Origin of the sequence: Lentilitoribacter sp. EG35, assembly GCF_040784015.1 — a bacterium.
GTDB lineage: Bacteria > Pseudomonadota > Alphaproteobacteria > Rhizobiales > Rhizobiaceae > Lentilitoribacter.
This window is the reverse complement of the sequence record NZ_JBFNGQ010000001.1, coordinates 461,372-576,714: the sequence shown is the minus strand read 5'-3', so window position 1 is coordinate 576,714 and position 115,343 is coordinate 461,372. Positions and strand designations below refer to the sequence as shown.

The following is a 115,343-nucleotide window of genomic DNA, read 5'->3' as shown; positions in this document are numbered from 1 at the left end:
CTGTTGGTGTTCGCCAGCCTCCTGGTCGAAAAAATGCTTTGGGAGAATTAAAGATACTCTTCCCAAATGCCCATGCCATATACATGCATGACACGCCTGCGAAAAAGCTATTCGGTCGTGATACGCGTGCATTCAGTCACGGGTGTGTACGCTTACAAGACCCAAGAGCAATGGCTGCAGCAGTATTAGGGACTGATCTCAATTCGATTGAAGGTCATATCGCACCTCGGAAAAATAAAACTGTTTTTGTCGATAAACCAATCCCGGTGCATGTCTCTTATTTCACGGCTTGGCCAAATGACGCTGGAGCCATTGAATATTTTGATGATGTTTACGGCCGTGACAAAGCCTTGCAGAAAGCATTTGCAACAACAATCAAGTCAAGAACGGCGTCTTAAAGCTTGTTACTTATTGAGTAATTCTATGATGAGTTGATATGTCAGCTCATCATAGTGAGATATAATACCGTCAGGTTTCAAATCTGCGATTGGTACATCAGAAAAACCAAATGGCACACCGATAGATGGAATACCGGCGTCCTTTGTTGCAGCTATGTCATTGATTGAATCACCAATCATAATCGTGCGATCAGGCTTTCCATTAGCCAGCTTGATTGTTTCAAGAATATGTCTTCCATCAGGTTTGCGAAATGAAAAGCTGTTTCCTCCCGTTAGCGCAACAAACTGATCAGACATTCCTAATTTTTCCATTAGTAATCGAGCAAGACTTTCATGTTTATTCGTACATATAGCGAATCGTACACCGTCTATCTGCAATCGTTCAAGCGCTTCATCTAACCCATCATAAGCCCGCGATTTTCCAGGCATGTTCTTTCCATAGTGAGAAACAAACAGCTCAAAAAAATCATTCAATTCACTGTCTGAAACCGACTTGCTTCGAATATCAAATGCGCGTGTCAACATAGCTTTGGCACCCTGCCCAACGAGTACGGAAAGTTGACCATATTCAACAGGTTCAAGATCGATAGTACTTAGACAAAAATTCAAACTATCCAGCAAGTCATGCGACGTATCTATAAGCGTGCCATCAAGATCAAATACAATTAATATATCATCCACTTTAGTCGCCTTCTTACAATTAGAATCAAGTGTATTTTTTTGTAGATAAGCCCTTACTAAAGGAAAATACTTTGCGAGCAACATATCATCCGTGGTAACAGCGGGCAGAATTACAAATAAAGGCGTAAAATATGGATGCTCTCCAACTCAAAATATCGGCAGCAAATGCAGCACTTGACCATGTCAAATCAGGCATGCGCCTTGGCGTGGGCACTGGATCGACGGCTGATGAGTTTACCAAATTATTGGGTGAAAAAGTTCAACAGGGTCTCGATATTCAAGCAGTACCGACATCTGAGCGCACACAAAAATTATGCAATGAAGTTGGGATCAAAACCTATACGTTAGAAGATCTACCACAACTCGATTTGACAATTGACGGTGCTGACGAACTTGATCACAAACTCCAACTCATCAAAGGCGGCGGCGGCGCATTATTGCGAGAAAAAATTGTTGCAGGAGCCTCTTCTAAGATGATTGTCATTGCGGACACATCTAAAACAGTTGAAACACTGGGAGCATTCCCACTTCCGATAGAAGTTGTTCCATTTGGTTTAGCGTCAACGACCATTGCTATAGAAAATCTTGCTAAAGTCATGGAATTAAGTGGTCCAATTGAACTTCGCAAAAATAGCGATCAAACTACATTTGTAACCGACGGCGGACATTTTATATTGGACGCATCTTTTAGCCTTATTTATGATGCAAAGCGACTTTGTGATGCTTTGAATAAAGTTCCCGGTGTTGTAGAGAATGGTTTATTTATCGATATGGCCACCACAGCGTTGGTAGCTGGAACAAATGGCGTCAATGTCATTGAAAAAAATAATTAGAATTTGGAGCGTAATAGTATGAGCATTCAACGTCAATTTCGTAAAATCGCATTCGGAACAGGCTTAATCTTGGCTTTGTCACCAATAAACTCAACATTTGCGCAAGATATTTCTGCCGATCACTTGAAAGTGGCTCGCCAGGCAATAGGTGCTCTCAAAGTTACTGCAAACTTTGATGATATTTTGCCTGCAACGTCTGAACGGCTTAAAGCCAGCCTAATACAGGCAAACCCGAATTTTTCTGATGAAATATCACTCACTGTGGATGAAGAAGCCATCAAAATTGCCGGTCGACGCTCAGCCTTGGAAGAAGAAGCAGCAATGATTTATGCGAAAAAATTCTCTCTGGCGGAGCTGACTGAAATCGCAGCATTTTATAACACAGAAGCTGGTAAAAAACTTCTCCAATCTGCACCTAGTGCCGGACGTGAACTTTTGCGAGCTGCCGAAATTTGGGCTGGAGGTATCAGCCGAGACCTTAGTGCAGCTGCGAACGTTGCACTGAAGGAAAAACTTACAAAAGCTGCAGATGTGAAACCTGAAACTCCGGCTGAAGGTGATGCCGCCCCAAAAGCTGAATAAATAATTCAAATTATACTGGTATTTCTCTTCCGAAATACCATATGCCAAATAATGGTTTAATGACGGAGTGACTTCATGGCTGCATACGATTTTGATCTTTTTGTAATTGGTGGCGGCTCCGGCGGCGTTCGTGCAGGACGATTAGCTGCGGCAATGGGAAAACGTGTTGGTGTTGCTGAAGAATATCGATTTGGTGGCACTTGCGTCATCCGAGGCTGCGTTCCTAAAAAATTGTTTGTATATGCTTCTTCATTTCCTGAGCATTTCGAAGATGCGACCGGCTATGGCTGGAGCGTAGGCGAAACAAAGTTCGACTGGAACACTTTGATCGCCAACAAGGACAAAGAGATTGAACGCTTGGAGGGCCTTTACCAAAAGGGCCTTGATGGAAACGGCGCCAAGATGTTCAAAAGCCGTGCGGAATTGGTTGATCAACATACAATTTGCCTTACTGCAACTGGTGAAACCGTTACGGCTGAAAAAATTCTGGTTGCAACCGGCGGTCGACCAAACCCGATGAGCGACTTGGAAGGTCATGAACATTGTATTTCGTCCAATGAAGCATTTCATTTGGAACAATTGCCGGAGTCTATTTTGATAGCAGGTGGTGGATATATTGCGGTCGAATTTGCCAATATTTTCCACGGCTTGGGTGTCAAAACGACGCTGATTTATCGTGGTAACGAAATCCTATCTCGTTTTGACAAGGACCTTCGGTCAAACCTGCAAGAAGCGATGATTACAAAAGGTATTGATATCCAATTTTCCGATACAATTTCGAAGGTTGAGAAAAACGCTGATGGCAAATTATCGGTTACTACAAAAGCTGGAAATAATGCTGAATACAGCCAAGTCATGCTTGCATTGGGCCGAATTGCAAATACCGATGGTCTTGGTCTCGAAAAGGCTGGAGTAGAGGTAAGTTCACGCGGCGCAATTATTATTGATGAATACTCAAAGACAAATATCGATAATATATACGCATTAGGAGACGTGACTGATAAGGTTCAGCTTACACCTGTAGCCATCCACGAAGCTATGTGTTTTCTGGAAACGGTTTATAAAGATAATCCAATATCACCAGATCATGAACTCATCCCCACTGCCGTGTTCTCACAGCCGGAGATCGGAACGGTTGGAATGAGCGAAGAAGAAGCGGCAAAAGCATTCTCGGAGATTGAGGTTTACAAGGCTCAATTCCGCCCTATGCGTCATACGCTGACAGAGCGCCAGGATAAGATGATGGTCAAATTAGTGGTCAACTCCGCTGATCGCAAGGTATTAGGTGCGCATATTCTGGGCCCCGACGCTGGTGAACTTGTTCAAGTCTTGGGCATAACGCTAAAAGCGGGATGCACAAAAGACGATTTTGATCGCACAATGGCGGTCCATCCCTCAGCATCTGAAGAACTTGTCACAATGTATTCCCCGAGCTACAGAATCAAAAATGGTGAACGGGTCTAGTCACTGATGGATCGTAAGGTTTTCTTTCAATATCTGGCAGAAAATCAAGCAACTCTTTTTGCTGATGGGATCTCATCTGAGCAAAAATCTGGATTAAATACGAAACTCGATGTCTGGGCGAAATGGTATGCCGCCAAGCATCCTGTAAATTTTCTGGCGGCGGCATTAGGTCAGATATATCATGAAACTGGCGGCAAAATGGTGCCGGTTTTAGAGGCATTTGCCATCGATCGTGAACAATCAGCACAATTGTTAGAGAAAGCGTATAATGAAGGCCGTTTATCCTGGGTCAAGCAACGCTATTGGGAGAAAGACGAAAGCGGGAAACATCCGGTAGGCGGAGGAGATATCCAGCTTACTCACCGCCGAAACTACGTCGCAGCCCAAGAAAGAATTGGTAAAAAATTTGAAATTGATATCAATCTGGCGGAAAATTATGATCTCGCACTAGACCCCGTCATATCTGCCCATATTGCCTTTTCTGGCATGATCGACGGGTGGTTTCGAGAATGTAAGCTTTCTGATTTCGCAAAAGATAACAATACGCTTGATTATTGTGCAGCGCGTGACATCGTCAATGGCGATGTTGGGCTTGTCGGCAAAAAAATTGAAGTATATTGCCAAACATTTGAATCTGCACTGGCTGCTGCAGGTGCACAACAAGACCTGAAACCATTAGACGAAAACATTGACTGGCCAGACCATGACTGAGCAGCTCATCGATATTTTGCACAAGAAAGCTAAACAAGGCCCGATCGTTGGCTATTTTGGCTATGGCTCGCTTGTTAATAAAAATACACTTCGCACAGAATATATCGCCACCATTCCCGCAACATTAAAAGGATGGCAAAGGATGTGGGATACCCCGTCTGGAGATGATTTTGATGGTCAAAGTGTTTCACTTTTAACCGTTAGACCTAATCAAAGCAAAAACACCAAAGGTGTTGTAGTATTTGATTGGGCCGAAAATTTGCCGTTGGTTGACGCCCGCGAACATAATTATCATCGCCGTACCATTAACACCAAAGAATTAGGATTTGAAAACCTGTTTGACGCATCTTCGCATAGTTTTTATGTTTATGAGGCAATCGAAAACAAGACACTCGAAGACGAACGTCCACCTCTCCTTCATTCTTATCTCGACGCAGTTTTGCAAGGCTTTCATGATGTTTATGGATCAGATGGCATTCATGAATTTATGGCCACAACTGAAAATTTTCACACACCCATACTCAATGATCGTAATCAGCCCCAATATCCTCGTTCTGTCCAATTGAATGAAGAACAAAGGGCTTTAATCGATTTAATTTTGGCCTCAAAGGCAGATATTTCTTTCATCGAATAACAAGCAGCGCTATAAGCTGCAAGAAATTGTTAATTTGAGAGTAGATAGGTATACATCATGGCACAAAACTGGAACCCAACCAGCTGGCGCAACAAGCCAATTTTGCAGGTGCCAGACTATCCAGAGCAAACAAAGCTGGAAGAAACAGAAGCCCGTTTATCAAAATTTCCACCACTTGTTTTTGCAGGTGAAGCGCGCGCGCTTAAAAATAATCTTGCGAAGGTCGCGAACGGTGAAGCATTTCTCCTACAAGGCGGAGATTGTGCAGAAGCATTTGCTGAGCATGAAGGTGATAATATTCGTGACTTTTTCCGTGCATTTTTACAGATGTCCGCGGTGCTGACTTATGGCGCACAAAGCCCTGTTATAAAAGTTGGTCGGATTGCTGGACAGTTTGCAAAACCCCGCTCGAGTAATTTTGAAACAAAAGATGGCGTGGAACTACCAAGTTATCGCGGTGACATCATCAATGGTATCGAGTTTAATGAGGAAGCTCGTATTCCTGATCCAGAGCGTCAGGTTATGGCATATCGTCAATCAGCAGCGACACTCAATCTTCTGCGTGCGTTCGCGCAGGGTGGTTATGCAAACCTCGTCAATGTTCACAGCTGGATGCTTGGCTTTGCGAATGGCAGCCCGCAATCAGAGCGCTATATGAAACTTGCCAATCGTATTTCGGAATCAATCAACTTCATGAAGGCGATTGGCATTACACCGGAAACGCACCCTGCCCTGAGCGAAACAGAGTTTTTCACAAGTCATGAGGCGTTACTTCTTGGCTATGAACAAGCCCTGACACGTATCGATTCCACAACTGGTGACTATTACGCTACGTCAGGTCACATGATTTGGATTGGCGACAGAACACGCCAACCAGACCATGCACACGTCGAATTCTGCCGCGGAATTAAAAACCCGCTTGGGCTGAAATGTGGCCCATCTTTGGATCCAGAAGAACTTATCGAACTTATTGATATTCTAAATCCGGAAAATGAAGCTGGTCGCCTGACGCTTATTGCGCGTTTTGGTCATGATAAGGTTGCAGATCACCTTCCAAAACTTATTCGTGCCGTCGAACGTGAAGGCAAAAAAGTTGTTTGGTCATGTGATCCAATGCACGGCAATACAATCTCAATGTCTGGATATAAAACACGTCCATTCGACCGGATTTTGACAGAAGTTGAAACATTCTTCGACGTTCATCACGCTGAGGGTACACATGCTGGTGGCATCCATGTTGAAATGACTGGCAAAAACGTTACTGAATGTACGGGCGGTGCACGTGCACTTTCTGGCGATGATCTGTCTGAACGCTATCACACACATTGTGACCCGCGTTTGAATGCCGAACAAGCGCTTGAACTTGCTTTCCTTGTTGCAGAACGCATGAAGGAAGGTTCAAAAATCATCACGGACGCAGCAACGGCATAACCCAATTCATATTACTAAATTTTACGAACCCCGAAATGCATGTCATTTCGGGGTTTTATATTGCAGCGTCCAACCTGCCTTGTAAGAAAATAGAGATGCATCGTATTTTGACCACTATGACGATGATTATTGGTAGACAGCATTACATTCATCGGAAAGCTGCTCGGAATTGTTTAAAAAATCACACATATTTTGGGTTTGTAAAAAGCTCTCATTAGGCGCCGCTTATAGTGGGGCAAGCATTTTAATCTATGGCGCCTTTGCTATCATTGGTGCTGTATGGATATCGGATAATTACAACTTAAAAGAAGCCCCCCAAGGGCAAAAAATTTACGTGTCATCAAACGGGTTTCACAGCGATATAATTGTCCCCATAAGTGATCAAATATTGTCCAAGCTCCCCATTAAATCAGAGGACTTTTCTAACAAACTGATAGATTCTCAATATCTAATTATAGGTTGGGGATCAAAAACGGCCTACACAAGTTTACTAGAATTAACCGACATGTCAGCTTCGATTTTGGCTAAATCTCTCTTTTTTGACGATTCTGTGATCCATGTTCAGCCTTATAATAAAGAGTTAGAAAACAGTGCTCTAAAAGCAATAACATTGGATGAAATTCATTTTGAGAAACTCCTAAAATTTATAGCCAATACGTTTTATTACAATGCGGCAGGGCAGAGCGAATTAGTGATAAATGCATCCCATGGATTTGGGGATGTATTCTTCAAAGCGGCACCAAAATATCACATATTTTATAGTTGTAATGTTTGGACAGGAGAAGCACTCCGCGAGGCCGGATTATCTATGGGAATATGGACTCCATTTACACAATCGCTCGAATGGAGCTTATCAAAAAACTACTGACTAACTAAGCCGCTATACTTTGTTTAGAGCGTTCGTGCCGATGCAGAAGTAATGCGGACCTCAATACATTGTAAAACTTCACGAACCCCAAAATAACTTCTATTTAGGATTCATTTTGCGATAGTGTGACTTCGGATTTAAACAGGAGCATATTATGGCTGAAATACATGCTGGAAGCTGCAACTGCGGCCAGGTCACATTTTCTATCAAGGGAAATTTACGCGACATTATGGCATGTCACTGTAGTCAATGTCGCAAACAAAGTGGACTATATTTTGCGGCAACCGAAGCAAAAGACGCCGATTTAATCATCAATGGCGCAGAACACATAACTTGGTATTCGGCGTCGGAGGCCGCAAAACGCGGGTTCTGTAAAACTTGCGGGTCAACGTTGTTTTGGAAACACAATGAATTGGATAGAACATCTATTCTAGCTGGCGCATTTGACACACCTATCAACGTCAAAATCACCGAACACATCTTCTGCAAAGACAGAAGTCGTTTTTACGATATATCTGATGGATTACCACAATATGATGGCCCTCCGCCTATCCTCAAAACACCATAACCCTAACTGCAACTAAATGTTGCCAGCAAGATTAGATAAACAAATATTCTACCGGATAGATACTTCAAGTACTTGTTGTTTATCTCCAAGATCGTTAAATCAGATTCATGACAAAACCACTCGATATCCTGCGTATAGCAACTGCACAATTAAACCCAACTGTTGGGGATCTTTCAGGTAACGTAGAAAAGGCAAAAATTGCCTATGACGACGCTGTCCGACATAAGGCTGATCTGGTTCTTTTCACAGAATTATTCTTGTCCGGATACCCGCCAGAAGATTTGGTTCTCAAGCCTTCCTTTTTAAAAGCATGCGATGACGCATTGCAGGAAATTTGCGCGATAACTGCAGATGGTGGGCCCGGAATTATTATCGGATATCCACGCCAGAATGGCGAGAGACGACATAACTCCATAGCTGTTATTGATGATGGTGAAATTATTGCAATTCGCGATAAAGTCGATCTGCCAAACTACGGCGAATTTGATGAAAAACGGGTGTTTGATGCAGGCGATATGCCCGGCCCTATCAATTTTCGTGGTGTACGAATTGGCATTCCCATTTGTGAAGATATTTGGGGTGATCTTGGTGTATGCGAAACGCTCGCCGAAACCGGTGCTGAAATACTATTATCTCCCAATGGATCTCCCTATTATCGAGGAAAATTAGATATTCGGCATCAAGTTGTTTTAAAGCAGGTCATCGAATGCGAACTTCCAATGATCTACGCCAATCAGTTTGGTGGGCAGGATGAGCTAATTTTCGATGGTGCTAGCTTTGCCTTCAATGCTGATAAAAGCCTTGCCTTCCAGATGAGTCAGTTTGAAGAAACTGTCAGCATTAGCACTTGGAAACGAGAAGACGACGTTTGGCTCTGCTCAAACGGCCCTAACTCAGTTATTCCAGATGGCGAAGAGGCAGACTATCGCGCCTGCATGCATGGCCTTAGGGACTATGTGAACAAGAATGGATTCAAGAACGTCGTTCTAGGCCTATCAGGCGGTATCGATTCCGCAATTTGCGCTGCCTTGGCTGTTGATGCATTGGGTGAAGAGCGCTTACGCGCCGTCATGATGCCCTATCGTTACACATCTGAATTATCTTTAAAAGATGCAGCAGATTGCGCAAAAGCGTTAGGTTGCCGCTATGATATCGTTCAAATTGAAGAACCTGTTCAAGGGTTCTTATCAAACTTAAGTGAAATGTTTGACGGGACCGATGAAGGTATCACCGAAGAGAACTTACAAAGCCGAACTCGCGGAACCATTTTGATGGCTATCTCCAATAAATTTGGATCGATGGTTGTTACAACTGGCAACAAATCAGAAATGTCCGTTGGTTATGCCACGCTCTATGGCGATATGAACGGTGGCTTTAACCCAATTAAAGACATCTATAAAATGCAGGTCTATGAGCTTTCTCGTTGGAGAAATACGCAAGTACCCCCAGGGGCATTGGGGCCTTCAGGAGAAGTCATTCCGACCTCCATCATTGACAAGGCGCCCTCAGCTGAACTTCGACCCGATCAGACGGACCAAGATTCACTACCGCCATACCCTGCTCTGGATGATATTTTAGAGTGCTTGGTTGAAAAAGAAATGGCTACGGATGACATTGTCGCCAGAGGTCATGAGGAAGCTGTTGTACATCGAATTGAGCATTTGCTTTATATTGCGGAGTACAAACGCCGGCAGTCTGCTCCAGGTGTAAAAATCACCAAAAAGAACTTTGGACGAGATCGGCGTTATCCAATAACCAACAGGTTTCGCGACAGGGGCAACTGAGTAGGCCTTGACGCCGTTACCTACACAGAAATCATTTGACGCAAGAACATTTCGGGTTCAGATTGACTTATCTCTAAATAGGATAAAACAATGTCTCAGGCGCCAGTAACTGCCTCCAACGCATCCAATGCTGCTAATATGATTGATCCATTCGGTCGAATGGTTGATTATCTCCGCGTCTCTGTAACCGACAGGTGTGATTTCCGTTGCACATACTGCATGTCGGAAAATATGACATTTTTGCCTAAAAAAGACCTACTTACCTTGGAAGAGCTGGATCGCCTCTGTACCATTTTTATTGGCAAAGGCGTTAGAAGGCTGCGTTTAACAGGCGGCGAACCGCTAGTCCGCAAAAACATCATGCAATTTATAAATAGTCTTGGCCGCCACCTCGAAAGCGGGAAGCTTGAAGAACTGACAATTACAACGAATGGCTCACAGCTCCACAGGTTTTCGAAGGATTTGTTCTCGGCTGGGATGAGACGAATAAATGTATCACTGGACACGCTTGACGCCGACAAATTTAAAGCGATTACCCGTTGGGGTGATGTTAACCGTGTCATGCAAGGCATTGATGCAGCGCAAGAATCAGGTTTGAAAGTCAAAATCAACGCGGTAGCGCTGAAAGGCTTTAATGATGATGAACTCCCGAAGATGATCGAATGGGCACATGGTCGAGATATGGACATGACCATCATCGAGACTATGCCTATGGGCGAAATCGACGAAGACCGAACCGATCAATATCTCCCACTTTCAAAAGTTCGATCTAATCTCTCTAATCAATATACATTGGAAGATATTCCTTTTAAAACTGGTGGTCCTGCGAGATATGTGTCGATCAAGGAAACTGGTGGAAAATTAGGGTTCATAACACCACTTACGCATAACTTCTGCGAGAGCTGCAATAGAGTCCGGCTAACGTGCACAGGCACTTTATATTTATGTTTGGGCCAAGACGATGCCGCAGACTTAAGAGAACCATTAAGGGCATCAGAAGGTAATGAGCTGACATCGAACGCTATCGACGAGGCCATAGGTAGAAAACCTAAAGGTCACGATTTCATCATTGATCGAAACACAAAACGCCCCGCGGTAAGCCGACATATGAGCGTAACCGGTGGTTAAATTATTGGGCTCATCCCGAGAGCTCACACTAAGTATTGCAAAATAAGATGAGCTCAAAAAACTTCTTAAACCGAGGCAGACCGCCAAGCATATTCACGCTCGTTGTTGTAGCTAGTATTTCAGTTCTAAGCATGAACATGCTTCTTCCTGCTTTGCCTTCTATGACGGAGTATTTTAAGACAGATTATTCTGTCATGCAGTTAACCGTCACCGGTTATCTAGCCATGACAGGCCTGTTACAGATTTTTTTCGGACCTCTTTCAGACAGGTTTGGGCGGCGACCTGTCATATTAGCGGGATTATGCATATTCGTCTTGGCATCAATCATTTGCATGATCGCACCTAATATCGAAATCTTCCTTCTAGGTCGCATCCTACAAACTTCATCAGCCACAGGAATTGTGCTGTCTCGCGCAATTGTGAGGGATTTGTACAGCACAGAAAAAGCTGCATCCATGCTCGGATATGTTACAGTCGGCATGATGGTTGTACCCATGTTCAGCCCGCTCGTTGGCGGCTTGTTAGATCAATATTTTGGCTGGCAGGCAATTTTCGCCGCCATGATAGCCTTTGGCGGAATGTGCCTTGTTGTTGTTTACCTCGATTTGGGCGAAACAAATGTCCACAAGTCCAATTCATTTATGGAGCAAATAGGCAGCTACCCTGAACTTTTGAAATCCCGACGTTTTTGGGGTTATACCTTAACGGCAAGCTTTACATCCGGTGCGTATTTTTCGCTACTGGGCGGAGGACCGTTCGTGGCAACTGAACATTTTCATCTAAACCCAACCGAATTTGGTTCGTTTTTTCTGTTCATTGCCACAGGTTACCTTTTGGGGAATTTCGCAAGTGGTCGGTTCTCAACACGCATGGGTATCAATAAAATGATGGTGCTTGGTGGCATGGTGTCATGTATCGGGTTAAGCGGATCTATCATCATCATACTGATTGGACACGCAAGCGCAGCTTCATTTTTTGGGTTCATGTTTTTCGTTGGTATTGGTAATGGTCTGACGCTACCAAACGCCAACGCAGGAATGGTGAGCATCAGACCGAAATTGGCAGGCTCAGCGTCAGGTCTGGGCGGCGCAGTTATGGTTGGCGGCGGTTCTATTATGGCAGCTTACGTCACCTCCATCCTTACGATCGAATCTGGACCATTACCCCTGGTCGCATTCATGCTCGGTACAAGTATAATAGCTCTATTAAATACGTGTTATGTGATATTTGTAGAAGCAAGTTCAACAAATAAAATCAACTAACTCAACTCCCCCAAAACTGGTAAATCAGGCATTTAGTATGGACGAAGAAAAACTAGCGGAAGCTTACAACAAAGCACTTGAACTGGAAAAATCCGGACAAGTTGATGATGCAGCTAAGGCCTATGAGAAAGTTCTGGAAATTGACCCCTCCGATCATGGTGGTGCTGCGGTAAGGATAGCAAGCATGGGTAAGGCAGAAGCACCCAAACGAGCGCCTCAAGCCTATGTCGCAACGCTCTTTGATCAACATGCAAACGTGTTCGACAAAGTGCTGGTTGATGATCTTGGCTATGATGTTCCAAAGCTCGCAGCCAACATGTTAACTGAAAACGGGATATCAAGCGTTGCCAGAGTTCTGGATCTAGGCTGCGGTACGGGTCTCATGGGGGTAAAACTTGCATCCGAGAAATCTAATATAATTGGCGTTGATCTGTCCGAAAACATGCTAGAAATAGCCTATGATCGAGACGTATATGACGCGCTATATGTGGCAGATGTTGAAGATTATCTGCTCGATAATGACGAAAACCCGTGGAACCTGATTTGCGCTGCAGATGTGCTGCCCTACCTAGGTGATTTGGAACAGTTTGCTAAAGGTATCTCAAGCAACCTCACCTCTAATAGCCACTGTATTTTTTCAACCGAAACACTGCCGCACAATGACTTTGCCGGGCAGAATTATACAGTTGGAAAATTTCAACGATTTGCACATCAACTCGACTACATTGAAAATATATTTAGAGAGCACCGGTTAGAAATCCATACTTCCAAAGAAATTATTGTTCGTTACGAACAAGGAAACCCAATTTTCGGACATCTTGTTTTGATGCAAAAATCATAAACTGAATTCAAACTAAAGGAATTAGAATGGCAAAAGTAGCATTTATCGGTCTTGGCGTTATGGGCTACCCAATGGCAGGACACCTGAAAACCAAAGGTGGACACGATGTTTGCGTTTATAATCGAACATCCGCAAAGGCAAAAAAATGGGCTGACGAGTTCGGCGGTTCAAGCGCCGACACCCCAGCGGAAGCTGCAAAAGATGCCGATTTCATTTTTACATGCGTTGGAAATGATGATGATTTACGATCCGTTACGATTGATGAAACAGGCGTGCTAAATGGTATGAAGTCAGGAAGCATCCTCATTGACAACACAACAGCATCAGCCAACGTAGCCAAAGAGCTCGCACAAGCATGCAAAAAACAAGGGTGTGGTTTTCTCGATGCGCCTATTTCTGGCGGGCAAGCCGGCGCTGAAAATGGTGCACTCACGGTCATGGTTGGCGGTGATGAAAAGACTTTCAATGAAGCAGAACCAGTCATCCAAAATTATGCCAAAATGGTTGGTCACATGGGTGAAGTTGGCGCAGGGCAAATCACTAAGATGGTCAATCAAATCTGTATTGCAGGCTTGGTGCAGGGGCTTTCAGAGGGGATAAATTTTGGCAAAAAAGCAGGCCTTGATATTGAAAAGGTTATCGATGTTATTTCAAAAGGTGCAGCTGGTTCATGGCAAATGGAAAACCGCTATAAGACAATGAATAGCGGCGAATATGAGCATGGGTTTGCGGTTGACTGGATGCGTAAAGACCTTGGAATTGTATTGGATCAAGCCAAAGATAATGGCGTAAGCTTACCCATTACAGCCCTCATAGATCAATTCTACAGTGATGTTCAAGCGATGGGGGGCAATAGATGGGATACGTCTTCACTTCTTGCGCGGCTTGAGAAGTTTGAAAAATAATTAGACATAAAGTTAGTCGGTGGAACGCCCATGTTCCACCGGCATATAATCAAGCGGTAACTCTGTTGTGTATTTGATTTTTTCCATAGCAAAAGCCGAACTCACATCACGAATTTCTATCCGCTCAATAAGTCGACGATAAAACTCGTCATAAGCTGTGATATCGGGAACGACGACACGCAACAGATAATCCACATCTCCACTCATTCTATAGAATTCAACAATCTCTGGAAAATCTACGATCACTTCTGAAAAGCGTTTTAGCCATTCCGTACTGTGGGAATTCGTGCGAATAAACACAAATACGGTGACCTTGACATTCACCTTATCAGCATCAAGCAATGCCACACGACGACGAATAACTCCGTCCTCTTCCAGCTTCTGAATGCGCCGCCAACATGGTGTTGTCGACAGGCCAACCTTTTTCGCAATATCTGCGACAGCTAAAGTTGTGTCTTCTTGTAGTAAGCGCAATATCTTCCGGTCGAGACGATCCATACTTAAACTCTTATAGTTTCCCAAACATGAGTTAAGCATACATAGCATCTATGCAAGATTTAGTTCGGATAGTTTGTGAGGTAAAAAACATGTTTATACCTATTTTCCACAACCTAAATGTAAAAACAAGCAAATGCAGGGTGCCAAACAGCTCCAAAAAACCAAAGTTTGGAACCCAACTGCCAGAAAAGTAGAATAAGTTCTTAAGTTTTTAACGCTAAAATGGACCAAATTTAAAATTAGTTGAGCTGATATGGTAAACTCCGACGAGCAGATTGCAGATAAAAACATACTGGATCGCACACAGAAGATTCCAAATGCAGCTGTCATGAATGCTGTTAAAAGTAAGCGCGAAAAATTGCAGCACGGAGCATTTGTGAAAAACAACTATGCGCGCGAAATGCTCGTTCTTCACACACAAAGTTTGCTTGAAGGCGCAGCTATCGGCCCCATATTGGTTATCTCTGTCGCTGTAGCAAGTTACTATTTACAACATACAATTGACGCGTTTTTGTGGTCTATATTTGCATCAATTGCCTATACTATTTTGACATTGGTTGCCCGAAGTGCTGCAAAATTAAATCCAAATGATATGAAAACGACTACCTGGCAACGTCGATATTACGCCAGTTATTTTATAATTGGACTTGTTTGGTCAGCGTTTTTTGCACTTCAAACCACTTTTCTCACATCGGAATCTGGCTATTTCTTTGTTGCTGCCAGCTTACTTATTTTAACTGCAACTACAGCTACGTCTACATTGGCGCTATCAGCAGCAGTTTACTATGTAGTGATACCAATTCTCTCTGTCTTAGCATTCCATGCAATAAGAACACAATCAATTGCAGACGTGGGGCATTTAGGGTTTCAATTGCTCGCCGCTGGTTTTTTTATTCTTCTCAGCCGAAAACTATATCAATCTAATGTCGCACGATTAGAGCATCAACTTGAAAAAGATGCACTTATTGCCGAATTAGAAGTTGCCAATTCTTTATCCGATGAAGCGCGCAGAAGAGCCGAAGAGGCAAATCTCGCAAAGTCACGATTCTTAGCATCAATGAGCCATGAATTGCGCACACCGCTAAATGCTATACTTGGTTTTTCAGAAATCATGAAAAATGGTGTTATGGGGAAAATTGAGAACCCACAATATGTGCAATATATGGGAGACATCCACAGTTCTGGCCAGCATCTGTTAAACCTCATCAATGAGATTCTGGACTTATCTCGTATCGAAGCTGGACGGTATGAGCTATCAGAGGAATCTGTATCATTGGCAGATATTAGTTCCGACTGCATCGCAATGGTTCAATTGAAGGCTCGCAATAAAGACATAAATATCGTGGAACTTTTCGAAGAAAGCCTACCCATGGTATGGGCAGATGAGAAATCCATTCGCCAAGTCATCCTTAATTTGCTTTCAAATGCGGTAAAATTCACACCCAGCAAAGGTGAGATCAATATCAAACTTGGCTGGACCGCAGGCGGTGGACAATATCTCTCCATTACAGACAATGGAACAGGTATACCCGAAGAAGAAATCCCAATCGTTTTATCTGCATTTGGTCAAGGTTCAATTGCAATTAAAAGCGCTGAACAGGGAACCGGTTTAGGTCTACCTATTGTGCAAGCAATCATGAAAAAGCATGAAGGCAATTTTACCCTTAAATCTAAGCTGCGCGTCGGAACGACAGCAACTTGCACATTCCCAGCAAAACGGGTGATGCAGTCTATTTCGCCGGTTGAGCAAACGCCCGTCAACAACTCAACAAAAAAACGCGTCGGAACACGATAAACCCTACGCTTTATCGCTTACACCAGCTTGATCAAAGGTTGCCATTCCAGAATGGCATTGCGCGGCTGCCTTAACAATTCCAGCGGCAAGCGCAGCGCCCGTCCCCTCACCTAACCGCATACCCAATGCAAGTAACGGTGTTTTACCAATATTCTCCAAAACCCTAATATGCCCCGGTTCCGCAGATACATGTCCAACCAAACAATGATCGAGCGCTTTGGGGTTCGCAGCATGTAGAACTGCCGCAGCAGCTGTTGCAACGAATCCATCAATGATAACCGGAATACCTTCCATACGCGCTGCTAAAATTGCGCCAGCCATCGCTGCAATCTCGCGACCACCTAATCGTCTTAAAATTTCAAACGGGTCGTTCAAATGAGCTTTATGCAAATCAACAGCCTTCTCGACAGCCTCAATTTTTCGTTGAAGAACCTCACCTTGTGCGCCAGTTCCCGGACCCACCCATTCCTCGGCTGTTCCGCCATATAGAGCCAGGTAAATAGCCGATGCCACAGTTGTATTGCCAATACCCATTTCGCCAATACAAAGCAGATCGGTCCCGCCTGCAATAGCCTCCATGCCGAAGGCCATGGTTGCCGCGCATGCCTGCTCATCCAAGGCTGCTTCTTTTGTGAAATCAGCTGTAGGATGCTCCAATGCTAAATCAAAAATCTTAAGACCAAGATCATGAGTAACACAAATCTGATTTATTGCAGCACCTCCCGCGGCAAAATTTTCGACCATCTGCGCCGTCACAGATTGAGGGAAAGGCGATACACCTTGATCCACCACACCGTGATTACCAGCAAATATAGCAACGAGAGGACGTGTAACGGCGGGCGGTCTACCTGTCCAAGCAGCAAGCCAAAATGCAATTTCTTCAAGACGTCCTAATGCACCTGGCGGCTTGGTTAGCTGGCCATCGCGCGTTCGCGCATTATCAACAGCTTGAGAATTGGGCCCCGGTAAATTACGTACTAATTCGCGGAAATCGTCAAAAGGCAAACCACTTGCAGACATATTATTCTCCCAACTCAAGAGCTATTTAATTTCTACATTCTTATTCAAGATTATTAATGAAGCTAGTAATGATCATCTATACAGATTACAACCTCACCAAACATGAATGTACCGGAAAAAATAAAACCACATTATTGACGTTAGATCTCGATGGAAAACTACTTACAAAGATTAGCGCGTTCGATAGGCTTCTTAAGTCGCTATCCAGTTCCAACACGCTATTTCCATGGCGACGATGGAAGTCTGGGCGAAACATCAGGTATGTTCGCACTTTCTGGTGTAATTATTGCATTACCCATCGCTTGCATAGCAGCACTACTTAGTAAATTCGGAACCAATGAAATGCTCATCGCGGTTTTGGTGCTTGCAATGCAAACATTCATTACAGGCGCCCTACATGAAGATGGGTTATCTGATTGTGTAGATGGTTTTTGGGGTGGTCGAAACAAAGAACATATTCTTGAAATTATGCGCGATTCCAGACTTGGTGCATACGGTACTTTGGCTCTGATCTTTTCAATCTTACTAAAGTTTGTTGCACTTAGCACTATCATAGATCAAGTAGGCGCCGTTCAACTCTTTATCTTGATCCCCGCAATATCGGGTATTAGTCGCGCAGTTATGGTTTGGCATTGGCGATCACTGCCCCCAGCTCGCCAGGATGGAGTTGCAAAACAAGTTGGGATACCAACTCAACGATCGTTTAATGAAAACATAATAGCGTCTATCGTGCTAATCGCATTGCCGCTCATATTCGGCTACAATATTTTAAACATTGTAATTGCAATCCCGCTTACTATCTCATGCGTGTACCTATTCACCAAGTTGGCAGATAAAAAAATTAATGGACACACAGGCGATACAATTGGCGCAACCCAACAAATCAGCGAAGCAGCGTTATTATTTGGTTTTGCATCATTGGCTTAGGAATAATTGAATGAGCAATATACAATCTCCATGCACGCTGGTTTGTTCGATCGATCTAAAAACAGGTTACTGTTTTGGCTGTGGGCGCACGGGCGATGAGATTACAAAGTGGGTGGATTATACACCACAACAACGTACTGAGATCATGGGTGTATTGAGTGCTCGACTGGAAGAAATCGACAGAAAGCCTCGACGCGTGACACGACGACAACAAATAAAACGTAATAAAGAAGCATAAGGCTACTTAAGCGAGACTATAGAAAAACCTTATGGCTACGAGTAGCAAGAAGATACCAAATCCAACTTCTAATTGACGTTTCTCCAATCTATGGGCCAGCCTAGCACCTACTGGTGCAAGCATTAGGGTGATCGGAATAATCAATAAAACGGCGGGCCAATTCACAAAGCCCGTCGAAAATGGCGGCAAGCCCTCAATGCTCCAACCTGCCCAGACATAACCTATTAAACCAGGAATAGAGATAAGAACGCCGACGCCTGAAGATGTCGCCACGGCTTGGTGCATTGACCGATTATAGAGTGTCATAAATGTGTTATTCAACACACCGCCGCCGATACCCATCAGAGCCGATAACAATCCCACAATAACGCCAACTATCCATCGATAAATCCCACCTGGTAAATCTTTCCCCAAACGCCAATGCGGCTGATTAAAAATCATGCGTATTGCCACGATGATGGCTATAAATGCAAAAATAGCACGCAATGCTTCGCCTGAGGCAATGAAAGCAATATATGAAGCAATCAAAACACCTATCGGTACGGCCACGATCCATTTTTTAAGGGTTTCCATATCAATGACACCGCTTTGCCGGTGTGTCATAAAAGATCGAATTGAGGTGGGTACAATAATGGCAAGTGAGGTTCCAACAGACACATGCATTACAATTGCCTGATCAAGCCCCCAAGCACTGAAAGCTTGGTAAAAAACCGGCACAAGAACAGCGCCACCGCCAATACCAAATAGTCCAGCGAGTACACCAGCTACAACTCCGGCTGCTATTAACACCAAAGCAAAATATACAAGTTCGTATGACACGCAGATAACCCCACCCTTTTAAGATTATTCATCTCATAGGAGAGTTAGCTTAAAATAACCAGCTTAAATTAACTCGAATCAGAACCTAAAGATCGCAATGTCTATACCCAGTTTTGCGTTGCCTTAGATCAAAATGAAAATGATCTCGGTGGTGCACGTCACTTCCAGGGCCAAGTACGGTCGTAAAATATTTGCAACTTTGAGCGCGAACTTTATGCAAAAGTCCTTTCTCTCTAAAGGCAAAGAAACCAGGGCGTTTTACAACAATGGCCTTACCGCTGTTGAGTTTGATCTTTCCAATATCAATTGCATTCCCTTTTGAATGTTCAGACATCTTCGCACCTCTTTTTGAGTTCATCGTGCGACAGGAGTAGGAAGACATTTGATGAATGCTTTTGATACCTGACAGGTATCGCATGCGCGCAGCACCACTTAATTCGTTCTTGACCCACTTTGCGAACGCTAAGGCCATGGGGCAATTCAATGTAGCATCAGGCACAACGTCTATACCACCAGATAATGATTTAACCTTCACAGGACTAGCAATACCACAAGAACCCGGTCCAACTACCGGAGGCGGTGTGTCAAAACGCACGCCCAATCGTCTTAATTGGCGCTGACATACAGATTCTGCTGGTTTTGCACGACCAAGTATGGCTTGCGGTGAAAATAATGTCGCCACCTCTTTCCGCTGTTCCGGTTGAGTTTGACCCTCAGGTGTTGGTCCATCCAACGATGAAATCATGGGCGGCAATTGTGGTGCTGAAGTTGGTGTCGTACTCAACGGTGTAATGGATGACACAATATCCCCGGGAGGGGAAAGCACACTATTGGGTGAACAGCTGGTCAAGACCAATACACTCGAAAGCAAAAAAGCCATCAGAACGGAAGTGTTTCGTCTAAATTTTGTTAAAAGGCGAACAACCTGCAACATACGCATAACTCCAAAGGCAGGACAACAAGAGCAAATTATCGCAGATTGAGGTAAATGAAATATTATCCTAAAATTAACTCTATGATTCCCGACACAAAAGGCGCATCCAAATGAGCAAAGACGACAAACCAACGGGTGAACTTACCCTTAGAACGCTGGCAATGCCCGGTGATGCTAATGCTGCCGGAGATATTTTCGGTGGTTGGGTGATGGCCCAAATGGATCTAGCCAGCGGTATTCGCGCAGCTGAACGAGCCCATGGACGCGTTGTAACAGCTGCAGTAAAAGAGATGGTATTTAAAAAGCCCGTGAAGATCGGCGATACTCTTGGCATCTACATCGATATTGTAAAAGTCGGGACGACATCGATGACACTTCAAGTCGATGCTTGGGTGCAACGATACCTCACAGATGTCATGGAAAAAGTCACGGATGCAAAAATTGTGATGGTTGCGTTAGACGAGAATGGTAGTCCAAAGCCAATTCCAGCAGCAGAATAAGCTTGAATTAGGCACTTTCAAATAGCGGAAGTCTTACCTCTGCAAGTGCTTTTCTGATTATATCTGGCGAGGCATCATTTTTGACAGCATCTGTTGAAAGAATTTGCCGATAACGCCGCGCACCCGGCAATCCGTGAAACAATCCAACCATATGTCGCGTGATATGGATAAGCCTTCCGCCCTGCTCCATATGCTTTTTAGCATGATCAATCATTGCATCGCAAACCTTTATCCAATCTACGTGACTTGGCTTCAGCCCATAAAACAAATGATCAACATCAGCGAGCAAGCTGGAATTATGATAGGCCGCGCGACCAAGCATAACTCCATCCACATAGTTCATTTGGGCGGTTGCGGTATCTAAATCAGCAATGCCACCATTAATACCAATAAACAGGTCAGCATTTTTATCTTTAAGGCGATAAACACGTTCATAATTGAGTGGTGGAATATCTCGGTTCTCCTTAGGGGATAATCCATCGAGCCATGCTTTTCGAGCATGGACCCACAACGCATCCACCCTCGCCCCACGAACATGCGATGTCAGTTCATCAAGCGCCAGTTCTTCATCTTGCTCGTCAACACCGATGCGACATTTGACTGTCACTGGAATACCCACAACAGATTTCATTGCATCAACACAAGAGGCCACAAGTTCGGGTTCTCGCATCAAACATGCACCGAATGTCCCTGATTGCACCCTATCTGACGGGCAACCAACATTTAGATTAATTTCATCATACCCAAATTCTTCGCATACTTTTGCAGCTATTTTCAGCTTCTCTGGGTCTGAACCTCCCAGCTGTACAGCAATGGGATGCTCGCTATCATCATAACCAAGTAATCGTTGCTGATCACCGTGGATAATCGCGTCTGCAACAACCATTTCCGTATAAAGCAGCGCATGCTGACTCAATTGCCGATGAAGAAACCGACAATGTTTGTCTGTCCAATCCATCATGGGAGCAACGGCAAACTTAGGGATATGATCTTTATAGAGCGTCATGTCAGAACTTAGTGCCAATTTTGCTAAAACCATGTGTGGTGTTTTAGCTTCTCAGTAGCGATGTATCCTTTAATCCTTGCATTAGTCAATGGAACTCATACTTCTCAAGTTTGAGATTTTCTTAAAAAGGGCTTTCATTTACCCGACAAATTTGCATTTAATTATCTAGTCGATAATTCCTGACAAATTACTTGATCCATCTGGCACCATAGATGTATTTAATCAGGCACTGTTTGACTAATCTGCTTCTATCTAATGTAATATCAAATTAAAGGAGATTTGCCATGGATGGCTTGAACAATCAGAATGACTTTAGTGATGTCGTCGAAAATGACCGCGCTCATGTATGGCATCATCTCACACAACATAAAAAGTTCGACGAAAGTGATCCTCTGATCGTAATAGAGGGCAAGGGCTTGCGTGTATGGAACCAGGCTGGTCGCTCGCACCTGGATTCAGTGTCCGGCGGCGTTTGGACTGTTAATGTAGGCTATGGCCGAGAAACCATTGCAAATGCGGTTCGAGATCAACTCGTCAAAATGAACTTTTTTGGCAATACTGTTGGCAGCGTTCCAGCGGCCAACTTTTCCGAGCGCCTGATTAGCAAAATGCCGGGCATGAAGCGTGTCTACTACGCAAATTCCGGATCAGAAGCGAACGAAAAAGCCTATAAAATTGTACGCCAAATCGCGCACAACAAATATGGCGGCAAGAAGCATAAGATTTTATACCGTGAGCGTGACTACCACGGTACAACAATCACGGCCCTTTCCTCTTGTGGACAAGAAGAGCGCAAAGCACAATATGGTCCCTTCACACCAGGTTTTGTTTCCGTTCCGCATTGTCTGGAATATCGTTCACAATGGGGCGACGTTGAGGATTATGGTATTCGCGCTGCGAATGCGATCGAGGAAGTTATTTTACGTGAAGGTGCGGACACTGTTGGCGCTCTTATCCTTGAACCAGTCACCGCTGGCGGCGGCGTTATTGTTCCGCCAAAAGGCTACTGGGATCGCGTGCAAGAAATCTGCAAAGAGCATGACGTTCTTCTAATCATTGACGAAGTGGTCTGCGGAATGGGCCGCACAGGCGAGTGGTTTGGCTACCAGCACTATGGTATTGAACCAGATATGGTAACAATGGCAAAAGGTGTTGCGTCAGGCTATGCAGCGATTTCTTGCTGTGTAACGACAGAAGCAGTCTTTAATGAATTCAAAAGCACACCTGATGACCACATGAGCTATTTCCGCGATATTTCAACATTTGGCGGATGTACTGCTGGTCCCGCAGCTGCTCTTGAAAATATGCGTATTCTCGAAGACGAAAACCTTCTTGAAAACACCAATGTAATGGGCGCATACCTTGTCGAAAAACTCGAAGAGCTGAAGGGCAAGCACGAATTAATTGGCGATGTTCGCGGTAAGGGTCTTTTCTGTGGAGCCGAACTCGTTACCAATCGTGACACCAAAGAAGCGGCCCCCGAAGCGCTAGTGCAAAAGATCGTTGGCCGCTGCATGTCAGAACACGCTGTGATCATGGGTATGACAAACAGATCACTTCCTGGTTTTAACAATACGCTTTGCATGAGCCCGGCGTTGATTTGTACAAAAGATGACATTGATGAAATGGTAGCTGCGATTGATGAGTCTATCACATTTGCTACATCTTGATTTGAATCAATTCAATTTTAAGAAGATCCGTGTATTCATTACGCGGGTCTTTTATTTTGAACAGATTCATCGCATCAATCCATTATGTGGTTTAAAAGCGCGATAAATTCATCAAGAACGGACCAGGTTTTTACGCGAACACCTAGAGTTAGAAAAATAAACCTGTCTTTCTCTAACAGAGAACTGTAAAAAACAATCACATATCAACATACCGCAGTGCAATATTCTGCGTTTAAGTCCGTTGGAGAATGCCAGTGTCCACACAAGATGTTGCAGAGCAAAAAGAAGAATTTCCTCTTCCAAAAGCAACCTTTGCTGAAAAAGTTATTTCTGTAGAGCACTATACTGATCGCCTGTTCAAATTCAGAATCACTCGGCCCGCAAGTTTTAGATTTCGCTCTGGCGAATTTGTCATGATTGGACTTCCGTCAGAAGGAAAACCTCTTTTCAGAGCTTATTCTATTGCCAGCCCATCTTGGGATGAAGAGATTGAATTTTTCTCGATTAAAGTTCCAGGCGGACCTCTCACCGAGCATCTGCAAAAGATTCAGCCCGGCGATACAATCTGGATGCGCCAGAAATCCACTGGAACGCTGGTAATGGATGCGCTAACACCAGCAAAAAACCTTTATATGATATCAACTGGAACAGGTATCGCACCATTTGCATCTGTTATGCGCGACCCAGAGGCCTATGAGAACTTCGATAATGTCATTCTCACACACACTTGTCGTGAAGTTGCTGAGCTGCAATATGGTGTTGATACAGTCGCACTTACCAAGGAAGATCTGTTAGTTGGTGACGAAGCTAAAGAAAAACTAATTCACTTTACCTCCACAACACGTGAAGATAGCGAACAGAAAGGCCGTATCACAAATCTGATCGAAGATGGCACACTGGCCAAGGTGACAGGCTTACCAGATTTGAACCCGGAAACAGATCGTGTCATGATCTGCGGTTCCATGGCCATGATCAATGATCTCAAAATCATGTTAGAAGCGCGCGGGTTTGAAGAAGGCGCAAACAGCAAGCCGGCTGACTTTGTTATTGAACGCGCTTTCGTCGATTAAACAAGTTTGATAATTGAATCTCTAAACCCGCCGGACAATTCCTGCGGGTTTATTTTTGCGCATCAATTAGACCTGAGAAGCGTAAAACCCTTCCTCAATGATCAGTTGCGGTAAATTACGTCCGATAAAAACGAGTTGGCTCGTTCGTGGTTCATCCGCTGTCCAAGGACGTTGCGCCACACCTTCAATTAGCTGATGAACACCTTGAACCACAAATCGTTCATCTTCACCTATGAAGCTTAGAATACCTTTGGTACGCAACATATCCATGCCGAAATGCTCAAGAACCCACTGCATCCAAGAAAAAAACAGTTGCCGATCCAAAGGACGATCAGTTTGTAATGAGAAGCTCTGAACATCACTGTCGTGATGGTGGTGGTGGTGAGATTTCAGGAAGTTCGGGTCTCGAACCAAATTACGGTCGAGGGCAAAAGCGTTTTGCGATAAAAGCAGGTTCAAATCGATCTGACAATGATTTGTCTCATAGAGATTTGCAAGTGGATTAATTGATTCAACTAACGCTTTTAAAGAATTGATATCGCTAACTAAATCCACTTTATTCAAAATGATAATATCTGCAAATGCAATCTGCTCTTTTGCCTCACGCGAGGTTTCTAACTCCTTGGTCAGGTGTTTCGCATCTACCACCGTAACAATTGCATCAAGCTGCGTTTTTGATCGAACATTTTCTTCTTGCAGAAAGGTTTGCGCCACAGGCGCAGGGTCAGCGAGACCAGTGGTCTCAATGATTATTGCGTCCAACTGTCGACCGCTTGCGAGCAAATTATCAACGGTTTCGATCAAATCACCACGAACGCTACAGCAAATACAGCCATTGCTCATTTCGAAGATATCTTCGTCAGCACCGACAACCAGTGAACCGTCTATACCAATTTCGCCAAACTCATTCACGATAACGGCGTAATTTTTATCATGTTTTTCGGATAATATTCGATTAAGCAGAGTGGTCTTACCCGCACCTAGATATCCAGTAATGACCGTAACAGGTATCTTGCTTATCATCTATGTCTGCTTTTCTTTGGAAATCCAGGTGCAAAATAACCAAGCAATAATTGCAAAAATAATCTGCGCTAAAATAAAATAAGGCACATCCGCCGCGCGGATGCCGGCAAATGTATTCGAAAAGCTTCGAGCTATTGTCACCGCTGGGTTGGCAAAAGAGGTTGAGGCTGTAAACCAATAGGCAGCTGTGATATACAGACCCACTGCAACGGCGACGGCACTTTCCTTGGCCTTTAACGTCAGAAGAATTGTCGCCACGAGCCCAAAAGTGGCCACACCTTCTGAAAACCACTGCGCGCTACCTGCGCGTACTTTTTCAGAAAACTGAAAAATACTCAGATCAAACATAATATGAGCCGCCCAAACACCAATTATCCCACCAATTATCTGCACCAGAACATAGAGAAGACTATCACCCATTGTTATGTCGCCACGCAGCTTAAATACAAGTGTTACAGCCGGATTAAAATGCGCGCCGGATATCGGACCAAACATTGTGATAAGTACAACCAGAATTGCACCAGTCGGTATTGTGTTTCCTAAAAGCGCAATGGCAACATTTCCACCGGAAAGCTGTTCTGCCATGATCCCCGAACCAACTACGGTTGCGAGCAGGAATGCTGTCCCGACCAATTCAGCCGCATATCTTTGTGCATTAGATACCATCGTTTTAAAACCCAACAATAATTATCGAGAGCTTACGTAATCATTCGCGCATCAAATGGCATAATTTGTACAACAACGCAAAATTTTCATCACAAACAATTACCCCTCAGGAAACGTTGTTCTCTAAGGGGGTTATCTATCAATTTAATGACAATGTCTAAAATTAAGCAACCGCACGCGACAGTGCACATTGCGACCACAGATCATGAAGCGAATCAACCAAATGATCTATATCTTCATTTGTGTGCATGGGCGAAGGTGTAAAGCGCAAACGCTCTGTTCCTTTGGGCACTGTTGGGTAATTAATCGGCTGAACATAAATGCCATAATTATCCAAAAGCATATCAGAAATCATTTTACACTTTGCAGCATTGCCAACCATAACAGGAACAATATGGCTTTGATTTTCCATATGTGGAATGCCTCTTGCATCAAGCTTTGCACGCAAAGATTTTACTCGTTCGCGCTGACGCATACGCTCCATATCGCTGACCTTCAGATATTGAATGCTTGCAGCAGCACCTGCTGCAATGGCTGGCGGAAGAGCTGTTGTGAAAATAAAGCCGGATGCAAAACTTCTCACGAAATCGCACAGAGCAGTAGAGGCCGTAATATAACCGCCCATAACACCAAATGCTTTACCTAGAGTCCCCTCGATGACGGTCAGGCGATCCATAATGCCCTCACGTTCGGCAACACCGCCGCCGCGCGGTCCGTAAAGGCCAACTGCATGAACTTCATCCAGATACGTCATTGCCCCATATTTATCAGCAAGATCGCAAATTTCAGCGATAGGTGCGATATCACCATCCATTGAATATACGCTTTCAAACGCAATCAATTTTGGCGCTTCGGGGTCAGCAGCAGCAAGCTTTGCCTCCAAATCAGCCACATCATTATGCTTCCAAATAACTTTCTGAGCACGGGAGTGACGAATGCCCTCAATCATTGATGCATGGTTAGACGCATCTGAGAATACGATACAACCCGGAATTTGAGAGGCCAATGTGCCTAAAGCAGCCCAATTGGATACATAACCAGATGTAAACAACAATGCATCATCTTTACCGTGAAGATCTGCAAGTTCTTTCTCCAGCAAAACATGGTAGTGCGTTGTCCCAGAGATATTCCGCGTACCTCCTGCACCGGTCCCGGCATCATCGATAGCCTTTTTCATGGCCTCCATGACTTTTGGGTTTTGCCCCATACCAAGATAATCATTCGAGCACCAGACAGTTACGTCTGATATTGATCCATCAGGACAATGGCGTGTCGCTTTAGGAAAATTACCACGGTGGCGTTCCAAGTCGGCAAACACGCGATAACGGCCTTCTTCTTTAAGACCGTCAAGTGACGTGTTGAAAAAACTCTCAAAATCCATTTGAGCCTCCGTAGGCAATCTTAACAAATACATATTCAGCTTTATGCCGCTTTTAATGCATCGGTAATCTAATGCCAATGCGACAAAACTGCAATTCACCAGTTTCGTCACCAATATCAGATTAACATCGGATGTAATTGACCCAGATCAACTACTGCCCCACGGTCCGTGATGATCGCCTTCTTCATCCACACGTTTAAACCCATGTGCTCCAAAGAAATCACGTTGCGCCTGAATAAGGTTCGCAGTCCCCTGTCCTCTGCGGTATGTATCAAAATACGAAATCGCACTCGCCAATGCAACTGCGGGCGAGCCGTTGAGCACGGCGTCGCTTACAACACGTCTTAACGGAGCATCACAATCTTGCAACATCTTTGAAAAACTCGGAGTAACAGCAAGATTTGCAACATCAGGCTCTTTAGAGAAGGCCGTTGAAATCTCATCCAGAAAGCGCGATTGAATAATACAGCCTGCACGCCAGATCTTTGCGATTGTCGGCATCGGAAGCCCCCAGCTAAACTCTTTAGACGCTGCGGACATAACCGCAAATCCCTGCGCATATGCTGCAATCTTACCTGCGAGTAATGCCATCTCAAGATCCGCAATAACCGCATCTTTGTCATCAGCACCGCCGATTGATTGAGGTAAACCGAGAACTTTTTCTGCGTGAAGACGCTCATCTTTTGCAGCTGATAGGCTTCTCGCAGCAACTGCCGCCTCAATACCGGTAGCTGGAACACCCATCTGCAATGCTTCAATTGCTGACCATCGTCCAGTTCCCTTTTGGCCTGCAGCATCCAAAATTAATTCTATCATCGGACGATCTGTTTTAGGATCTATGGCTTTAAGAACTTTGGCTGTAATTTCAATGAGGTAGGATTCAAGCGGGCCTTCGTTCCATTTAGCAAATACGTCAGAAATTTCCGCTGCGGGCATAGCTAAGCGATCTCGCATAATGCCATAAACTTCTGCAATCATTTGCATATCGGCATATTCAATACCGTTGTGAATGGTTTTTACAAAATGCCCTGCCCCGTTTTCCCCAAGCCAAGCGGCACACGGTTCTCCGTTATATTTAGCAGAAATAGCTTCAAGCACTTTTTGTACTCGTGGATAAGATGCTTGTTTGCCACCAACCATAATTGATGGGCCACGTCGTGCACCCTCTTCACCACCGGAAACGCCCATTCCAATAAAGGTGAGCGCCGTCTGTGACATTTCTTCACCACGGCGAAGCGTATCACGAAAATTTGCATTACCAGCGTCGATAATAATGTCATCATCAGTCATAAGAGGTTTAAGAGCCTGGATTTGCATATCAACAGGCTCACCTGCTTTAACCATGATTATCACAGGGCGTGGTGGACGGATCGCGGCAATAAATTCTTCAAGAGTTTTGCAAGGAATCAGTTGACCCACCAATTCGCCAGCACTTTTCATAAATTCTTCTGTTCGAGCATAAGTCCGGTTAAACACCGCAACCTTATAACCATTGTCCGCAATATTAAGCGCCAGATTTGCGCCCATAACTGCCAACCCGATAACGCCTATTTCCGCATTTGCCATAATTTACCTTTTTGCTCTTAAATACTTTATGAGATTAAGTCAGATTTGGGAGAATAGCAGGATCTTTTACAAAAACTACTCGTACAAACCTGTTATCGGTAACATTTACCCAGAAAATAAATCGATTAAATAAAATAGCACCTTTAGAATCGCCATTTAGGCTCAAATTGGCCAAAATATGATACAACGAAGTAGAGAATCTGATTCGGAATTCAGTCAATAGAGCAACGTACGATTTTCGATAAATATTTTTGTGTTGTGAATCACTGGGACAACGGTGAAAACTTCATTTTTTAGATAGTCCTGGAATACATAGAACGCTACGTGTCGTTATCACTGTAATTTGACCGATGATTTAAGGTACCCACCCAACGTTATGAATGATGCTGCACCAAATATAACCTCGATAGCCTCCAATCAAAATGCGGAGCCAACCTATCGTGAAGCACCAAATAACCTGGAGGCAGAACAAGCGCTATTGGGCGCAATGCTTGTTAATAATGATGCTTTTTATCGTGTTTCAGATTTCCTAAAGCCAGAACATTTTAATGAACCGCTACACAGAAACATATTTCAGGTTGCTGGCGACATTATCCGCATGGGTAAAACGGCAAATCCGGTTACAATCAAAACCTTTCTACCTTCTGACGATAAAATTGGCGATCTAACGGTTGCTCAGTATCTAGCGCGACTAGCCGCAGAAGCTGTAACAATCATTAATGCCGAAGATTATGGACGCGCGATCTATGATCTTGCTTTACGGCGCTCGCTCATCACCATTGGCGAAGATATGGTCAACATTGCTTACGATGCGCCTGTTGACATGCCGCCGCAAGGACAGATCGAAGACACGGAGCGCCGCCTTTTTGAACTTGCGGAAACAGGCCGCTATGATGGCGGGTTCCAAAGTTTTAATGATGCAGTCGCACTTGCAATTGATCTTGCTGGTGAAGCTTATCAGCGTGATGGAAGCCTATCCGGCATTTCGACAGGTATTCATTCGCTAGATGGTCGCATGGGTGGCCTGCAACGTTCGGATTTGATTGTCCTTGCTGGTCGTCCTGGTATGGGTAAAACATCGCTTGCGACCAACCTTGCGTTTAACATCGCAAATGCATTTGAACCAGAAGTGCAGGCTGATGGAACAACCACGGCCAAAAATGGTGGCGTCGTCGGTTTTTACTCCCTAGAGATGTCCAGCGAACAGTTGGCCACCCGTATTATTTCTGAGCAAACCGAAGTTTCATCGTCTAAAATTCGTCGCGGTGAAATTACTGAAGCCGATTTTGAAAAACTGGTTGCTTGCTCGCAGATGATGCAAAAAACACCGCTTTTCATTGACCAAACAGGTGGTATTTCTATTGCACAGCTCGCCGCAAGAGCCAGACGCTTAAAGCGTCAACGTGGGCTTGATGTGCTCGTAGTGGATTATATTCAACTTATGACGGGCTCTTCGAAAAACAATTCAAATCGTGTTCAAGAAATCACCGAGATTACGACGGGTCTCAAAGCTCTTGGCAAGGAACTTCATGTTCCCATTATAGCCCTCTCCCAGCTTTCTCGTCAGGTCGAAAACCGTGATGATAAACGTCCACAACTTTCCGATTTGCGTGAGTCAGGGTCTATTGAGCAGGATGCCGATGTGGTGCTTTTTGTGTATCGGGAAGAATATTACACACAAAACAAAGAACCTCGCCGCTCACCAGAAGAAGAAGCTAATGATATTCGTAATGAAGAATATCTTGCGTGGGAAGAAGAGATGGCAAAAGTTCGCGGCACAGCGGATGTGATTATCGCAAAACAACGTCATGGTCCAACTGGCACTGTAAAACTTGGCTTCCAGGCTCAATATACGCGCTTCTCAGATTTGGCGGATGGGTCTTATGACCAGCTGGTAAATGACCATTAATCTCACACCAACAGTCCGACTAACGATTGATACCAACGCAATTGCGCGCAATTTTCAGCAACTAAAAAATCTGTCAGGTTCGGCGCGTTGCGGCGCGGCAGTTAAAGCGAATGCTTATGGATGTGGAATCGACACAGTTGTTCCCATTCTTTTGAATAACGGTTGCGCCGATTTCTTTGTTGCCGATGCGGTTGAAGGTGAGTTGGTAAGAAGATTAGCTCCTTCTTCCAAAATTTATATACTCAGCGGGTATTTACCGCAAAGCAGAGATAAAATTATTACCAGTAATCTTATTCCGATCATAGGTTCAGCACATCAATTGGAACAATGGCAAAAACTGCAAAGGCGGCACCCGTTTGCAATTCAGTTTAACACGGGCATGAACCGGATAGGAATCCAGCATTCTGATGCGAATAGCATTCTCGATAACTTAAGCGAAAAACCTGACCTTATTCTAAGTCATTTTGCAAATGCCGATGAGCCCGAGGACATAAAAAACGAAGAACAATTGAAAGCATTCTCGTCGATTGTATCCACCTTCACTGGCATCGAAGCAAGCATGGCAAATTCTGCTGCTGTCATCACCAATCCGGATTCACACTTTCATCTCACACGGCCCGGCATCGCAATTTATGGTGGAAATCCACTAATAGACAGAGCCAACCCAATGGAAGTTGTGTTTAAACTGGAAGCCCAAATCATCGATATAAAAACGGTAGCAAAAGGTGAATCCATTAGTTATGGCGGAACTTTCATAGCTCCGCAAAACATGACTATTTCAACGCTGGGAATTGGTTACGCAGATGGCCTGCCCCGCTCGGCATCCGGTCACGGCGTCCCTGCACGTAAAGTACGGCTAATCGGTATGCGCGGCTTTGTTAAAGGACATCACATTCCAAATGTGGGGCGTATCACAATGGATATATCGATGTTTGATTGCTCCAGCTTAAAAAACAACAGTATAAACATCGGTGACTGGGTGGAGATCACGGGCAAGAATATCACAATCGATGAGCTTGCAGAAGCTTCGGGGACAGTCAGCTACGAAATCCTGACTAATTTTGGACGCGCGCGACACAAATATTCATAAAATTAAATAAATTCACCATGTTGCAACTCATTTAATAATACTTTATCAATAAGAACAAAACATGAATATTTATTTAGGACATCGAGTAATTGGCGAAAAACAGAACACAATTTGTGTGCCAAAATTGCGGCACTGTGCATACCCGTTGGGCCGGCAAATGTGACGGTTGCGGTGAATGGAATACCATTGTAGAGGACGATCCCAAAGGTGGCATTGGTGGAGGTCCGGGAAAAACACCTAAAAAAGGCCGTGCCGTAGCGCTCACCACACTATCTGGTGAAATAGAAGAAGCGCCACGCATTAAAACCAATATTTCCGAACTCGACCGCGTTACAGGTGGCGGTTTTGTTCGTGGATCGGCTATTCTAGTTGGTGGTGACCCCGGCATTGGTAAATCAACCATCTTAATGCAAGCAGCTGCAGCACTGGCACGCCAAGGTCACAAAGTTATTTATGTATCTGGCGAAGAAGCTGTTGCGCAAGTTCGCTTACGTGCAAAGCGGCTGGGCGCGGCCGACAGCGATGTCATGCTGGCTGCAGAAACAAATGTCGAAGATATTTTGGCAACACTGGTCGACGGTGATAAACCCGATTTCGTCATTATTGACTCTATTCAAACACTTTGGAGCGATCTTGCCGAAGCAGCACCTGGAACAGTTACACAAGTCCGCACCGGTGTGCATGCGATGATCCGATTTGCCAAACAAACAGGAACCGCCATGGTTTTGGTCGGGCACGTTACCAAGGATGGCCAAATTGCAGGCCCACGCGTTGTCGAACATATGGTGGATGGGGTTTTGTATTTTGAGGGTGACCGCGGACATCACTATCGCATTATGCGCACCGTTAAAAATCGCTTTGGTCCAACCGATGAGATCGGCGTTTTTGAAATGTCAGACAAAGGCTTACGCGAAGTTATTAATCCATCGGAACTTTTCTTGGGTGAGCGTAATACCGCAGCCCCGGGGAATGCTGTTTTTGCGGGCATTGAAGGTACACGCCCTGTGTTAGTTGAGGTCCAGGCACTAGTAGCGCCTTCGAACTTGGGTACCCCACGCAGAGCGATTGTAGGTTGGGATTCAGCCCGATTGTCAATGATTCTGGCGGTTCTGGAAGCTCATTGTGGTGTTCGGCTTGGAAATCATGATGTTTATCTTAACATCGCCGGCGGATATCGAATTACCGAACCTGCGGCAGACATGGCAATAGCGGCGGCACTCGTATCATCTCTGGCAGGGTCCCCACTTCCCTCTGATAGTGTTTATTTTGGAGAAATCAGCCTGTCAGGTTCAATCAGACCCGTCGCCCAAACAGGATTAAGACTAAAAGAGGCACTTAAACTTGGCTTTGAACAGGCTACATTGCCGAATGGATCTGTGGACGTGCCAAAAGATGCCGGAAATTGGCGTCAGGTTGATTCTTTGATGGAAATGGTTGCTGAAATTGCAAAAGGCTCCAATCCTGACGAAAAATAAATAAGGAATGTCTGCATTGCAATGTTGCCCTTATCAGCCCAACATGATAGCGGTTTCAAAAAATTGCTCTACGGGTTTTGACCAATATGCCTATCACATTATTTGACGGAATTTTTATCGGCGTCACACTTGTATCTGCGATGCTTGCTATGGTGCGTGGTTTTTCACGCGAGGTTCTAGCTGTTGCTTCTTGGGTTGCAGCCGCTGCAGCTGCATTTTTCTTGTATCCATACCTGGAGCCTTATGCGCTGCAATACACATCGTCTAAATCTCTTGCGGCCATTGGATCAGCCGCTGCAATTTTTCTGGTTACATTGATTATCGTTTCTTATATCACAATGCGACTTGCAGATTTCATCATTGATAGCCGTATCGGCGTTCTGGATCGCACATTAGGATTTGTATTTGGTGCCGCTCGCGGTGTTTTAATCATGGTTGTGGCCGTGCAATTCTTAAATTGGCTTATTGCTGAAGAAAAACAACCAACATGGATAGCTGAAGCAAAATCTAAACCTCTTTTGGACTCGCTCGGCGTTAAACTTGTTAATATATTACCTGAAGACGCAGATAGCTCTATTATCGACAGCATCCGCAAGAAAAGCGAAGACGACGCTACTGGCGATACTGACGCATAGAATTTATAAATCTGACTTTTTAAAGTCTAAATGAATGGATAGCTCCATATGACACTCGCCGATTTTTCTAATGCAGAATGTTCGATCGATGATGCAGAAGCAGATTCCTTACATGAAGAATGCGGTGTATTTGGTATTTTAGACCACCCAGATGCTACGACCTTAACAGCATTAGGCCTTCACGCCCTTCAACATCGCGGGCAAGAAGCAACAGGCATCGTCACCTTTAATGGTGAACAATTTCATTCAGAACGAAGGTTGGGTCTTGTAGGAGATCACTATACTGACCCAGCGGTTTTAGCCCGACTGCCAGGGAATATGGCGATTGGCCATGTGCGATACTCTACAACAGGAGGCGAAGGGTTACGCAATATCCAACCGCTTTTTGCCGAATTGCACAATGGCGGCATTGCAATTGCACATAACGGCAATTTCACCAATGGTTTAACACTTCGCAATCAGCTAATTTCCAGCGGCGCTATTTGCCAATCTACATCGGACTCTGAAGTTGTTCTGCATCTAATAGCGCGCTCGTGGCACAAATCATCCGCAGATCGTTTTGCTGATGCCATATCCCATATTGAAGGCGGCTTTGCGATGCTTGCCCTCACCCGCACAAAACTGATCGCCGCGCGCGACCCTAACGGCATCCGCCCGCTTGTCATGGGTGATCTCGATGGTAAGCCAATATTTTGTTCAGAAACCTGCGCACTCGATATTATTGGCGCAAAGTTTGTGCGAGACGTTGAAAACGGCGAACTAATTATTTGCGAACGACAAGCGGATGGTTCAATTTCAATTGAAAGCCGTAAGTCTACCGTCAAACAACCAGAGAAAATATGTTTGTTTGAATATGTCTATTTCGCCAGACCGGATTCGATCGTAGGTGGTCGTAATGTGTATGAAACACGTAAACGTTCAGGTATTAATTTGGCTCAAGAAGCGCCTGTTGAAGCTGATGTCGTAGTACCTGTACCAGATGGCGGCACACCTGCAGCCATTGGCTACGCGCAAGAAAGTGGTATCCCGTTTGAACTCGGGATCATTCGCAATCACTACGTTGGACGAACCTTTATCGAGCCGACACAACAGATTCGCGCTCTTGGCGTAAAATTAAAGCATTCTGCCAACCCAGGTGTAGTCGCCGGCAAAAGAGTTGTCCTTATTGATGATTCTATTGTTCGCGGAACAACATCGATAAAAATTGTAGAAATGATGCGAGAGGCTGGCGCTCTTGAGGTTCATATCCGGGTCGCAAGTCCAGAAATCTACTATCCTGATTTCTATGGTATTGACACACCAGACCGAGATGGGTTGCTTGCTAATCAACATGAAACACTAGAAGAAATGCGTAAGCATATAGGCGCAGATTCACTGAAATTTATAAGTATTGATGGGCTTTACGATGCGGTTGGTGGTATAAAGCGGGATGCTAAATCACCACAATTTACCGATCACTATTTCACTGGTGATTATCCCACACGCCTTGCCGATCAAGAAAACGTTAGTCAACTGCGACGTGCAGCAATGCTCGCCTAGGTCAATTTAAATGAATGATAATCTTGAAAATAAAGTCGCACTTGTTACCGGTGCATCGCGCGGAATTGGCTTTGCAACTGCGGTAGAGTTAGCAAAAAATGGTGCTCACGTGATCGCGCTTGCCAGAACTGTAGGTGGCTTAGAAGAACTCGATGATGAAATTCAAAAGGTTGGTGGCAACGCAACTTTAATCCCTCACGACCTCATGGATCTTGATGGAATCGACAATATTGGTTCTGCACTGCAAGAACGTTTTGGTAAACTCGACATTCTCGTTGCAAATGCCGCAATGCTTGGCCCAATCACCCCTATTGGCCACATTGATGCCAAGATATTTGAAAAAGTTATGCATCTAAACGTTACAGCAACTTGGCGTTTAATCCGATCCGTCGAACCTTTGTTAGCAAAATCTGACTCAGGCCGCGCCGCTATTATATCATCTGGTGTCGCACATTCCTGCAAGCCATTTTGGGGCGCATATTCAACATCAAAAGCGGCAGTAGAAGCTTTGGCGCGGGTTTGGGCTGCAGAAGTTGAAAAGCGCGGTATATGTGTCAATTCTGTTAATCCCGGCGCAACCCGCACAGCAATGCGTGCTCAAGCGATGCCTGGAGAAAATGCGGATACACTTCCCCTCGCAGAAGAAGTCGCTGCGAAAATTGTGCCCATCTTCGCACCTGGTGTAACCGTTACAGGTAAGCTTTTTGATGTAAGAAAAGAAAAGTTTCTTAACTACCAGCTACCAAGTTAAAATTGGCATTAGACCGTATCTCAACATAATAAAATATGAGCTATATTTGATTTGCACTTAGCATCTGCTTACCAAGTATATTCTTTTTCGATATATGATTTTTTATAATCATACTTGCATTTTATATATCGAATTGATATATGCCGATGAACAATATATCGGAAACAGCCAACCATGAATATTCGAACACTCTGCCTTGCAATTTTAAATTTCGGCCAAGCAACTGGTTATGAAATAAAAAAAATGTCGTCGGAAACGCACTATGCATATTTTGTTGATGCAAGTTATGGTTCGATATATCCAGCATTGAACAAGCTCGAAGCCGAAGGGTTTTTGACCTCACACGAAGAACGTGAACCGGGGAAGCCAGCGCGTAAAGTCTACTCAATTACTGAAGCAGGCCGAACAGAGCTCACCACACACATGGTCGAGCCTCCCAAGCAAGATACATTTAAATCAGAGTTCTTATTGATCGCGATGTGTGCAGAATTGCTGGACCGTGAAACTCTTGTCAATGCAATTGACCACCGAATAAAGCAGCTTGAGAACGATCTAGAGTTTATAAATAAGTCCTGTCGTGAAACAGAGCACGAGGGCACGAAATGGATCGCAGATTATGGGCATGACTGCCAAAAGAACTCGCTTGATTACCTTATTAAAAACAGAAAAAAACTTGAATCGCTCGCAAAAGTGTCCTCCCAAGCACTTACGCCAGCAGAATAATTGGAGTAACTCATGGCCTTCGGCTTAAAAGGTTCACATATCGTTGCAGTACTCATTGCAGGCGGCGTAATTGGTTGGATGCTGCAAGGCGACATCATTGTCGGCGGGCAGGCAGAATCTGAAAATGCAACCCCACCACCCGCCGAACGAGCTGGCTCGGAACAGATATTACAAAAAGTTCGTTTCACGACTATTTCACCTGAAATTCGCGAACAAGTACTCTCTTTACGAGGAAGAACAGAAGCAGCTTCAATTGTTCAAGTAAGAGCGGAAACATCTGGTGTTGTTGAAGAGCGCTTCATCGAAAAAGGCGACTTCGTCAAAGAGGGAGACCTTCTCTGTCGTCTGGATGCCGGCGTACGAAAATCAGCCCTACTGCAGGCAAAAACAGGCCTTATTCAGGCCGAGTCTGATTATCTTGCACATAAGCAATTGCAAGAGCAAGGTTACAGTACAAATGCTAAATTGCTTGCCATGCAATCAGCAAAAGATGCTGCCAAAGCTCGTCTGGAACAGGCAGAAAAAGAGCTGGAAAACATCGATGTTATCGCGAAGGCTTCAGGTACAGCTCAAGACCCAATTGCTGAAATTGGGAACCTTTTAAATCCCGGTGATATCTGTGCTACAATCGTACAATCAAACCCAATGAAATTCATTGGGCAGGTATCTGAGCGTAGTGTCGCAGCCATTAAGAATGGTGATCGAGCGTTAGTTGGCCTGGTCTCTGGTGAGCAGGTTTCAGGTAAAATCCGCTATATTGCGCCAACTGCAGACCAACAAACTCGAACATTTCGCGTTGAAATCGAAATTCCAAATGATCAGAATCGCATTCGTGATGGAATTACTGCAACGGCAAATATCGCACTAGCTTCTGATGAAGCCTATCAGATTAAGGCGTCATGGTTGACGCTGGCCGATAATGGTAATGTCGGCGTCAGAGTTATCGGTGATGATGACGTCGTCGATTTTGTCGAACTCAAGATCTTGGCTCAAACACCTGACACAATGTGGGTTAGTGGCTTGGCCAACGGACAACGTGTAATCACAGTCGGGCAAGAGTATGTGGCTGCGGGGCAGAAAGTCCTCGGTGTCGAAGAAACTGCAAAAAATCAGACTTCCCTTAGAGAGCAACAATCATGATTGAAGCACTTCAGGCAATAATTTCTCGCCCAAAAACAGTTCTAACGCTGATGGTCGTTTTGGTTATCGCAGGCGTTATGACGTATATAAATGTGCCAAAAGAGGCGAACCCTGACATCGATGTTCCGGTTTATTTTGTAACCGTATCACAGCAGGGTATCTCACCACGCGATGCTGAACGATTGCTTGTCCGACCGCTCGAAACACAGTTGCGCGGATTGGACGGTCTTAAAGAGATTACGACTGTTTCAAACGAAGGACTAGCATTAGCAGTCTTGGAATTTACCATTGATTCAGACAAAGACCTCGTGCTTGCGGCCATTCGAGATAAAGTTGACAAAGCAAAGGCCGAGTTCCCTGCAGAAGCCGATGAACCGAACATTGCGGAAACAAATTTTGCACTTGAACCGACAATTATTGTAACACTTTCAGGTCAAGTTCCTGAACGAACTTTAACCAGCTTTGCCAACCGCTTATCTGATGAAATTGAATCAATTTCAACAGTGCGTGAAGCGACACTAAATGGCGATCGGGACGAAGTTTTGGAGGTTATCTTAGATCTGACAAAACTTGAATCTTATAACATTACCCAAATTGAACTTATCAATGCAGTAAGTAGTAACAACCAACTTGTGCCTGCTGGATTTATCGATGATGGACAAGGTAGATTTAATGTTAAAGTTCCCGGACTTTTAGAAAATGCACAAGACGTGTACTCCATACCGATCAAACAAAATGGTGAGGGTGTCGTCACACTTGGTGATGTTGCAGAAATTCGCCCAACTTACAAAGAAGCATCGAGTTATACTCGTGTGAACGGCGAGCCTGCCATATCTATATCCGTTGTTAAACGGATCGGTACGAACATTATTGCAAACAACGAAACAGTTCGCGAAGTCGTAAACGAATTTACGAAGGATTGGCCTCAGACAATTAAAGTCAGTTTTTTGATCGATCAGTCAAGTTTCATTTTTGAGGTTCTGGGTTCACTACAATCATCTATCATGACGGCAATTGTTCTCGTGATGATCTGCGTTGTGTGGGCGTTAGGTATTCGCTCCGGACTTCTCGTCGGTCTGGCTATCCCAGGCTCATTCATGGTCGCATTCCTGATCGTTGGCTCACTGGGCATGACCGTGAATATGATGGTGATGTTCGGTATGGTGATCACCGTTGGTATGCTTGTTGATGGTGCCATTGTGGTGACCGAATATGCCGATCGGAAGATAACCGAGGGCATGGAAGCAGGCGAAGCCTACAAGCGTTCTGCACGATTGATGTTTTGGCCGGTGGTATCATCTACGGCTACGACACTTGCAGCGTTCCTGCCGCTTCTTCTATGGCCAGGCGTACCCGGCGAGTTCATGAGCTATCTGCCGCGTATGGTAATTATTGTACTGTCAGCTTCTTTACTTACAGCACTCGTATTCCTGCCTGTAACAGGGACTTTGTTCGCTAAGGTTTCCGTGCTCATCGCAAAGTTTGCAAAGTATATTGTATCCCTGCTGGCTGCAGGACTCGTCGGCGCAGGATTGTGGCTATCCCCTAATCTCAACGAATTTCCAGTCGAAATGAAGGCTGGCGTGGTAGCTGTTGCTGCAATTTTTGTTGCCGTATTCTCTGCATTCATTTTCACATTGGTATCAGGTCGTAAACGCGATGAAGAGGTTATCGATGGAAATGCTCGAATGTTATCTGCGGAAGCTGAACTCGATATCAAAAAGCTTACGGGCTTTACAGGAGTGTACTCTCGTTTTCTAAGTATGTTTATTGGTAACATTTTTGGAAATATCGTCGTTCTTGTTGCCGTTATAGCAATGACTGTATTTTCCTTCTCCTATTTTGGAGCAAATAACAAAGGTGTTGAATTCTTCGTGGATGAAGAGCCTGATGTCGCTATCGTATTGGTTTCAGTGCGTGGCAACAGGTCAGCTGCAGAAATTCGTGATCTTGTGACCGAGGTCGATGAGCGTATTCTGGCAATTCCGGGTATTGAAAATTCAGTTATGAATGCCAGTGCGGGCTCAGGCGGTGCAGACAATCCAATTGGTGGCGTTCAAGATAAACCCGCTGATACAGTGGGTGAAATTACGATCGAACTTGCTGACTTCTGTTGCAGACGTGTAGCTGCTGATATTTTTGATGATATCCGTCAACAGACGGCCGACATTGCCGGTATCCGTGTCGAGGTAAAGAAAATCGAAGGTGGGCCGCCAACCGGTAAAGATGTCCGTTTGGAGATCAAGTCCACCAATTACGAAACAATGATAGCAACTGTTTCTAAAGTCCGTCAGCATTTTGACAGCCTTGAATTACTTGCGGACCAGGAAGATGGTCGCCCTTTGCCTGGTATCGAATGGCAACTTGATGTTGATCGTGTGCAAGCGGGCAGATATCAAACCTCAATTACCGAAGTCGGGTCAATGGTACAACTCGTGACCAACGGCGTGATGATCGGTAAATACCGTCCTGATAATTCGCAAGACGAAGTTGAAATACGAGTTCGACTGCCAAAAGACCAGCGAACACTCGATCAGTTTGACCAAATTAGAATAAATACTCCAAACGGTCAGGTGCCTGTTTCAAACTTTGTAACTCGTGAACCAGTCGCAAAAGTCTCGTCAATTGTCCGTAGAGATGGCCTCTACGCAATGGATATTAAGGCGAGCCTAGCTGCTGGTGCCCAATTTGATGGCCGAGATGCGACACCAGATGATGCAGTTGGCGTTATTCAAGAGTGGCTTGATACTCAAGAATGGCCGGATAGTGTCTTTATAAAGTTCCGCGGTGCGGATGAAGAGCAAAAAGAGTCTGAAACATTCCTTGCTAACGCTGCGATGGGTGCATTGTTTATGATGTTCATCATCCTTCTGACCCAGTTTAACTCATTCTACCAGACAGTTATTACGCTTTCGACAGTGATTTTGGCTGTCTCAGGTGTATTGATCGGTATGGTGTTAACGGGGCAGAAATTCTCGATCATCATGACAGGTACGGGCGTAATTGCGCTCGCCGGTATTGTGGTGAACAATGCGATTGTTTTGATCGATACGTTCAACCGTATGAGAGAAGATGGTGTGACCGATATTCGTCAGGCCGTTATTAAGACAGCCGCACAACGTTTGCGCCCTATCTTACTGACAACTGGAACAACCATTTTGGGCCTTATTCCAATGGCGCTTCAGATCAACTTTAACTTCTTTACGCAAACGACGTCAGTGGGCGGCATCACTTCAATCTGGTGGGTACAGCTCTCAACCGCTATTATCTCAGGACTTGCTTACTCAACGGTTTTAACTCTTGTGATGATACCCACTCTTCTAGCATTGCCAAATAACATAATGGGCACAGCTGCGTGGCTCCGTTTTGACATTAAATCGATTTTTAGAAGAAAGAAGAAGGATACGCTGGATGACGATGAGATTACCGATCAAGACGAGATCGATAACAACAAAGGTCCAGCGAATGAGAATAATCAAGAAACGGTTCGTGAGGCTGCCGAGTAGCTCCAAGCGAAACTAAACTCCAGTCAACTCAGGCGGCATTGATTAAAATTCAATGCCGCTTTTTTTTACTTCTTCTTTTTAGGAGATCTTCGTTGATCCAACGATGCATCTTCATCCAGTTGCGGCGAGCGCGCACCATATCTTTTAGACCAAACATAAGCACCAAATGGTAATGAGAGCAAATAAGCCAGCGTTGTTAGTGTCAGCGTTTGCCAAGTAAAGCTGGCAAGAAGCCAAACATATAAAACAGCAACCAGAATGATCGGCAAAAATCGATCACGACGGATACTTTGCCCCATATCCTTACCAGAAAACACAGGAACACGACTAATAAGCAAAAAGGCAATGACCATAGTATAAAGCGAAGCAATAACAGCAAAGGTCATGCTGGCTTCAATACCCAGAAATCCTAAATAGAGCGGTAGCAGTACAAGCAGCGCGCCCAGCGGCGCGGGAACACCTAAAAAGAAAGCATCCTCCCAAACTTGTCGTTCCTCGCGCTCAAGCATCACATTAAAACGAGCCAAGCGTAACACATTTGAAATTGCGTAAAGCAGGGCCGCAACCCAGCCAATTGATGGCGCAATATGCAATAGATAGGCGTGTAGAACTAGCGCCGGTACAACGCCAAAATTAATGGCATCTGCCAATGAATCCAGCTGGGCGCCAAAATTTGTTTGGGCCTTTAGTAAACGCGCGGCGCGACCATCGAGTCCGTCGAGAAATGCCGCGACAAGCACCATCATAACGGCCATTTCAAAACGCCCCTCATAGGCAAGGCGAACACCTGTTAAGCCTGCGCATATTGCAAGTACTGTAATCACATTTGGGATTAATAGACGGCGTGGAATCTCACGTAAACGAGGACCTCTATCCGAGTTATCGCCACCATTCACATCTTCAGACGAATTTGTAGGCTCCATAAATTCTCCTATTAGTCACGCCTGCTAGAAACGGGGGCACCTTTGGTACCAAACTCAGCAAGAACAGTTTCCCCAGCAATGGCTGATTGACCAATTGAGACAAGTGGTCTTGCGTCCAGCGGTAGGAATACATCCAACCTAGAACCAAAACGAATAAGTCCAAATCGTTCACCTGCATTCAAATGATCATTTTCCTTAGACCAACACATGATCCGCCTCGCAACCAATCCTGCGATCTGAACAACGCCGATTTCTCCGTGATCTGTCTTGATAACCATGCCGTTACGCTCGTTCTCCGAACTGGCTTTATCTAACTCAGCATTCAAGAAGCTGCCAGCTTTATAGCTTATAGAACGAATTTCACCCGTCATCGGTGCTCGGTTCACATGGCAATTAAATACATTCATGAAAACTGAGATACGCCACATCTCGTCATCGCCAAGCTCTAGTTCGGAAGGTGGAATCATTTTCATAACCGACGATACACGTCCGTCCGCTGGGCTGATTGCCCAATCTTTTTCAATAGGGGTTACCCGTTCAGGGTCACGAAAAAAATATGCACACCAAGCGGTCAGAACCATACCAACCCAAAAAAGCGGCGAGAACAACCACCCAAGAACGACCGATATTCCGAAGAATAGGCCGATAAATTTATAACCTTCTGGATGAACTGGCACAAAGGAATTGCGTATACTATCAACGATGCTCATTTTGACCTTCAAAATTATTAAGTTACGCTATTGCTAACGGCAAATTTGCGCCGATGCAATTGAGAAGCAACTTCGCAGAACAAAATTCAGCTTATTCTGAAACAGGATCGGTCTTTTTTCGCTTTATGATGCCAAGTTCATCGCTTTCGTGCACCCGTTTGAGGTTCTCTTCCGCCTCTGTAGCTTCGCGCTGACGATCCCACATAGATGCGTACAATCCATTTTGGCTTAATAAATTTGAATGTTTGCCACGTTCGGCTATCAAACCATCCTTTAGAACGATAATCTCATCAGCGTTGATCACGGTAGAAAGTCTATGCGCGATGACCAACGTTGTTCGCCCTTTGGACACAAAATCTAGCGATGCCTGAATTTCCTGTTCCGTCGCCGTATCAAGCGCAGATGTCGCCTCATCAAGAATGAGAATTGGTGGCGCCTTCAAGATCGTACGTGCAATTGCGACACGTTGTTTTTCTCCGCCTGAGAGTTTTAATCCACGCTCACCAACCATAGATTTGTAACCATCTGGCAGCGATTTTATGAAACTGCCGATTTGAGCCATTTCTGCGGCTTCCGCCACGTCTTCTTTTGATGCGCTTACGCGTCCATAGGCGATATTATATTCAATCGTGTCATTAAAAAGCACCGTATCTTGCGGCACCATCCCTATAACTTTACGCAAACTTTTTTGTTTCACATCACAAACATTCTGGCCATCAATGCTAACAGTTCCCTTCTGCACATCATAAAATCTAAATAGAAGACGCGAAAGCGTAGATTTCCCGGCACCAGAGGGCCCAACAATCGCGACGGTCTTTCCTGCAGGCACATCAAAGGAAATACCTTTTAGTATGGGACGATTTTGATCATAGGCAAAATGAACATCCGAAAATCTGATCGCCCCATCCTTGATATCCAAATCAAAAGCATCAGCTGAATCCTTGATTTCTGCCTCGACATCCAAAAGATCAAACATCTGCTCAATATCGGTAAGGGCTTGCCGAATTTCGCGATACACAAACCCAATAAAATTTAAAGGTATGGATAATTGCATCAGCATCACATTAATCAACACAAAATCTCCAATAGAATGCTGACCTTGCCCCACGGCTATTGCGGACATGACCATCATGATAGTCATGCCAATGCCAAATATGGTTCCCTGCCCCATATTCAACCATCCAAGCGACGTCCAAACCTGCGTGGCAGATTTCTCATAATCTTTCATAGAAACATCAAACCGCTTGGCTTCCATGTCCTCATTGCCAAAATATTTAACCGTTTCAAAGTTTAAGAGGGAATCAATCGCTTTTGTGTTGGCTTCTGTATCAGAATGATTCATGTCTTTGCGTATTTGAATACGCCAATCACTGGCCCTGACTGTAAACCAGATATAGAGCCAAATCGTAAGCGCTGCGACCGTGACATAAGACAACCCATAGGCAAAAAGGAAGATAACTGCAGTGAGCGCAAACTCCAAAACTGTCGGAGCTAAATTCAAAATGGTGAACCGAACCAGCGTCTCAATGCCTTTGGTGCCACGTTCAATGATACGAGACAGACCTCCGGTTCTGCGTTCCAGATGAAACCGTAACGAAAGCTGGTGCATGTGGATGAAAGTTTTAAAAGCCAACTGGCGCACGGCATATTGCCCGACGCGAGCAAATAAGGCGTCTCGTAACTGATTAAAACCCCATTGGACAAGGCGCGCAGTATTATAAGCAATCACAAGCATAACTGGCGCCAACAGCATCTCTGGCAAATAGCTCGAATCAAGTTGGCCATTGAGTGCGTCAGTCGCCCATTTAAAAAAGAATGGAACAGAAAGCAGTATTAGTTTTGAAATGAGCAAAAAGCCCATAGCTAAAGCTACACGCCGCTTCAAATCAGGGCGCTCAGATGGCCACATGTAAGGCCAGAGGTTTTTCAAAGACTGATATGGATTTCCACTCTCAGCCGAAACTGTTTTCTCACTCATTCAGTGTATTACCTATCTACTTTTTGGTAACGTTTTTATCGGACGAAGGCATGACTTCACAGTTGCAACACTCATCGAACATGACGTTTAAACTGTCTGACAATTTTGCAAATTCTTCCCGGTTTATTTCATACCAAGAGGATTGTTGTCGGGTTTGATATGTTACCAGACCAGCATTCAGAAGCGTCTTCAGATGTTGGGAAACTGTAGATTGTGCCAAATCAACACGTTCCACTAAGTTTTTCACACAACACGCATTTTCATGCACCAGATGACGAACAATTTTAAGCCGCACTGGATGAGCCAACGCAGAAAGGCGTTTTGCATCATTTTCGAATTTGCATGAAGTGTTTTTAGTATTCATCGTTCATCGTCGATACACGATGAACGATTGTGCGTCAAGTAACACATGAAAGCTATTCCATGCTTAATTAATTTCCCTGAAGCCTCTTTTGGTGCAACTCTTCCGCGTTTTCTAAAGCTTCTTCTGGAACCATAAATATTTGGCCAGGTGCAATTTTATCCGGGTTTTGAATTTGCTCTTGGTTTGCCAGGTAAATTGTCGTGTACCGAACGCCGGCACCATAAGTACGGCGCGCAATCTGCCATAAAGTGTCCCCCTTACGAATAATAACTGATTGAGAGGCAGCAGGCGTTAACGTATCCTGTACAATAGTTTGCGGCTCATCCTTCGTCATAGTATCAGAACTAGCCATAGCTGTTTCAGACTTTACCTTCACATTAGCTGCGTCATTTTTCATAGTTACTTCGGAACCCTCATCGGCGGTTTTCATACTTTCATCTGCATTGCCTTGCTTTGAATCAAGCGCATTTTCAGAACTACTTATGACGGGTCTATCCTGTTTATTCGTACCCTCAGATTTCTGGCTATCTGCAGCATTGCTAGCCATCTCTGTTTTCATCTTTGGTTTTTCGCCTGCGTTCACTGCATTTTGCTCGCTATCTGAAGCTGCAACAGCTGCTGCTGACTGCGCTTCTGGACGGTTGAACGGAACAACGGCTTGAAGTACAATCTCTTTTGTAGATTTATTTTCCAGTGCAGCAGCGATCATATGTTGACCAACGCTTAGTTCTTGCCGGGTTTCAATTAGAAAACGCCCCTCCCCGTTGACATCAACAGCTCCAACTTCAGTGCCATCAACAAGAATACGAACCCTATTACCTTTAGTCGCAACACCTGCAACAAACAGCCTGTCACCCTCAACCTCAACGGCTTCAATTCGGACGACAAAGTTATTTTTCTGCTGGGATACTGTATTTTTTGGAGTTTCAGAGACGCTATTTTCTTCAGCATTTTTTGAAACTACTTCTACAGCGTCTTTGGCAGTATTATCGACATCTTCAACGGCTTCTTTCACCACTGCAACGACAGTTTCAGCGGCATCAGTGGCGTTCTCCATCACCTCATCTTTAGCCATCTCCACCACTTTTGCAGCGGCGGCATCCTCAGTAGGAGCAGACGTTTCACTACTCACATCTGGTTCATTAGCGGCAACCAGGTCTTTACTCTCTTCCGATTTCTCCATCACCTTTTCCGCAGTCGTTTCCAACTCAGAAGTCGCTGCATTTTCGATGTTTTTATCCAATGTTGGCTCAGAAACTGCCGTCTCAACACTCTCGCTCTCGGACGCAGAGACTGTCGGCACTTCTTTTTCCGCTTCTATAGTTTTTTCAGCAGTTACAGTATTTGCAGCAACTTCAACTTTCTCAGATTCTTTTTCAGCTCCATCATTAGCGACCTGTAAGGGCGCTTCTGGTTGAGCAAGAATTCGGCTCGCCTTCCCTGGTTTTGTTATCATAGCTAAGAGTTGACCACTGGCTTCTTCTGGCACGCTTACCACCGCAGTTTCTTCAGAAACCAAAGCATTACCATCTTCGTCTTCCACTTTCAGAGTAAGTTGATAGTCACCTGAATCTAGAGGTTGATCAAAAATAACGGCAAAGTCTCCAGTTGAACCTATTTTAACTTCATTGAGAACTTCGTCTCCGTTCATAACTTTTAAAGTCGTATTTGGTTCACCCTTACCAGCTATAACAGTTGAACCGTCTGGCTCCACGCGCAAAACATCAAATGTCGGCATCTTCCAATTCTCGGTTGGCTCGTCTGGAGCAGCATCGACAGTTTCCTCTTGGGAGCTTTCGCCGGCTTCATTACTTTCCGCGTCATCACCTACCTCTGGCTTCTCATCCTTACTATCAAATTCAGAAACTTGAGCAGAGGTTTCCTCCTTTGCCGTTTGTGAGGTCGTTGGATCATTAGCAACCTGAATAACTTGATCTTCTGGAGTGGAATTCTCTAAGTAAACATAGGCCCCAATTCCGCCGACAACTATAATTCCCGCTAAAGTCGCCAAGATAGCCTTAATATCAAGCATTCAATTCTCCATACACCGAAATAACTGCCATAATTGTTAGCCACTTTATCATGGTGACACAAGCTTGGGCATGGATACATCCACCCAGCACCGCATTTAGTATATAAATACGGCGGACTAGCAATAATTTGACTAAATATTTAGCCTTTATTCCGCCGCAACAAGCCCTGCGAGCTTGCGATTCTTCATAAGTTTAAAAACCACCGAATCCATTAGCGCCTGAAATGAAGCATCAATAATATTCTCTGATACTCCGACAGTTGACCACCGCTGACCTGAACTGTCACGTGATTCGATTAAAACCCGCGTTGTCGCGGCGGTACCGCCATTTAGAATACGAACTTTATAATCAACAAGTTCCAAATCAGATATTTCCGCCTGATACTTGCCCAAATCCTTCCGCAGAGCATTATCAAGCGCATTTACCGGTCCATGACCTTCGGCAACGGACATGGCACTATGTCCATCGATCTCTGCCTTAACAACAGCTTCCGATATTGTTTTGAGTTGACCCTGCGCATCAAATCGACGTTCGACCATCACACGGAAACTATCAACTCGAAAATAAGTCGGAACCGAGCCTAATGTCCGAAGTGCCAGAAGTTCAAATGACGCATCCGCCCCTTCATATGCGTAACCGACAGCTTCGCGGTCTTTGAGAAGTGATATTAATGTATCAAGTCGTGGATCGTCTTTGTCAACTTCAATTCCGCGACGCGTAAGTGCATCGATAAAGTTAGACTTTCCACCCTGATCTGAAACCATTACCTTGCGCGAGTTTCCAACACTTTCCGGCACAATATGTTCATAGGTTTTTGGATCTTTTAAAAGTGCAGACGCATGGATACCGGCCTTTGTGGCAAAGGCCGAAGACCCGACATAGGGCGATTGCGCTTCCGGCGGACGATTAAGAAGTTCATCAAACGCACGCGATGTTTGCGTAATGTTTTTGAGTTTGTCTTCTGCAATGGCGAGTTCAAATCGAGATGCATAAAATGGCTTAAGCAATATTGTCGGTATAATCGTTGTTAGATTGGCATTACCACAACGCTCTCCAATCCCGTTTAATGTTCCTTGTATCTGACATGCACCGGCCTCAATTGCAGCCAATGAATTGGCAACGGCTTGACCGGTGTCATTATGCGCGTGAATGCCGATATTTTCACCCGGAATACCGGAATCAACCAGCTTTTTCACGATAGTCAAAATTTCGTGCGGTAATGTTCCACCATTTGTGTCACAAAGAACAACCCACCGCGCACCTGCATCATAGGCTGTTTTAGCACATGAAATTGCATATTTCGGGTTCGCCTTATAACCATCAAAAAAGTGTTCGCAATCAACAAGGGGCTCCTTGCCAACAGCTACGGTTGCTCGCACAGAATCTGAAATTGTTTCCAGATTTTCTTCATTTGTGCAACCGAGCGCTATTTCGACATGATAGTCCCAGCTTTTTGCAACAAAACAAACCGCTGAACCTCCAGCCTGAAGAAGCGCATTAAGACCGGGATCATTCGATGTTGAAACCCCAGCGCGCTTAGTCATGCCAAACGCTGTAAAAGTTGCATGTTCCGTTCGTGTTTTAGAAAAGAAGTTGGTATCAGTCGGATTAGCTCCAGGATACCCACCTTCTACATAATCAACACCAAGATTATCCAATAAACCAGCAATATGAATTTTATCATCTAGTGAGAAATCAATCCCCGGCGTTTGCTGACCATCGCGTAGGGTTGTATCAAATATGTATATACGTCGTTTACTCATAAGATTGCTCTAGCATTCACAGATTAAATTCAAGATTACCGCTTAACTTCCCAATTGGTAATTCGTTCACCACTATCGGGGTCTTTTCCGTCTTTAAGCAAAACACCCAGTTCGCCGAGTTCATCACGAATTTGATCAGCTTTTGCCCAATTTTTTTCTTTAAGGCAGCCTAAACGGCTCGACACAAGTTCATCGATTTTTGCTACATCTAAATCAGATGTTTCTGCACTTTTGGGAAGAAGCCCCAACAGAGCTGCACTTGCAGCAAATTCTTGCGCAGCGGCTTCACTTGAACCAGCATTCATGGCTAATTTTTGAATAGCTTGAACAGCAGTGACTGTATTCAAATCATCACTTAATGCATCCATAACTTGAGATGAGACTTTACCGTCTTTTAGTTCAACAATTGGCCACTTCTTCCAAATAGCTTCAGCCTCTTCAAGCCGCTTAATCGAGAAATCAATTGGTTCACGATAATGCGTCATCAACATTGCAAGTTTTAAAACCTGCCCTGCCCATTTTCGACCACCAAACTTGTTCGTATTTAACAACTCGCTGATAGTGATGAAGTTTCCTTCAGATTTCGACATCTTTCTACCTTCGAGTTGTAGAAATCCGTTATGCATCCAATAGCGTGCCATATGATCGGTTTCATGAGCGCAGCAAGATTGAGCAATTTCATTTTCATGATGCGGGAAGATAAGATCAAGACCACCACCATGGATATCAAATACTTCTCCAAGGTAGGCCTTTGCCATGACAGAACATTCAATGTGCCAACCAGGTCGCCCTTTAATTTTCTGCGTTTCACCATTTGCAGTATAGTCCGCATCCCAACCAGGGGCAGTCGCCGATGATTCCTTCCACAGAACAAAATCACCTGCGTTTTTCTTATGGTTTTCAACAGCAACGCGAGCACCTGCCATTTGCTCGTCCAACTTACGGTTTGAGAGTTTGCCATATGTGGGCATTGCTTCTGTATCGAACAGAACCTCACGTCCTTGATCACCTTTAGCGATATAGGCAAACCCCTTATCAATCAGGTTCTGCGCCATCGTCGCCATATCATCCACAAATTGCGTGGCCCGCGGTTCGTGATCAGGTGCCAAGCATTCAAGCGCACCAATATCAGCATGATACTGCGCAATGGTCTTCTCCGTTACGTGGGAGATCGCTTCATTTAATGGAAGGTCGGGATAATCACGCAACGCGCGCGCATTTATTTTATCATCAACATCGGTAATATTTCGCACAAATGTAACGTGAGAAGCACCATAAACTTCGCGAAGAAATCTGTTTAGAATATCAAAAACGATAACTGGTCGCGCATTTCCAATATGAGCAAAATCATAAACTGTTGGGCCACAAACATAGACACCAATATTCTCGGTATCGATTGGTTCAAAAACCGATTTTTCACGTTTTAAAGTGTTGTAGAGCATTATCTCGGTGGTCATTTATATCCCTCAAACAGCAAAGTTCATCGTCCGGCTGGTCCGGCGCTTTATGTCGTTGAGTGATAGACGAAAACGGCCAAACCAGCTGTGAGCTAGTTTATAATAATTCCGCAAGTGCAAATAAGTGGCTGTCGCTGCTTCGTTTTCATAAGCTCTTTATGCCGTGCTGATAGATTTCGGTCAAGGTTTTATCTCTAACCATTTAAAAATTGTAATAGCAAACTGATCGCTAATCCAAACATGACAATCGCAATCAAACCATCGAGTACCCGCCAGCTGTTTGGTTTCTCGAAAAAAGGTACGAGAAGTCGAGCACCATAACCAAGCGAGAAAAACCAGACAAAGGATGCCATCATCGCACCCACAGTAAATGCAATTTTCAAGCCTCCATCGTATGAAGCTGAAAGCCCTCCAATCAGAATAAATGTATCGAGATATACGTGAGGATTAAGAAAGGTAAACGCAAGACACGTCAGAACTGCAGCACGTAAGCTTAATCCATTTTCCTTTAAGCTTTCCATCGATTGAGGTAAAAATACCCGTTTAACAGCCATCATTCCATAGACGAATAGGAATGTAGCGCCTGCAAGCGTAATTATCGTGATCAACCCAGGCAATCGCTCAATCAAAAGTCCTAAACCTGTCACACCCATTGATATCAGAAGCGCATCTGACGCTGCGCAGATCAAACAAATTACAAATACATTTTTTTGCAACAAGCCCTGCCGCAACACAAAGGCATTTTGGGCGCCAATTGCAATAATCAAAGATGCGCCAAGAATAAAGCCCGACACAAATGGAGAGAGATACATTGTCATGGCTAAAATAAATCCATTTGGCCTGAGTTCGGTTTTTCAGCTTTTACTTTCGGCTTTTTTGCTGGTTCCAGGGTGTTCGCGAAAGCTATCTGCTCATCGGTCAAAGGCGTTTGAATGTCAGGCCCCATATTAGCGACTTTGTTGACAGCGTCAGACACCGCAATCACTTCAAAGAAGCTGTCATCGGCAGGTTTCATAAGATCAGCGACATGACGCGGCTCCTGCGATTTACAGTCAAGCCAACGACCAAAATCTTCCTGATTAATCACAACAGGCATACGGTGATGAACAGGAGATAACGTATTGTTCGCAGTCGTTGTCAAGACCGCTGCCGTATCAACTTCTGATCCGTCAGGCGATGACCACGTCTCCATCAAACCGGCGAACGCCACAATTTTTTGTTTCTTTGGCTTCACCCAGTAAGCCTGCGATTTTTCTTTTGAGCCTTTTGGTGGACGTTTCCATTCATAAAACCCTGAGGCAGGAATGAGCACCCGCCTATGACGCATTGCCGCTTTAAATGAGGCTTTGCCAATTGCAGTCTCACTTCGCGCATTGATCAAAAGCGGGAAGTCCTTCGGATCCTTTACCCAAGTTGGGGTCAGTCCCCAGCGAACCAGCAGCGCGCGCCTTTGTGGCAAATTTGATTCATCGTCAGCCACCGGACCATCAATGATCACCATTATCGGTTGCGTTGGCGCAATATTATACCGCTCTGGAAATTTTTCTATTTCCAAGACTGCAAAAAAATCCGAAAGTTCTTCAGGAGAAGCGATAAGGGAGAAACGACCACACATAGCGAATTCATTGCAGGTTGCGTATTGTCTGGTCAAGTAGAATCAAAAGGTTGAAAAAATTATGCAAGATAACGTGCGTTCATCCCAGCAAGTTGTTTCAGCAATCGTGCGAGATGGCGATAGTTATTTACTCGTAAAACGCATGAACCCGCCATCTAAAGGTATGTATGCGTTTCCAGGTGGTCGCGTTGAAGTTGGTGAAAGTCTGATGCAAGCAGTATTGCGCGAGCTTCTTGAGGAAACGGGACTTGTTGGAATCGATGCTCAATTCTATGCAGAATACGACCTAACGCGTGAGGGTGGCAGCTTTGCACTAACTGTTTTCAAAGTTAGCGTGAGTGATGTTTCAGGTGCGTACGCTCAAGACGATGCAGAAGAATTGGGATGGTATAAACTTCCAGACACTGCATCTCTAGAGATGCCACCGAGCATGATCGATTGCTTTGCAAAGCTCGCTAAAGATTAGAGAGTCTCCAGATTGAGACAGGCCTCAAGACATTGTGAACAAACTTGCTTGGCATGGAACTCTGAATTGGGGCATATTTTGCCCAAAAGGAGAAGTACTCATGAAACACTTTGTTTTATCTGCGCTATTAAGTTTTACTGTTTTGATCTCGCAAGCATATGCAAATCCGGATATTTGGAAGATTGAAGGTTGGGGCAATACTGACTTCTCCAAATCATCAATAGATTTCAAAGAGGTGCTTTCTGGTGGACCGCCCAAAGATGGCATTCCGTCCATTGATCGTCCAGAATTCCGCACAGCCGCAGGGATTGAAGGTCTTGAGGAACATGAACCAGTTTTAAGTTTGACGGTAAACGGCCAAACGAAAGCCTACCCCGTTCGAATATTGACATGGCACGAAATCGTAAATGACGTGATCGGCGGTGTTCCTGTTGCAATCACCTACTGCCCTTTGTGCAATGCATCTGTTGTATTTGAACGCACAATTGATGGTGACGTCACAGAATTCGGCGTAAGCGGTAAACTTCGGCATTCTGATATGATCATGTATGATCGGAAAACAGATAGCTGGTGGCAACAATTCACGGGCGAAGCAATTGTAGGCTCTCGCCTTGGTACAAAACTGAAAATCCTTCCATCACGCACAGAATCTTGGAGCAGGTTTGTTGAACGCCACCCTGAAGCAGATGTTCTGGTTCCAAATAACATACACCTTAGGCAATACGGCTCAAACCCGTATGTGAGATATGATACCTCTAACCGACCTTTCCTTTTCAGAGGTGAGTTTCCTGAGGGTATCGCACCACTGGCGTATGTTGTATCTGTAAAAGATGGCGACAAGCCCTTTGTTGTCTCCTTACAAAAACTTCGTGATGAGAAAACACTCACCAGAGAAGGCATAACCCTGACATGGACAGATGGCACTCGATCAGCACTCGACGCACGGCAAATTTCAGAAGGCCGACAGATAGGAAATGTTATCGCTAAACGTGGTGATGAAGACATCCCCTATGACCTGACATTTGCATTTGTAACACACGCGTTTATGCCGGATGTCCCAATAGAACAATGAACTTCTATGTTTCAATCTCATAGTTTAAACATTCTGCAAACTGGTCTATAGCCTTCTTATGAATTGTTTAAACCGAATCTCAAAAGTTGCTACTGTTGGGCTAATCATCTGGCCCAGCTTATTCGCGCCGACTATTGGTCAAGAAAAGCCTCCCTATGAAGACCGTCTTCACCGGGTAGCCGAACTTGCAGGATCAATGCATTATCTTAGCAATTTATGCAAAACATCCCAAAACAACTCATTTCGGCTGCGCATGCAGGAAATTATTGACGCTGAAACCGCATCAGAGCCTGCACGCCGTAAACAACTGATTGCAAAATACAATATGGGTTATCGCGCATTTTCATCGGTTTATACCATATGCACCGATGCAGCTCGCCTGATTGAAGGTAATTATCGCAAAGAAGGCCAGAAACTTATCAATGAGCTCTTAACGCGCTATTCGAACTAAAATGCAACAAAATCAATAAATTTTGTTAACAAGCCAATAGAATACAAAAAATTTTAATTAAATCTTAACGTCAAGACTCATGTTTTTTTAGTTATTTGCATTTTCAGCTGGCGCTTTATTTTCATTGATAGTATCAATCTCGCATGAATGATCAATTTGAACATCAGCTCGACGAATTAGAAGATCTAATCGTACAAGAAAAAATGCAGGCCGCCCTGCAACATCAACATGATGTTTGGGCCAATTGCGTAGCTGAAGGTATTGAACAAGAAATTCTGATAGATGCAACACTTGCCATGGCAATTCGCGAAGCCATTCGCCTTCAGGGTGAAGATGCAACCGAGGCCATGCTTAATGAAGTTCGCGATCGCATCATCACTGGTGAATTTTCCCCAGAAAGAATTCTACAATAGGCCTTTCACGAGACTTGTTATTGGCGTCTCAAACTCCTAATTAGATAGTGTATTTTAGTTCGGGAGATGGCCTTGCCACATCAATATTTGCGACATAGATCAGTCATTCGGCTTCATGGTGAGGACACAACGTCCTTTTTGCAAAACTTAGTCACAGCAAATATCGAAAACCTTGATAGAAACTCCGTTACGCCATGTGCATTGCTAACACCCCAAGGCAAAATTGCATTTGATTTTCTAATCGGCACAACAGGACACAATGATTTCTTCATCGATATTAGAGAAGATTTGGTAGAAACATTTAAAAAGAGAATTCAGCTTTATAAATTACGAGCAGATGTTTTTGTTGAGGATCCTAATGAATATCAAGTTTCGGTAATATGGTCAGAAGACGTTGAGAACATATCGGGGCTGAAAGATCTACGTTTTCCTGACGAAGCTGATGTCTATAGATTATATGAGCCCACATCGCTTGAGAGTGTCGAAGGAAGTTTTGATGAACAACGCGTCCGATATGGCGTTGCTGAGTCCGGTTCAGACTTTGAACTCAACGATATCTTTCCACACGACATCTATTACGATTTAAACAATGCCATCGACTTTAAAAAAGGGTGCTATGTGGGGCAAGAAGTTATCTCGCGCATGCAGCATCGCGGCTCCGCCAGAAAGCGGGTTTGTGTCGTGTCCGCCGATAATGAACTACAAAATGGCGAGCAAAACATAACGACCGCTGGAAAAACCATAGGCCAACTCGGCACAGTCATAAACACCAATGGACTGGGAATTATAAGAGTAGATCGCCTTTTGTCAGCTCAGGAATCGAATGAAGATATCCTTGTTGGCAATACCAAAGTGCTCGTCAGTTTTCCTAAGTGGGTGGGTGATCGTTATATTCCAGTAAAAGTGGAACCAGTAATTTGAGTACAGCAGGCGGTAATATGCCACGGGTCTGGCAACGTATGCTATCTGGCAGGCGGCTTGATCTATTAGACCCCTCACCGCTCGATGTTGAAATTCAAGACATCATTCATGGACTAGCGCGCGTTGCAAGATGGAATGGTCAGACTAACGGACCATATGCATTTTCTGTTGCGCAACATTCGCTCGTAGTGGAACAAATCTTTACCATCATATCCAACCCTACGCCTGATGAGCAACTCATTGCGTTACTGCATGATGGGCCAGAATATGTTGTTGGTGATATGATTTCGCCGTTCAAGGCCGTCATAGGCGATAATTATAAGTCGATTGAAAAACGGCTTGAGGCTGCAATTCACCTTCGGTATGGCTTAACGCCGGACATTTCGCCAGAACTGAAAAAGAAAATCAAAAAAGCCGATCAAATTTCGGCATATTTCGAAGCTGTTCTACTTGCAGGTTTTTCAGACAAAGAAGCCAGATCATTCTTTGGACAACCCAAAAATATAACAAAAGATCAACTTCTCATAGAGCCTTTGCCAATCGATGATGTTGAAACCCTATTCAAAGCTAGGTTTGAGAAAATTGATTCTGAACGTAATGTGATAAACAATAAAGCGTCGACACAGAAAGAATCGCGATGAGCTACATTGTTGTATGTCCACTTGAAAATATCGCAGATGTAGCCGAACAGCATCAATGCAAACGAATGATAAGCCTCATGAGCCCAGGTCATGAGTTAGAACGACCAGCACAGATTTCACCAGAATGCCATTTGCACGTCGGTATGAACGATATCAACTTTGATACCGCAGGCCTGATCTCACCTGATGAAGCCCACGTTGCAAGCGTAATAGAGTTTGCGCAGAACTGGGATCAGAAAAACCCGCTTCTCATCCATTGCTGGTTTGGCGTATCCAGATCACCAGCTGCTGCTCTTTTATCCTCGATGGCAGTTAAGCCAGAACAAAATGATCACGAACTTGCAAATCGGCTTCGTGAGGCATCACCAAGCGCCACTCCCAATAGACGGATCATTGAAATTGGTGACAAGCTTCTTGATCGCGGCGGAAAACTCTCACAAGCGGTCAATTCCATTGGTCGAGGTCGCGAAGCAAGCCAAGGTAATCCGTTCATATTGCCCCTCGACTAGCTCCAATCTTGTTATTCAAACCAACTCACGCTTAACAGTTTAGAGCTTTGTAGCCTCGGCAGTTGTCTCCGCTTTTTCAACATAGTGGCCAATCTGCCTTATGAGTTTTTCAATCCCTGCGGCCGAAAACTCAAATAATTGCGGCGTACCACCCAATATATGAACGATACGAATGTTGTTTCGTTCAACATCTTTAGCATTAAAAAGCACAGCAATTTCACCCATCGGCGCATTAGGTTCCGTAACGCGCCCAACGAGTTTATGATGCTCACCATAATTCTCAAGACTCACCACATCAGCGTTCTGAGTATCGTTGAGTAACTTCATAAGCTGCTCGACTTCCACAAGCGACATCATAAGTGCATGACCACCGCCGGGTTCGCCATTCTGTTGTGGTTCAATAATCGAAAGCATTGCTGTTACGCCATCAGAAGTGGGTGTCACAGTGACGACCGTAAAACCAACTTTGTCTTTACCCAACACTTTGACCTGAACAGGATCCCCCATGATAGCACCAAAGGGCGTAATGACAAATTGCTTGTCTGGATCAAACTCACTCGAATTCGGATCAAACTCCTGCGCATATGCTGACAGTGTAGCTAACCAAATAAACATCATTATACTAATGCGCATCAAGGTATTAAGCATAATATTCCCTCCTGAATATCGGCATATTCAATTATTTTTATGGATCAGTCAAAATTTAAATACCTTCATCGTCTTTATCCATTTTCCGAATAAGAGCCTGAATAAAACTCTCTCGAGAGATAGGTGGTTCAACACCGCGGGGTGTATAGATATGCCGATCAAAGAAAAAGTTGGTCATTGCAAATGCTGAGATAAGATTAGTCTGCGTCGCAGCCATCCTCTTCTCCGTATGCAAAAATTCAGGATAAAGGAAGAGCTTGTCCTTCCAAGGCTCACCCGCTTGCGCAGAAACGGCCCGGCCCGATTTTGGAGAAATATAGGACAGCTCCGATTTCGTACCAGTTGCCGCGCATGCCTCAAGATCCAACCCAAAACCCAGTTCATTTAGTACGGTCAATTCAAAACGAACAAAAAGCTCCCCTGCATCAGCCGGCGCTTCTAAATTATCAATAATAACTTCAAGAATTTCGTATAGATTTTCATGCGGGTCTCGCTCAGGAAGGAAGCGCAAAATTGCAGCCAGAGCCTGAATTCCGTTTACACCAATTGCATTTTCCATAAGTTGCGCCGCACGCATTTTTACAGGCTCGGTCTGAAAACTGCCAAGATGCTCATCCAAACGAGCGCGCCAAACTATATCGACTGAATTACCTGTTTGTAACACAGGTTGCATACGACGCGAACGCCCACCCCTAACCAAACCAAGGTGACGGCCATGATTACGCGTCATGACCTCAACAATTGCGCTGGTTTCGGCGTGTTTGCGAACGCCTAGTATGATTCCTTCGTCAACCCATTCCATAATAGGTAGATTGACTGACTATTCGTGGAAATCAAGCCCCATCTCGCGATAACGCTCAGGGTCATGTATCCAATTTTCACGAACCTTCACAAATAGAATAAGGTGAACTTTTTGTTCAAGAATTTCCGCGAACTCTAGTCTTGCTGCCTTGCCGATAGCTTTAATTGTTTCGCCTTTTTTGCCAATAACAATCTTCTTCTGACTATCTCGTTCTACATAGATCACCTGCTCAATTCGAACAGATCCATCTTTTCTATCTTCCCACGTTTCCGTTTCCACATGGGATGAATATGGAAGCTCTTGATGCAAGCGGTGATAAATTTTTTCGCGTGTTATTTCCGCAGCGAGCTGGCGCATTGGCAGATCAGATATTTGATCTTCCGGATAATACCAAGGACCATCCGGCAACTTATCATTAAGAGCCTTGAGTATCTTTTCGCATCCCAAACCTTGCGACGCAGAAATCATGAAGGTTTCATCAAAACCAACCACATCATTTGCTTCTTGCGCAAGTTTAAGTAGCTTTTCCGGCTTCACCTGATCAATTTTATTTATGACGAGCCATTTTGGTTGCTTTACATCCTTGAGGTTTTCCAGAATGTTTTTGGCATCGCCAACAAAGCCCTTCTGTGCATCCACCATAAACAGGATAATATCCGCATCGCGAGCCCCACCCCACGCGCTAGAAACCATCGCACGATCAAGACGTCGCTTTGGCTTAAAAATTCCCGGTGTATCAACAAAAACGATCTGAGATTTATCATAGATGGCAATTCCGCGGACGATAGCACGTGTGGTCTGCACCTTATGAGATATTATCGAAACCTTGGCGCCGACGAATTGGTTAACCAGTGTTGATTTACCGGCATTCGGAGCTCCGATTAGTGCAACAAAACCAGATTTAGTTTTCACATTATTGCTTTGTTCATTCGCTGTCATTACTTGTCACCTTCGGACCATATACCTTCACGCAACAAGAATGCCGCCGCGGCTGATTGTTCTGCGCTGCGCTTTGAGCCACTTTTGCCTGTAATTGACGCTAACTCACCAATCGTAACCTCAACCTCAAATTCAGGTGCGTGGTCTGGCCCGCTGCGCTTCAAAACTTTATAAACAGGCGGCTTCTTAAATTGCGCATGCGACCACTCCTGAAGCTCTGTCTTCGCATCCCTGCGAATAGCAACTTCCGCTAATGCCCGCGATGTCCAAAACTTCAAAATAAATGCGCGTGCAGCTTCCAAACCACCATCAAGGTAAATAGCCGCAATCAATGATTCCATCACATCGGCGCGAACGTTTAACATTGTAGATGCTTTAATGTTCTTAACATCAGAACCGGTCAAGATATAGTTATGTATTGCAATATCATCGGCAACACTTGCGCATGCTTCCGCGCTGACGAGATTATTTAACCGAACCGATAGTTCACCTTCTGCAGCCTCGTTAAATCTCCCAAACAACAACTCAGCAATACAAAGCCCTAGAATTCTATCACCTAGGAATTCTAACCGTTCATAATTTCCTGCCTTTGGATCACGAGCGCTTGAGTGCGTTAACGCACGATCAAGCCTACCCTTGTCAGAAAACTGGTAATCAATGACGCCTTCAAGTTCAGCAAGTGAAGCCTGTCGACTAGAATTCATCGCAGGGGCCATCATGGGGCGAGCGATGTAAAAATCCGTTCAAGGCGCACGGATGTTGGCCATTTCCAAAATTCAAGCGGAGATGCTCCGCCTTTCATTGAGAAGAAAATAACTTGCGCCTTACCAACCAGATTTTCAAATGGAACAAACCCTACAGCAAAACGGCTATCTGATGAGTTATCGCGGTTGTCGCCCATTAGAAAATAGTGCCCTTGAGGAACAAGGAATTCTCGCGTGTCATCACCTGGCGAAATTGGGCTCAAATCAAGAGTTTTATAGGTCACGCCGTTTGGTAATGTTTCGGTGTATATCGGTACACCATCACCATCCGACTCACTCGGATTATAAGTGCCTGACAATTCGCGTTTCACGGGCGTTCCATTAATGTGTAATACGCCCTCTTTAACCTGCACTTTATCACCCGGCAACCCAACAAGGCGCTTGATATAGTCAGTACCCAAATCATGATTAGGTCTGAAAACAATAATATCACCACGCTCTGGTTCACTACCTAAAATTCTACCATCAAATAAATCAGGCGAAAATGGCAGGGAATATTTTGAATAACCGTAGGAAAATTTAGATACAAAAAGGTAGTCGCCAACAAGTAACGTGTTTTCCATAGAGCTGGACGGAATGCTGAACGGCTGAAACAAAATTGTTCTAATAAAAACTGCAAGTAATACAGCTTGAAAAAGTACTTTTATATTTTCAGACAGCGAACTGCCTTTATCTTCTGCTTTATCAGCCACGTAATTCATTCCTTATTATCATATCTGGAGTTTCTCTACAGGCAAGCGCGCTCAACAGCAAGCTTGTTGGTGTTTTCAGCGCTTGATAGCCTCAATAATTACAAAAGCCTGCGCCCAAGGAAAATCATCCGTAATAGTCAGGTGGATATTTGCATCATGATCGTCTGGCAGCATTTTATTAACTTGCATCAATGCGCCCCCTGTCAGCTTCATTGTTGGCTTGCCACTGGTTAAATTGACAACTCCCATGTCTCGCCAGAAGACACCATGCGAAATTCCTGTCCCTAAAGCTTTAGCGCACGCTTCTTTTGCCGCAAATCGCTTCGCATATGATGCGGCTCGATTTTTCCTTCGGTCAGACTTTGTCTTTTCTATATCAGTAAAACAGCGTTCCGTGAATTTTTCACCGTATCGTTCAAGGGTTCTCTCTATTCGGCGAATATCAGTCATATCGCTACCTAAGCCGATAATCATCTTGCTTGCTTTCGTAAATTTATCAATTTCGGCTCGCCAACAACTTCCGCCTATTTTGAAAAACAGAAACCCCCCAATAGGTTACAATATAGAAGATAATCGCACAGAAAATTCCTGGCGGAATAGCTCCTATAGCCATCGGTTTTAAGAGCGGCTCCCAAAGTTGGCTAAAATCACCATGTCGAAAGTGTTGAAACAAATTTATATTATGATCCCCAGAGTGAAAACGATCACCTAAAATAAATTTTCCCAATTTATGTGTGCCACCCCAGATAAAAGGAAATGTAATTGGGTTTCCAAAACCGGTCCCAATGGCGGATGCAACTAAATTGCCTGCAAGTAGAAATGCCAAAACAGCAGCAATAACGAAATGAAACCCAAGAAAAGGTGTCCATGACGCAAAAACTCCAGCCGCGACACCCGCTGCAATGGCATGTGGTGAAGCAGTGAGACGGATTACACGCTTAACAAAATACTGGATAGATCGTGCAAAAGAACGGCGCGGCCAAAGCGCGGTGCGAATACGCGTCCAACGTCCCTCTGGTTCCCTACGCCTAAACAGCATTATTAAGTCCAATATCTATAGTAAACGGCTCAAAAGCCGCGAGTTGAATCTCCACCGCGCACCAGTGTCATAACTCCAAATCGATCGCCAGTTCAACGGCTAATCACACATATGTTTTAATTTTAGCCACTAAGCTGGTGCGAGCCTAAATCTTATTATCCAACACTTATGTTGATAATTCGACAATTCAATGAAAATACTGTGATCTCACCGAAATTTTATCAGTCTATTCGTAGACCCGCTCTGCCGATGAAGTGAATGGAAAGGCTTTTAATTGTGCAAGCAGTTGATTGAGTTGCTTAAGATCCCAGATCATTAAATCAAACGTCATCTCTTTAAAGTCAGCAGCAGATACCATAATCAGGTTTTCAATATTCGCGTCCGAACTTGCAATTGCCGACGAAACTTTGGCAAGAACACCTGGCTCATTCACGACCGTAACAATAATACGCGCAGGAAAACGATTTTCGCTCGCCTCATCAATGTCCCATCGGATATCGATCCATTTTTCTGGCTCATCTTCAAATGCTGATAGTTGTGGAGCTTGTATGGGATAGACAACAATGCCCTTACCTGGTTGTACAATCCCAATAATGCGATCGCCTGGCACAGCTCCTGTCGGGCCAAATTCCACGCCCATATCGGTATCCATGCCTCGAATGGGCATGGCATTTTTTGATTTAGGTAGTATCTTTTCCCGGCGCCCTCTTTTCGCCTTGGCAGATTTTGACAGACTTGGAACTTTGAAGATCAATCCCGCAGCACTTTTAAGGTTAAACCAACCATCACTGGTTGGTTTTCCGGTAGATTTACGCTCTTCTTTATAATTTGGAAACACAGCCGCAATAACATCTAATGATGTCAATTCGCCACGACCAATGGATGCAAAAATATCATCAACCTCTGTGTGACCGAGTTTAGAAAGAGTTGGCACCAAAAGTTCTGGAGAAAAGTCTTTTCCAACTTTCTCAAATGCGCGAACCAATATTCGTTCACCCAGATCCTTATATTGTGCTCGCATAGCCGTACGTGTGGCCTTGCGAATGGCTGATCTTGCTTTGCCTGTGGTAACGATCTTTTCCCATGCAAGTGGTGGGACCTGCTTCTCGGATCTAATAATCTCAACCTGATCACCATTGGAAAGTTGAGTGACCAACGGCATGGATATGCCGTCAATCTTGGCGCCAACACAACTATTGCCAACATCTGTATGAACAGCATATGCAAAATCAATCGGCGTTGCCCCTCTTGGTAATGCAATTAAAGCTCCATTTGGCGTGAAACAAAATACTTGGTCATGGAAAAGTTCAAGCTTTGTATGTTCTAAAAATTCTTCCGCGCTGTCACCTTCAGATAGAACATCCAGCGTTCTACGTAACCAATTATACGCATTCGATTCTTCTGAAATTTGAGGCGTTTTACTTTCAACCGAAGCATCTTTGTACAACGAGTGAGCCGCAACGCCGCGTTCAGCAATAGCATGCATAAACTCGGACCTGATTTGAAGTTCAACACGCTGACGAGATGGGCCCACAATTGTGGTATGTATGGATTGATAATCGTTTTGTTTGGGAGTGGATATATAATCTTTAAAACGTCCGGGCACCACTGCCCATCGCGTATGAATAATACCCAGTGCGCGATAACAATCTGCTGTATCGCTTACGATAATTCTAAACCCGACAAGGTCAGATAGCTGCTCAAATGAAAGTGACTTGGACTCCATTTTTCGAAAAACAGAGTATGGCTTTTTCAATCGGCTTTTGACCTCGACTTTAAGATCATTATCCTTGAAAAGCTTGCCCAACCCCTGCTCAATCGTTGCGATCACTTCTTTGTTCTGTTCAGACAATTCAGCCAGACGCTTAGTGACCATTTCATAATGTTCGGGATGAGCATATTTAAACGCAAGCGCTTCCAGCTCTTCGCGCATGCCCTGCATACCCATGCGGCCGGCAAGCGGACCATAAATATCACGCGTTTCCTCAGCAATACGCTGCCTCTTTTCAGGTGGCACGTGATCAAGCGTCCGCATATTGTGCAATCGGTCTGCCAACTTAACGAGCAAAACACGCACATCGTCAGCAACAGCAAGAAGTAGTTTCCGCAGATTTTCTGCCTGTTTTGCCTTACGCGAGATAAGATCGAGCTGCTCGATCTTCGTCAATCCCTCGACCAGGCGCCCTATCTGCTCTCCAAATAGCTCATCGATCTCCGCTCGTGTGGCGCTGGTATCTTCAATCGTATCATGAAGCAATGCAACAACAATTGTCGCCTCATCAAGCTTCATTTCTGTCAAAATAGCGGCAACTTCTAGCGGGTGCGAAAAGTAAGGGTCTCCACTTGCCCGCGTCTGCTTACCATGTTTTTGCATTGCATAAACATAAGCTTTATTGAGGATTTCCTCATCAGCATTAGGTTTATACGCTTGCACGCGCTCTATAAGCTCGTACTGGCGGATCATTTATGAGCAGCTCCGTTATTAAGACAAACAAAAACCTAGCCAAAGAGTGTGAACTCTATGGCTAGGTCATAAACATCTCACGAATTCCGCACTGGCGGAAGAGAAAAATTAATAGTCGTCACTTTTTTCAGGTGGCACAAGACCTTGTATACCTGCAAGCAACTCTTCTTCTGTCATGTTATCAAACGTAACTTTTTCAGGACGCTCATCTTGAACAATGATTGTATCGCCAGCAGCAACTTCTTCGACAACATCATCTTCAGGAATTGTATTCATTTCAGGCTCATCAACTTCAACATGTTTTTGAAGCGAATGAATTAGATCTTCTTTTAGATCACCTGTTGAAAGTGTTTCATCAGCGATTTCACGCAATGCTACAACTGGATTTTTGTCATTATCGCGATCAACTGTGATTGATTCGCCTTGCGAAATCATACGTGCGCGATGACCTGCCAATAGAACAAGTTCAAACCGATTATCTACTTTATCAATGCAATCTTCGACTGTGACGCGTGCCATGTCATGTCCTCTGCAAATTATTTATGATTAGAATTATCCCTGCGATAAACTGAATTGCCTCAAAATACAAGTTTTTTAGGTAGATCTACGCCAATCAATTGTAGTTTTTTGTCCGCTATATTATTGACTTTAGTAAATCAGAACAAAATTATGCGGCAATCAGGTACTTTTTTATGACCAATCTCATTACAGACCCAGACCATGATTGCGAGATTTGCCCTCGCTTGAGAACATACATTCTTGAAACGCGCGCAAAATACCCAGACTGGTTCAACGGTCCCGTCCCCACATGGCTGCCACCAGATGGTGCAAAGAGTGTAAAAATGCTCATAGTCGGGTTAGCCCCCGGAATTCGTGGCGCTAACCGAACAGGAAGGCCTTTCACGGGTGATTACGCTGGTGATCTACTATATGCAACTTTGAAAAAATTTGCCTTTAGTGACGGTGAATTTGGCTCATCAATTGATGATGGACTTACGCTGAAAGAAGCAGCAATCACCAACGCCGTTAGATGTGTACCACCCGAAAATAAGCCAGTTGGACAAGAGATAAACAATTGCCGTCCATTTCTGGAGGCAACGCTTTCATCATATACAAACCTGAAAGCAATTGTCACTTTAGGAAAAATCTCACACGATAGCACTATTCGCACACTTAATGAGCGCGTATCGCAACACCCATTTGGTCATAACAAAGTCACACAAGTTGGCCGTCTTAAAGTTTTTTCAAGCTACCATTGCTCTCGCTACAATACCAATACTGGCCGTCTGACCGAGAAAATGTTTGAAGCCGTATTCCGTTCAGTGAGAAATTACATTGATAGCGAAGCCAAATAGATTATCCGCGATCACGAAGCAGCTTAGCTTTCTGCTTGTTCCAATCACGCGCCTTCTCAGATGCCCGCTTATCATGAAGTTTCTTACCTTTACCCAAGGCTATTTCAATTTTCGCGCGACCTTTTTCATTAAAGTAGATTCTAAGCGGAACAATTGTCATGCCCTCGCGATCGATAGCATCATTATACTTCTTCATTTCCCGCTTGCTCATCAATAACTTACGGCGACGACGCGGCTCGTGATTAAATCTATTGCCTTGCAAATACTCAGGCAAATATGAGTTGATCAACCATGCTTCGCCGTCTTCAAATGTTGCATAGGATTCAGCAATATTTGCTTTCCCCTCACGCAATGATTTGACTTCTGTTCCCGTCAACATAAGACCAGCCTCTAAGTTCTCGGAAAGCTCGAAATTATATCTAGCTTTCCGGTTTTCAGCCACTATCTTTTTATTAGGATCTGATTTCTTTTTCTTCTTAGCTGCCATATGAGTCCACTTTAGGCCTCTATACCGACATGCTTCAAAGCTAAATCAATTTTCTTAGCAGTTTCCGGCGTGACCGGCAGCATCGGCGAGCGAAGTGTATTTTCCATACGCCCCATTTTGGATAGGGCATATTTTACACCCGCAACACCAGGTTCAGCAAAAATAGCATCATGAAGCGGCATCAACAAATCTTGCAACTCTAATGCCTTCAGGAAATCGCCAGCGGCAAGGGCTGCTTGAAATTGTGAACAAAGCTTAGGCGCGACATTAGTTGTTACAGAAATACAGCCAACACCACCGTGGGCATAAAAACCCAGCGCAGAAGCATCTTCCGCAGACATCTGGCAAAAATCAGGCCCACACGCGGCTCGTGTTTGTGTTACGCGAACCATATCAGCGGTCGCATCTTTTACACCAACAATATTAGAAAAATCTTTTGTCAACGCTGCCATTGTGTCCACACTCATATCGACAGCACAACGACCGGGAATATTATAAACCAAAATCGGTAGTTTTGTTGCTTGTGCGATAAGCTTGAAATGTTGGTATAGCCCGGCTTGCGTTGGTCGATTATAATAAGGCGTGACAACTAAAAGCCCGTCAGCACCGCATTTTTCTGCATGAAGCGAAAGCTCAATTGCCTCTATTGTATTATTTGAACCTGCACCGGCAATGACCGGGACTCGACCATCCGTTTGCTCAACACAAATTTCCACGACACGGTTATGTTCATCGTGGGATAAAGTAGCAGATTCACCTGTTGTTCCAACAGGCACAACACCGTTGCTACCTTCACGAATAACCCAATCTATATGTTTAGAAAATGCGGCTTCATCTACATCATGATTTGCATCAAATGGCGTGACTAAAGCTGGCATGGAACCACTAAACATTACAATCTCCTAGTACCCAATTCAATTCGGGAATAAACTTGCATAAATGCTTCAAATTTTCGGCACCATAATCTCAGCAGGCACCCGCCGCAAGCAAAACAATCAAGTTTTGAAATTTTAATATACCCGTGTTGCCAAATTGTAATTATTTCAAGTTTTGATTAACCAAATAAGGTTTTGTTAAGGTTTGTTTCATCGCTTGTCGTTAAATTGCCACTTAATTGTATATTGTGAAGACATCAAACTCATTTGGAACAAAATATGTATAGCCAAAAACTCGGTAAAGCTGCCTTTATAATCGCAATGCTTGCAACATGTGCAAGTTATGCAAACCCGCTTCCGCCGGCAGATATACCCGTTCCAGTTCTACGTGATCAGAATGCCACTATAGCACCGACAATAACCGACGCTCAAATAACCGGCGCAATCGTCAAGTCGTCATTTGTACCTGCGGTGAGTGGTTCGTTGCAATCAGGCTTAGATGCGCTCGGGAAAAAAGATCAAAATCGCGCGCGCGCTATTCGCAATGGAATGCGAAAAAACTCGCAAGATCGGCATATTTTAACCTGGGCGATTTCCCAATCCGGACTAAATGATATACCATCATCCGAGATTGCGATGGCAATGGCTGAACTTAAATCATGGCCTGGTTTAACCACCCTGCGTTATCGTTGGGAAAAAGCCCTACTTAAAGAAAACCCTCCAGCCAACACCGTGATTGCTGCGTTTGGCAATGCGAAGCCGAAAACAGCAGAAGGTGCAATAATTTTAACCCGCGCATTGAAAAGCAAGGGGCGAAAGAAGAATGCCCGAACTGTATTACTACCATTCTGGCATAATGAGCGACTTGACAAGAAGGAAGAAAATTTAATTCTAAAAGAGTTTTCTTCTCTACTCAGCAAAGCAGACCATAAACGACGCATGGATATGCTTTTATATCGAGATCGGGTCACCCAAGCAGAGCGCTTTTCCAAATTAGCTGGTGCAGAATCACTTTATCGAGCGCGTGCTGCGACCATACGTAAACAACCTAAAGCCGATAAGCTTATAAAATCCGTTCATAGAAGTTGGCGTAAAGATCCTAGTTACCTGTTTACAAAAATTGAACGCGCGCGACGAGAAGAGCGTTTCAATGAGGTTGCTAAACTCATTGTTAAAGCACCAAGAGACCCAAACAGCCTGATAAACCCAGGCGAATGGTGGGTTGAACAACGTATTGTCAGCCGAATTCTATATGAACGCGGAAACGCTTCCGCTGCCTATAAGATAGCAGCAAACCATCTTGCTGTATCAGAACGAGATCGAATTGAAGCGGAATTTCATGCGGGATTTTTCGCATTGCGAGGCCTCAAAAAACCCAATACCGCCATCAAACACTTCTCTAAAATTCTTGACTATGCCACGACACCAAAGTCAAAATCGCGAGCATGGTATTGGCTTGGTCGTTCCGCAGAAGCGAAAAAATCTAAAAAAGCATCCGAGTATTATCGCCATGCATCGCAATATCCAACGGCATATTATGGCCAGCTTGCAAGTGCGAAATTGAATATTAAAAATCTGAACGTTAGATACCCAAAACCAAGTTCTGCTGACCGCAGAAACTTTGCATCACGCGAATATGTACAAGCCATCAAGAAACTTGAAATAAGCGGGCATGCTTGGCGCAGTGATCGACTATACCGTGCCGCAGCACAACAACTTACAAGCCCGGGCGAACTGGCTTTGTTAGCCGCAATGGCAGAAAAACGTGGCAATTACCAACTTGCATTGCAAGTTGGGAAAATTGGTTACCGACGAGGTTTGGATGTGGCGGCCCTCGCCTTCCCTCTAGGTGCCATTCCCAAAAAGGCCAACATATCCGGCACTGGAACAGCTTTAGCATATTCTATCGCCCGCCAGGAAAGCACATTTAACAAAGCAGCAATATCACCAGCAAACGCCAGAGGACTATTGCAGCTTCTACCGGCAACAGCAAAAACAGTAGCGCGAACATATGGGCTTAAATACTCAAAATCACGGCTGACCACAGACGCGGCCTATAATGCGACATTAGGTGCCCATTTTCTAAATGAGCAAATTGCAAACTTCAATGGCTCTTATATCATGACCTTTATAGGCTATAATGCCGGCCCTCGCCGCGTACCCCAGTGGATCGCACGATTTGGAAATCCACAGGGAAAAAGCATTGAACATGTCGTCGATTGGGTGGAGATGATTCCATACACTGAGACGCGAAATTACGTTCAACGCGTGATCGAAAATTATCAGGTTTACAAAACCCGCCTCGGTCAAAAAGCAAACATCATAAAAGACTTACGATTCGGTCGTTGATCTGGTTATTTGATGTACAAAGAGCATTATTTTCAGTCAGATGACGGCCTAAAATTATATGTTCGCGATTATTCTGCGAACAAGGAAGAATTAAATACCAGGCCAGTCGTATGCTTGCCAGGACTGACAAGAAACTCAAAAGATTTTCATAAATTAGCTACTCACCTTTGCAACAGCAGTAAAAAATCATACCGTGTCATCAGCGTTGATTATCGTGGACGAGGCAAATCTCAATGGGATGACAACAAAGCCAACTACAATATTTTGCGTGAGGCACAAGATGTTCTCGGTATTCTCAATTGGCTACAAATCGCCAAAGCATATTTTATTGGCACCTCACGCGGCGGCCTCATCCTGCATATTATCGCGACTATTAAACTAGATATAATCTCATCGATTATATTTAATGATATTGGACCAGAACTAGAGCTACAGGGCCTGCTCGATATCAAGAAGTATCTTTTTAAATCAACGCGGCCAAGAAGTTGGGCTGATGCGGCATCTATCCAAAAAGAAATACATAGACTTAACTTTCCCGCGTTTGGTGACGATGATTGGATGGACATAGCGAAAGATATCTATATCGAAAAGGATAATAAGATTGTTGCCGACTTTGACCCGACTATCGCGAACTCCATATCTGATATCAATCAAGATACGGAAGTACCTGCACTATGGGATCAGTTTAAACTTCTTAGCAATATCCCAATCCTTACGATAAGGGGTGCGAATTCAAGCCTACTTTCTAACCGTATTGTCGAAAAAATGAGCGACATACATCCTCAACATTCAAGCATTACAATGCCTGGGCAAGGACATCCTCCAAATCTAATGGGAGATGGGATAGAGCATAGTATTACCGATTTTCTCAACTCACCAAAAAGCCCGGAATAGGCCCGGGCTTTAATGAATGATCTAAAATCTCTTAGCTGGAGCTGGGCACGTCACCTTTGGCAGCACGTTTAGAAAACTCTGTTGTACCACCTTTGGCCAAAACTTTAGCCTGCTTAATCCAATCATCCCGTTCTATTCGACCCTTGAATGAAAGTTTCTCATCAAACTCCGTAACATCGGCCTTCTTCCATGCCGCGATTTGTGAATAAGAGGTTATACCCTCCTTCGCTAGCTTGGTTTCAATCAACTTTCCGACACCTTTTATCAGCTTCAAATCATCTGGTGTAGATGCCTTTTTCGCCGTTGACTTCACAGCAGCCTTCTTCACGGAAGCTTTAGGTGCCACTTTTTTTGTAGCAGTTTTTGCTGCGGAGGCCGATTTTATAGGTGCTGCCTTTTTAACAGGAGCCTTCTTAGCTGCTACCGGTTTCGCTGAAGTAGTCTTGGCCTTTGCTTTCGCCAGTGCTTTTGCTTGAGGCACCCATTCTTCCCGCTCAATTCTACCTTTGAAATTCAACTTCTCGTCAAACTCCGCTATATCTGCCTTCTTCCACGAGCCAACCTGTGCAAAAGTCGTGATGCCTTCATTATTGAGCCTTGTCTCATTCATCTTACCGACGCCTTTAATGAGCTTCAAATCATCGGCAGTATTACTTGCGGCAACAGTTTTTGTCGCAGCACGTTTTGCTTTAGTAGCCGGGGTATTTTTCTTAGCTTTAGTTGCTTTTGCAGGTGCAGCTTTTGAACTCTTTGCCACCGATTTCCCGGTGGATGTCTTGCTTGCTGCATTAGATTTAGTTGCTGGAGACTTCGCCTTAGTTCCCGTAGATTTTTTTGCCGCTCGGGTTTTCGTCTGCGTATCCTTATCTGCAGCTTTATTATTGTCTGTGGACACGAACCCTGCTGAGGCAGCAGATACGCTTTCATTCGAGGTACTCGACGCAGAAGATGAACCTGATTTGGTGTCCAATGCAGTATTAGAACTACTATCCTTATCAGAGCAGCCAAACGACATCTTCAATATCCTGCCAACCAGCACTCCTATTACAAATGCAACTATAATTAATATAGCCGTTAAAATTACCATCATGATGATGCTCCACCCCTTTTATTATTATTTATCATGCATCGCTGCATTTATAATTAATCCAACCAATGACCGCTCCAATGACGAAAGCTGCCAAAAGCCATATCCAAATATGTGCTATTAAGTGTCCTAACATTTCTTACCTCCTATCCCTCTCTAGCTAGAGGGTATACCAAAAAATCACGTCTGAATAAACAATGTGAACCACTGATATATTCAACGCTATTTGTCACCCGGCAAAATATGACAAGCTTTAGGCTTCCAAGCAAGAATTTTTCATTTTCAACGAAAAAGAACGTCAAATAACAGAATAATATTCTCAATAATTCATTTTAGATTGATTATTGGCATTAAACTGTGGTGTCGCAGGAACCTACAAGACAAGATTCAATTGTCAGGCCTAGCTCCTCACCAGTGGCAAGTGTTGGGTTATTTGACTCACTATAGAACCAAATCGCAAGTGTTGTAAGAAGGATGGTACTCACAAGACCGGGCCAAAAATATTTGCTGAATTTTTTAAACATACTCTACGTTAGCAAAAATAATTGGACTTGGAAAAGTATAAATATACATCCACACTTAACTCAGCCAGTCAATGCTAATTGAAAGCAAAAAAACCCGGCGGAAAAACCACCGGGTTCTCAATGTAACTATCTAATCAGGAGATTAGAAAGAACGTGTCAAACGGAAACGTACTTCTGTACGGTCTGTAAGAGCAGCATTGCCTGTTGTCGCAGCATTGTTGAAATCCCAATACTTAACGCGAGCGTCAGCAACTAGACCTTCAACGATTGTGTATGATGCAATTGCAGAAATACCATATGCATCACGAGCGCCAACATTTTGGATGCCATCAGCAAAATCCGCTGCAAAAGCGATGTTCAACTTATCAGTTGCATCAAAGCCATAACCAACACCGAATACGTTTTTAGCACCTGAACCGAATGAAGTACCAGTAGTACCAGCTAGACCAGCAAAGTTACCGTTACCTTTTTCAGACCAAGCATAGTATGCGCCAAAGCCCATGTATGAAAGTTCGATTTTAGCACCTGAACGACCACCAGCAGTAGAAGTATTGTCGCCATCATAACCGTAGAACAATTTAACGCCAAGATCACCAGCAGCGAAGTCTACACGCGCAGCAATATCACCAGCGATTGTTTGTGGAACACCAGTACCTGTAGTAGTACCAGCTACAGCTTGTACGTAAAAAGTAGCTGAGTCTAGAGCAACTGTGTACTGAACTTGGTTACCAGTAGAACCTTCAGGGTTGAAGAATTGCTCACCAACGATTGAAGAATCGTAGATTGAACCGTTCAAACCAATGTTAAATACGTTACCATCACCAATGCTGATGTGCGCGCGGTCAACATTCAAACGACGAGCAGCAGTAGTTGTACCAGTTTCATCCAAACGAACGTGAGCAGCAAGTGTACCTAGCTCTGTTGATGAATTTGCATCAAGAGTAAGACGAACATCGTGATCAAAAGTAGTAGTATCTGCAGCTGAACCACCTGATACGTCAGTGTATGTTGCTAGCGCACGAACATAACCACCGATTTTTAGGCAAGTTTCTGTACCAGGAATGTAGAAGTAACCTGTGCCGAAGTCTTGGCAAACTTGTACGTATTCTACTGGCTCTGGATCTGCTGCTACAACTGCGTCTGCAGCTTGTGCACTTGAAGCTGCTACTACTGCAGCTGCTGAACCGATAAGTAGGCTCTTAATTGTCATAATTGACCTCCAGTCAAAAGTTTGGGCGGGTTTGAGAAATGCTAGAAACAGCAACCCCTGTCTCAATCCCTAATTATAATATTGAAGATAGACGTTACCCGCCACGCTTCGAGATTGAACATAGAGGCAGTGTATTGAATATCAATCGAGAAATAGGCTGTGAAGATTTATTCAATGCAGCTTAGGCCTGACTTGTTGCACAAATGACACAATTTTCTTAGTCACGCCTGTTATATTTAGAGTCTGTTAACAAACTAAGGCTGAATGTTACCAGATGTAACCTGTCGTGAACATTAAAAAGGAGTGTTTTGGCTGTTTCATGGAGAATCGATCCGGAGTTGAGAAAACTGAGATAAATCTTTGTAGAGAGCCCACGGAACAGAAATCGTGTATCATTGCTAATATTTGCCAGACCGTGGTCAGGCCATTGCAAGCCTAACAAGCGCGGACTTACAATGGGGACAAGGCTATAATTATACGGCATGTCAATTCTTACCTCAGCTCTGACCCCATTGTTACACGCTATAACCAAGATCTTCCAATTATATGAGTACCCGTGGGTTGGAGCCCACGAGGAACCATCATCATCAAGAATCTCAAGTGCTGTATTTTAACTTCCTATGATATAAGGCCGGCTGTTTTGGCGATCAAGAAATGTCCGCGTGCAACAATATCATCGGGTGCTCGTTTGCAATTCAATTCGGCGACATCTAACGCGATCTCATATTTGTCTGTAAGATTGTCATTTCCAATGATTGTTACCGGCCCCACAATAGATTTATGATCAACACCACTTATCTCAGCACCAATAAGCATGCCCGATAGATAATCCTCTACCATTTCGCCGGAAATTTTATTGAAAAGCGGCAAGGTTCGAACATTAAAAAGATCGTGTAGAAGTCGCGCTCCTTTTGATAGACCTGCTTGTACACCCATCCGGAACCCACCTTCATGAAACGGCCCTTCTTCCATCAATGTACGGAGAATTGTATGTATTCGGAGTGCACTAAATACCTCTCCTGTCATGAATGTCGCATAATTTTCAATACGATCATTTTTAACAGTGATCCACTTACTATGTGTGCCAGGTAAGACAAAAACACCATCACAAATACCAAGCGCTGATGCACCAATGATCTGGGTTTCCTCGCCGCGCATAACGTCAGGGGCTCCGTTTTGCTCCGTTGTCATGCCTGTAACAAACTGTATGGTCATACCGCTTTCCGTATTAAACGGAACAAGTGAATCTGCCAATTCTGCCGCTCCGGATGGGACATTCACATAGGGTGTTTCTACCCAACCATTTCGACTCGTTATCATACCCGATGCAATAACAGGGATAGGACCATTTGCGATCCAATTCTGAACTAACTCGCCAAAGACAGTTTCAAAATCTCCATTTTCAATATGCATGATCCCTTGAGGTTTCGAGATACTATCCAATACTTCACCCCGCGCACCTATTAAAAAGGCGCGCAGAGATGAGGTACCCCAGTCTATACCAATCAAGGTCGGTTTAGATACGGCCAAATTCATTCAGGAGATCCTCAACTGTTTTGCCTTTGGCAACCCATTTTCTAGTTTCCTCTTCTCGATCTGCCTGCTCTTGAGCAAGTTTAACAATCTCTTCGGCCTTTTCTAAAGGTATCACGGTAACACCCATTAGGTCTGCGACGATAAAATCACCAGGATTTACGATAACACCACCGCAAGCTATTGAGACATTGATAGAGAGCTCTTCTTTCCGCCCTGAAAACATGGTGTGTGTGCCGCGTGGCGTAATTGCACGGGTCCAGATTGGCCACTTGATATCTTCCAACTCATCTGTATCTCGACCAGCGCCATCAACAATCATCCCGCGAATGCCGCGGTTTTGTGCAAGGCCACCCATGAGCCCACCACAAACAGATGTGTTTAGGTCACCACCAGCATCAACAACAATCACATCACCCGCCTGCCCCATTTCAAGAGCTTTGAGCGGATCAACAAGATCTCCTTTGGAGAGCTGCACAGTCACCGCTTGTCCAGTGACCTTGGCACGAAAAGCAGGTTTGATGCCGCTATCCATAACGCCAGTACGATATTGCACATCCGCAAAAATTGCCGCAGCTGAATAAGCTTCAATGACTTTATCAAACTTTTCTAACAAATCCGGACGTCGGTCAAAATCATTAAAAACCTTAAGCATTCTTTTTTTCCTTTATATTTTTTTCTGCGCTCAGCGCATCTGCATTTACCGGATAATCCGGAGATTGTTTTGTGAGAACTTTAGCGACCTGCGTCGCAGCCGTAACTCGCGCAGCTTCAATAGATTCTTCTGAATAATAAGCTGCATGTGGCGTGACCAAGACGTTTGGCAATGTGAAAATAGGATTATCGACGGGTGTCCAATTTGCACGTTTTGCCGGCTCCTCTTCAGGATCGTCTAAACCGGCAGCTGCAATGTGACCTTCCGTCAACGCATGATAAAGTGCAGCATTATCAATCGTTGGGCCGCGCCCGGTATTAACAACAATCGCGCCAGGCTTCATTGCCGCAAACTCGCTATATGATAGAAAATGCTTGGTATCTGGCGTCATTGGAGCTTGCATCAAAATATAATCTGAACAGGTAAGAAGTTCTGATTTTGAGACCAATTCAACACCGTATTGTGCAGCATTTTCTGGCGATAGAAACGGGTCGTAAGCAATCACCCGGACTCCAAAGGATTTAGCACGTTCGGCTATGGCTTGCCCAATTTTGCCAAATGAGACAACACCCATTGTGCGATCACGCAAACGATAAATTGGCTTGCCGCTTTGCCATTGCCAAATACCATTGTGGGTCGCCCGATCATAATCTGGCAGTTTACGCGCTAAGGTTAGCCACATTGATATTGCATGGTCAGCAACTTCCTCTGTGCAATAATCTCGCACATTAGTGACCAAAATACCTTTTTGAGTTGCCGCATCGACATCAACAATATCGACCCCGACACCGTATCTGGCGATAACTTCGCACTTTTGCATCCGAATAATCGTATTTTTTCCAATACGAGCATATTGATTGATCATCGCCGCACAATCTGCCGCTGCATCGAACAAATCTTCTTCTTTCTTGCTCTGAAGGGGGACAACCTGTGCCCCAACAGATTCAAGTATCTCACGCTCGATATCGACATTGCCGTAATCATAATCAGTGATCACGACCTTCGGGCGATCTTCCCTGACTGAAATCGGCTTAAAATCAGACATAGGCACCTGCCGAATAGGTCAACTCATATGAATGGCTATAAAGTTCAAAGATATTGCCGAATGGGTCTTCCATGTAGACCATGCGATACGGCTTTTCGTCGGGATAATACTTACGCACTTGGTTCATACGCTGTTTACCGCCCAGCCCCTCGATGATCTTCACACGTTCCTCAACATTTTCATCTTGAACGCAGAAGTGAAACAGGCCTCGACGCCAATATTCAAACGGGCGCTCCTCTTCAACTGTGTTTGGAAATTCAAAAAGCTCGATGCCTGTGCCGTCTGCCATAGAAAGATGGGCAATACGAAACGAACCCCAACCTTCGCCAAAAACATCGTCGCACATTTGGCCAATGGCGCTTTCGTCGTGTTGAATTTCTGTTGGGCCCATAATGACGTATAGATCAAAAGCTTTTGAGTAGAACTCGACGGCCTTTTCCAAGTCTGGAACTGTGATACCAATATGAGAGAATGTGAGTGCGACCATGTGATGGCTCCTTAATTAAGTGAAATTATAAAATATTGCGGACGATACCGCCTTCAACGCGGTGGGCGCCGCCATTGACGGCTTTGTTCGCCGCCACAGTGACTATGGTTCGTGCAACTTCATCAGCTTGGACAAAACGCTGGATGAGTGATGTTGGTTCATCTGTTTTGAAGTAGTTTTGAATAATTTGATCCAATGGTTCGCCTTTTTGTTCGGCCAATCCATCAAAATAGGCTTTCACGCCTTCGGTCCAAGTGGGCCCAGGCAATACAGAGTTCACCCGCACTTCAGTGCCCTTGGTCAACTCTGCCATTCCTCGGGAAAGGCCCAACATGGCAGTTTTGGTAACAGAGTAATGGATCATTTGTGGCAATGGTTTCACGCCCGCTTCACTGGCAAGATTGACAATCGATCCAACGCCTCGTTTGAGCATTGCTGGCAAAAGCACACGGCTCATGCGAACTGCCGTCAGCACGTTGATGTCAAAATATTGCATCCAATCTTCATCAGTCAGGTCTTCAAAAGCTTTTACCGAAAAGACACCAACATTATTGACAAGAACATCAATGTCGCCCTGCTGTTGTGCAAAATCACATAAGGCAATTGCTTCATCGGCTTTTGTCAGATTTCCCGCCTTACCAACAACCGAACCCAGCGGTGAAAGGTCTTTTACACATGCATTGACTTCATCCGTTGTTAAACCATGGATGATGACGCGTGCACCTTCCTTCAAAAAAGTTTCTGCAGTTGCTTTGCCGATACCTGAACCAGAACCAGTGACAAGAACAAGTTTATCTTTCAATCCAAGATCCATTTAACCTTCTCCGCCTTTTGTTGATTTACCGAAAACCCGTTGCAGAACTTCGGTGGTTTCTGCGCGCCACATATCAATGCCAACTGCCATTAGAATGATCAGACCAAGAACAATATTTTGAACTGATGATGGTGCTGCATTTAGGTTTAATCCGTTTTGAACAATCACAATGGTCATGGCGCCCATCAAAGTGGCCAGAATGTTACCGCGCCCACCAGCAAGACTTGCCCCGCCAACAACCGCTGCCGCGATAGCCTGCAATTCCAATGTCTGACCGTAATTTGGGGAGCCTGAGTTTAACCGTGCCGACATGAGAACCGCACCGACGGCTGTCATTAATCCGGCAATTGCAAACGTCATTGCCTGCACCTTGCGTACATTAATGCCCGTCAACACAGCTGCTGACGGATTACCGCCAACTGCGTAAATTTCTCTGCCAAGCTTGGTGAAATTCATCATATATGCGGCAAGGCCATAGAACGCGACGAGATAGAAAAAGGGGAGCGGGATACCAGCAAGTTTGCCGTAAAATATAGGTTCTAGCCCGGGATCAAGTGAGAAGATTGGGGAGCCATTATTGAAAGTTAGCGCCAGCCCCCGAAATGCAATCAAGGCAGCCAAAGTAGTAATAAACGAGGGTATACGGCCATATGCCGTGATAAAGCCGAGTAGAAGCCCAAGCAGAGCACCCGCAAGAAGAATAAGCGGCACGGCAAGAGCCAGCGGAATGCCCATAAATTTGAGCATTTGAGCAAGGACCATTGTTAAAAGCGCAACCATCGAACCCGAACTTAAATCAATGCCGGCTGCAAAAATGACTATGCTTGCACCAATAGCGATTAATGCCACAATACTGACCTGCAAAAACAAATTGGATAGGTTTCCAGGATTGAGAAAACGATCTGTTGTCAGCGCTACGATCATTGCTACAATTATTAGCGCTGCAAATGGCCCTATCAGCTGCGTATCAAAAATCCGCTTCATGCGTTCACCTGTATTTTAGTTGATTTAGTTTGCTCTGTTGAAGCCCTAACAAGATCGTCGTGTGTCAGATTGGAAGCATCTTCAATCCGCTGGATCGCGCCGTGCTGCACAATTGCGACACGGTCACTCATGGCGAGCAATTCGTCGTGATCTGAACTTATGAGAATAATAGACTTGCCCAAACGAGTCAGAGTGTTGATCAACTTGTAGACAGCAATTTTTGCTCCGATATCAATACCTTGTGTCGGTTCATCCAGAATAAGCACCTTCGCATCGGAAAATAGCCAGCGTGCAATAACGATTTTTTGCTGATTTCCGCCCGACAGAAAGTTCACGGTTTTTTCTTCCGCCTGTGCCGAAATTTCCAACTCTTTGATGAGCCGTTTAGTGCCGCTTTCTTCCGCCGCAAGATCGAGAATCCCCATCTTGGAAATTTCCGATAGTGATGCAGCTGTTATGTTGCCGCTGGCTCGAAAATTGAAGAACAAGCCATCAAATTTTCGATTTTCCGGAACCAGAGCCAACCCTGCTTTGATAGCCTGCATTTCATTGGAAAAACGCCGTGGTTTTCCATCCAAAATAATCTTGCCACTTGTCAAAGCATCAACACCAAACAATGCGCGGGCAATTTCAGTTCGCCCACTACCAAGCACACCGCCCAGCCCAAGTACTTCACCCTTGTGCAGATCAAAACTTACATTGCGCACGCCATTTTTCGTGCAAAGCTTATCTGCTTGAAGTACGATTTCGGCCGAAGTGTTGTGTTCTTTTGGGTAGTGTTCTCCAATATCTTCACCAACCATTGCGCTGACGATCTGGCTAACGCTAATTTCTGTTTCACCACTTGCTCGAACAACCTGTCCATTTCGCAATATCGTAACTTCATCCACAATACGTTCAACCTCATCCAAGCGATGGGAAACATAAAGAATTGCGGTTCCGCGATCACGCATTCGGCGCAAGAGTTGGTGCAGGCGTTCAATTTCATCCTCACCCAACGCGGCGGTGGGTTCATCAAGGATAATCATCTGCGCATCCATGGCAATTGCCTTGGCGATTTCAACCAGCTGTTGTTCGCCAACTGACAGTTGACCCGTTATGGTTTCGGTAGAAATGTCAACTTCCATCTCGACAAGAACTTGCGCTGCATCAGCGTGAACTTTTTTCCAATCAATTGCACCAAATCTTGTTTTTGGCATATTGCCCAGAAAAATATTCTCACCAACTGAAAGAGTGGGAACAATTGAAAACTCCTGAAAAACAGTGGCAATCCCTTTAGCACGAGCCGCCAATGGATCGCCTATCTGTACTGATTGGCCACGATGCAAAATTTTCCCGCTATCGGGCTGCTGCACACCGGAAAGTGTTTTGATCATCGTGGATTTGCCGCAACCATTTTCGCCCAACAAACCATGAATCGAACCTTCAAGAAGTTTGATACAAACTTTGTCGTTGGCAAGGACACCGGGATAGCTCTTGCTGATGTTGACGAATTCCCAAAGGGGATGTGTGGCGGACATGATATTATCTCATTGCGCTTTAAGCTAAGTGTGAGTGGGAATGTCCTTCGGCGACATGGAGAGAGTATGTCGCCGAAAAACAGGGAGGAGACTTAGTAGTCTTTAGAAGGCTGCGGGAAGAGCTTTTCCGGCTCTTGAAGAACAGCTATCGCACCTGACTTATCTTCAATTGATGTCGGCGTTTCGATCCAACCACCTGGATATGTTCCTTTAAGAGCATCCAGTGTTGCGTGCATCGCGGCCTTACCCATCAAATATGGAGATGTGTTCACGGTAGCTGTGATATTACCTGCTGCAATTTCCTCCAGACCAGAAGTATCACCATCATTACCCAAGAGGACGACATCTGATTTACCTAAAGCTTTTGCGGCGAAAGAAGCACCAATAATCATATAATCATTGGCCGCGAAAATCATATCTAAATCAGGGTGTGATTGCAGAATATCCATTCCAGCGACATTGCCGCCTTCTACATTCCATTTGCCATCGATGGAAACCACAACATCAAAGTTTTCATTGCCTTTGATACCATCAAGGAAACCGCCTACGCGCTCAGTTGAGTGATAACCCGGCTGACCTTCGATGACACCAACTTTGAGCGGTTTGTCGCCATAGTTCTCGATTGCCCAATCAGCAATTGCATGGGTTCCGTTGCGCTGAGAATATCCGACGACACCATGAATTGGCGTTGGGAAATTTGGAATATCCGAGTTGATCATTACAACAGCCACGCCCTGATCAACCGCTTGTTTTAACAAAGGCGCTGCAGCAAACTCATCGTGCGTTCCGAATATAATTGCATCTACATCCTGAGTTAGAACATCTTGGATCATACCCATTTGGCCGTTGATATCTGCGCCGCTCTGCGGTGCCAGCATAAATACTTCAACACCAGCATCTGCACCGACGGATTTAATACCTTCACCAATTGCAATATAATAATTAAATTCGGTCGCCGGCGGCATATATGCAATCCGGAACTTTTCATTCTTCGGTTTTATCTCACTAATTGGTGCTTGAGCACCTTCTTTTAGCGGAACTGGCGTGGGGTAATTCTCGGCCATTACAGTTTGAGTTGCTAAAGCTAAGCCCGCGAAAACTACGGTGCTTTTTAGAAATTTGATCATGTTTTCCTCCCTGATCATGTCTAGGCACAGAACGGAGTATCAATTACTCCGCACACACCTGGTTTAACGGCAAATAAGCCGCCTGAATGTGGTTCATTTCTGAGTGTTTCTTCGTCACTCATTAGTCGTGACGTTGTGATGTAAAGAGTATCCATATCTGGCCCACCAAATGCACAACATGTGGGCTTCCAAACAGGTACGTGAATGATCTGATCTATACTGCCATTGGGGGCGATGCGCACAACACGGCGTCCTTCCCATTCAGCATTCCAAACGCCGCCTTCCGCGTCCACGCACGAGCCATCCGGTAAACCCGGCTCGTCTGAAAACGAGGCATGAACACGTCGATTTGAGACCGCTCCTGTTTGGGTGTCATAATCAAAAGCCACGATTTCGCGATCTGGCGTATCTGCAAAAAACATTGTTTTGCCATCAGCTGAGAAACAGGTTGAGTTGGCGCAGGAAACTTTTGAAAGCAACGTTTTAACAGCTAGGCTCTTGTCGATTTGAATGACAGATGAAGTCGCCTCGCCCGACTTTTCGTTCATACCGCCAACGACAAACCGCCCTTGCCTGTCTGTTCGCCCATCATTTGTGCGCGTTTCAGAGTTCCCTGGCTCAAAATCGCAAATTTTTTCTTCAACACCCGTCAACAAATCATAAAATGATATTCGGTTGGCAAAAGCGACAATTAACCCGCCTGTCCGACGTGGTGCAAAACAGCAAACCCTATCAGTCATAGAATATGATTTGCTTTCATTCGTGCTCGGATTGAATGACCAGATCTGGCGTCCTTCTATATCTGTCCACCAGATCAATCCTTGAAGAGCATCCCAAAAGATACCTTCCCCGTGGATATTTTGACAATCAACTATGAGTTCAGCCTGCAGCAACTTTCTATTCCTCCAAAATACAACTGGCGTCTGATATACCAGGTTGCATTGTCTGGTATATCAGATATTATCAAACATGCAACACAAAAATTGGAGCGACTATGATGCTAACAAGACCAAAATCCCTTCGCGAACTCGCTTTAGAGCATCTCAGAAACCGGATTATTGATGGAACACTAAAGATGGGACAAATTCTTTCAGAGCGTAGTATATCCGAGGAACTCGGTGTTTCTAAGTCGCCGGTTCGAGAAGCATTGGCGCAACTTCGAGATGAAGGATTGGTCAGCATTGAACCCCAAAAGGGAGCGCGCGTTTTCACACTCTCGAAGAGTGAAGTTGCGCAGATTTGTGATTTCCGACAGGCGATTGAGACTGCTGCATTTGAAATTGCTCTGGCGCGAAATCCAAAAGCACTGGCAAAAGACATGGCAAGAGTCGTTAAGGACATGGCTGCGGCGCGTAAAGCAGATAATGAAACTAAGTATCTTGCGCTCGATACCACATTTCACCAATTAATTTTTCAACATTGCGGCAATGATTATCTTTCCGCCAGCTACTCTAGATATGTCGGCAAAATCGCGGCACTCAGAACGCATCTGGCAAACTTGCCGCAACACACTGCGCTTTCATTCGATGAACATGTGCAATTGGCTGATGCAGTTCGAGATGGTGATATGACAGTTGTACGCGATTTGCTTGCAGAACATATTGATCGCACGCGACAAGCATATTCCATAGCGGAAGATGCCAAAGATGCAGAACATTCTAAATAACAGCATTGAAAGCGTAATGCACTGGTTAAAATATAAACCGCTATCGTAGTCTATATTCTTTGAAAGGTCTCTACAGCTCAATAATAACAATACCTTAGAACATGAATATAGTTTCGAACTTTGATATTGACATCTGACATATCAGATGTCACATTGAGATTGGGAGGACTATAATTTGCTACAAGATGGAAATATAGCAACGGCTGAAACAAACGACGCGCCGCTGTTTGAACTGAGAAACATTCAAAAAAAGTTTGGCTCGGTTGCCGTCCTTCACGATTTAAATTTCCAATTGAACGCTGGAGAAATTCACGCATTTGTCGGAGAAAACGGTGCAGGGAAATCGACTTGTTTGGGTTTGTTATACGGACTGTACCAACCGTCCGCAGGTGGTGTTTATCGCGATGGTCAACCCGTTCGCATTGAAAGCCCCTCTCATGCACAAACACTTGGCATAGGATGTGTTTTCCAGGAGTTGAGCCTTGCCGGATCACTATCAGTGGCCGAAAACATATTTGCTGGTCGAGCTCCCACTCGGTTTGGAATTGTCGATTGGTCTGAACTTAGACGTAAGGCAGAAGCTGTTTTGGCAGAATTTGATCTTGATCTTGATGTATCAGCACCAGTTGACAGCTTGCCGATCAGCACACGGCAAATTGTTGAGATTGCGAAGGCGCTCTCGCTGAACTCAAAGATATTATTACTAGATGAACCAACATCTGCGCTCACGCCAGATGAAGTCAATGCATTGTTTGTCGTGTTGCGCAAGCTAACAGCGCGTGGCATCGGTATCGTTTATGTCAGCCATCATATGTCTGAAATTTTTGAGATCTCGGACAGAATTTCTGTTCTACGCGATGGACGAAAGATCAGCACCTGCAAGACCTGTGACACGACTCAGGCGCAGGTTGTCGGTGAAATGATCGGTAACGCGCATCCGGGTGATGTTGAACGCGCATCCAACGAATTGGGAGAAGTTGTACTAGATGTGCAGAACTTATCGCACCCAAGTTTGTTCAGCGATATCTCTTTCTCCATAAAGAAGGGTGAAATTTTAGGACTTGCTGGCTTGCTTGGGTCGCGGCGAAGCGAAATCGTACGCGCAATTGCAGGACTATTACAGGGCTATTCCGGAGACATCTTTCTAAACGGCAACCGCTCGTCTTTTTCCTCCCTTCGCCAGGCTATGAAAGCTGGCGTTGGCTTTGTTCCAGAGGAACGAAAAACCGAAGGTCTGTTTTTGAATAACACTCTCGGCGAGAACCTTGTCGCCTCCAGCCTTAAACAACATACAAAACTCGGTATATTGCAACCTCACTCCATTAACGAGGCGGCATATAAGGCAATAGATGCCTTTGGCGTCAAAACGCGCGGACCAAGCGAAAAAATTGGTTCTCTCTCTGGCGGGAATCAGCAAAAAATCATGCTTGCAAAATGGCTGGAACGATCACCGGATTTATTGATCATTGAAGAACCCACAAAGGGTGTGGACGTTGGTGCCAAATTTCAGATTCACACTGAATTGCAAAGGCGTGCAGCCGAAGGCATGGCAGTTCTGGTCGTGTCATCTGATTTCCCTGAACTGGTTTCGCTCGCTAACCGAATTCTTGTAATCCATGATGGTCGCATTACCGGATCGACAGATGCCAAAGACGCAAGTGAAGACACTTTGCTGCAAATGGCCGCCGGTTTACCCACCACTCATTCAACAAATAATAATCTGGCAACAAATAATAATCAGGTAGGATTCTGACGTGACAACAACGCTAGCCGCCACCCAACAATCGCAACAAAAACCAATGCCAAAATCACTGGTAAAACGTGTGCTCGGTGCATTTGTAGATATCAGAGAATTGACATTAGTTGTGTTAATTCTCGCGATCATCATCACGATGTCAACACTGAACCCCTACTTCCTTTCAATTTCCAATTTCCGCGCCATATCGGTGGGCATGGCTCCAACTGCGGTCATTGTCATTGGCATGGCCATCCTGCTGGCTTCTGGCGGGTTTGACCTTTCTGTAGGTTCGGTTATGGCCTTGTCATCTACCGTCGTCGCAATGCTGTTGCTTGCAGGCGTACCAATCCCTGTTGCCGTCATCGCAGGAATAGTGCTTGGTGGCGTTGCTGGATTAGTAAATGGTGTGCTTGTCACCGGGTTGGGAATAAATCCGCTGATTGCAACTCTGGGCACGATGTCGATAACTCGCGGCATTGCACTTGTACTGACGGAAGGTTTCTCATTATCCAGTCTACCCCCAGAATTTGCATGGATTGGAAAAGCAACGTTTAGCGGCTTTCCAGTGCTCGTTTTACTTACTCTTGTGTTGGTTCTCGTCTTTGATCTTGCGGTCCGGCACACACGATTTTTCCGGCAGGTTTATTTCATTGGCGCAAATGAAAAAGCAGCAATGCTGTCGGGTATTCATGTCTCGCGCGTCAGAATTATATCCTATGTTCTAACTGGCATGCTCGCTGCATTCGCAGGTGTGCTTCTGGCCTCAAGACTCATGAGTGGCACACCAACCGCAGGTAATGGTATCGAGCTGCAAGTGCTTGCCGCAGCTGTTATTGGGGGCGCGTCGCTACGTGGTGGTGAAGGAACAATTCTCGGGGCGTTTCTTGGTGTCGTATTCGTCGCATTAATCAACAATTCGATGACCATGCTTGCTGTGTCTATTTACTGGCAAATGATCGTCATCGGCGCTGTTCTGGTGAGCGCAGTCGCTTTGGACATGCTGATACGCGGTAAACGCGACTGACCAGATTACCTATTTTCAAATCACTTAAATTAACATCAAAAGGGAGAATATTATGAGTGAGACGGATGTAAACAGACGAAAACTGCTGGCAACGGGCGCCGTTGCCGGACTGGCATCAGCTTTTGGATTGCCAAGCCTATCAAGCGAAGCAGTCGCGCAGGCTGCAGGTAAAGAATATGTATTCCTATCTATTGTAACACAGGTACCTTTCTGGGTTGATTATCGCAATGCCATGAAAGACTTGGAAGAATTGATGGGCATTAAAGCCACATTCACTGGTCCACTTGACTTTGATACAGCTGCGCAGGCTCGCCAGTTGGACGAGCTGATTGCGCGACGCCCTGCCGGAATTTTGATCTTCCCGGGAGATCCTGCAACTTTAGCACCAGGTGTTGAACGTGCTGTCGAAGCTGGTATTCCCATCACATGCTGCATTGGCGATATCCCGGGCAGCCCTCGATCCACGTTCCTTGGAATCAATGGCGTGCAAGCTGGTCGTGTCGGTGGCGAAATGCTGGCAGAAGCTATTGGCGGCAAGGGTAAGGTTATTTTGGGTACATTCCCTGCTCCATCTACACTTGAGCGCGTTGAAGGGTACAAGCAAATATTTGCAGAAAAATATCCTGATATTGAAGTCGTCGATGTCGTCAATGATAAAGCGGATCCTTCCTATGCACCCACAGCCTATCTTCAAGCCATACAGGCAAACCCTGACATTGTTGGCATTGGTGGTACAGATGGTGATAGCGGCAAAGGCGCTGCGATTGCAGTGACAGAAGCTGGTCGTGTGGGCGATATTAAAATTGTTGCGATGGATCGTAATGATGACATGCTTCCGTATATTGAGGATGGAACAATCACCGGAGCAGTCGCACAGAAATCATATCTGGAGATCTTCCTTGCCTTCCATATGATGCATTGGCAAAACACGGATGGATTAAAAGTTCTACCGGACTGGCGTGCTGCTGGCATCAACCCATTGCCAGAACGTGTTGAAACTGGTGTTATGCCAATTACAGCTGACAACGTTGGGCAATTTAAACACGTATAAATCCTCTGGCACCGCTTTTGCGGTGCCAGCTTTCCGATAGGAATGTCTTGTGCAAGATATTTGGCAAATTTCATCACTCTCTCAAGATGACTTAATCTTGCATATCCTACCCGGCATAGGTGGTCGACTTTGGGATATCACCTACAAACAACAATCACTTTTGTTTCAGAACAACGATTTGGTTGGACACCAACCTGATCTTTCTTCCTTGGAAAATCTGCCAACAAGATCTCCGCAATTTGCATTTCCACTTTGGGGCGGCGAGAAGACCTGGATAGCACCCGATAGTCTATGGCCTGATGGCGGCCCGTACCCTGTTTTAGATTCTGGTTCATATGAGATAGTGTTTCAAGATGAACAACAAATCACAATACAAAGCCAAATTTGCAATATATCTCAATTACAGATCGAACGCTCAATCAAATTAGGCGACGATGCGCGCATAACGATCTCCCACAAAGTCACCAATCATGGTTTAGAGGATCGCATGGCGGGTATCTGGTCTGTTCTTATGCTCGATCATCCAACACAGATAGGTGTTGTATCCGGCCCTCAAACAGTTACACCCATTTTTGGCAAGCCCGATGGCCACTATCGAGTTGCTGATAGCAAGCTGATTTGCGTTTGTGAAACGTTGGCCGAATTTAAAATTGGCGCTGACAATCCAAACGGACGGGTAGTTTTGAAGTTGGGTGAAAAAAACAATCCAATTTGGATGGCCTGCCTTACAAAACCACCCTCCCCGCACGCTACATTTGCGCATGATCACTCGCTCGAGATTTTTAACTCTGGTGACTATCAATATTGTGAAGCGGAATGGCATGCGCCTGCAAAGATGCTAAAGCCAAACGAGAGTACGATGTTTGAACAAACTTTTATCCCTTGGTCAGGCGAACAAATACCGGATAAATTAAAACTTACCCCTCAAGAAATGGAACTCATGTCATGCATGTCCTAATTACTGGTGCTGGCGGTCATCTCGGTCGCAAACTATTTGATCATCTGGATGCTCAAGATGGTTTTGATGTAAGCGGGCTGGATATTAAATCTGTCGACCACCCTCGAATCCATACCGCAGACCTGAGCAACGACACGAGCTGGAGCCGGCATTTTGAAGGGGTTGATGTCATTGTGCATCTTGCCGGTGATCGAGAGCCCACCGCAAGCTGGCAATCGGCAGTACAAAACAACATGGACGCCACGCTCACACTTTATCATGAAGCCGTGGAGAAAAAAGTTTCACGCGTCGTTTTTGCAAGTTCAAACTGGGTTCATGGTGATAAACGTTTTACCCGCCAGAAGCTTAACAGCACGACACCACCAGGCCCTGTAAACGCCTATGGCATGTCCAAACTCTTTTGTGAGAGAACAGGCGCTTATTTTGCTGAGCACCATGATTTATCCGTGATCTGTTTACGGATCGGTTGGACGCAATGGACACACAATAACCAACCCGGACCTCATATGGCGATGGGGCGTTGGGGACAGGAAATGTGGCTCAGCGATCAAGATTTTCTAAACGGCATGCAATCTGCCATCACAGCAAAAGATGTTGATTTCGCCGCTCTTAACCTGATGTCAAACAATGCCGGAATGCGCTGGGATATCAATGAGACCACAAACACAATCGGATATACGCCCGTAGACGGCGCCCCCGCAAAAATCACACCAGTCATCCAATTAAAATCATTCATGAAAAAGCTTTTTTCAAACTCTTTCCCAAAATTTTCCGATCGGCATTTTCCTGACTGGTGAAATGGCCATAACCGGACCAATTCCACAGATCAGAATCCAAGAAGTTTTCTTAACGAATGCGTTCCGTCGTCTCCGGATCAAAGAAAACTGCCTTTGACATGTTAAATGCAAGGTTGGTTTTTGCACCTGCCTTAATCTTAGCATCTGCCCGCAAACGGGCAATGGCTTCTCCGCCACCCAGGTTAACCACAGCAAACGTATCCGAACCTGCAGGTTCAACAACATCGATCATGCATTCGTGCTGACTTATCTGAGAAGATGTTCGGTCTGCGGCCTCTGGATCTGTTAGAGCTTCCGGGCGGATACCAAATAAAACCGTTTTATCTACATAATTTTTTATGTCGGTTATGTTATCAATAGGAAGTTCAATTTTTTTCTCATCAAATGATTGAATTTCAACAGCAAAACGGCCTCCACTCTTCACGACTTTGGCATCAATCAGGTTCATTGATGGTGAGCCCATAAATGTTGCAACAAACACATTGTTCGGATCATTATAAACTTCATCGGGAGTGCCAAATTGCTGCAAATATCCGTCTTGTAGAACGGCGATTTTTGTAGCCAGAGTCAATGCTTCTATCTGATCGTGCGTAACATAAACAATTGTTGTGCCCATGCGCGCATGAAGCCGCTTGATCTCTGTGCGCATATCAACTCGTAATTTTGCATCCAGATTTGATAATGGCTCATCAAACAGGAATACCTGCGGATCACGCACCAGGGCACGCCCCATAGCAACACGTTGACGTTGGCCGCCTGACAGTTGGCTTGGCTTACGATCCAGCAACTCTTTGATTTGCAGCATAGACGAAACATCTTCAATGGCTTTTGTCTGACTGGCTTTGTCCAGCCCGCGAATTTCCATTCCGAAGCTAATATTCTCTGCAACAGTCATATTTGGATATAGCGCATAGGATTGAAAAACCATCGCAATATCACGCTTGGATGGATGCAATGACCCGACTGAGCGTTCACCGATTTGAATATCACCAGATGTAATCTCTTCAAGACCAGCGATTGTGTTCAAAAGTGTAGATTTTCCGCAACCGGATGGCCCAACAAGAACGAGGAAGCCACCATCTTCAATTTCGAGATCAATGCCTTTAAGCACATCGACCTTGCCATAGGATTTACTTAGGTTTTTAATTTTAAGAGATGCCAATTTTATCTATCCTTTAACTGCGCCGGCCATAAGGCCCCGCACGAAATATTTACCTGCAACGATATACACCAAAAGCGTTGGCAAGGCGGCCAATATGGCACCTGCAAAATGCACGTTATATTCTTTTACACCGTGTGATGAGTTCACCAAATTGTTCAATGCAACAGTCATTGGTGTCGAACCGAAACCGGAAAAAGATGCGCCAAACAGAAAGTCATTCCACTGATTTGTAAATTGCCAAATGACCGTCACAACAATGATTGGCCCCGAACTTGGCAATAAAATACGTCGGAATATTTGGAAAAATGTAGCCCCATCAATTTGGGCCGCTTTGATTAACTCTGTTGGGAATGCAGCATAATAGTTTCGAAAGAACAATGTCGAAAAGCCAATACCATATACAAGATGAATAAGAATAAGGCCAAAAATAGAGCCTGATAATCCTAAGACACCAAGCACCTTCGCCGCAGGGATCAGTACAATTTGAAATGGAATGAAACAAGATAACAGCATCAGACCAAATACGATTCCATCACCCTTAAATTTCCATTTGGTCAGAACATACCCATTCAGCGCGCCTAGCACAGTGGAAAGGAAAACAGCAGGCACAACAATTAGAATTGAATTTATAAAATACGGCTTTAACCCCGTCGATTCGACACCGATCTGTGCGGAAGACCATGCCGATAACCAGGGTTCAATCGTCCATAACTTTGGCAAAGCCATTAGATCGCCACCTCTTATCTCATCAAGAGGTTTAAGAGAGTTCACGACCATGACATAGAGCGGCAAGAGATAGTAAACCAGAAAAATCAGTAGAACCGAGTAAATCAATGCACGGGTAAGCTTATTACCACTAACGGCATTATCTTGAGAAATCATGCCGCTCATCTTTGATCTCCGCTTTTAAGTTCGCTATACAAATAAGGAATTATGATGGAAAAAATCATTATCATCATGATGATTGCAGATGATGCTCCAATCCCCATTTGATTTCGCGTAAACGTGTAGGAATACATAAATGTTGCTGGAACCTCGGTCGCTCGACCAGGACCACCACCAGTCAGCGCAATGACCAAATCGTAGGCCTTAATTGCCAGATGCGCCAACACGACAAATGCAGATAAAAAGACCGGTCGCATCATGGGTATGATAATTCTTCTATAAATTTGAAAAGAAGAAGCGCCATCAATTTGGGCCGCTTTAATAATTTCATTATCAACACCGCGCAGGCCAGCAAGAAACATCGCCATGACAAATCCGGAAGATTGCCAAACCGCGGCGATAACCACCGTGTAGATGGCGTAATTTCGATCCTTGATCCAAGCAAAATGGAAGCTATCCCAACCTAGATTATGAAATGTGTTTTCAATACCAATACCCGGATCCAAAAACCATTTCCAAGCTGTACCGGTTACAATAAATGACAATGCCATAGGATAGAGATAGATTGGGCGTATGATGCCCTCAGCACGAATTTTTTGATCAAGTAAGATTGCAAGAAACAGCCCAAGTACAGAGCATATCCCGATGTAAAGGATACCAAAAATGGCGAGATTCACCAATGCGGTATTCCAATGTCGCAGGGCAAATAGCTTACTGTAATTTTCAAACCCCACCCAGCCATAAGATGGCAGCATGCGCGAATCTGTGAAGGATAAGTAGCCTGTATAAAGTATAAATCCATACACAAAGAGCAGAACCAAAAAGAAGCTTGGTGCAAGCACTAGGCGTGGTAACCACTGCTGAATGCGATCCATTAAAATTTTCCTGATCAACTATTTCTTTTAAAAATGAGATCGGCAGAAAATACATCTGCCGATCTTTAACAAGTTAGTTAACAGGCACTATTTTGCGGCGTCAACCGCTGCTGCAAGTTCTTTAGCTGCTGTTGCGCTGTCGTATTCGCCATTAAAGTGGGCTGTCACAACATCATAGATAGCGTTCTTAATAGACGCTGGATTTGCATGTCCATGTGCCATTGAACCATAAAGTCCGCCAGAGCTGTTAGCTTCGGCAAAATCTGCCATTCCTTTTTTACCGCAATCGTCAAAATCTGTATTCGGCACATCAGTACGTGCAGGCACAGAACCTTTTACAACGTTAAATGCAGATTGGAATGTTGGATTCATCACAGATGCCGCCATTGCCACTTGAGCATCTGATGCATCGCCTTGATCAAACATAACGAATTGATCAGAGTTAAATGTGACTTTACCTTGCGTACCTGGGAAACGAATACAAACGAAGTCTTCGCCTGGTTTTTGATCAGCTTTGAGGAATTCACCTTTAGCCCAGTCACCCATCATTTGCATGCCGGCTTTACCCTCGATAACCATTGCAGAAGCTAGGTTCCAGTCACGGCCAGAAAAATTGTCATCCACATAAGAGCGAAGTTTAGTCATACGCTCAAATGCTTTGACCATATCAGCGCCACCTAGAGCAGCTTCATCAAGATCAATAAATGCAGATTTATACAAATCAGAACTTACGCCCAGAACAACAGCATCGAAAATCGTTGCATCTTGCCAGGCTTGACCACCATGAGCCAATGGAGTGATTCCATTTGCTTTCATTGCATCAAGGACAGCAACCAATTCATCCCAGTTTTGTGGGGCCTTGCCACCAGCAGCATCAAGAGCAGATTTGTTAATCCATACCCAGTTTGTTGAATGCACATTCACAGGTGCAGCAATCCAATTGCCGTCATGCTTTGAAAATTCCTGCAGAGCAGCAGGCACAACATCGGCCCAACCTTCTTTTTCAGCAACAGCGTTTAGGTTGCCCAACTTACCAGTTGATTCTGCCCAGTCTTTAATATCAAAGCCAAGCATTTGCGCAGCTGTAGGTGCGTTGCCACCTGTTACACGGGCACGCAACACTGTCATGGCGTCAGAACCGCCACCACCAGCGACTGGCATATCTTTCCAGCCAACTCCCTTAGTCGAAAGGTCATCTTTCAAAACGCCAATCGCGGCAGCTTCACCGCCAGATGTCCACCAATGTAAAACTTCTACATCATTCGCCGAAGCAACATTAACCGATGAAACAAGCAGCATTGCAGCCGTCGCATTCAGTGCAAATTTATTAAATGTCATTATTTTCCTCCAAAACATCAAGAGACATTAATGTCCCTTTCGATTTATAACGTTATAAATAGTATTTATGTCAATACTCTTTGAATATATTTATTTTGTAGAGCATTGTTTATTAGCTTACGGCATCTATTTTTTGAATTAAACAGCCGAATGGAAATTAGCTAAATATTTTGTCACTCACATCAGTGACTTGCAGTTAGTGCGGTTTAAAATTTTTCAGTCCCAATCCACGTCTGGTACTTGTATAAATTGCTTCTCGTAACCTATATCCAATTGCATTTGATCGAGAAGTATAGAAGCCATTTTTTTTCCAGCCAAATGAATATCTTCGTGAATTTTATCTACATCTGGATCTATATGCTGCAAAATTGATGTACTGGTTTTAACAACCGCCTGATAATCACGGCCTTGCTTTCTATCAAGTGAGCGCATGGCATCAATAAGAGAAAAATAACAAGACTCACCTGGACAGATAAATCCATCGGCGGCATCTTCACTACCTTGATTTTTTACCACCCAGTTCCTGATATCTTGCGTTGAATCATCGAGCGTAATATCGTCAGGCACTATAAATCGTGTACCGCTCTCTTTGGCAGCTAACGCTAACCCATATGTCAGGTGTTGATGAAATGTAAAACGCCTATCTGGCGCGAAGAGGCATATTTTTTTCACGCCTTTACTGGCAAGTCTGCGTGCAGCCTCATAACAAAATACCTGATTATCGAAGTCAACAACTGGATGAGGTAAACTAAATTCTGTTCTACCGTGGCATACAAAGGGAAATTTGTGTTCAAGTAAGTAGCGTACTCGATCATCAAAGGGTTTTGTACGTGAAAAGATAATGCCATCAGCCTGATTATTATGCACAATATGCTCAATTAGACTGTCTTTAGACTTGCCGGAAAAATGAGGCGTAATCGTAAGATTATACCCAGACCCATCAAGGCCTTGTGTTAAACCTGAAACCAGTGAATTACCAAACCCAAGAATTTCATTATGAGGATCAAGAATAAGGCTGACTACTTTAGTTTTACCTGTTTTAAGTCTTTGCGCAGCTCGATCTGGCACATAACCCAATTGTTCCGCAAGCGCCTTAATACGTTTACGTGTTGTGATCGCAATTTTAGGATCATCCTTCAACGCACGAGAAACCGTACCAAGTGACGTTCCAGCCTCTAAAGAAATTGACTTCAAAGTCGCCTTTTTGCTCATATAACCTGACCTCTTTCAAATTCAACATCTGGCAGAACTTGGTTAAATTGACGGTATCCTTATAAGTATCTCCATAAGAAATATGCCAATGGAAAACTACCCGCATTGAATAATCAGATATTACTCTACATGAATGCTACTCTTAATTACAACGTTATAAATAACATAATTCTTCATTTTAGCTAGATTAAATCGGAACATTCACTACATCACCGTCAACAAGGACATTGCACTACAACGAATATTCCGCACCATTAATAGAAATTCCCCTCACCCGAACTTCGGTATCCTCCGCCCTCCCACAGATTCAATTTGCGAATGAAATATGATATGGTTATTTGCACAAAATCAGCAAATTAATCCGCAGGCTTTATAATAGCGAGATAATGTTGTGCAGATACGCTGATCAATGATCGACCGAGGACTTAGAACAGGCTCTGGGGAAGGAAAGTCAGACCCAAGTTGGGTTGCCAAAGCAGATCGAATGCCAACTGTATCCAAGTTGTGCATCAATTTTGCAAGCGCAGACTTCACCTCATCCTGATCCCAGTAATACCGAACACGATCACTTAGGCTATACAGTTTAAGATATGCGATTTCAGCATCATCACCCTGATAATAATTCTTCCAATCAGCGGGGGATTTATCCATCACGGACAGTACGACATCTATCACGTCGGCTCTGTCCTGAATACCCAACTGTCTTTCGAGTTGATCCAATGCCATTATGCTTTCACGAAAGCGAAAGGTGATTTCGGGACCTACTTTTAAGATAACGGAATGATCCGCAACAAGAGCGGATAGATCTTCTGTAGATTGATAATCAGTTGAATGAGCCTCAAAAGCGATACCATTATACTCACCTATTGCCTGAGTAAGATTTACGGCTTTATCGCGATCATAATGAAAAATGCCATCATGGGAGAAATCGACACCCGGCTGAACAACAACTGCGATCGACTTTTCAATACCCTGCGGCACACCCCTCTTCTCAAATGCATCGATATGGGTGTTGATTGTGGCAGCTAAATTATCGACCGTCGTGACCTGTATATCGGACATATCATCCGTTTCTCCACCAGGGATCGGCACTTCTGTTCCAATAACATAACACAATTTACTTGGATCTGGTGCGTGCGCTTCCGCGACTTGGCAAAGTTCAGCTGAACGTTGTGCAACAAGCTCAAAAGATGGTGTACTCTCATTTGCGCAAGCCATACTGGCATCAAGGTGAATTTTGGTAAAACCAGCTTCAACAAAATCTTTGACCAGAACCTTAGCATTTTCCATGGCGTTACTTGCATCAAGATGCTTCCACGGATTAGGTCCTAAATGGTCTCCACCAAGTATCAGATCATCCTGCGGGAGACCAGCGCCCCCTGCCTTTGATCGAATTTTCTTGGCATAGTCTGCAGGCCTCAAACCAGTATAACCTCCGAATTGATTAACCTGGTTACAAGTTGCTTCAATTAACGCAGGAATTTTATGTTCCGCAGCAAAGGCCACAGTTGCACCAAGTACGCTTTCATTTGCGGTGCAGATACTGGGTAGCGCTTTGCACTCACCAACCCGATTTGATCGTACTAATTCTTTTAGGTCCACGGATTACGCTCTTTCTGAAACTTTATGTTTGTTGATTTCTTCCAAAGTTGGATTCCATTCCATCGGGCCGCGCTCTAAAACATGCAACCCACCAGCTATTGTTGCTGCGTTTAGAGCGTCTTCAAAGGAAGCTCTCTGATCAATTAAACCTATAAACGTTCCACAAAAGCAATCTCCTGCTCCGGTCGGATCAACCTCCTCGACAGCAATAGGATTTGATTTAACGATATTGCCATCACATGAACCAATTGCGCCATCGGCTCCTTGTTTAACAACAACGGCTTTCTTGCCCATGGCTAGCATTTTTGAAATGATATCTTCGGGAGAACTATCGGGGAAAAGAAAATCAATATCCGCATCGCTTGGAAGCAAATATGTTGCAACATCCATAATCTTATCTAAGCAACACCTAGTCTCGGGGTCGGACATGAGTTCCTGGCGTATATTTGGGTCAAAACTGATCTCGCCTACCGACGCGACCTCCTCAACAATATTCATGATGCCCGATCGTAACGCCGTATTACCTAACGACGAACCTGATATATGAAAAATTGTTTCAGGCAAAATGACGGGAGAAACCAGTTCTCGATCTGCTGCAGTGTTATTCAGGTGGAACACAAAACAACGTGACCCATTTGTAAAATACGATACAAAAGCCGTTCCGGTTGTATGATCTGAACGTGTTGTAACACTATCGACATTCACACCATCAGCGACAAGACGGTCAATTAACACCGAACCGAAAGGATCATTACCCACACTGCCAATCATTCCGCATTTTGCTCCAACCCTTGCCGCCTGACTTGCAAAAATAGCTGGTGCACCACTCGGAAATGGCCCCGAAAACTGGGTTGTTTTTGCAAGACCACAGTCCAATTCATGAGACACAAACTCAACAAGTAATTCACCGGCTGTGATTATCATCTAGATCTCGCTTCAACAAAAAACCATATAAATCAAGAGGGTTTTATACGCGCGTCTATTTTTATTTGTCAATAGTTGTTAAAATTTATTACGCGAGCAGAGAAATAGTGATACAGTCCCCACCGAATATGAGGAGAGTTCTTATGGGCGGCAACAAAAAACGCATAAACACGATGGAGCAACTGTCCGCTGAGATCGGCGTATCGCGCGCAACGCTTTCAAAATATTTTCAAGACCCCTCCCTTGTTAGAAAGTCTACATCCAAAAAGATAGCCGATCTTCTAGATACAGTGGACTATATTCCCAACTTTTTCGCTCGAAACATGAACAGGAAGCAAACGGGTCTGTTTGGTGTCGTCCTACCACATCTAAACGACTTGTTCTACATGACTTTGCTTCGAGAAATAGAGCGCAGAGCTGAGGAATTGGACTTTTCTGTTTTAATCCAAAACTCTCATGGAGACCCCGAAAAAGAAGTCCGCGCCATCAAAAACCTGCGCTCAATGAATGCTGAAGGCGTGATAGTGGCGCCGATTGGAGCCGAAGAAAACACCCCCTCCTTCAAGCGCATTTCATCAGACTTGCCGCTTGTATTTGTAGACGCCAAATGCCCTGGCCTTGAAAAAGATTTTTCTTTTGTTGGCACCGACAACTCTCAAAGCATGAAGCTTATGGTTGATTACCTGAGACGCTCTGGCACACCCCCAAAATACTTAACAATGCCACCAGTGAACAGTAATTCACGAGAACGAGAACAGGCATACCGCTCACGCATGAATGAAGTTGGCCTTACACCAGAGGTTATCCGAACCTCATCAGAAGAACCTGTTTGGGACTTTGAGTCTCACGGATATGAAATTGTTCGAGATTTACTTGATCGCGGACTAAGTAAAGATGCTACCATTCTGTGTGCAAATGATCGTTTGGCTATGGGCGCATTAAGGGCCGCGAATGAAGCCGGACTCTTTAATGAAGTCAACGAAGGCGCACTTGGATTTCGCGTCGCAGGACACGACGACCATCCCCTTAGTCAATATATGTGGCCATCAATGACCACGGTGTCACAGGACGTACATCGCATTGGCCGTGCTGCAGTTGATTGTGTATCAAGGCAGGCTCGGGCTGCAACGGAAACAGATAAATTGCCAGTAGACCGACTGTTTCCTGCACAATTATGCATTCGGAATTCAGCCTAACATTCCATTTTCTAACATTCTTATACATACTTACATCACCATAAATACTGGATTTCAGCTCATGCTTGCGTCAATTTTTATACACATGTATAAATTATAGTTGACGCGAGCATTTACTATGAGGTACTCTTGGTGGTGTAAGAAACCACTAGGGAGGAAGTTTCATGAAATTGAAGCACTTACTTATATCAGCAACGGCGCTTATGTCTGTAACAGTGACAGCTGCAATTGCTGAAGAAATAACGATCGCCACAGTTAATAACGCTGACATGATTGTCATGCAGAAGCTTGCCCCTGAGTGGGAAAAAGCGACTGGCAATTCCATCAACTGGGTTGTTTTGGAAGAGAATGTTCTTCGTCAACGCACGACCCAAGACATTGCAACAAACGGCGGCTCTTTTGACATCATGTTTATCGGTGCCTACGAAACACCTATTTGGGGTGCCAATGGTTGGTTAACGTCATTGAACGATTTTGGCGACGATGTCGATTATGATCTTGACGATATTTTCCAATTGGTGCGTAATGGCCTGTCTGCGGATGGCAATCTTTATGCCGTTCCGCTCTATTCAGAAACCTCATTTACATTCTATCGTACTGACCTGTTCGAAAAAGCTGGCGTTACGGTGCCTTCTGAACAGATCACATATACCGAGTTTGCTGAAATGGCTGCCAAGCTTCACGATCCGGATAACGGCGTCTATGGCACATGTCAGCGCGGTAAAGCCGGATGGGGTGAAAACATGGCATTCGTTGGTACAATGGCCAACGCATTTGGTGCACGCTGGTTTGATGAGCAATGGAACCCGCAACTGGACTCCGAAGAGTGGAACAATGCTATCACCTACTATGTTGACTTGATGACAAAATATGGTCCTCCGGGTGCAACAGCAAATGGTCACAACGAAAACCGTGCTTTATTTAAAGACGGCAAATGCGCGACCTGGGTTGATGCAACATCTGCTGCCAATGACATTCGCAATCCAGCAACATCTGGCGTTGCGGATAAAACGGATTTCTTTCAGGCGCCGAAGCAGGTTACTGATAAAGGAACAGGTTGGTTCTGGTCATGGGCTCTTGCTATTCCTAAAAGTTCACAAAAAACAGACACTGCGAAGGACTTCTTGAAGTGGGCGACGTCTAAAGACTACTTCCAGAAAGTTGGTGAGACTGAAGGCTGGGTTGCGGTGCCAAGTGGTACTCGTGCTTCAATTCACAGTGATGCGCGACTACTAGAAGCTGCCCCGTTTGCAGAAACTGTGAAGAATGCCATCTTCTCAGTAGACCCAGCAGATCCAACACGTGATCCAGTTCCATATACGGGTGTGCAGTTCGTCGCAATTCCTGAATTTCAAGGCATTGGCAACTATGTCGGTCAGCAAGTTGCTGCGGCTCTCGCTGGTCAACAAACGGTTGAAACTGCGCTTGCAAACAGTCAACAGTTTGCTGTGCGCGAAATGACAAAAGCGGGTTACATTAAGTAACCAATCCTCCCATGAATGGGCCGGCTTCCCTTAGACTGGCCCATTCAGCTATAATATTTACATTTAGGCTTTTTTGAAACAAATTCGATCGAAATTTATTTCAAAAACGCTTATTTAATTCGTAGGGAGGAGTAAGTTTGGCTACCAAAGCATCTAAGTCTGCCGCACGTTTAATGATCTCGCCTGCTGTACTATTGCTTCTGGGGTGGATGCTTGTGCCTTTGTGCATGACACTTTATTTTTCATTCTTGCGTTATAACTTACTACAACCCGGAGCGACGCCATTCGCAGGGTGGGAAAATTACTATTGGTTTGTAACCGACCCGAGCTTTAAAGCAGCGATCATTAATACATTTTTACTTGTGGGCGGTGTGCTATTTATCACCACCGTTGGTGGGCTTGGGATAGCGCTATTACTAGATCGCCCAATGTTTGGCGAAGGTATTATTCGCATCATGGTGATTGCACCATTTTTTGTCATGCCAACCGTTTCCGCGCTTATTTGGAAAAATATGTTCATGAACCCGGTCAATGGAATATTTGGGCGCATTGCCACCGGGTTGGGGTTCGATCCTGTCGACTTTTTTGGCCAAATTCCCTTAATCTCTATAACCGTTATGGTGTCTTGGATGTGGTTGCCCTTTGCCGCCTTGATCCTTCTAACCGCACTCCAATCGCTTGATCAGGAGCAATTGGAGGCTGCTGAAATGGATGGCGCTAATCGCTGGAACAGGTTTTGGTTTATAATGCTGCCACATCTCGCACGCGCAATAACTGTTGTAATCCTAATCCAGACAATCTTTCTATTATCGATCTTTGCCGAAATACTTGTGACAACCAATGGTGGGCCCGGGACGGCTACGACAAACCTGACCTATTTAATTTACGTCTCGTCACTCCTGCAATTCGATGTCGGTATGGGCAGTGCTGGTGGTGTTATCGCCATTATCTTAGCCAATATCGTTGCGATCTTCCTTATGCGGATGATCGGCAAGAATCTTGACGCGTAGGAGAAGCGATATGGCACGCGCAGTTTCAACAAAAACACGGATATTAAACACAGCAATCGCTGGAACCTTGGGTTTCTTTCTATTTTTTCCAATTTTATGGATCCTCGTTCTTTCTTTCAAAACTGAAGAAGATGCAATTAGAGCTCCACTGGAAGTGCTATTTAGTTCCGGCTGGACAATTGATAGTTTTAGCGCAGTTCAAGCACGATCCGACTATTTCAAACATTTCTCCAACTCAGTCATTATATCCGTTGGGTCTACATTCCTTGGACTTTTAATTGCAGTGCCAGCGGCATGGTCCATGGCGTTTGTTCCAGCCAAACATACTAAAAACGTTTTGATGTGGATGCTATCAACTAAAATGTTGCCACCAGTAGGTGTTCTTGTCCCGATTTATCTGATTTTCCGAGATTTTGGGCTGTTAGATACCCGTATCGGTCTAACAATCGTACTTATGCTGATAAATCTGCCGATCATCATTTGGATGCTCTATACCTATTTTAAAGAAATTCCAGGAGAAATACTGGAAGCTGCACGTATGGATGGCGCATCTTTGCGTAATGAAATTATGTACGTGCTTGCGCCAATGGCTATACCTGGCATGGCATCAACCGTATTGTTGAACATCATTCTTGCCTGGAATGAGGCATTCTGGACCATCAATCTAACAGCAGCCGACGCTGCCCCACTCACCGCATTTATTGCAAGTTATTCCAGCCCTGAAGGGCTTTTTTACGCGAAATTGAGTGCGGCATCTATCATGGCCATTGCACCCATCTTGATCATGGGCTGGTTCAGTCAAAAACAACTTGTCCGAGGATTGACCTTCGGCGCCGTGAAATGAGGAAACAATAATGGGACGAATCCTACTCAAACAGGTCAAGAAATCTTTCGGTGATGTTACTGTCATTCCGCCTCTAGACCTGGAAATCGACGATGGAGAATTTGTTGTATTTGTTGGTCCTTCTGGCTGCGGAAAATCAACATTATTAAGGCTAATTGCAGGGCTTGAAGATACGACTTCTGGATATGTAGAGATCGACGGTCAGGATGCGACCGATTTACCACCAGCTACGCGCGGACTAGCGATGGTTTTTCAGTCTTATGCGCTATATCCTCATATGTCCGTTCGTAAGAACATTGCATTCCCGCTTCGCATGGCAAAAATGGATTCGCAAGAGCAAGAAAAGCGGATTATGTCTGCGGCCAAAGCACTGAATCTTACTGATTATCTGGATCGAAAACCCGGACAATTATCCGGAGGTCAGCGCCAGCGAGTTGCCATTGGTCGTGCCATCGTTCGAGAGCCTGCCGCATTTTTATTTGACGAGCCATTGTCAAATCTGGATGCTGCTTTGCGCGTTGGTATGCGCCTGGAAATCAGTGAACTACACAATCGTCTAAAAACAACGATGGTTTATGTTACCCATGACCAAGTTGAAGCCATGACAATGGCTGACAAAATTGTTGTGCTGCAAGCCGGCGTTATCGAGCAAGTTGGCAGTCCGTTAGAACTCTATCGAACCCCAAAAAACAAGTTCGTTGCCGGTTTTATTGGTTCGCCAAAAATGAACTTGCTGGAAGGTGAAGAGGCAGCAAAGCACAATGCACATACAATCGGCGTGCGCCCTGAACATATGCATGTTTCAACTGATAGCGGAACATGGCAGGGCACAGTTGGGGTTTCAGAACATTTAGGCAGCGATACATTTTTACACGTGCATGTTGAGGCATTTCCTGAGCCTTTGACAGTACGTGCAGATGGTGAATTTGGCGTCCGCCATGATGACAAGGTCTATTTAACGCCAAATACCGAGCATATTCATAAATTTGATGACAAGGGATTGCGTATATCATGAAACGCTTAGAGGGAAAGTCAGCTCTTATTACAGGGGCTGCACGAGGAATTGGTCGAGGGTTTGCAGAAGCATATGTTCGTGAAGGTGCAAAGGTAGCCATTGCTGATGTAAACTTTGAAGCAGCTCAGGCAACCGCCAACGAAATTGGCGAGGCAGCCTATGCCATCCAACTTGATGTTACCAAGCAAGTGAGCATCGACGCTGCAATAAGCTCAGTTGTTGAAGAAGTTGGAAAACTAGATATTCTTATCAATAATGCAGCACTTTTTGATGCCGCAGAAACAGTTGATATTACGCGTGAAAGCTACGATAAACTATATTCAGTCAATGTGGCAGGAACGCTTTTTACAATGCAGGCCGCCGCCACTCAAATGATTAAACAAGGCCACGGAGGCAAAATTATTAATATGGCGTCTCAAGCAGGGCGCCGTGGCGAGAGTCTGGTGTTGGTGTATTGCTCCACAAAGGCTGCAGTGATATCGATGACACAGTCAGCTGGTCTAAATCTCATCAAACACAATATAAACGTCAATGCAATTGCTCCAGGTGTTGTCGATGGCGAACATTGGGAACATGTGGATGCAATGTTTGCAAAGCTGGAAAATAAAAAACCTGGTCAGAAAAAAGCGGAGGTTGCTGCGGGAGTTCCTGCCGGCAGGTTTGCAACACCAAACGATCTAACTGGCATGGCTATATTTCTTGCATCCTCAGAGTCAGATTACATTCTTTCTCAGACATATAACGTCGATGGTGGCCAATGGATGAGTTAACATGAAGCTTTCAAACGCCACTTTGAATCGCTTACCAGCCGATATTAAACGACCTCATTATGACAGGTCAGCAATAACCCCTGGGATCGTTCATATCGGGCTTGGCAATTTTCATCGAGCACATCAATCATGGTACCTACACCGATTAATGCAAACAGGCGATGCGTTTGATTGGGGAATAGTGGGAGCTGGAGTTCGCGCGGCAGATCAGCATCAACGCGAACGACTTGCCAAGCAAGATTATCTCACCACTTTGATCGAACTTGACCCAAAGGGTCGTTCTGCTGAAATTGTTGGCTCCATGGTAGATTTTGTTGCGGTAGAGGAAAACAATTCCTCATTAATTGCGCAACTGGCAAAACCTGAGATACGCATTGTCTCTCTTACTGTTACTGAGGGGGGATATTATCTTGATTCAGTAACTCGCGCATTTGACAATCAACATCCTGATATAAAGTTTGATGCAGAAAATCCTGATAATCCACGCACTGCATTTGGCGCTATCATCGCCGCGCTGAAGCTAAGAAAAGCGGCAGGCTCAAAACCGTTTACTTGCCAAAGCTGCGATAATCTTCAGGGAAATGGTGACATTCTCAAAAACACAATCCTGTCGCTTGCAAATTTGAGTGACAAAACGCTTGCGGACTGGATCGAACAAAATTGCTCATTTCCAAACTCAATGGTTGATTGCATTGTTCCTGCAACGGGTGAAAAAGAGCTGGCTCTGGCCAAAGATATGGGCATTGAAGATGACGCACCGGTAACACATGAGAATTTTCGGCAATGGGTCATTGAGGATAAGTTCTGCAATGGCAGACCGAATTGGCAGGACGCGGGCGTTACCATAACAGATGATGTTCATTCTTATGAATCAATGAAGATTCGAATTCTAAATGGTGGCCATCAACTGATAGCCAATGCTGGCGAAATGCTCTCAATCGAATTCATATCTGATTGCATGGAGCATAATCTGATTGGCAACTATTTTCGCAAAGTAGCTATCGATGAAATCGCACCCAATGTAGAATCTGTTCCGAATATGACGCCTGCAGACTATGTTCGCCTAATTGATCAACGTTTCTCAAATCCGGAAATTATCGATACCGTGCGCCGTGTTGCATTTGATGGTTCATCCAGACAAACTGGATTTATACTCCCCACTCTACGACAGGCTTTGCAGGTGCATAGCGCCTGCGAAGGCCTTATTCTCTCACAAGCTATCTGGGCTCGAATGTGTGAGGGAACGCGCGAAGACGGTAGTTTGATTATGGATAATGACCCGAATTGGGATGACTTGAAGGCATCGGCAAAACGGGCAAAAGAGACACCTATCATCTGGCTCCAACAACGCCATATCTATGGCGATTTAATCAATAATGAATATTTTGTTGATCGCTTCGTGTATTGGTATTCATTAATTTCGAGTTATGGCACGGCTGCTGCACTTCGCGCGTGTCTCGGACATTAAGTATTTCATAAAAGCAACCTAGTTTTGAACAATGCCAAGTTCGATTTTCTGAACTTCACCATCACTCACCTCTTACAAATCTGGTTGTCATTGGAAATCATGACCTGAGGAAAGACGCTCTGAAGAGATAGATCTCTCAGAATGCCAAGAATGTGGCATAGCGGGATTTTTTAAACATTATCAGACCAATTCTTGCTTGTATAACCAAAGAGCTCAAAACCTCGCAAGAACAAAAACCAATGCCAAAAAATGACATAGTCTTTCCAATCTTAAACCAACGTTACTTCCATCCCTTTACTTTCCCACCGTTAACTGAAAACAGACTTGTGCGAATTTATGGGAACTCCGCACAAGCATTGAATTATGTAGACACGTGAGAGACATCTTTATCAGGCGAGTAGATGTCTAAAATGTTCCAATGACCTGTTGTCGGAGTTGGGTTATTGATCATAGGCACGTCGATTACAGTGGGCTTATTGCTTACTATCGCATCTTCAATTGCTAACTTAAGCTCATCTGCTGACGAAACCTGAACACCGACGGCACCATATGCGTTTGCAATATCCGCGTACGCAGGTCCATTTGACGGTTGCGCAGCTGTACCGGGGAACGTTGTACCATATGTCAGTCCGTAATGTGCTTTTTGCAATCCGGCGATTGTTCCAAATGCATTGTTATTCATGATGAGCCAGATAATACCAAGATCGCGTTCGACTGCCGTTGCGAGCATAGAAGGATTTTGCCCGAAACCACCATCCCCAACCAGCGAGATTACAACACGATCAGGCGCCGCTATTTTGGCACCAATTGCTGCCGGTGGCCCAAAACCCATTGTTGCAAAACCGCCGGGTGTGAGAATGGAACCGGGTGTAAGGATATCAAACTGTTGTCCAACACCATTTTTGTTCCAGCCAACGTCTGTTGTAATGATCGCATCATGGGGAAGTACAGATCGCACGTCTGCTAATATACGCTCAGGCATCATGGGGAAAGCAGAACTCGTTGCCATCTCGCTATTGCTTTGTTTAAAAGTAACGCGAAAATCAGTAATCTGCTTTCGAATTTCATCTCGTTGAAAACCATTTGGATAAAGTTTTTTCGCTACTCTATTTAGAACACGCAACGCAGCTTTTGCATCGCTTATTACGCCGATCTCTGTTGGGTAGTTTCGCCCTATTTCTGACGGTTCGATGTCGATGTGAATGACCTTTGTACCTGGAATATTAAATGTATACCCCGGATACCAAGACGAACAATCAGCCTCCTTGAAACGAGTACCAATGGCCAAAAGCCAATCGGCATTCAGGCAGGATTGATTGACCAACTCTGTTCCCCAAAAACCTGTCATTCCCATGACAAAGGGATGATCATCACGTAATGCACCTTTGCCCATCAGAGAATGTGCAACGGGTATTTGCATATGATCTACAAACTCCTCAAGCTCTTTTGAGGCTTGAGAAAGTAGAATACCACCTCCAACATAGAGCACTGGATTTTTAGCATTAGCCATAGCATCCAGAATTTTCTCTGCTGTTTCATCGTCAACGGACGGCTTGGTCAGCTGGCGGGTATTACTTTCAATGCGCTTGAAACTTTCATCAGAAATTACTTCTGAAAAAATATCCATAGGAACATTAACCAGAACGGGACCCGGTTGCCCACTTTCAGCCAAGTGAAATGCCTTTTCCAGAATTTCGGCCATGAGTTCTGCACGATCAACTCGCCAAGCTCGTTTCACAAATGGGCGATATATTTCGTACTGTTGAGCATCTCCATGCAGGTTGACCTCTTGGTGCGGATGTTTGCCGTAATAATGAGTTGGAATATCACCAGCAATGACCACCATAGGGATGCAATCAAGTGCTGCATTGGCGACACCTGTGGCACAGTTGGTTAGTCCCGGACTTAGGTGAGACAATACTACTGATGCCTTCCCTTTTATCCGAGCATAGGCATCTGCAGCATGACTCGCAATTTGCTCGTGTCTTACCGTGATGAAATCAATAGGACTATCAGCCATAGCAGCAAGTACAGCGATATTTGTGTGACCGCATAAACCAAAAACATGTTCGACATCGCGGCGTTCCAGGTAATCAACAATATGTTCTGCAACAGTTTTTGTCATTGTTTCTTGTGTCATGAATTATATCGCCTTTTTGTTGAAAAATTCACCGAACAGCTCTTCTTCTGATGGCTTATCTTCAGGAATTGGGCGAGAAACCCAAGTGTAATTCATGAAGTGTTTTAGCGTGACATTTTCATTGGTGATATTTCCACCCCAAATCCCGCAGCCGAGACTGGAAGTCATCGGCATACCATTTGTATATGAGCCTGCATTAGCCTTCGACTGGGGTTGACGCACCATCATCCGACTAACTGGCGCTAGTCGAGCAAGAGCATCGATGTGATCATCATTGTGGGAATAAATGCCACATGAATGACCTTTACCACCAACATTGTAGATTGCTTCAACAATACTGAGAGCATCTTCAAATTCATCGAAATGGTAGAGTGCCATTAGCGTTGTCAGCTTTTCCTTGGAAAATTTGTGCTCGGGACCAATTTGTCCTTGGTTTTCAACCATCAAAAATTTGCGATCATCAGGAATTTCAAAACCAGCCTCTTTTGCTGTTTGTTGTGGACGGCATGCGATGGTTGGGAAAGTACGGTTGCCTTTTTCATCCCACATCGCTTTTTCGAGCGCTATTTTTTCATCATCATTACAAAGGTAACCACCCTCGTTCACAAGTGCTGCAACCAATTCTTTATAGATCGATGACTGAATGATGATATTGCCATCAGCAGAGCACCCGGAGCCAAAATCAGATGTTTTTGACATACGTGTGTTTGCAGCAGCTATCTCAATATCGGCAGTCTCGTCAATTACAATAGAGGAGTTCCCTGCCCCGACACCGTATGCTGGACGACCGGATGAATATGCAGCTTTGACCATCGGCTTGCCACCTGTAGCAAGCGTCAAGTCACATACTTCCATAAGATGCTGAGTGATTGCGATTGATGGTTCTTCTACGCACTGAAATAAGTCTTCTGGTGCCCCTACAGCTTTACAAGCAGCACGCATTACCTCAACCATCTTATTGGTTGTAACCTTCGTCCGAGGATGGGGAGAAAAGATAACGGCATCTCTTGCTTTTGCCGCATAGATACCCGTTACGGGAGGCGTCAGAGCAGGGTTTGTCATAGGAATAAGTGACGCTATGACACCCGCAGGTTTTGCATATTTCATAATCCCTTTGGAAACGTCAACTTCGACAACACCTGTACTTTTTTGACGAAGAGCATCCCGCAATACACCATGGATTTTAAATCGTTTACCCGGGCGCCCTTCACGGTCACCTATCGTACTTTCATCAACGCCCATTTGAGCTAGCTTTGTGAAAGTTTCCTCGTTACCTGCATACCAGCCAATTGCTTGCGCAAGGCGATCAAGTTGTTCCTGTGAGTAATCTTCTACTTCAGCCATTGCAGCTCGTGCTCGAGTGAGCATGCTTGCGACTAGAGCTCTATCAGCTTCGTTAAGTTCTCGTGCCATTTTCAATCTCTTTTGTTTTTGTGAAGTCGGGAGGAGACAGCATTGCAGATTCACCATTGGCAATTCTTCTTTGCGATGAAACATCTCCGAAAGTTCGTTTTGCGTGCTGCAAACATCGACGCGCATGTTCTTCAAACCCAAGCTCCTGGGTTCTTGTTTTATTCGGAAGTTCTATTGAGTAATCTAAAATAGGAAGACGTTCGATTATTCGTTTAAAATCGATACAACCTTCTCCAGGATATAGTCGCGCATCTCGCGCCAACTGAATCATGCCTTCTCTCGTATCGGCAATTCCTGGAAGTGCATCTGATATGTGTAAAAAGTTTAGATATTCACTTGGTACATGAGAGAGTTCGGCAATATCGACACGAGATAAGTGCATGTACAGGGTATCGATAAGAATGCCAGAATTTTCCTGTTCCGCTGCCCGCACGATATCAAGAGTTTCATCCAATGTACGTAATCTTGAAAAGGATGGAAATTCGAGATCAACACTCAACTCATATGGTGCTGCTAATTCACAAGTCTCTGCATAGCAATCAACGAGGAAATTACGATCATCACGACTGCTCGTCCAAGCACTCATAATCAATCGTTTCGCTCCCAGCTCGCCACCGAGTTCTATTGCAGGTTTGAATGACCTCGGGTCACACTCATCTGTGATGCGTGCTAACTCCATATCTAGAACCTTAAGACCGGTCGTTTTAAGAGCCAATTTTGTAGCACCCACCAAGGAAGTATCTTCTGGCCAACATGCAAATTCACCCGCGACATTCATTGGGATAAATCTTGGGCTAACCGCGTCATAACCCGCGCGGGCAGCGATATAGACCAATTCTGGCGCGGAACATTCAATCAGGGTCAAATGAGCCAATGAATATAAAGGCTCCGCTAGACCAGTTGAATTTAGTTTTGGGCCGGCTGTTGAATGCAAGATGACACCTTAAATAACGTCTAATATATTTCATATCATATTATATAAATAAAAATATCAGATATTTTCTAAAGTATCAACTTCTAATTCTCAAAAGGTGATTACAGAATTTCCACCCAATTTCCACCTGCGGCATTGGATTGAACCGTGGCATGGATAAACTTCACACCTTCTGCACCATCTTCAACGTCTGGATAGGCCAAATAGTCGTTTGGTAAGGTTAATCCGTCTCTTCGCGCGGCAACTGCCGTTGCAAACTCAGTGTATAAATTTGCCCAAGCCTCAATCAAACCTTCTGGGAATCCGCGCCCCGTTCGGACCAAGCGTTCAACATTTGATGCAACTCCATGACCATGGCCGCGGCTTAAAATCCGATCTGGTTCCCCAAATCGCGCATGCTTTAAATATTCACTATGCTCCAAATCCCATTCAATGCCCCCTTCACTGCCAAAAATGCGCAGGCGCAATCCACCGCGATTACCAGGTGCCAAACGTGTCGCCATCAAGGTACCAGGAACGCTATTGGCAAAGCGCGTATTCATAAAAACAGTGTCTTCTAGTGGCTTTGGAGATCCGCAAACATGCATCTCAGCTCGCAGATGTGTCATTGGTAATCCGGAGACAAATGTTGCCAAATGTGCAGCATGAGTAGCGATATCACCCGTACAACTTGTTGCACCAGACTTTTTAGGATCCAGCCTCCATTTCACATGTTCCGCCTCACCGATATCCTCGGGTGTCATCCAATCCTGCATAAATTCAACATGAATTTGATTGACTTTACCGATGCCACCGTTAGCGACAATTTCTTTTGCCTGTCTGATCATTGCAAAGCAAGACATTGCATAACCCACACCGAAAATCAGTCCAGATTGACGCGTCAAATCAGCAAGCGCGACTGCTTCATCAACTTCGTTGGTAAGTGGCTTATCACATAAGACATCAATTCCATTTTCGATAAATGCCTTTGCTGCATCGAAGTGAACGTGATTGGGTGTCGTGATCATCACAGCATCAACACCCTGTGGGTGTTGGGCTTCTTGTTGCGCCATATCCTCAAAAGATGTGTAGCAACGTTCATCATCAAGGTACCATTCAGCACCAAGGGCTTTGGCCTTGTCTTTGTTTGAAGAGAGAGCCCCAGCAACAACCTCCCATCGGTCGCTCTGTCGTGCGGCCATGGCTTGTGTTTGCGAAATTCGCCCTCCACCTACAACACCAAGTCGCAATCTACGATCTGGTTTTGGAAAAGCTTGCTCTAAGTTGGTAACTTGTGAAAAGAACTCTTTTGTCATTATATCACCTATTAAAAACTAACGTGGCGGTGTTGCACCAACCGGCAACATCTCAACCGCCATAAAAATACTGGGCGTAATGGTTTCAAATTGATGCCAGGGATAATTACCCTCTTCATCAAACATCGATTTATGCGTATGTCCCGGCGCCATCGTTTCCTCGAAGTAAAGCGTTGCTATATCTTTTTCATAACACTGCTGCATCTTACCAATGCCTACGATTTGGGTATGAACTTCACGAAATCCCGGCACTGGACAAAACGGGTGTTCTTTATGCAATCCCACATTTAAAGGCACAGATCCTGAATGATACATGGTAAGCCCAATGTTACCGGCCCAAACCTTAGGCGACATATAATGACTGACACCCTTAAGCCTTTCTTCGCCGCGAACTTCATAAGCTGATGGCCATTTTTGTTTAACAGCGCGATACAAAGTTTCATCGTCTTCATGATCATCAAAGCGTTCAATAATCACAGCGCGTTTGATATTTTTAATGCTGGTATTAACAGCGATTACAGAATTGAGATGTGCCAAACTCTGTTCATGTATTTGAATGGCCTCATCCGCTAGGTTGAGCAAAATAACGCGACCATTCACATCATACTCCAACTCATCCTGCAAAAATCTTACCGAGAAAAACGGTTCGGCAAAATCGAGTTTTTGAACACTCATTGTGTTGCTCCATATTGATTGCTGCTTAAATTACTCATCGGAAGCGGCCGTTCGCATGAAGTCTTCATGATTTCATTGGACCCGGTTTCCGCTGATTTTAAGATCCCCTCCATAACCTCGCAAATATGTATGGCCAAAACACCATTTGCGCGGTGAGGTGCGCCGGTTCTGACCGAGTGCGCAAGGTCAAGTAAACCCAAGCCACGGCAATCATCATTAAACCCAGAATTGTTCTCCGCAATCAACCAATTTTCCCGACCCGTCGGGCGGGGCTGGTGCGTCCAGCGAGAATTATTTTTAGTGCGGAACCAAACCTCACCACCAAAGATGTTTGCCCCATGAACAGGGTCAGGATCGGGAATACAAATCGTTCCCTCCTCCCCATAAATTTCAAATCTAGGAGCCTCTGAATCCCAAACATCAAAACTCATGGTCATTGTACCGATCTCGCCGGACTGAAATTCCAGATTGGACAGAACATGAGTATCAACTTCAACATCCATCATCTCACCATATCTGGGGCCGTTTTCGATCATGCGCTGATCAAATGTGCGTCGCGCCATTCCAGAAACACTTTTAATCGGCCCAAGTAGAAACACCATCGCGGTGAGATAATAAGGTCCCAAATCCAAGAGTGGACCACCGCCAATTTTATAATAAAAATCCGGGTTAGGATGATGACGCTCGACACCATGGGTTCCAACAAAAGCGGTTACACCCGTTGGCTTGCCAATGACCCCTTGATCGATCAACTCGCGACAGGTCTGCCAGCGGCCACCCAAAAATGTGTCCGGCGCATTCCCTACTAAAAGACTTTTCTCAGTGGCGAGATCTAGAATTTTCTGGCCATCGGTTAAATCTGTTACAAAAGGCTTTTCAGAGTAGACATGCTTTCCGGCATGTAAGGCTGTTAAAGAAATTTCCGAATGCGCTGCAGGAATTGTTAAGTTCAAAACACATTCAATCTCATCATTTTCAAAAATCTCTTGCGTTGTCACAGCACTTGGAATTTGATACTTTTCAGCCTTTGCTTTTGCTTCTTCGATATCGAGCGCTGCGCAAGCGACAACATCCAACAACGGGAATCGTTGGCAATTTTTTAGATATATGTCGCTAATCCGGCCGCACCCAATCAATCCCACTTTGAATTGTCTAGTCATTTGGCCCTCTTATTCCTCTGGCTCATAGAGAGGTAAAAAATTCGTCGGCATCGGGCCCTTATTACGAGCACCTTGTTCCATTTGTTCCCATGCATGCGATAAAATACCGACGGATCGGGAAAGACAAAATAGTCCGCGTGATAATGGTGCTGGGAACCCAAGTTCACAAAATATCACGGCTGTTGCCCCATCAATGTTCATGGCAATCGGACGACCACCTCGGTCTTCTGCCAACTGGTTTTGTACGGCCTCACCGATGGCGGCAAACTTCCCATCAACAGTACCTTCAGATGCGGCGTTCCTAACAAGTTCCATTAGCCGCGGAGCACGTGGATCAACAGGCTTATGAAACCTGTGGCCAAAACCGCTGACAATTTTCCCATGTTTTTCTTTCCAGTTGGTAAGCCCAACTTGGACGGCGCCTTTCAGTGAACCTGAACTCCCCATAAGCCGATCAATGTCATAGTAGAGCTCAGCACATTGTTCACCCGCCCCACCATGCACATCGCCAAGCATATTCACGCCCGTCGCCATTGCATTGTTGAGCCCAATACCACATGTAATTGCCATACGTGATGCAGCGATTGAGGGTGCTTGCGGGCCGTGATCTACACCTGCTACCAATGCTGCTTCAAATAGCTGAGCCTGCTTTTCATCAGGAAGCTGACCTCGTGTCATCATCCAAATCATTTGAGGGAATGTGATATTTCCAATCAAGTCCTGAATCGGCTCGCCCCTAAAGGCAATTTGACCGGGCTTCATGTCAATTATCGATGTACGCCACCATTTTCGAATGGATGCCGCGTCTGCACTTTCCGTCATGTTGTTGCTGCCTTTTGATTGAGCTTGATTTGTGCTTGGGCCGCAAGGCGAATAGGTGCATTTTCCGCACCATATCCATCATACCGATTTCGTCGTTCCACGACCTCAAAGAACAAACCACTAAATATAGACTGACTGTAAATTTGAAAATATTCGCCGTCGTCATGTCGAGAATACAGGATATTACCCGCCTGCAATTGTTGAACGAGTTCCGCTGACAAGCCTAATTCATTTTGAAGGTTCGAATAGTAGTTAGGCGATATTTCAAGGCGTTGAAAATCTGCTTCTGCCAACAGGCTCGATGTTTCAAAAATATCATCTGTTAGAAATGCTATATGCTGAACACCGGCCCCTACACTATCTGTCAAAAAGTTCCCCCCAATTGTGTTGCTTCCTGCAACTCCATTGAGATTTAATCGAACTTCACCCTCAGGACTGCGAATGGCCTGACTTGCTACAATGCCTGAGGGGTCAACAACATCGACAATTGATGTTTTTTCCATCTCGAAGGTTGTTGTATAGTAAAGTAACCAACTCTGCATTTCATCGTATCTCATTGTCAGCGCAACATGATCGATACGTCTCAGGCCTGCTGGTTGTTTTATGTCTTCAATTACGGTTGGTTCAAATTCAATATCCCAGACGTGATGTAGGTCAGATTTTTCATCTATGAAATGAACGACGTTACCCCCCACACCTTTAATCGCTGGAATATTTAATTCACCTGTTCCCAACGCTTGCGAAAACTCTGGCGACCCAAGCGTCATAGCCCTTTCGACGGTTTTTCCAGCATCCTGTACTCGCAAGCCCATATCGCAGACAGTAGCGCCGTGTTTATCAAATGCTTGCCGCGCGTACCCCTCCTTATCCGAATTGACGACTATATTGATCGAACCCTGCCGCCACAGCTCAACGGACTTCGTGAGATGGTGACGTTCTTTTCTAAAACGTAGCGATGTAAGAAGACTTATAAGAGTGTCTCGACTTTCACTATCGACAGCAAACTCTATAAATTCAAAACCGGATGCATAAACACGTTCCGCCAGTCGGGGAATATTAAAGTTCGCATTAGGTGTATTTGATCTAACGTCATCTAATACGTTGACAAGTGCGCGAAAGGCATCTGTTGCAACAGTCGTACCATTATCAAACGAACGCCGACTACCAACATCACTCGAAGACCAATTACCCGTATATCCACAATTGATGAGAAGGCGTACCAGTCCTGAAATATTAAGGTTTCCTTGGCCTGGCAATACACCAAATTGATTACTCAAAATTGGTAAATCGTTATTGGTTCTGAGCATGTCAGACAATTGGACATGAAACACATATTTGCCATCAACTTCTCTAATTCGCGCGGGGCGGGAGCCATCACCTAGCGTTAAGCGGGAATTAATACATAAGCCCAAATTAGGATGGTCTATCTGCTTGATCATCTCATAAGCCTGCAGCTCTGTTGTAATATGGGCCGCCCATGGCAAAGCTAGATATGCAATTCTGACATCCTTTTTTTGCGCACGAGAAGCAAGTTCATACAGGTCAGATACAATATCCTCACTACGGCCCGATGCATGTTGATCGCAATTGGAGCAAACCAGAAGAAGTCTGGTATCTAGAGCGCGCATCAGATCAAGTTTCTGTTCTAAGCGATCAAAAGCACGTGTTTTTGCTTCGCCAGAAAACCCTTCAAGGTCCATAAAGGGTTGAAGCAGCTGAATGTTTATGCCTCTATCTTTGGCAAGTGCTGCAACATCCCCTGCTGAGCCATTAAACCCGATGAAGTCATATTCATTTAATTCAACGTTTTGAAAACCTGCATCAGCGATTTTATCGAACTTGCTTATCAAATCACCCGATACAGTCGTCGTTGCAATCGCGATACTCATCCAAGATACCCAAATACACGTGGTAGCCACAACACCAAATCTGGAAAGAGCAACATAACCAAAAGAGCAGCTACTAAGACCGCTAGGAATGCCCAAATTTCAGCAATAATCTCCCGCAATGGAATGTCTGACACAGCATTTATCACAAAGAGTAATATGCCATATGGCGGAGTGATTAATCCGATCATGGAGTTAACAACAACCAATACGCCAAAGTGCACCAGATCGATACCGAGCACTGTGCACGTTGGGATGAACAATGGAACAATGACCAAGATGATTGTCGTCGCATCCAACACGCACCCTAATAACAGAATTAGGATATTTACTGCGATCAGGAAGACAACCGGACTTACGTCTGATCCTTCCAATAAAGCTGAAATAGCTTGTGGAATTTGTTCAGAGATAACGATGA

General features: G+C 44.6%; 110 protein-coding genes (2 of these 110 running past the window's edge). 53 read left to right on the top strand and 57 right to left on the bottom strand.

Going from position 1 to position 115,343, the window contains the following annotated elements; translation table 11 throughout:
* Positions 1–398 carry the final stretch of a L,D-transpeptidase family protein gene (locus AB2J24_RS02665; protein ID WP_367384325.1) on the top strand. The gene continues 1,516 nt to the left of window position 1, outside the view, so only the last 398 of its 1,914 coding nucleotides appear in the window; its start codon lies off the left edge, out of view; its stop codon occupies positions 396–398.
* Positions 399–404: 6 nt separating this feature from the next.
* On the opposite strand, the gene AB2J24_RS02660 is transcribed toward AB2J24_RS02665, so the two are convergent.
* The gene (locus AB2J24_RS02660) at positions 405–1,079 is read right to left on the bottom strand and encodes an HAD family hydrolase (RefSeq protein ID WP_367384324.1); all 675 of its coding nucleotides are present in this window, start codon (positions 1,077–1,079) and stop codon (positions 405–407) included.
* 131 nt (positions 1,080–1,210) lie between these two features.
* Between AB2J24_RS02660 and rpiA the strand changes: the two genes are divergently transcribed.
* The 13 genes from rpiA to AB2J24_RS02595 all read left to right on the top strand — a co-directional run bounded on the left by rpiA (position 1,211) and on the right by AB2J24_RS02595 (position 14,090).
* A complete protein-coding gene (gene rpiA, locus AB2J24_RS02655) occupies positions 1,211–1,912 on the top strand; it encodes a ribose-5-phosphate isomerase RpiA (protein ID WP_367384323.1) in 702 nt (233 codons plus the stop codon).
* 18 nt (positions 1,913–1,930) lie between these two features.
* Positions 1,931–2,494, top strand: coding sequence for a DUF2059 domain-containing protein (locus AB2J24_RS02650; RefSeq protein ID WP_367384322.1), 564 nt, complete (start codon positions 1,931–1,933; stop codon positions 2,492–2,494).
* Positions 2,495–2,569: 75 nt separating this feature from the next.
* Positions 2,570–3,958 (top strand): glutathione-disulfide reductase, encoded by a 1,389-nt coding sequence (gene gor, locus AB2J24_RS02645; RefSeq protein WP_367384321.1) that lies wholly within the window; start codon positions 2,570–2,572, stop codon positions 3,956–3,958.
* Between the two features lie 6 nt (positions 3,959–3,964).
* Positions 3,965–4,669 (top strand): hypothetical protein, encoded by a 705-nt coding sequence (locus AB2J24_RS02640; RefSeq protein WP_367384320.1) that lies wholly within the window; start codon positions 3,965–3,967, stop codon positions 4,667–4,669.
* Positions 4,662–5,303: a gamma-glutamylcyclotransferase family protein gene (locus tag AB2J24_RS02635; RefSeq protein ID WP_367384319.1), complete on the top strand. Its 642-nt coding sequence runs from the start codon at positions 4,662–4,664 to the stop codon at positions 5,301–5,303. The genes AB2J24_RS02640 and AB2J24_RS02635 overlap by 8 nt, the downstream gene beginning before the upstream one ends.
* Positions 5,304–5,360: 57 nt before the next feature.
* Positions 5,361–6,734, top strand: coding sequence for a class II 3-deoxy-7-phosphoheptulonate synthase (locus tag AB2J24_RS02630; RefSeq protein ID WP_367384318.1), 1,374 nt, complete (start codon positions 5,361–5,363; stop codon positions 6,732–6,734).
* Between the two features lie 169 nt (positions 6,735–6,903).
* The gene (locus AB2J24_RS02625) at positions 6,904–7,602 is read left to right on the top strand and encodes a TIGR02117 family protein (protein ID WP_367384317.1); all 699 of its coding nucleotides are present in this window, start codon (positions 6,904–6,906) and stop codon (positions 7,600–7,602) included.
* Between the two features lie 154 nt (positions 7,603–7,756).
* Positions 7,757–8,170 carry a GFA family protein gene (locus tag AB2J24_RS02620; protein WP_367384316.1) on the top strand — a complete coding sequence of 138 codons (414 nt, stop codon included), beginning with the start codon at positions 7,757–7,759 and terminating at the stop codon, positions 8,168–8,170.
* A gap of 107 nt (positions 8,171–8,277) precedes the next feature.
* Complete coding sequence (locus AB2J24_RS02615) at positions 8,278–9,954, top strand: NAD+ synthase (protein WP_367384315.1); 1,677 nt, start codon at positions 8,278–8,280, stop codon at positions 9,952–9,954.
* 90 nt (positions 9,955–10,044) lie between these two features.
* A complete protein-coding gene (gene moaA / locus AB2J24_RS02610; RefSeq protein WP_367384314.1) occupies positions 10,045–11,082 on the top strand; it encodes a GTP 3',8-cyclase MoaA in 1,038 nt (345 codons plus the stop codon).
* 47 nt (positions 11,083–11,129) lie between these two features.
* The gene (locus AB2J24_RS02605) at positions 11,130–12,344 is read left to right on the top strand and encodes a multidrug effflux MFS transporter (RefSeq protein ID WP_367384313.1); all 1,215 of its coding nucleotides are present in this window, start codon (positions 11,130–11,132) and stop codon (positions 12,342–12,344) included.
* 37 nt (positions 12,345–12,381) lie between these two features.
* On the top strand, positions 12,382–13,185 hold the full coding sequence (locus AB2J24_RS02600; RefSeq protein ID WP_367384312.1) for a methyltransferase domain-containing protein: 804 nt from the start codon (positions 12,382–12,384) through the stop codon (positions 13,183–13,185).
* Positions 13,186–13,211: 26 nt separating this feature from the next.
* The gene (locus tag AB2J24_RS02595; protein WP_162652444.1) at positions 13,212–14,090 is read left to right on the top strand and encodes an NAD(P)-dependent oxidoreductase; all 879 of its coding nucleotides are present in this window, start codon (positions 13,212–13,214) and stop codon (positions 14,088–14,090) included.
* A gap of 12 nt (positions 14,091–14,102) precedes the next feature.
* On the opposite strand, the gene AB2J24_RS02590 is transcribed toward AB2J24_RS02595, so the two are convergent.
* Positions 14,103–14,588 carry an Lrp/AsnC family transcriptional regulator gene (locus AB2J24_RS02590; RefSeq protein ID WP_162652445.1) on the bottom strand — a complete coding sequence of 162 codons (486 nt, stop codon included), beginning with the start codon at positions 14,586–14,588 and terminating at the stop codon, positions 14,103–14,105.
* A gap of 253 nt (positions 14,589–14,841) precedes the next feature.
* On the opposite strand from AB2J24_RS02590, the gene AB2J24_RS02585 reads away from it, so the two are divergent.
* Complete coding sequence (locus tag AB2J24_RS02585; protein ID WP_367384311.1) at positions 14,842–16,383, top strand: sensor histidine kinase; 1,542 nt, start codon at positions 14,842–14,844, stop codon at positions 16,381–16,383.
* Positions 16,384–16,386: 3 nt separating this feature from the next.
* Here the strand turns inward: AB2J24_RS02585 and cobT are convergent, their stop codons facing one another.
* The gene (cobT, locus tag AB2J24_RS02580; protein WP_367384310.1) at positions 16,387–17,403 is read right to left on the bottom strand and encodes a nicotinate-nucleotide--dimethylbenzimidazole phosphoribosyltransferase; all 1,017 of its coding nucleotides are present in this window, start codon (positions 17,401–17,403) and stop codon (positions 16,387–16,389) included.
* 150 nt (positions 17,404–17,553) lie between these two features.
* On the opposite strand from cobT, the gene cobS reads away from it, so the two are divergent.
* Together cobS and AB2J24_RS02570 are read left to right on the top strand one after the other, a co-directional pair.
* On the top strand, positions 17,554–18,330 hold the full coding sequence (gene cobS, locus AB2J24_RS02575) for an adenosylcobinamide-GDP ribazoletransferase (protein WP_367384309.1): 777 nt from the start codon (positions 17,554–17,556) through the stop codon (positions 18,328–18,330).
* Between the two features lie 10 nt (positions 18,331–18,340).
* Positions 18,341–18,568 (top strand): DUF1289 domain-containing protein, encoded by a 228-nt coding sequence (locus tag AB2J24_RS02570; RefSeq protein ID WP_162652449.1) that lies wholly within the window; start codon positions 18,341–18,343, stop codon positions 18,566–18,568.
* A gap of 6 nt (positions 18,569–18,574) precedes the next feature.
* Here the strand turns inward: AB2J24_RS02570 and AB2J24_RS02565 are convergent, their stop codons facing one another.
* Together AB2J24_RS02565 and AB2J24_RS02560 are read right to left on the bottom strand one after the other, a co-directional pair.
* A complete protein-coding gene (locus AB2J24_RS02565) occupies positions 18,575–19,387 on the bottom strand; it encodes a sulfite exporter TauE/SafE family protein (protein WP_367384308.1) in 813 nt (270 codons plus the stop codon).
* A gap of 85 nt (positions 19,388–19,472) precedes the next feature.
* A complete protein-coding gene (locus AB2J24_RS02560; protein WP_367384307.1) occupies positions 19,473–20,189 on the bottom strand; it encodes an extensin family protein in 717 nt (238 codons plus the stop codon).
* A 242-nt stretch (positions 20,190–20,431) separates the two neighbouring features.
* Here AB2J24_RS02560 and AB2J24_RS02555 point away from each other — a divergent pair, with 242 nt between their 5' ends.
* On the top strand, positions 20,432–20,821 hold the full coding sequence (locus tag AB2J24_RS02555; RefSeq protein WP_162652451.1) for an acyl-CoA thioesterase: 390 nt from the start codon (positions 20,432–20,434) through the stop codon (positions 20,819–20,821).
* Positions 20,822–20,828: 7 nt separating this feature from the next.
* Here the strand turns inward: AB2J24_RS02555 and dusA are convergent, their stop codons facing one another.
* Positions 20,829–21,827 (bottom strand): tRNA dihydrouridine(20/20a) synthase DusA, encoded by a 999-nt coding sequence (gene dusA, locus AB2J24_RS02550; protein ID WP_367384511.1) that lies wholly within the window; start codon positions 21,825–21,827, stop codon positions 20,829–20,831.
* 284 nt (positions 21,828–22,111) lie between these two features.
* Between dusA and AB2J24_RS02545 the strand changes: the two genes are divergently transcribed.
* Positions 22,112–23,497: an aspartate aminotransferase family protein gene (locus tag AB2J24_RS02545; protein WP_162652452.1), complete on the top strand. Its 1,386-nt coding sequence runs from the start codon at positions 22,112–22,114 to the stop codon at positions 23,495–23,497.
* 248 nt (positions 23,498–23,745) lie between these two features.
* On the top strand, positions 23,746–24,567 hold the full coding sequence (locus tag AB2J24_RS02540) for a ferredoxin--NADP reductase (protein WP_367384306.1): 822 nt from the start codon (positions 23,746–23,748) through the stop codon (positions 24,565–24,567).
* 66 nt (positions 24,568–24,633) lie between these two features.
* Here the strand turns inward: AB2J24_RS02540 and AB2J24_RS02535 are convergent, their stop codons facing one another.
* From AB2J24_RS02535 to gndA, 4 genes are all read right to left on the bottom strand, one after another.
* Entirely contained in the window at positions 24,634–25,590 is a 957-nt protein-coding gene (locus AB2J24_RS02535; RefSeq protein ID WP_367384305.1) for a CobW family GTP-binding protein, read from the bottom strand.
* Entirely contained in the window at positions 25,591–26,256 is a 666-nt protein-coding gene (locus tag AB2J24_RS02530; RefSeq protein ID WP_367384304.1) for an aquaporin, read from the bottom strand.
* Positions 26,257–26,419: 163 nt separating this feature from the next.
* The gene (gene hemA / locus AB2J24_RS02525; protein WP_367384303.1) at positions 26,420–27,637 is read right to left on the bottom strand and encodes a 5-aminolevulinate synthase; all 1,218 of its coding nucleotides are present in this window, start codon (positions 27,635–27,637) and stop codon (positions 26,420–26,422) included.
* Positions 27,638–27,784: 147 nt separating this feature from the next.
* Complete coding sequence (gene gndA / locus AB2J24_RS02520; RefSeq protein WP_367384302.1) at positions 27,785–29,203, bottom strand: NADP-dependent phosphogluconate dehydrogenase; 1,419 nt, start codon at positions 29,201–29,203, stop codon at positions 27,785–27,787.
* Between the two features lie 376 nt (positions 29,204–29,579).
* Here gndA and AB2J24_RS02515 point away from each other — a divergent pair, with 376 nt between their 5' ends.
* From AB2J24_RS02515 to AB2J24_RS02475, 9 genes are all read left to right on the top strand, one after another.
* Positions 29,580–31,112, top strand: a complete 1,533-nt coding sequence (locus tag AB2J24_RS02515; protein WP_162652458.1) for a replicative DNA helicase — start codon at positions 29,580–29,582, stop codon at positions 31,110–31,112.
* Complete coding sequence (alr, locus tag AB2J24_RS02510; RefSeq protein WP_367384301.1) at positions 31,102–32,202, top strand: alanine racemase; 1,101 nt, start codon at positions 31,102–31,104, stop codon at positions 32,200–32,202. Before AB2J24_RS02515 ends, alr begins: the two co-directional genes overlap by 11 nt.
* An 89-nt stretch (positions 32,203–32,291) precedes the next feature.
* Positions 32,292–33,677 (top strand): DNA repair protein RadA, encoded by a 1,386-nt coding sequence (gene radA / locus AB2J24_RS02505; RefSeq protein WP_162652460.1) that lies wholly within the window; start codon positions 32,292–32,294, stop codon positions 33,675–33,677.
* Between the two features lie 86 nt (positions 33,678–33,763).
* Positions 33,764–34,312, top strand: a complete 549-nt coding sequence (locus AB2J24_RS02500; RefSeq protein WP_162652461.1) for a CvpA family protein — start codon at positions 33,764–33,766, stop codon at positions 34,310–34,312.
* Between the two features lie 48 nt (positions 34,313–34,360).
* Positions 34,361–35,851, top strand: coding sequence for an amidophosphoribosyltransferase (gene purF / locus AB2J24_RS02495; protein WP_162652462.1), 1,491 nt, complete (start codon positions 34,361–34,363; stop codon positions 35,849–35,851).
* A 10-nt stretch (positions 35,852–35,861) separates the two neighbouring features.
* Positions 35,862–36,602, top strand: a complete 741-nt coding sequence (locus AB2J24_RS02490; protein WP_367384300.1) for an SDR family NAD(P)-dependent oxidoreductase — start codon at positions 35,862–35,864, stop codon at positions 36,600–36,602.
* Between the two features lie 174 nt (positions 36,603–36,776).
* Complete coding sequence (locus tag AB2J24_RS02485; RefSeq protein WP_367384299.1) at positions 36,777–37,325, top strand: PadR family transcriptional regulator; 549 nt, start codon at positions 36,777–36,779, stop codon at positions 37,323–37,325.
* Between the two features lie 12 nt (positions 37,326–37,337).
* Positions 37,338–38,465 (top strand): efflux RND transporter periplasmic adaptor subunit, encoded by a 1,128-nt coding sequence (locus tag AB2J24_RS02480; RefSeq protein WP_162652465.1) that lies wholly within the window; start codon positions 37,338–37,340, stop codon positions 38,463–38,465.
* A complete protein-coding gene (locus AB2J24_RS02475; RefSeq protein WP_367384298.1) occupies positions 38,462–41,971 on the top strand; it encodes an efflux RND transporter permease subunit in 3,510 nt (1,169 codons plus the stop codon). Before AB2J24_RS02480 ends, AB2J24_RS02475 begins: the two co-directional genes overlap by 4 nt.
* Positions 41,972–42,036: 65 nt before the next feature.
* Here the strand turns inward: AB2J24_RS02475 and AB2J24_RS02470 are convergent, their stop codons facing one another.
* The 9 genes from AB2J24_RS02470 to AB2J24_RS02430 all read right to left on the bottom strand — a co-directional run bounded on the left by AB2J24_RS02470 (position 42,037) and on the right by AB2J24_RS02430 (position 52,814).
* A complete protein-coding gene (locus tag AB2J24_RS02470; RefSeq protein WP_162652467.1) occupies positions 42,037–42,894 on the bottom strand; it encodes a CDP-alcohol phosphatidyltransferase family protein in 858 nt (285 codons plus the stop codon).
* Positions 42,895–42,905: 11 nt separating this feature from the next.
* A complete protein-coding gene (locus AB2J24_RS02465; protein WP_367384297.1) occupies positions 42,906–43,604 on the bottom strand; it encodes a phosphatidylserine decarboxylase in 699 nt (232 codons plus the stop codon).
* A 91-nt stretch (positions 43,605–43,695) separates the two neighbouring features.
* Positions 43,696–45,582: an ABCB family ABC transporter ATP-binding protein/permease gene (locus AB2J24_RS02460; protein WP_367384296.1), complete on the bottom strand. Its 1,887-nt coding sequence runs from the start codon at positions 45,580–45,582 to the stop codon at positions 43,696–43,698.
* Positions 45,583–45,598: 16 nt separating this feature from the next.
* Positions 45,599–45,946, bottom strand: coding sequence for an ArsR/SmtB family transcription factor (locus AB2J24_RS02455; RefSeq protein WP_367384295.1), 348 nt, complete (start codon positions 45,944–45,946; stop codon positions 45,599–45,601).
* 67 nt (positions 45,947–46,013) lie between these two features.
* Positions 46,014–47,978 (bottom strand): LysM peptidoglycan-binding domain-containing protein, encoded by a 1,965-nt coding sequence (locus tag AB2J24_RS02450; protein ID WP_367384294.1) that lies wholly within the window; start codon positions 47,976–47,978, stop codon positions 46,014–46,016.
* Between the two features lie 147 nt (positions 47,979–48,125).
* A complete protein-coding gene (gene cimA, locus AB2J24_RS02445) occupies positions 48,126–49,742 on the bottom strand; it encodes a citramalate synthase (RefSeq protein WP_162652471.1) in 1,617 nt (538 codons plus the stop codon).
* A gap of 35 nt (positions 49,743–49,777) precedes the next feature.
* On the bottom strand, positions 49,778–51,199 hold the full coding sequence (gene cysS, locus AB2J24_RS02440) for a cysteine--tRNA ligase (RefSeq protein ID WP_162652472.1): 1,422 nt from the start codon (positions 51,197–51,199) through the stop codon (positions 49,778–49,780).
* A gap of 194 nt (positions 51,200–51,393) precedes the next feature.
* Positions 51,394–52,017 (bottom strand): LysE/ArgO family amino acid transporter, encoded by a 624-nt coding sequence (locus AB2J24_RS02435; RefSeq protein WP_367384293.1) that lies wholly within the window; start codon positions 52,015–52,017, stop codon positions 51,394–51,396.
* 2 nt (positions 52,018–52,019) lie between these two features.
* On the bottom strand, positions 52,020–52,814 hold the full coding sequence (locus AB2J24_RS02430; RefSeq protein WP_367384510.1) for an SOS response-associated peptidase: 795 nt from the start codon (positions 52,812–52,814) through the stop codon (positions 52,020–52,022).
* Between the two features lie 61 nt (positions 52,815–52,875).
* Here AB2J24_RS02430 and AB2J24_RS02425 point away from each other — a divergent pair, with 61 nt between their 5' ends.
* The 7 genes from AB2J24_RS02425 to AB2J24_RS02395 all read left to right on the top strand — a co-directional run bounded on the left by AB2J24_RS02425 (position 52,876) and on the right by AB2J24_RS02395 (position 57,287).
* On the top strand, positions 52,876–53,280 hold the full coding sequence (locus AB2J24_RS02425) for an NUDIX hydrolase (protein WP_367384292.1): 405 nt from the start codon (positions 52,876–52,878) through the stop codon (positions 53,278–53,280).
* Positions 53,281–53,380: 100 nt separating this feature from the next.
* Entirely contained in the window at positions 53,381–54,352 is a 972-nt protein-coding gene (locus AB2J24_RS02420; protein ID WP_367384291.1) for a DUF3179 domain-containing protein, read from the top strand.
* 58 nt (positions 54,353–54,410) lie between these two features.
* Positions 54,411–54,803 (top strand): TIGR02301 family protein, encoded by a 393-nt coding sequence (locus AB2J24_RS02415; protein WP_162652476.1) that lies wholly within the window; start codon positions 54,411–54,413, stop codon positions 54,801–54,803.
* A gap of 143 nt (positions 54,804–54,946) precedes the next feature.
* Entirely contained in the window at positions 54,947–55,216 is a 270-nt protein-coding gene (locus tag AB2J24_RS02410) for a hypothetical protein (protein WP_162652477.1), read from the top strand.
* Positions 55,217–55,288: 72 nt separating this feature from the next.
* The gene (locus AB2J24_RS02405; RefSeq protein ID WP_367384290.1) at positions 55,289–56,137 is read left to right on the top strand and encodes a YgfZ/GcvT domain-containing protein; all 849 of its coding nucleotides are present in this window, start codon (positions 55,289–55,291) and stop codon (positions 56,135–56,137) included.
* Between the two features lie 17 nt (positions 56,138–56,154).
* Positions 56,155–56,778: a YfbR-like 5'-deoxynucleotidase gene (locus AB2J24_RS02400; protein WP_367384509.1), complete on the top strand. Its 624-nt coding sequence runs from the start codon at positions 56,155–56,157 to the stop codon at positions 56,776–56,778.
* On the top strand, positions 56,775–57,287 hold the full coding sequence (locus tag AB2J24_RS02395; protein WP_367384289.1) for a tyrosine phosphatase family protein: 513 nt from the start codon (positions 56,775–56,777) through the stop codon (positions 57,285–57,287). Before AB2J24_RS02400 ends, AB2J24_RS02395 begins: the two co-directional genes overlap by 4 nt.
* A 39-nt stretch (positions 57,288–57,326) precedes the next feature.
* Here the strand turns inward: AB2J24_RS02395 and AB2J24_RS02390 are convergent, their stop codons facing one another.
* The 9 genes from AB2J24_RS02390 to rpoZ form a co-directional block, all read right to left on the bottom strand.
* The gene (locus tag AB2J24_RS02390; RefSeq protein WP_367384288.1) at positions 57,327–57,935 is read right to left on the bottom strand and encodes a hypothetical protein; all 609 of its coding nucleotides are present in this window, start codon (positions 57,933–57,935) and stop codon (positions 57,327–57,329) included.
* 55 nt (positions 57,936–57,990) lie between these two features.
* The gene (gene recO / locus AB2J24_RS02385) at positions 57,991–58,737 is read right to left on the bottom strand and encodes a DNA repair protein RecO (protein ID WP_367384287.1); all 747 of its coding nucleotides are present in this window, start codon (positions 58,735–58,737) and stop codon (positions 57,991–57,993) included.
* 18 nt (positions 58,738–58,755) lie between these two features.
* Positions 58,756–59,676 carry a GTPase Era gene (era, locus tag AB2J24_RS02380; RefSeq protein WP_162652482.1) on the bottom strand — a complete coding sequence of 307 codons (921 nt, stop codon included), beginning with the start codon at positions 59,674–59,676 and terminating at the stop codon, positions 58,756–58,758.
* On the bottom strand, positions 59,676–60,380 hold the full coding sequence (gene rnc, locus AB2J24_RS02375) for a ribonuclease III (RefSeq protein WP_162652483.1): 705 nt from the start codon (positions 60,378–60,380) through the stop codon (positions 59,676–59,678). Before rnc ends, era begins: the two co-directional genes overlap by 1 nt.
* 11 nt (positions 60,381–60,391) lie before the next feature.
* The gene (lepB, locus tag AB2J24_RS02370; protein WP_174244217.1) at positions 60,392–61,141 is read right to left on the bottom strand and encodes a signal peptidase I; all 750 of its coding nucleotides are present in this window, start codon (positions 61,139–61,141) and stop codon (positions 60,392–60,394) included.
* 66 nt (positions 61,142–61,207) lie between these two features.
* Positions 61,208–61,606 (bottom strand): holo-ACP synthase, encoded by a 399-nt coding sequence (gene acpS, locus AB2J24_RS02365; RefSeq protein ID WP_367384286.1) that lies wholly within the window; start codon positions 61,604–61,606, stop codon positions 61,208–61,210.
* 22 nt (positions 61,607–61,628) lie between these two features.
* The gene (locus AB2J24_RS02360; RefSeq protein WP_162652486.1) at positions 61,629–62,171 is read right to left on the bottom strand and encodes a DUF2062 domain-containing protein; all 543 of its coding nucleotides are present in this window, start codon (positions 62,169–62,171) and stop codon (positions 61,629–61,631) included.
* 226 nt (positions 62,172–62,397) lie between these two features.
* Positions 62,398–64,635 carry a RelA/SpoT family protein gene (locus AB2J24_RS02355; RefSeq protein WP_162652487.1) on the bottom strand — a complete coding sequence of 746 codons (2,238 nt, stop codon included), beginning with the start codon at positions 64,633–64,635 and terminating at the stop codon, positions 62,398–62,400.
* A gap of 108 nt (positions 64,636–64,743) precedes the next feature.
* Entirely contained in the window at positions 64,744–65,154 is a 411-nt protein-coding gene (rpoZ, locus tag AB2J24_RS02350; protein WP_162652488.1) for a DNA-directed RNA polymerase subunit omega, read from the bottom strand.
* A gap of 173 nt (positions 65,155–65,327) precedes the next feature.
* Here rpoZ and AB2J24_RS02345 point away from each other — a divergent pair, with 173 nt between their 5' ends.
* Positions 65,328–65,990 (top strand): uracil-DNA glycosylase, encoded by a 663-nt coding sequence (locus AB2J24_RS02345; RefSeq protein WP_367384285.1) that lies wholly within the window; start codon positions 65,328–65,330, stop codon positions 65,988–65,990.
* Position 65,991: 1 nt separating this feature from the next.
* Here the strand turns inward: AB2J24_RS02345 and smpB are convergent, their stop codons facing one another.
* Both smpB and dapA read right to left on the bottom strand, forming a co-directional pair.
* Complete coding sequence (smpB, locus tag AB2J24_RS02340; RefSeq protein WP_367384284.1) at positions 65,992–66,477, bottom strand: SsrA-binding protein SmpB; 486 nt, start codon at positions 66,475–66,477, stop codon at positions 65,992–65,994.
* An 11-nt stretch (positions 66,478–66,488) separates the two neighbouring features.
* Positions 66,489–67,370, bottom strand: coding sequence for a 4-hydroxy-tetrahydrodipicolinate synthase (gene dapA, locus AB2J24_RS02335; protein WP_367384283.1), 882 nt, complete (start codon positions 67,368–67,370; stop codon positions 66,489–66,491).
* Between the two features lie 261 nt (positions 67,371–67,631).
* On the opposite strand from dapA, the gene AB2J24_RS02330 reads away from it, so the two are divergent.
* Positions 67,632–69,701, top strand: a complete 2,070-nt coding sequence (locus tag AB2J24_RS02330) for a lytic transglycosylase domain-containing protein (RefSeq protein WP_367384282.1) — start codon at positions 67,632–67,634, stop codon at positions 69,699–69,701.
* Positions 69,702–69,713: 12 nt separating this feature from the next.
* A complete protein-coding gene (locus AB2J24_RS02325) occupies positions 69,714–70,595 on the top strand; it encodes an alpha/beta fold hydrolase (RefSeq protein WP_367384281.1) in 882 nt (293 codons plus the stop codon).
* A gap of 31 nt (positions 70,596–70,626) precedes the next feature.
* Here AB2J24_RS02325 and AB2J24_RS02320 read toward each other — a convergent pair whose 3' ends face one another.
* Entirely contained in the window at positions 70,627–71,205 is a 579-nt protein-coding gene (locus AB2J24_RS02320; RefSeq protein WP_367384280.1) for a hypothetical protein, read from the bottom strand.
* A gap of 16 nt (positions 71,206–71,221) precedes the next feature.
* Between AB2J24_RS02320 and AB2J24_RS02315 the strand changes: the two genes are divergently transcribed.
* A complete protein-coding gene (locus AB2J24_RS02315) occupies positions 71,222–71,806 on the top strand; it encodes a hypothetical protein (protein ID WP_367384279.1) in 585 nt (194 codons plus the stop codon).
* Positions 71,807–72,348: 542 nt separating this feature from the next.
* On the opposite strand, the gene AB2J24_RS02310 is transcribed toward AB2J24_RS02315, so the two are convergent.
* The 10 genes from AB2J24_RS02310 to AB2J24_RS02265 all read right to left on the bottom strand — a co-directional run bounded on the left by AB2J24_RS02310 (position 72,349) and on the right by AB2J24_RS02265 (position 82,474).
* On the bottom strand, positions 72,349–73,416 hold the full coding sequence (locus AB2J24_RS02310) for a porin (RefSeq protein ID WP_162652495.1): 1,068 nt from the start codon (positions 73,414–73,416) through the stop codon (positions 72,349–72,351).
* Positions 73,417–74,034: 618 nt separating this feature from the next.
* Positions 74,035–74,952: a 2-dehydro-3-deoxygalactonokinase gene (locus AB2J24_RS02305; protein ID WP_367384278.1), complete on the bottom strand. Its 918-nt coding sequence runs from the start codon at positions 74,950–74,952 to the stop codon at positions 74,035–74,037.
* Positions 74,933–75,604, bottom strand: coding sequence for an RraA family protein (locus AB2J24_RS02300; protein ID WP_367384277.1), 672 nt, complete (start codon positions 75,602–75,604; stop codon positions 74,933–74,935). The genes AB2J24_RS02305 and AB2J24_RS02300 overlap by 20 nt, the downstream gene beginning before the upstream one ends.
* On the bottom strand, positions 75,597–76,649 hold the full coding sequence (locus AB2J24_RS02295) for a C-terminal binding protein (protein ID WP_367384276.1): 1,053 nt from the start codon (positions 76,647–76,649) through the stop codon (positions 75,597–75,599). Before AB2J24_RS02295 ends, AB2J24_RS02300 begins: the two co-directional genes overlap by 8 nt.
* Positions 76,642–77,136 (bottom strand): lactoylglutathione lyase family protein, encoded by a 495-nt coding sequence (locus AB2J24_RS02290; RefSeq protein WP_367384275.1) that lies wholly within the window; start codon positions 77,134–77,136, stop codon positions 76,642–76,644. The genes AB2J24_RS02295 and AB2J24_RS02290 overlap by 8 nt, the downstream gene beginning before the upstream one ends.
* A 25-nt stretch (positions 77,137–77,161) precedes the next feature.
* Complete coding sequence (locus AB2J24_RS02285; protein ID WP_367384274.1) at positions 77,162–77,950, bottom strand: SDR family NAD(P)-dependent oxidoreductase; 789 nt, start codon at positions 77,948–77,950, stop codon at positions 77,162–77,164.
* A complete protein-coding gene (locus tag AB2J24_RS02280) occupies positions 77,951–78,934 on the bottom strand; it encodes an ABC transporter permease (RefSeq protein WP_367384273.1) in 984 nt (327 codons plus the stop codon). It lies immediately after the preceding gene.
* Positions 78,931–80,454 carry a sugar ABC transporter ATP-binding protein gene (locus AB2J24_RS02275; RefSeq protein WP_367384272.1) on the bottom strand — a complete coding sequence of 508 codons (1,524 nt, stop codon included), beginning with the start codon at positions 80,452–80,454 and terminating at the stop codon, positions 78,931–78,933. The genes AB2J24_RS02280 and AB2J24_RS02275 overlap by 4 nt, the downstream gene beginning before the upstream one ends.
* Before the next feature lie 92 nt (positions 80,455–80,546).
* The gene (locus AB2J24_RS02270; protein ID WP_367384271.1) at positions 80,547–81,581 is read right to left on the bottom strand and encodes a sugar ABC transporter substrate-binding protein; all 1,035 of its coding nucleotides are present in this window, start codon (positions 81,579–81,581) and stop codon (positions 80,547–80,549) included.
* A 20-nt stretch (positions 81,582–81,601) separates the two neighbouring features.
* Positions 81,602–82,474 carry an SMP-30/gluconolactonase/LRE family protein gene (locus AB2J24_RS02265; RefSeq protein ID WP_367384270.1) on the bottom strand — a complete coding sequence of 291 codons (873 nt, stop codon included), beginning with the start codon at positions 82,472–82,474 and terminating at the stop codon, positions 81,602–81,604.
* Between the two features lie 101 nt (positions 82,475–82,575).
* On the opposite strand from AB2J24_RS02265, the gene AB2J24_RS02260 reads away from it, so the two are divergent.
* The 6 genes from AB2J24_RS02260 to AB2J24_RS02235 all read left to right on the top strand — a co-directional run bounded on the left by AB2J24_RS02260 (position 82,576) and on the right by AB2J24_RS02235 (position 88,815).
* Positions 82,576–83,247: a GntR family transcriptional regulator gene (locus AB2J24_RS02260; protein WP_367384269.1), complete on the top strand. Its 672-nt coding sequence runs from the start codon at positions 82,576–82,578 to the stop codon at positions 83,245–83,247.
* Between the two features lie 175 nt (positions 83,248–83,422).
* Positions 83,423–85,000: a sugar ABC transporter ATP-binding protein gene (locus AB2J24_RS02255; RefSeq protein ID WP_367384268.1), complete on the top strand. Its 1,578-nt coding sequence runs from the start codon at positions 83,423–83,425 to the stop codon at positions 84,998–85,000.
* A 1-nt stretch (position 85,001) separates the two neighbouring features.
* Entirely contained in the window at positions 85,002–86,009 is a 1,008-nt protein-coding gene (locus AB2J24_RS02250; protein WP_244627860.1) for an ABC transporter permease, read from the top strand.
* Positions 86,010–86,061: 52 nt separating this feature from the next.
* Entirely contained in the window at positions 86,062–87,060 is a 999-nt protein-coding gene (locus AB2J24_RS02245; protein ID WP_162652505.1) for a substrate-binding domain-containing protein, read from the top strand.
* Between the two features lie 49 nt (positions 87,061–87,109).
* Positions 87,110–88,018, top strand: coding sequence for a hypothetical protein (locus tag AB2J24_RS02240; RefSeq protein WP_367384267.1), 909 nt, complete (start codon positions 87,110–87,112; stop codon positions 88,016–88,018).
* The gene (locus tag AB2J24_RS02235; RefSeq protein ID WP_367384266.1) at positions 88,006–88,815 is read left to right on the top strand and encodes an NAD-dependent epimerase/dehydratase family protein; all 810 of its coding nucleotides are present in this window, start codon (positions 88,006–88,008) and stop codon (positions 88,813–88,815) included. Before AB2J24_RS02240 ends, AB2J24_RS02235 begins: the two co-directional genes overlap by 13 nt.
* A 49-nt stretch (positions 88,816–88,864) precedes the next feature.
* On the opposite strand, the gene AB2J24_RS02230 is transcribed toward AB2J24_RS02235, so the two are convergent.
* The 7 genes from AB2J24_RS02230 to AB2J24_RS02200 form a co-directional block, all read right to left on the bottom strand.
* Positions 88,865–89,926 carry an ABC transporter ATP-binding protein gene (locus AB2J24_RS02230; RefSeq protein WP_420883612.1) on the bottom strand — a complete coding sequence of 354 codons (1,062 nt, stop codon included), beginning with the start codon at positions 89,924–89,926 and terminating at the stop codon, positions 88,865–88,867.
* Positions 89,927–89,983: 57 nt separating this feature from the next.
* Positions 89,984–90,859, bottom strand: coding sequence for a carbohydrate ABC transporter permease (locus AB2J24_RS02225; RefSeq protein ID WP_420883611.1), 876 nt, complete (start codon positions 90,857–90,859; stop codon positions 89,984–89,986).
* 5 nt (positions 90,860–90,864) lie between these two features.
* Positions 90,865–91,737 (bottom strand): carbohydrate ABC transporter permease, encoded by an 873-nt coding sequence (locus AB2J24_RS02220; protein WP_162652510.1) that lies wholly within the window; start codon positions 91,735–91,737, stop codon positions 90,865–90,867.
* Between the two features lie 87 nt (positions 91,738–91,824).
* A complete protein-coding gene (locus AB2J24_RS02215; RefSeq protein ID WP_367384508.1) occupies positions 91,825–93,036 on the bottom strand; it encodes an ABC transporter substrate-binding protein in 1,212 nt (403 codons plus the stop codon).
* 255 nt (positions 93,037–93,291) lie between these two features.
* Positions 93,292–94,287, bottom strand: a complete 996-nt coding sequence (locus AB2J24_RS02210) for a LacI family transcriptional regulator (RefSeq protein ID WP_162652512.1) — start codon at positions 94,285–94,287, stop codon at positions 93,292–93,294.
* Between the two features lie 348 nt (positions 94,288–94,635).
* Positions 94,636–95,889, bottom strand: a complete 1,254-nt coding sequence (locus AB2J24_RS02205; RefSeq protein ID WP_367384264.1) for a class II D-tagatose-bisphosphate aldolase non-catalytic subunit — start codon at positions 95,887–95,889, stop codon at positions 94,636–94,638.
* A 3-nt stretch (positions 95,890–95,892) separates the two neighbouring features.
* Positions 95,893–96,813 (bottom strand): carbohydrate kinase family protein, encoded by a 921-nt coding sequence (locus AB2J24_RS02200; RefSeq protein ID WP_367384263.1) that lies wholly within the window; start codon positions 96,811–96,813, stop codon positions 95,893–95,895.
* Positions 96,814–96,956: 143 nt separating this feature from the next.
* Between AB2J24_RS02200 and AB2J24_RS02195 the strand changes: the two genes are divergently transcribed.
* From AB2J24_RS02195 to AB2J24_RS02165, 7 genes are all read left to right on the top strand, one after another.
* A complete protein-coding gene (locus tag AB2J24_RS02195; protein ID WP_367384262.1) occupies positions 96,957–98,009 on the top strand; it encodes a LacI family DNA-binding transcriptional regulator in 1,053 nt (350 codons plus the stop codon).
* A gap of 164 nt (positions 98,010–98,173) precedes the next feature.
* A complete protein-coding gene (locus AB2J24_RS02190; protein ID WP_367384261.1) occupies positions 98,174–99,493 on the top strand; it encodes an ABC transporter substrate-binding protein in 1,320 nt (439 codons plus the stop codon).
* Positions 99,494–99,630: 137 nt separating this feature from the next.
* Entirely contained in the window at positions 99,631–100,503 is an 873-nt protein-coding gene (locus tag AB2J24_RS02185) for a carbohydrate ABC transporter permease (RefSeq protein ID WP_162652517.1), read from the top strand.
* Positions 100,504–100,513: 10 nt separating this feature from the next.
* Positions 100,514–101,347 (top strand): carbohydrate ABC transporter permease, encoded by an 834-nt coding sequence (locus tag AB2J24_RS02180; protein ID WP_162652518.1) that lies wholly within the window; start codon positions 100,514–100,516, stop codon positions 101,345–101,347.
* Positions 101,348–101,357: 10 nt separating this feature from the next.
* The gene (locus AB2J24_RS02175; protein WP_162652519.1) at positions 101,358–102,362 is read left to right on the top strand and encodes an ABC transporter ATP-binding protein; all 1,005 of its coding nucleotides are present in this window, start codon (positions 101,358–101,360) and stop codon (positions 102,360–102,362) included.
* Positions 102,359–103,132 carry an L-iditol 2-dehydrogenase gene (locus AB2J24_RS02170; protein WP_367384260.1) on the top strand — a complete coding sequence of 258 codons (774 nt, stop codon included), beginning with the start codon at positions 102,359–102,361 and terminating at the stop codon, positions 103,130–103,132. The genes AB2J24_RS02175 and AB2J24_RS02170 overlap by 4 nt, the downstream gene beginning before the upstream one ends.
* 1 nt (position 103,133) lies before the next feature.
* The gene (locus AB2J24_RS02165) at positions 103,134–104,600 is read left to right on the top strand and encodes a mannitol dehydrogenase family protein (RefSeq protein WP_367384259.1); all 1,467 of its coding nucleotides are present in this window, start codon (positions 103,134–103,136) and stop codon (positions 104,598–104,600) included.
* A 361-nt stretch (positions 104,601–104,961) separates the two neighbouring features.
* Here the strand turns inward: AB2J24_RS02165 and AB2J24_RS02160 are convergent, their stop codons facing one another.
* The 9 genes from AB2J24_RS02160 to AB2J24_RS02120 form a co-directional block, all read right to left on the bottom strand.
* Positions 104,962–106,740, bottom strand: coding sequence for a thiamine pyrophosphate-binding protein (locus tag AB2J24_RS02160; RefSeq protein ID WP_367384258.1), 1,779 nt, complete (start codon positions 106,738–106,740; stop codon positions 104,962–104,964).
* A gap of 3 nt (positions 106,741–106,743) precedes the next feature.
* Positions 106,744–108,153 (bottom strand): aldehyde dehydrogenase family protein, encoded by a 1,410-nt coding sequence (locus tag AB2J24_RS02155; protein ID WP_367384257.1) that lies wholly within the window; start codon positions 108,151–108,153, stop codon positions 106,744–106,746.
* A complete protein-coding gene (locus AB2J24_RS02150) occupies positions 108,137–109,087 on the bottom strand; it encodes a sugar phosphate isomerase/epimerase family protein (RefSeq protein WP_367384256.1) in 951 nt (316 codons plus the stop codon). The genes AB2J24_RS02155 and AB2J24_RS02150 overlap by 17 nt, the downstream gene beginning before the upstream one ends.
* Before the next feature lie 101 nt (positions 109,088–109,188).
* Positions 109,189–110,382, bottom strand: a complete 1,194-nt coding sequence (locus tag AB2J24_RS02145; RefSeq protein ID WP_367384255.1) for a Gfo/Idh/MocA family protein — start codon at positions 110,380–110,382, stop codon at positions 109,189–109,191.
* An 18-nt stretch (positions 110,383–110,400) separates the two neighbouring features.
* On the bottom strand, positions 110,401–111,057 hold the full coding sequence (locus AB2J24_RS02140; protein WP_162652525.1) for a hypothetical protein: 657 nt from the start codon (positions 111,055–111,057) through the stop codon (positions 110,401–110,403).
* A complete protein-coding gene (locus tag AB2J24_RS02135; protein WP_367384254.1) occupies positions 111,054–112,217 on the bottom strand; it encodes a Gfo/Idh/MocA family protein in 1,164 nt (387 codons plus the stop codon). Before AB2J24_RS02135 ends, AB2J24_RS02140 begins: the two co-directional genes overlap by 4 nt.
* 9 nt (positions 112,218–112,226) lie before the next feature.
* The gene (locus AB2J24_RS02130) at positions 112,227–113,039 is read right to left on the bottom strand and encodes a citryl-CoA lyase (RefSeq protein WP_367384253.1); all 813 of its coding nucleotides are present in this window, start codon (positions 113,037–113,039) and stop codon (positions 112,227–112,229) included.
* Positions 113,036–114,928, bottom strand: coding sequence for a bifunctional sugar phosphate isomerase/epimerase/4-hydroxyphenylpyruvate dioxygenase family protein (locus AB2J24_RS02125; RefSeq protein ID WP_367384252.1), 1,893 nt, complete (start codon positions 114,926–114,928; stop codon positions 113,036–113,038). The genes AB2J24_RS02130 and AB2J24_RS02125 overlap by 4 nt, the downstream gene beginning before the upstream one ends.
* A protein-coding gene (locus tag AB2J24_RS02120; RefSeq protein ID WP_367384251.1) for a TRAP transporter large permease crosses the window boundary here: on the bottom strand, positions 114,925–115,343 show its 3' end. The gene runs 877 nt beyond the window's last position; only the last 419 of its 1,296 coding nucleotides appear in the window; its start codon lies beyond the right edge, outside the window — the gene reads right to left on this strand; it ends in the stop codon at positions 114,925–114,927. The genes AB2J24_RS02125 and AB2J24_RS02120 overlap by 4 nt, the downstream gene beginning before the upstream one ends.

Bases quoted from the DNA above. Each gene is read 5' to 3' on its own strand.
- AB2J24_RS02570 (WP_162652449.1), top strand. From the start codon at position 18,341: ATGAGCAATATACAATCTCCATGCACGCTGGTTTGTTCGATCGATCTA.
- AB2J24_RS02415 (WP_162652476.1), top strand. From the start codon at position 54,411: ATGAATTGTTTAAACCGAATCTCAAAAGTTGCTACTGTTGGGCTAATC.
- AB2J24_RS02635 (WP_367384319.1), top strand. From the start codon at position 4,662: ATGACTGAGCAGCTCATCGATATTTTGCACAAGAAAGCTAAACAAGGC.
- AB2J24_RS02305 (WP_367384278.1), bottom strand. From the start codon at position 74,952: ATGAATTTGGCCGTATCTAAACCGACCTTGATTGGTATAGACTGGGGT.
- AB2J24_RS02295 (WP_367384276.1), bottom strand. From the start codon at position 76,649: ATGTCTGATTTTAAGCCGATTTCAGTCAGGGAAGATCGCCCGAAGGTC.
- AB2J24_RS02555 (WP_162652451.1), top strand. From the start codon at position 20,432: ATGAGCAAAGACGACAAACCAACGGGTGAACTTACCCTTAGAACGCTG.
- purF (WP_162652462.1), top strand. From the start codon at position 34,361: ATGACACTCGCCGATTTTTCTAATGCAGAATGTTCGATCGATGATGCA.
- acpS (WP_367384286.1), bottom strand. From the start codon at position 61,606: ATGATTATCGGCTTAGGTAGCGATATGACTGATATTCGCCGAATAGAG.
- AB2J24_RS02540 (WP_367384306.1), top strand. From the start codon at position 23,746: ATGCCAGTGTCCACACAAGATGTTGCAGAGCAAAAAGAAGAATTTCCT.
- AB2J24_RS02310 (WP_162652495.1), bottom strand. From the start codon at position 73,416: ATGACAATTAAGAGCCTACTTATCGGTTCAGCAGCTGCAGTAGTAGCA.
- AB2J24_RS02245 (WP_162652505.1), top strand. From the start codon at position 86,062: ATGAGTGAGACGGATGTAAACAGACGAAAACTGCTGGCAACGGGCGCC.
- AB2J24_RS02600 (WP_367384312.1), top strand. From the start codon at position 12,382: ATGGACGAAGAAAAACTAGCGGAAGCTTACAACAAAGCACTTGAACTG.
- AB2J24_RS02220 (WP_162652510.1), bottom strand. From the start codon at position 91,737: ATGGATCGCATTCAGCAGTGGTTACCACGCCTAGTGCTTGCACCAAGC.
- AB2J24_RS02225 (WP_420883611.1), bottom strand. From the start codon at position 90,859: ATGATTTCTCAAGATAATGCCGTTAGTGGTAATAAGCTTACCCGTGCA.
- AB2J24_RS02330 (WP_367384282.1), top strand. From the start codon at position 67,632: ATGTATAGCCAAAAACTCGGTAAAGCTGCCTTTATAATCGCAATGCTT.
- AB2J24_RS02460 (WP_367384296.1), bottom strand. From the start codon at position 45,582: ATGAGTGAGAAAACAGTTTCGGCTGAGAGTGGAAATCCATATCAGTCT.
- AB2J24_RS02410 (WP_162652477.1), top strand. From the start codon at position 54,947: ATGAATGATCAATTTGAACATCAGCTCGACGAATTAGAAGATCTAATC.
- AB2J24_RS02465 (WP_367384297.1), bottom strand. From the start codon at position 43,604: ATGAGCATCGTTGATAGTATACGCAATTCCTTTGTGCCAGTTCATCCA.
- AB2J24_RS02345 (WP_367384285.1), top strand. From the start codon at position 65,328: ATGACCAATCTCATTACAGACCCAGACCATGATTGCGAGATTTGCCCT.
- moaA (WP_367384314.1), top strand. From the start codon at position 10,045: ATGTCTCAGGCGCCAGTAACTGCCTCCAACGCATCCAATGCTGCTAAT.
- AB2J24_RS02280 (WP_367384273.1), bottom strand. From the start codon at position 78,934: ATGAAGCGGATTTTTGATACGCAGCTGATAGGGCCATTTGCAGCGCTA.
- AB2J24_RS02270 (WP_367384271.1), bottom strand. From the start codon at position 81,581: ATGATCAAATTTCTAAAAAGCACCGTAGTTTTCGCGGGCTTAGCTTTA.
- AB2J24_RS02640 (WP_367384320.1), top strand. From the start codon at position 3,965: ATGGATCGTAAGGTTTTCTTTCAATATCTGGCAGAAAATCAAGCAACT.
- gndA (WP_367384302.1), bottom strand. From the start codon at position 29,203: ATGGCAAATGCGGAAATAGGCGTTATCGGGTTGGCAGTTATGGGCGCA.
- AB2J24_RS02585 (WP_367384311.1), top strand. From the start codon at position 14,842: ATGGTAAACTCCGACGAGCAGATTGCAGATAAAAACATACTGGATCGC.
- AB2J24_RS02360 (WP_162652486.1), bottom strand. From the start codon at position 62,171: ATGCTGTTTAGGCGTAGGGAACCAGAGGGACGTTGGACGCGTATTCGC.
- AB2J24_RS02650 (WP_367384322.1), top strand. From the start codon at position 1,931: ATGAGCATTCAACGTCAATTTCGTAAAATCGCATTCGGAACAGGCTTA.
- cobT (WP_367384310.1), bottom strand. From the start codon at position 17,403: ATGTCTGCAAGTGGTTTGCCTTTTGACGATTTCCGCGAATTAGTACGT.
- rnc (WP_162652483.1), bottom strand. From the start codon at position 60,380: ATGAATTCTAGTCGACAGGCTTCACTTGCTGAACTTGAAGGCGTCATT.
- dapA (WP_367384283.1), bottom strand. From the start codon at position 67,370: ATGTTTAGTGGTTCCATGCCAGCTTTAGTCACGCCATTTGATGCAAAT.
- AB2J24_RS02160 (WP_367384258.1), bottom strand. From the start codon at position 106,740: ATGACACAAGAAACAATGACAAAAACTGTTGCAGAACATATTGTTGAT.
- AB2J24_RS02210 (WP_162652512.1), bottom strand. From the start codon at position 94,287: ATGAGCAAAAAGGCGACTTTGAAGTCAATTTCTTTAGAGGCTGGAACG.
- AB2J24_RS02500 (WP_162652461.1), top strand. From the start codon at position 33,764: ATGCCTATCACATTATTTGACGGAATTTTTATCGGCGTCACACTTGTA.
- AB2J24_RS02355 (WP_162652487.1), bottom strand. From the start codon at position 64,635: ATGATCCGCCAGTACGAGCTTATAGAGCGCGTGCAAGCGTATAAACCT.
- AB2J24_RS02275 (WP_367384272.1), bottom strand. From the start codon at position 80,454: ATGTCCGCCACACATCCCCTTTGGGAATTCGTCAACATCAGCAAGAGC.
- AB2J24_RS02130 (WP_367384253.1), bottom strand. From the start codon at position 113,039: ATGACGGAAAGTGCAGACGCGGCATCCATTCGAAAATGGTGGCGTACA.
- dusA (WP_367384511.1), bottom strand. From the start codon at position 21,827: ATGACGCTCTATAAAGATCATATCCCTAAGTTTGCCGTTGCTCCCATG.
- AB2J24_RS02605 (WP_367384313.1), top strand. From the start codon at position 11,130: ATGAGCTCAAAAAACTTCTTAAACCGAGGCAGACCGCCAAGCATATTC.
- AB2J24_RS02290 (WP_367384275.1), bottom strand. From the start codon at position 77,136: ATGGTCGCACTCACATTCTCTCATATTGGTATCACAGTTCCAGACTTG.
- AB2J24_RS02165 (WP_367384259.1), top strand. From the start codon at position 103,134: ATGAAGCTTTCAAACGCCACTTTGAATCGCTTACCAGCCGATATTAAA.
- AB2J24_RS02235 (WP_367384266.1), top strand. From the start codon at position 88,006: ATGCATGTCCTAATTACTGGTGCTGGCGGTCATCTCGGTCGCAAACTA.
- AB2J24_RS02470 (WP_162652467.1), bottom strand. From the start codon at position 42,894: ATGGAGCCTACAAATTCGTCTGAAGATGTGAATGGTGGCGATAACTCG.
- AB2J24_RS02145 (WP_367384255.1), bottom strand. From the start codon at position 110,382: ATGACAAAAGAGTTCTTTTCACAAGTTACCAACTTAGAGCAAGCTTTT.
- AB2J24_RS02390 (WP_367384288.1), bottom strand. From the start codon at position 57,935: ATGCTTAATACCTTGATGCGCATTAGTATAATGATGTTTATTTGGTTA.
- AB2J24_RS02285 (WP_367384274.1), bottom strand. From the start codon at position 77,950: ATGGATCTTGGATTGAAAGATAAACTTGTTCTTGTCACTGGTTCTGGT.
- cobS (WP_367384309.1), top strand. From the start codon at position 17,554: ATGGAAAACTACTTACAAAGATTAGCGCGTTCGATAGGCTTCTTAAGT.
- lepB (WP_174244217.1), bottom strand. From the start codon at position 61,141: ATGAATTACGTGGCTGATAAAGCAGAAGATAAAGGCAGTTCGCTGTCT.
- AB2J24_RS02630 (WP_367384318.1), top strand. From the start codon at position 5,361: ATGGCACAAAACTGGAACCCAACCAGCTGGCGCAACAAGCCAATTTTG.
- cysS (WP_162652472.1), bottom strand. From the start codon at position 51,199: ATGACCACCGAGATAATGCTCTACAACACTTTAAAACGTGAAAAATCG.
- AB2J24_RS02490 (WP_367384300.1), top strand. From the start codon at position 35,862: ATGAATGATAATCTTGAAAATAAAGTCGCACTTGTTACCGGTGCATCG.
- AB2J24_RS02325 (WP_367384281.1), top strand. From the start codon at position 69,714: ATGTACAAAGAGCATTATTTTCAGTCAGATGACGGCCTAAAATTATAT.
- AB2J24_RS02400 (WP_367384509.1), top strand. From the start codon at position 56,155: ATGCCACGGGTCTGGCAACGTATGCTATCTGGCAGGCGGCTTGATCTA.
- smpB (WP_367384284.1), bottom strand. From the start codon at position 66,477: ATGGCAGCTAAGAAGAAAAAGAAATCAGATCCTAATAAAAAGATAGTG.
- AB2J24_RS02190 (WP_367384261.1), top strand. From the start codon at position 98,174: ATGAAATTGAAGCACTTACTTATATCAGCAACGGCGCTTATGTCTGTA.
- AB2J24_RS02140 (WP_162652525.1), bottom strand. From the start codon at position 111,057: ATGAGTGTTCAAAAACTCGATTTTGCCGAACCGTTTTTCTCGGTAAGA.
- hemA (WP_367384303.1), bottom strand. From the start codon at position 27,637: ATGGATTTTGAGAGTTTTTTCAACACGTCACTTGACGGTCTTAAAGAA.
- AB2J24_RS02450 (WP_367384294.1), bottom strand. From the start codon at position 47,978: ATGCTTGATATTAAGGCTATCTTGGCGACTTTAGCGGGAATTATAGTT.
- AB2J24_RS02485 (WP_367384299.1), top strand. From the start codon at position 36,777: ATGAATATTCGAACACTCTGCCTTGCAATTTTAAATTTCGGCCAAGCA.
- AB2J24_RS02180 (WP_162652518.1), top strand. From the start codon at position 100,514: ATGGCACGCGCAGTTTCAACAAAAACACGGATATTAAACACAGCAATC.
- AB2J24_RS02315 (WP_367384279.1), top strand. From the start codon at position 71,222: ATGAGCTTCAAATCATCGGCAGTATTACTTGCGGCAACAGTTTTTGTC.
- AB2J24_RS02300 (WP_367384277.1), bottom strand. From the start codon at position 75,604: ATGCTTAAGGTTTTTAATGATTTTGACCGACGTCCGGATTTGTTAGAA.
- AB2J24_RS02615 (WP_367384315.1), top strand. From the start codon at position 8,278: ATGACAAAACCACTCGATATCCTGCGTATAGCAACTGCACAATTAAAC.
- AB2J24_RS02595 (WP_162652444.1), top strand. From the start codon at position 13,212: ATGGCAAAAGTAGCATTTATCGGTCTTGGCGTTATGGGCTACCCAATG.
- alr (WP_367384301.1), top strand. From the start codon at position 31,102: ATGACCATTAATCTCACACCAACAGTCCGACTAACGATTGATACCAAC.
- AB2J24_RS02125 (WP_367384252.1), bottom strand. From the start codon at position 114,928: ATGAGTATCGCGATTGCAACGACGACTGTATCGGGTGATTTGATAAGC.
- AB2J24_RS02135 (WP_367384254.1), bottom strand. From the start codon at position 112,217: ATGACTAGACAATTCAAAGTGGGATTGATTGGGTGCGGCCGGATTAGC.
- AB2J24_RS02435 (WP_367384293.1), bottom strand. From the start codon at position 52,017: ATGACAATGTATCTCTCTCCATTTGTGTCGGGCTTTATTCTTGGCGCA.
- AB2J24_RS02200 (WP_367384263.1), bottom strand. From the start codon at position 96,813: ATGATAATCACAGCCGGTGAATTACTTGTTGAGTTTGTGTCTCATGAA.
- recO (WP_367384287.1), bottom strand. From the start codon at position 58,737: ATGGAATGGGTTGACGAAGGAATCATACTAGGCGTTCGCAAACACGCC.
- gor (WP_367384321.1), top strand. From the start codon at position 2,570: ATGGCTGCATACGATTTTGATCTTTTTGTAATTGGTGGCGGCTCCGGC.
- AB2J24_RS02260 (WP_367384269.1), top strand. From the start codon at position 82,576: ATGATGCTAACAAGACCAAAATCCCTTCGCGAACTCGCTTTAGAGCAT.
- AB2J24_RS02195 (WP_367384262.1), top strand. From the start codon at position 96,957: ATGGGCGGCAACAAAAAACGCATAAACACGATGGAGCAACTGTCCGCT.
- AB2J24_RS02545 (WP_162652452.1), top strand. From the start codon at position 22,112: ATGGATGGCTTGAACAATCAGAATGACTTTAGTGATGTCGTCGAAAAT.
- AB2J24_RS02430 (WP_367384510.1), bottom strand. From the start codon at position 52,814: ATGTGTGGTCGTTTCTCCCTTATCGCTTCTCCTGAAGAACTTTCGGAT.
- AB2J24_RS02395 (WP_367384289.1), top strand. From the start codon at position 56,775: ATGAGCTACATTGTTGTATGTCCACTTGAAAATATCGCAGATGTAGCC.
- AB2J24_RS02530 (WP_367384304.1), bottom strand. From the start codon at position 26,256: ATGGTATCTAATGCACAAAGATATGCGGCTGAATTGGTCGGGACAGCA.
- AB2J24_RS02535 (WP_367384305.1), bottom strand. From the start codon at position 25,590: ATGATAAGCAAGATACCTGTTACGGTCATTACTGGATATCTAGGTGCG.
- AB2J24_RS02155 (WP_367384257.1), bottom strand. From the start codon at position 108,153: ATGGCACGAGAACTTAACGAAGCTGATAGAGCTCTAGTCGCAAGCATG.
- rpoZ (WP_162652488.1), bottom strand. From the start codon at position 65,154: ATGGCACGCGTCACAGTCGAAGATTGCATTGATAAAGTAGATAATCGG.
- AB2J24_RS02590 (WP_162652445.1), bottom strand. From the start codon at position 14,588: ATGGATCGTCTCGACCGGAAGATATTGCGCTTACTACAAGAAGACACA.
- AB2J24_RS02420 (WP_367384291.1), top strand. From the start codon at position 53,381: ATGAAACACTTTGTTTTATCTGCGCTATTAAGTTTTACTGTTTTGATC.
- AB2J24_RS02170 (WP_367384260.1), top strand. From the start codon at position 102,359: ATGAAACGCTTAGAGGGAAAGTCAGCTCTTATTACAGGGGCTGCACGA.
- AB2J24_RS02320 (WP_367384280.1), bottom strand. From the start codon at position 71,205: ATGAATGAGACAAGGCTCAATAATGAAGGCATCACGACTTTTGCACAG.
- AB2J24_RS02425 (WP_367384292.1), top strand. From the start codon at position 52,876: ATGCAAGATAACGTGCGTTCATCCCAGCAAGTTGTTTCAGCAATCGTG.
- AB2J24_RS02515 (WP_162652458.1), top strand. From the start codon at position 29,580: ATGAATGATGCTGCACCAAATATAACCTCGATAGCCTCCAATCAAAAT.
- AB2J24_RS02480 (WP_162652465.1), top strand. From the start codon at position 37,338: ATGGCCTTCGGCTTAAAAGGTTCACATATCGTTGCAGTACTCATTGCA.
- AB2J24_RS02175 (WP_162652519.1), top strand. From the start codon at position 101,358: ATGGGACGAATCCTACTCAAACAGGTCAAGAAATCTTTCGGTGATGTT.
- AB2J24_RS02455 (WP_367384295.1), bottom strand. From the start codon at position 45,946: ATGAATACTAAAAACACTTCATGCAAATTCGAAAATGATGCAAAACGC.
- era (WP_162652482.1), bottom strand. From the start codon at position 59,676: ATGACAGCGAATGAACAAAGCAATAATGTGAAAACTAAATCTGGTTTT.
- cimA (WP_162652471.1), bottom strand. From the start codon at position 49,742: ATGAGTAAACGACGTATATACATATTTGATACAACCCTACGCGATGGT.
- rpiA (WP_367384323.1), top strand. From the start codon at position 1,211: ATGGATGCTCTCCAACTCAAAATATCGGCAGCAAATGCAGCACTTGAC.
- AB2J24_RS02215 (WP_367384508.1), bottom strand. From the start codon at position 93,036: ATGCTGCTTGTTTCATCGGTTAATGTTGCTTCGGCGAATGATGTAGAA.
- AB2J24_RS02475 (WP_367384298.1), top strand. From the start codon at position 38,462: ATGATTGAAGCACTTCAGGCAATAATTTCTCGCCCAAAAACAGTTCTA.
- AB2J24_RS02620 (WP_367384316.1), top strand. From the start codon at position 7,757: ATGGCTGAAATACATGCTGGAAGCTGCAACTGCGGCCAGGTCACATTT.